Origin of the sequence: Saccharopolyspora sp. NPDC049426 (genome assembly GCF_040676935.1) — a bacterium.
Taxonomy (GTDB): Bacteria; Actinomycetota; Actinomycetes; order Mycobacteriales; family Pseudonocardiaceae; genus Saccharopolyspora.
Map to the genome: position 1 here is coordinate 57672 of NZ_JBFAPZ010000017.1, position 92574 is coordinate 150245.

The 92574-nt window shown below is 69.4% G+C and carries 72 protein-coding genes, 4 tRNA genes and 1 riboswitch (1 of these 77 cut by a window edge); of the genes, 33 read left to right on the forward strand and 43 right to left on the reverse strand.

Features of this window, described 5'->3' with window-relative positions; all coding sequences use genetic code 11:
* The 3 genes in view from AB0J78_RS29165 to AB0J78_RS29175 are tightly spaced (at most 60 nt apart) and all read right to left on the reverse strand, a layout consistent with a single transcriptional unit that may run on beyond the window.
* Nucleotides 1-820: the 5' portion of an MFS transporter gene (locus tag AB0J78_RS29165; protein ID WP_363794521.1), read on the reverse strand. Its footprint begins 461 nt before the window's first position; only the first 820 of its 1281 coding nucleotides appear in the window; it begins with the start codon at nucleotides 818-820; its stop codon lies beyond the left edge, outside the window.
* 60 nt (nucleotides 821-880) lie between these two features.
* On the reverse strand, nucleotides 881-2347 hold the full coding sequence (locus tag AB0J78_RS29170; protein ID WP_363794523.1) for a dihydroorotase family protein: 1467 nt from the start codon (nucleotides 2345-2347) through the stop codon (nucleotides 881-883).
* Nucleotides 2344-3735 carry an FAD-binding protein gene (locus AB0J78_RS29175; protein WP_363794525.1) on the reverse strand — a complete coding sequence of 464 codons (1392 nt, stop codon included), beginning with the start codon at nucleotides 3733-3735 and terminating at the stop codon, nucleotides 2344-2346. Before AB0J78_RS29175 ends, AB0J78_RS29170 begins: the two co-directional genes overlap by 4 nt.
* A 192-nt stretch (nucleotides 3736-3927) precedes the next feature.
* Here AB0J78_RS29175 and AB0J78_RS29180 point away from each other — a divergent pair, with 192 nt between their 5' ends.
* Genes AB0J78_RS29180 through AB0J78_RS29200 form a run of 5 tightly spaced genes read left to right on the forward strand, consistent with a single transcriptional unit; the run spans nucleotide 3928 to nucleotide 9023 of the window.
* Nucleotides 3928-4731 carry an IclR family transcriptional regulator gene (locus AB0J78_RS29180; RefSeq protein ID WP_363794527.1) on the forward strand — a complete coding sequence of 268 codons (804 nt, stop codon included), beginning with the start codon at nucleotides 3928-3930 and terminating at the stop codon, nucleotides 4729-4731.
* Entirely contained in the window at nucleotides 4728-5924 is a 1197-nt protein-coding gene (locus tag AB0J78_RS29185) for a CoA transferase (protein ID WP_363794529.1), read from the forward strand. Before AB0J78_RS29180 ends, AB0J78_RS29185 begins: the two co-directional genes overlap by 4 nt.
* Nucleotides 5921-6799 (forward strand): CoA ester lyase, encoded by an 879-nt coding sequence (locus tag AB0J78_RS29190; RefSeq protein WP_363794531.1) that lies wholly within the window; start codon nucleotides 5921-5923, stop codon nucleotides 6797-6799. The genes AB0J78_RS29185 and AB0J78_RS29190 overlap by 4 nt, the downstream gene beginning before the upstream one ends.
* The gene (locus tag AB0J78_RS29195) at nucleotides 6796-7623 is read left to right on the forward strand and encodes a cyclase family protein (RefSeq protein ID WP_363794533.1); all 828 of its coding nucleotides are present in this window, start codon (nucleotides 6796-6798) and stop codon (nucleotides 7621-7623) included. Before AB0J78_RS29190 ends, AB0J78_RS29195 begins: the two co-directional genes overlap by 4 nt.
* The gene (locus tag AB0J78_RS29200) at nucleotides 7620-9023 is read left to right on the forward strand and encodes an MmgE/PrpD family protein (protein ID WP_363794535.1); all 1404 of its coding nucleotides are present in this window, start codon (nucleotides 7620-7622) and stop codon (nucleotides 9021-9023) included. Before AB0J78_RS29195 ends, AB0J78_RS29200 begins: the two co-directional genes overlap by 4 nt.
* A 161-nt stretch (nucleotides 9024-9184) precedes the next feature.
* Here the strand turns inward: AB0J78_RS29200 and AB0J78_RS29205 are convergent, their stop codons facing one another.
* Entirely contained in the window at nucleotides 9185-9802 is a 618-nt protein-coding gene (locus tag AB0J78_RS29205) for a disulfide bond formation protein DsbA (protein WP_363794537.1), read from the reverse strand.
* Nucleotides 9803-10020: 218 nt separating this feature from the next.
* Here AB0J78_RS29205 and pepN point away from each other — a divergent pair, with 218 nt between their 5' ends.
* The gene (pepN, locus tag AB0J78_RS29210) at nucleotides 10021-12594 is read left to right on the forward strand and encodes an aminopeptidase N (RefSeq protein ID WP_363794539.1); all 2574 of its coding nucleotides are present in this window, start codon (nucleotides 10021-10023) and stop codon (nucleotides 12592-12594) included.
* Nucleotides 12595-12736: 142 nt separating this feature from the next.
* Here pepN and AB0J78_RS29215 read toward each other — a convergent pair whose 3' ends face one another.
* On the reverse strand, nucleotides 12737-13231 hold the full coding sequence (locus tag AB0J78_RS29215; protein WP_363794541.1) for a DUF5130 family protein: 495 nt from the start codon (nucleotides 13229-13231) through the stop codon (nucleotides 12737-12739).
* Nucleotides 13218-13475 (reverse strand): hypothetical protein, encoded by a 258-nt coding sequence (locus tag AB0J78_RS29220; RefSeq protein ID WP_363794543.1) that lies wholly within the window; start codon nucleotides 13473-13475, stop codon nucleotides 13218-13220. The genes AB0J78_RS29215 and AB0J78_RS29220 overlap by 14 nt, the downstream gene beginning before the upstream one ends.
* Nucleotides 13476-13873: 398 nt before the next feature.
* Between AB0J78_RS29220 and AB0J78_RS29225 the strand changes: the two genes are divergently transcribed.
* Nucleotides 13874-14374 (forward strand): hypothetical protein, encoded by a 501-nt coding sequence (locus AB0J78_RS29225; protein WP_363794545.1) that lies wholly within the window; start codon nucleotides 13874-13876, stop codon nucleotides 14372-14374.
* A gap of 33 nt (nucleotides 14375-14407) precedes the next feature.
* On the opposite strand, the gene AB0J78_RS29230 is transcribed toward AB0J78_RS29225, so the two are convergent.
* Entirely contained in the window at nucleotides 14408-15055 is a 648-nt protein-coding gene (locus tag AB0J78_RS29230) for an HNH endonuclease (RefSeq protein WP_363794547.1), read from the reverse strand.
* A gap of 279 nt (nucleotides 15056-15334) precedes the next feature.
* On the opposite strand from AB0J78_RS29230, the gene AB0J78_RS29235 reads away from it, so the two are divergent.
* The 6 genes from AB0J78_RS29235 to AB0J78_RS29260 all read left to right on the forward strand — a co-directional run bounded on the left by AB0J78_RS29235 (nucleotide 15335) and on the right by AB0J78_RS29260 (nucleotide 21577).
* A complete protein-coding gene (locus AB0J78_RS29235) occupies nucleotides 15335-17443 on the forward strand; it encodes a prolyl oligopeptidase family serine peptidase (RefSeq protein ID WP_363794549.1) in 2109 nt (702 codons plus the stop codon).
* Between the two features lie 137 nt (nucleotides 17444-17580).
* A complete protein-coding gene (locus AB0J78_RS29240) occupies nucleotides 17581-18564 on the forward strand; it encodes a mechanosensitive ion channel family protein (protein WP_363794551.1) in 984 nt (327 codons plus the stop codon).
* 141 nt (nucleotides 18565-18705) lie between these two features.
* The gene (locus tag AB0J78_RS29245; RefSeq protein ID WP_145743535.1) at nucleotides 18706-19089 is read left to right on the forward strand and encodes a globin; all 384 of its coding nucleotides are present in this window, start codon (nucleotides 18706-18708) and stop codon (nucleotides 19087-19089) included.
* Nucleotides 19080-20186 carry a DUF3459 domain-containing protein gene (locus AB0J78_RS29250; protein ID WP_363794554.1) on the forward strand — a complete coding sequence of 369 codons (1107 nt, stop codon included), beginning with the start codon at nucleotides 19080-19082 and terminating at the stop codon, nucleotides 20184-20186. The genes AB0J78_RS29245 and AB0J78_RS29250 overlap by 10 nt, the downstream gene beginning before the upstream one ends.
* 164 nt (nucleotides 20187-20350) lie before the next feature.
* Nucleotides 20351-20668 carry a heparan-alpha-glucosaminide N-acetyltransferase domain-containing protein gene (locus tag AB0J78_RS29255; protein WP_363794556.1) on the forward strand — a complete coding sequence of 106 codons (318 nt, stop codon included), beginning with the start codon at nucleotides 20351-20353 and terminating at the stop codon, nucleotides 20666-20668.
* A 15-nt stretch (nucleotides 20669-20683) separates the two neighbouring features.
* Nucleotides 20684-21577, forward strand: coding sequence for a hypothetical protein (locus tag AB0J78_RS29260; protein WP_363794558.1), 894 nt, complete (start codon nucleotides 20684-20686; stop codon nucleotides 21575-21577).
* A gap of 176 nt (nucleotides 21578-21753) precedes the next feature.
* Here the strand turns inward: AB0J78_RS29260 and AB0J78_RS29265 are convergent, their stop codons facing one another.
* The 6 genes from AB0J78_RS29265 to AB0J78_RS29290 form a co-directional block, all read right to left on the reverse strand.
* Entirely contained in the window at nucleotides 21754-22395 is a 642-nt protein-coding gene (locus tag AB0J78_RS29265; protein WP_363794560.1) for a hypothetical protein, read from the reverse strand.
* Nucleotides 22388-22813, reverse strand: coding sequence for a thioesterase family protein (locus AB0J78_RS29270; RefSeq protein ID WP_363794562.1), 426 nt, complete (start codon nucleotides 22811-22813; stop codon nucleotides 22388-22390). The genes AB0J78_RS29265 and AB0J78_RS29270 overlap by 8 nt, the downstream gene beginning before the upstream one ends.
* Nucleotides 22814-22875: 62 nt before the next feature.
* Complete coding sequence (locus tag AB0J78_RS29275) at nucleotides 22876-27810, reverse strand: NAD-glutamate dehydrogenase (RefSeq protein WP_363794659.1); 4935 nt, start codon at nucleotides 27808-27810, stop codon at nucleotides 22876-22878.
* A gap of 141 nt (nucleotides 27811-27951) precedes the next feature.
* A complete protein-coding gene (locus AB0J78_RS29280; protein ID WP_363794564.1) occupies nucleotides 27952-30513 on the reverse strand; it encodes a hypothetical protein in 2562 nt (853 codons plus the stop codon).
* Nucleotides 30514-30542: 29 nt separating this feature from the next.
* Nucleotides 30543-32216 (reverse strand): energy-dependent translational throttle protein EttA, encoded by a 1674-nt coding sequence (gene ettA / locus AB0J78_RS29285; RefSeq protein WP_363794566.1) that lies wholly within the window; start codon nucleotides 32214-32216, stop codon nucleotides 30543-30545.
* 77 nt (nucleotides 32217-32293) lie between these two features.
* Entirely contained in the window at nucleotides 32294-34249 is a 1956-nt protein-coding gene (locus AB0J78_RS29290) for a cytochrome c oxidase assembly protein (RefSeq protein ID WP_363794661.1), read from the reverse strand.
* 153 nt (nucleotides 34250-34402) lie between these two features.
* On the opposite strand from AB0J78_RS29290, the gene AB0J78_RS29295 reads away from it, so the two are divergent.
* Nucleotides 34403-34987 carry a DUF3558 domain-containing protein gene (locus AB0J78_RS29295; protein WP_363794568.1) on the forward strand — a complete coding sequence of 195 codons (585 nt, stop codon included), beginning with the start codon at nucleotides 34403-34405 and terminating at the stop codon, nucleotides 34985-34987.
* A 132-nt stretch (nucleotides 34988-35119) separates the two neighbouring features.
* Nucleotides 35120-35193: transfer RNA gene (locus tag AB0J78_RS29300), tRNA-Arg, on the forward strand.
* Nucleotides 35194-35262: 69 nt separating this feature from the next.
* On the opposite strand, the gene AB0J78_RS29305 is transcribed toward AB0J78_RS29300, so the two are convergent.
* Nucleotides 35263-35469 carry a hypothetical protein gene (locus tag AB0J78_RS29305; protein ID WP_363794570.1) on the reverse strand — a complete coding sequence of 69 codons (207 nt, stop codon included), beginning with the start codon at nucleotides 35467-35469 and terminating at the stop codon, nucleotides 35263-35265.
* Between the two features lie 263 nt (nucleotides 35470-35732).
* On the opposite strand from AB0J78_RS29305, the gene AB0J78_RS29310 reads away from it, so the two are divergent.
* Nucleotides 35733-36356: a LysE family translocator gene (locus tag AB0J78_RS29310; protein ID WP_363794572.1), complete on the forward strand. Its 624-nt coding sequence runs from the start codon at nucleotides 35733-35735 to the stop codon at nucleotides 36354-36356.
* A gap of 237 nt (nucleotides 36357-36593) precedes the next feature.
* On the opposite strand, the gene AB0J78_RS29315 is transcribed toward AB0J78_RS29310, so the two are convergent.
* The 10 genes from AB0J78_RS29315 to AB0J78_RS29360 all read right to left on the reverse strand — a co-directional run bounded on the left by AB0J78_RS29315 (nucleotide 36594) and on the right by AB0J78_RS29360 (nucleotide 52125).
* On the reverse strand, nucleotides 36594-41300 hold the full coding sequence (locus tag AB0J78_RS29315; protein ID WP_363794574.1) for an RHS repeat-associated core domain-containing protein: 4707 nt from the start codon (nucleotides 41298-41300) through the stop codon (nucleotides 36594-36596).
* A gap of 288 nt (nucleotides 41301-41588) precedes the next feature.
* Nucleotides 41589-46112, reverse strand: coding sequence for an RHS repeat-associated core domain-containing protein (locus AB0J78_RS29320; RefSeq protein WP_363794576.1), 4524 nt, complete (start codon nucleotides 46110-46112; stop codon nucleotides 41589-41591).
* Nucleotides 46113-46147: 35 nt separating this feature from the next.
* On the reverse strand, nucleotides 46148-46735 hold the full coding sequence (locus AB0J78_RS29325; protein ID WP_363794578.1) for a YbaB/EbfC family nucleoid-associated protein: 588 nt from the start codon (nucleotides 46733-46735) through the stop codon (nucleotides 46148-46150).
* 78 nt (nucleotides 46736-46813) lie between these two features.
* On the reverse strand, nucleotides 46814-47323 hold the full coding sequence (locus AB0J78_RS29330) for a type VII secretion target (protein WP_363794580.1): 510 nt from the start codon (nucleotides 47321-47323) through the stop codon (nucleotides 46814-46816).
* A 23-nt stretch (nucleotides 47324-47346) separates the two neighbouring features.
* The gene (locus tag AB0J78_RS29335) at nucleotides 47347-48099 is read right to left on the reverse strand and encodes an ESX secretion-associated protein EspG (protein WP_363794582.1); all 753 of its coding nucleotides are present in this window, start codon (nucleotides 48097-48099) and stop codon (nucleotides 47347-47349) included.
* Nucleotides 48096-49640: a PPE domain-containing protein gene (locus tag AB0J78_RS29340; protein ID WP_363794584.1), complete on the reverse strand. Its 1545-nt coding sequence runs from the start codon at nucleotides 49638-49640 to the stop codon at nucleotides 48096-48098. The genes AB0J78_RS29335 and AB0J78_RS29340 overlap by 4 nt, the downstream gene beginning before the upstream one ends.
* 33 nt (nucleotides 49641-49673) lie before the next feature.
* Nucleotides 49674-50072, reverse strand: coding sequence for a hypothetical protein (locus tag AB0J78_RS29345; protein WP_363794586.1), 399 nt, complete (start codon nucleotides 50070-50072; stop codon nucleotides 49674-49676).
* 238 nt (nucleotides 50073-50310) lie between these two features.
* A complete protein-coding gene (locus AB0J78_RS29350; protein WP_363794588.1) occupies nucleotides 50311-50895 on the reverse strand; it encodes a hypothetical protein in 585 nt (194 codons plus the stop codon).
* A 134-nt stretch (nucleotides 50896-51029) separates the two neighbouring features.
* A complete protein-coding gene (locus AB0J78_RS29355; RefSeq protein ID WP_363794590.1) occupies nucleotides 51030-51230 on the reverse strand; it encodes a DUF397 domain-containing protein in 201 nt (66 codons plus the stop codon).
* 25 nt (nucleotides 51231-51255) lie between these two features.
* Nucleotides 51256-52125, reverse strand: coding sequence for a helix-turn-helix transcriptional regulator (locus tag AB0J78_RS29360; RefSeq protein ID WP_363794591.1), 870 nt, complete (start codon nucleotides 52123-52125; stop codon nucleotides 51256-51258).
* A 182-nt stretch (nucleotides 52126-52307) separates the two neighbouring features.
* Here AB0J78_RS29360 and AB0J78_RS29365 point away from each other — a divergent pair, with 182 nt between their 5' ends.
* The 3 genes from AB0J78_RS29365 (at nucleotide 52308) to AB0J78_RS29375 (ending at nucleotide 54621) form a co-directional block, all read left to right on the forward strand.
* Nucleotides 52308-52556 carry a zinc finger protein gene (locus tag AB0J78_RS29365; RefSeq protein ID WP_363794593.1) on the forward strand — a complete coding sequence of 83 codons (249 nt, stop codon included), beginning with the start codon at nucleotides 52308-52310 and terminating at the stop codon, nucleotides 52554-52556.
* A 179-nt stretch (nucleotides 52557-52735) separates the two neighbouring features.
* Nucleotides 52736-53482, forward strand: a complete 747-nt coding sequence (locus tag AB0J78_RS29370) for a hypothetical protein (RefSeq protein ID WP_363794595.1) — start codon at nucleotides 52736-52738, stop codon at nucleotides 53480-53482.
* Between the two features lie 116 nt (nucleotides 53483-53598).
* The gene (locus AB0J78_RS29375; protein ID WP_363794597.1) at nucleotides 53599-54621 is read left to right on the forward strand and encodes an acyl-CoA dehydrogenase family protein; all 1023 of its coding nucleotides are present in this window, start codon (nucleotides 53599-53601) and stop codon (nucleotides 54619-54621) included.
* Here the strand turns inward: AB0J78_RS29375 and AB0J78_RS29380 are convergent.
* Complete coding sequence (locus AB0J78_RS29380) at nucleotides 54596-56194, reverse strand: FadD3 family acyl-CoA ligase (RefSeq protein WP_363794599.1); 1599 nt, start codon at nucleotides 56192-56194, stop codon at nucleotides 54596-54598. The genes AB0J78_RS29375 and AB0J78_RS29380 overlap by 26 nt on opposite strands.
* A gap of 422 nt (nucleotides 56195-56616) precedes the next feature.
* Between AB0J78_RS29380 and AB0J78_RS29385 the strand changes: the two genes are divergently transcribed.
* Nucleotides 56617-57948, forward strand: a complete 1332-nt coding sequence (locus AB0J78_RS29385; RefSeq protein ID WP_363794601.1) for an MFS transporter — start codon at nucleotides 56617-56619, stop codon at nucleotides 57946-57948.
* A 4-nt stretch (nucleotides 57949-57952) separates the two neighbouring features.
* Here the strand turns inward: AB0J78_RS29385 and AB0J78_RS29390 are convergent, their stop codons facing one another.
* The 3 genes from AB0J78_RS29390 to AB0J78_RS29400 all read right to left on the reverse strand — a co-directional run bounded on the left by AB0J78_RS29390 (nucleotide 57953) and on the right by AB0J78_RS29400 (nucleotide 60865).
* On the reverse strand, nucleotides 57953-58123 hold the full coding sequence (locus tag AB0J78_RS29390; protein ID WP_363794603.1) for a hypothetical protein: 171 nt from the start codon (nucleotides 58121-58123) through the stop codon (nucleotides 57953-57955).
* A gap of 293 nt (nucleotides 58124-58416) precedes the next feature.
* Nucleotides 58417-59025, reverse strand: coding sequence for a hypothetical protein (locus AB0J78_RS29395; protein WP_363794605.1), 609 nt, complete (start codon nucleotides 59023-59025; stop codon nucleotides 58417-58419).
* Nucleotides 59026-59254: 229 nt separating this feature from the next.
* Nucleotides 59255-60865: a GTPase-associated protein 1-related protein gene (locus tag AB0J78_RS29400; RefSeq protein ID WP_363794607.1), complete on the reverse strand. Its 1611-nt coding sequence runs from the start codon at nucleotides 60863-60865 to the stop codon at nucleotides 59255-59257.
* Nucleotides 60866-60996: 131 nt separating this feature from the next.
* Here AB0J78_RS29400 and AB0J78_RS29405 point away from each other — a divergent pair, with 131 nt between their 5' ends.
* Nucleotides 60997-61620, forward strand: a complete 624-nt coding sequence (locus AB0J78_RS29405; RefSeq protein ID WP_363794609.1) for a maleylpyruvate isomerase N-terminal domain-containing protein — start codon at nucleotides 60997-60999, stop codon at nucleotides 61618-61620.
* Nucleotide 61621: 1 nt separating this feature from the next.
* Here AB0J78_RS29405 and AB0J78_RS29410 read toward each other — a convergent pair whose 3' ends face one another.
* The 9 genes from AB0J78_RS29410 to AB0J78_RS29450 all read right to left on the reverse strand — a co-directional run bounded on the left by AB0J78_RS29410 (nucleotide 61622) and on the right by AB0J78_RS29450 (nucleotide 76763).
* On the reverse strand, nucleotides 61622-62563 hold the full coding sequence (locus tag AB0J78_RS29410; protein WP_363794611.1) for a heme o synthase: 942 nt from the start codon (nucleotides 62561-62563) through the stop codon (nucleotides 61622-61624).
* Nucleotides 62560-62949, reverse strand: coding sequence for a DUF3817 domain-containing protein (locus AB0J78_RS29415; RefSeq protein ID WP_132674917.1), 390 nt, complete (start codon nucleotides 62947-62949; stop codon nucleotides 62560-62562). The genes AB0J78_RS29410 and AB0J78_RS29415 overlap by 4 nt, the downstream gene beginning before the upstream one ends.
* A 166-nt stretch (nucleotides 62950-63115) precedes the next feature.
* Nucleotides 63116-64165 carry an LLM class flavin-dependent oxidoreductase gene (locus AB0J78_RS29420; protein ID WP_363794613.1) on the reverse strand — a complete coding sequence of 350 codons (1050 nt, stop codon included), beginning with the start codon at nucleotides 64163-64165 and terminating at the stop codon, nucleotides 63116-63118.
* A gap of 138 nt (nucleotides 64166-64303) precedes the next feature.
* Nucleotides 64304-65608: a lysine N(6)-hydroxylase/L-ornithine N(5)-oxygenase family protein gene (locus AB0J78_RS29425; protein ID WP_363794615.1), complete on the reverse strand. Its 1305-nt coding sequence runs from the start codon at nucleotides 65606-65608 to the stop codon at nucleotides 64304-64306.
* Between the two features lie 90 nt (nucleotides 65609-65698).
* Nucleotides 65699-66526: a siderophore-interacting protein gene (locus AB0J78_RS29430; RefSeq protein ID WP_363794617.1), complete on the reverse strand. Its 828-nt coding sequence runs from the start codon at nucleotides 66524-66526 to the stop codon at nucleotides 65699-65701.
* A 98-nt stretch (nucleotides 66527-66624) separates the two neighbouring features.
* Complete coding sequence (locus AB0J78_RS29435) at nucleotides 66625-68010, reverse strand: DHA2 family efflux MFS transporter permease subunit (RefSeq protein WP_363794619.1); 1386 nt, start codon at nucleotides 68008-68010, stop codon at nucleotides 66625-66627.
* Nucleotides 68010-68198: an MbtH family protein gene (locus AB0J78_RS29440; protein ID WP_093424246.1), complete on the reverse strand. Its 189-nt coding sequence runs from the start codon at nucleotides 68196-68198 to the stop codon at nucleotides 68010-68012. Before AB0J78_RS29440 ends, AB0J78_RS29435 begins: the two co-directional genes overlap by 1 nt.
* Before the next feature lie 80 nt (nucleotides 68199-68278).
* Nucleotides 68279-75319 (reverse strand): amino acid adenylation domain-containing protein, encoded by a 7041-nt coding sequence (locus AB0J78_RS29445; protein WP_363794621.1) that lies wholly within the window; start codon nucleotides 75317-75319, stop codon nucleotides 68279-68281.
* A gap of 91 nt (nucleotides 75320-75410) precedes the next feature.
* Nucleotides 75411-76763 carry a GNAT family N-acetyltransferase gene (locus AB0J78_RS29450; RefSeq protein ID WP_363794623.1) on the reverse strand — a complete coding sequence of 451 codons (1353 nt, stop codon included), beginning with the start codon at nucleotides 76761-76763 and terminating at the stop codon, nucleotides 75411-75413.
* 296 nt (nucleotides 76764-77059) lie between these two features.
* Between AB0J78_RS29450 and AB0J78_RS29455 the strand changes: the two genes are divergently transcribed.
* The 3 genes from AB0J78_RS29455 to AB0J78_RS29465 all read left to right on the forward strand — a co-directional run bounded on the left by AB0J78_RS29455 (nucleotide 77060) and on the right by AB0J78_RS29465 (nucleotide 79622).
* Complete coding sequence (locus AB0J78_RS29455) at nucleotides 77060-77998, forward strand: hypothetical protein (RefSeq protein ID WP_363794625.1); 939 nt, start codon at nucleotides 77060-77062, stop codon at nucleotides 77996-77998.
* Nucleotides 77999-78019: 21 nt separating this feature from the next.
* On the forward strand, nucleotides 78020-78403 hold the full coding sequence (locus tag AB0J78_RS29460; RefSeq protein ID WP_363794662.1) for a hypothetical protein: 384 nt from the start codon (nucleotides 78020-78022) through the stop codon (nucleotides 78401-78403).
* Between the two features lie 100 nt (nucleotides 78404-78503).
* A complete protein-coding gene (locus AB0J78_RS29465) occupies nucleotides 78504-79622 on the forward strand; it encodes a polysaccharide pyruvyl transferase family protein (protein WP_363794627.1) in 1119 nt (372 codons plus the stop codon).
* Here the strand turns inward: AB0J78_RS29465 and AB0J78_RS29470 are convergent.
* The 4 genes from AB0J78_RS29470 to AB0J78_RS29485 all read right to left on the reverse strand — a co-directional run bounded on the left by AB0J78_RS29470 (nucleotide 79613) and on the right by AB0J78_RS29485 (nucleotide 82090).
* A complete protein-coding gene (locus AB0J78_RS29470; RefSeq protein ID WP_363794629.1) occupies nucleotides 79613-79882 on the reverse strand; it encodes a hypothetical protein in 270 nt (89 codons plus the stop codon). The two genes, AB0J78_RS29465 and AB0J78_RS29470, sit on opposite strands and share 10 nt — an antisense overlap.
* A 224-nt stretch (nucleotides 79883-80106) precedes the next feature.
* Entirely contained in the window at nucleotides 80107-80817 is a 711-nt protein-coding gene (gene tenA / locus AB0J78_RS29475) for a thiaminase II (RefSeq protein ID WP_363794631.1), read from the reverse strand.
* A gap of 117 nt (nucleotides 80818-80934) precedes the next feature.
* The gene (gene thiD / locus AB0J78_RS29480; RefSeq protein ID WP_363794633.1) at nucleotides 80935-81732 is read right to left on the reverse strand and encodes a bifunctional hydroxymethylpyrimidine kinase/phosphomethylpyrimidine kinase; all 798 of its coding nucleotides are present in this window, start codon (nucleotides 81730-81732) and stop codon (nucleotides 80935-80937) included.
* Nucleotides 81720-81812, reverse strand: a riboswitch (TPP riboswitch). It overlaps the preceding gene by 13 nt.
* A gap of 41 nt (nucleotides 81813-81853) precedes the next feature.
* Complete coding sequence (locus tag AB0J78_RS29485; RefSeq protein ID WP_363794635.1) at nucleotides 81854-82090, reverse strand: biotin/lipoyl-containing protein; 237 nt, start codon at nucleotides 82088-82090, stop codon at nucleotides 81854-81856.
* 172 nt (nucleotides 82091-82262) lie between these two features.
* Between AB0J78_RS29485 and AB0J78_RS29490 the strand changes: the two genes are divergently transcribed.
* The 5 genes from AB0J78_RS29490 (at nucleotide 82263) to AB0J78_RS29510 (ending at nucleotide 86196) form a co-directional block, all read left to right on the forward strand.
* Complete coding sequence (locus AB0J78_RS29490) at nucleotides 82263-83003, forward strand: hypothetical protein (protein ID WP_363794637.1); 741 nt, start codon at nucleotides 82263-82265, stop codon at nucleotides 83001-83003.
* A 239-nt stretch (nucleotides 83004-83242) separates the two neighbouring features.
* Nucleotides 83243-83440: a hypothetical protein gene (locus AB0J78_RS29495; protein WP_363794639.1), complete on the forward strand. Its 198-nt coding sequence runs from the start codon at nucleotides 83243-83245 to the stop codon at nucleotides 83438-83440.
* A gap of 216 nt (nucleotides 83441-83656) precedes the next feature.
* Nucleotides 83657-85294 (forward strand): AMP-binding protein, encoded by a 1638-nt coding sequence (locus tag AB0J78_RS29500; RefSeq protein ID WP_363794641.1) that lies wholly within the window; start codon nucleotides 83657-83659, stop codon nucleotides 85292-85294.
* 66 nt (nucleotides 85295-85360) lie between these two features.
* The gene (orn, locus tag AB0J78_RS29505; RefSeq protein WP_363794643.1) at nucleotides 85361-86002 is read left to right on the forward strand and encodes an oligoribonuclease; all 642 of its coding nucleotides are present in this window, start codon (nucleotides 85361-85363) and stop codon (nucleotides 86000-86002) included.
* Nucleotides 86003-86123: 121 nt separating this feature from the next.
* A tRNA-His gene (locus AB0J78_RS29510) sits at nucleotides 86124-86196 on the forward strand.
* A 206-nt stretch (nucleotides 86197-86402) separates the two neighbouring features.
* Here AB0J78_RS29510 and AB0J78_RS29515 read toward each other — a convergent pair.
* On the reverse strand, nucleotides 86403-87542 hold the full coding sequence (locus AB0J78_RS29515) for an Ig-like domain-containing protein (protein WP_363794645.1): 1140 nt from the start codon (nucleotides 87540-87542) through the stop codon (nucleotides 86403-86405).
* 325 nt (nucleotides 87543-87867) lie between these two features.
* Here AB0J78_RS29515 and AB0J78_RS29520 point away from each other — a divergent pair.
* From AB0J78_RS29520 to AB0J78_RS29535, 4 genes are all read left to right on the forward strand, one after another.
* A tRNA-Lys gene (locus AB0J78_RS29520) sits at nucleotides 87868-87940 on the forward strand.
* A 145-nt stretch (nucleotides 87941-88085) separates the two neighbouring features.
* Nucleotides 88086-88158 (forward strand) — tRNA-Lys (locus AB0J78_RS29525).
* A 247-nt stretch (nucleotides 88159-88405) separates the two neighbouring features.
* The gene (locus tag AB0J78_RS29530; protein WP_363794647.1) at nucleotides 88406-88936 is read left to right on the forward strand and encodes a DUF5134 domain-containing protein; all 531 of its coding nucleotides are present in this window, start codon (nucleotides 88406-88408) and stop codon (nucleotides 88934-88936) included.
* A gap of 132 nt (nucleotides 88937-89068) precedes the next feature.
* On the forward strand, nucleotides 89069-89992 hold the full coding sequence (locus tag AB0J78_RS29535; RefSeq protein WP_363794649.1) for an iron-siderophore ABC transporter substrate-binding protein: 924 nt from the start codon (nucleotides 89069-89071) through the stop codon (nucleotides 89990-89992).
* Between the two features lies 1 nt (nucleotide 89993).
* Here the strand turns inward: AB0J78_RS29535 and AB0J78_RS29540 are convergent, their stop codons facing one another.
* Nucleotides 89994-92360, reverse strand: coding sequence for a glycoside hydrolase family 3 C-terminal domain-containing protein (locus tag AB0J78_RS29540; protein WP_363794651.1), 2367 nt, complete (start codon nucleotides 92358-92360; stop codon nucleotides 89994-89996).
* Nucleotides 92361-92574: the final 214 nt, after the last annotated feature.

Genomic DNA, 92574 nt, shown 5'->3' on the forward strand with positions numbered 1-92574 from the left:
ACGCCCACGGGGCGATCGAGAACGCGCCCGCCTGCTTGACGCTGAGCCCGTACGCGCCGGACAGGAACGACGGCAGCCAGTACATGAAGCCCCAGAACATGAAGCCCCACGCGAAGTAGCCGCCCGCGACCACCCACAGGTTCCGGTTGGTCAGCAGCGGACGCCACCGCACCGACGCCCGGCCCGAACCGGCCTCCGCCTCCTGGTCCGAGGCGATCAGCGCCCGCTCGGCGTCGTTGACCCGCGGCGACTCCTCCGGCAGGTCGCGCAGCAGCGCCATCGCCACGACCGCCCACACCACACCGAGGATCGCCAGCGTCCAGAACATGCCCTGCCAGCCGACGAGGTCCATCAGCCGGGTCAGCAGCGGCCCGGAGATCAGCAGGCTGCCCGAGACCGCGACACCACCGCACAGGGCCAGGGCGACACCGCGTTCGCGGATCGGCAGCCAGCGGCTGACCGTCCTGGTCGCGGCCGGGAACGCCGGAGATTCACCGACGCCCAGCAGCAGGCGGATCACCAGCAGACCCGCGAACGATCCGGCGACCGGGATCAGCGCCGTGGTCACCGAGAACAGCGCGACCGCGACCAACAGCACCCGCTGGCAGCCGAAGCGGTCCACCAGCGGCCCCGACAGGAACGCCGCGACCATGTAGCCGACGGAGAAGACAGAACTGATGATCCCGTACTGCGCGGTGGTGATCCCGAAGGCTTGCTCCAGCGGTTCGACCGCGTAGGACACCGCGCTCCGGTCGATGTAGTTGATGACGATGAGGCTGACGATCAGCCCCAGCGTCACGAAGCGGAACCGTGTTCTCATGTTGGTTTCCCTTGAATCGGCACTGCTTTCACGCGGGAGTTGGTCGTGGCGACGGGCACGTCAGCGGCCCGTCGGGCGGTGCAGGTAGCTGCCCCGCGGCTCGCCGAGGACCTCGCCGCCGTCGAAGATCCGCTGTCCCCGCAGGAACGTGGTCTCGACGGTCGAGCCGATCTCCAGTCCGCGGAAGGGCGTGTACTCCTGGGTGGATTCGGAGTCCGCCGGGTCCACCACGAAGGAGCGGTCCGGGTTCACCAGCGCGATGTCGGCGTCGAAGCCCGGGGCGATGTCGCCCTTGGTGGGCAGGCCGAGCCGCCGGGCGGGGTTGGTCGACACGAGCTCGGCGACGGTCGACATCGACAGCCCGCGCTTGCGGCCCTCGCCGACGAGACCGGGCAGCAGGTACTCGGTTCCGCCGAAGCCGGACTTCGCCGCGAACACGTCGTCGTGGTCCTCGCCGAACTTCTTCTCCTCGCGGCAGCAGGCGTGGTCGGACACGACCCAGCTGACGTCACCGGCGAGGAGGTGCTCCCACAGCTTCTCGACGTCGGCCCTCGGGCGCAGCGGCGGGTTGACCTTGCCGCCGACCCCGTCGGCCGTGGTCACGTCGGCGAGCAGGTGCCCGATGGTGACCTCGCGGCGGAAGTCGACGTGCGGGAAGGTCTTGGCCATGAGCATCGCGGCCTCCATCGCCTTGCCCGACGACAGGTGCAGCAGGTTGATGGTCGGCAGACCCGTCTCGTGCGCGAGGTAGGAGGCGATGGTCACCGCCAAGCCCTCCGAGTGCGGCGGGCGCGAGGCGCTGTAGGCCTCCAGCCCGGACAGCTCCCCATCCTCCTCGACCAGCCGCGTGTAGGCGGTCATGATCTCGGCGGTCTCGCAGTGCAGGGACAGCGAGATCTGGTCGGCGATGTCCGGGTTCGCCTCGCGAGCGGCCTGGATGCCGCGCATGACGAACTCGAAGTGGGCGATGTCGTAGCGCTCGCCCTCGGGGATCATCAGGAAGTCGCTCTGGTCGGTGGAGCGGCCGTGCAGCCCGTGGCTCCCGTAGAACATGAAGATCTTGAACGAGGTCACGCCATGGTCGCGGACCAGCGCGGGGATCTCGTCGATGTGCGAGGCCTGCATGGGCGCGAGGTGGAAGGCGTAGTCCACGTAGGACCGTCCCTCGGCGGCGGCCAGCACCTCGGGGAACACCTCCGAGTACGGGCCGCCGCGGTTGAGGTAGTACTGCCCGGTGCGCATGTAGGTCAGCGAGGTCGTCACACCGCCCTGCGCGCACGCGCGGCTCTCGGTGGCCGTGTCGTCGGACAGCGGGTTGTAGATGCCCCAGTGCTGGTGGGCGTCCACGACGCCGGGGAACGCGAGCCGGCCGCGCCCCTCGTGCACCTCGGTGCCTTCCGGAACGGCCAGCCCGGGGCCGACCTCGGAGACGACGCCGCCGGTGACCGCGATGTCGGCGGCGACGGGCTCCCCGCCGCCGGGACGGACGACGCGCACGTCGCGGATGATCAGGTCGGGCTTGGTCATCTGGCACCTTCCGCAGTGAGGGATCGAGTGGTGGAGACCGACCGGGCGAGGTGCCCGGCGGCGAGGTAGCCGAGGCCCAGCGCGGGCAGCAGGCCGTTGCCGGCCAGGTAGCCGGCCGCGCCGTGGCCGGAGATGCCGGCGGCGGCACCGCCGGATGCGTACAGCCCAGGAATCGGCTCCCCAGCGGTGTCGAGAACGCGCGCGTGCTCGTCGACGAGCAACCCGCCCTGCGTGTGGAACAGGGCCGGGATGATCTCCACGGCTCGCAGCGGCGCTCGCAGCGGCGTGGCGGTGGTGCGGCCGAACCGGTCGGCCTGCTCCCCCGCCGCGACCCGGGCCAAGGCGTCGAGCTCGGATACCAGCGGCTCCGCCGGTACCCCGATCAGCGCCGCCAGCTCGGGCACCGAGTCCGCGCTGCGCACCGCGCCCGCGGCGAGGACGTCCTGGTAGTCGCCGAAGGACCGGCACAGGCCGTCGATGCGCTCGTCGAACACCAGCCACCCGCGCCCGCCAGGACGGGCCGCGAGCGCGGCGGCGTATTCGGAGTAGCCGGTGGTCTCGTCGCCGAAGCGCCGTCCGCCGGTGTCGACGACCGCACCGCCGTGCATCACCGCGGTCCAGGTCACGAGGGTCTGCGCGGACGCCGAGAGGGCGGCGTGCCCCTGGTAGGCGTCCAGGAATCCGGTGGCCGCGCCGAGCTCACCGCCGATCCGCAGTGCGTCACCGCGCGAGTGCTCGCCGCCGTGGTAGTGCGCACCGGCGATCTCGGGCAGGTGCGTCGCGACGAGCGCGGCGTCGGCGCCGTAGCCGTTGGTGGCCAGCAGCACCGCGCGGGTGCTGATCTCCTCGCGCCCGCCGTCCGGGGTTTCGACGACGGCGATCCTGCCGCTGCCGCCTCCCTCGACCGCGGTCAGCCGGGCGGGGACCATCAGGTCGATCCGCTCGCTGCGGTCGACGGCCTCCAGCAGGTGGCGCAGCAGGGACGAGCCGTGCCTGCCGGGCAGGCTGTGCACCCTGCGCGCGGAGTGCCCGGGGTAGGCGAAGTCGGTGGGCAGCTCGATCGGCATCCCGACGTGGTCGGCGAGCCATTCGACGAGTTCGGCGCCGACGTGGGCCAGCGCCGAGGCGATCCGCGCGTCGGCGGTCCCGCCGGTCTTGCGCTCGACGTCGGCGACGAAGCGCTCCGGCGAGTCGTCGATGCCCGCCGCGGCCTGGAAGCGCGATCCGGGCCCGGGAATCATCGCGGTGGACATCGACGTGTTGTTGCCGCGGCGGAAGTTCGGGTCGGAGTCCACCACGAGCACGTCGAGACCGAGTTCGGCGGCCCGGATCGCGGCGGTCAGCCCGCCACCGGCACCCGCGACCACCAGGTCCACGTCGAACGTCATCGTTCCTCCTCATCCCAGCCAGACACGAGCGTTTCGCTAAGCGGAACACCGCGCCGACCGTTCGGTGAGGTCGATAACACCAGGTGGCCTGGATAAGTGCAATACTTGCGATGTAAATTCCTTGACACTCGCAGCAGCGACCCACAATCTTGTTCCGTCTAGCGGTACATGCATCAGCACGAGGAGGATCGCGTGTCGGAGTCGAGCGGCGGGACCGGAGCCACCGAGCGGGTGGCGGACGTCCTGCTGTTGTTCACCTACGGGCCTCCCACCCTCGGCGTGAGCCGGGTGTCCCGGGAGCTGGGCCTGTCCAAGGCGGTCGTGCACCGCATCCTGCAGTCTCTGACCAGCCGGAACCTCATCGCCTACGACCCGGAGAGCCGCGAGTACCGGCTCGGGCCCGCGGCGGCGGCGCTGGGCAGCCGGGCGCTGCGCGACTCCGACCTGCGAGCGGCGGCCCTGCCGTTCCTGGCCGAGCTGCGCGACCGCCTGCACGAGACGGTCACGATCAGCGCGAAGGTGCACGGGGGCCGCGTCTACCTCGACCAGGTCGTGGGCAACCACGAGATCACCATGTCGGTGGAGCTCGGCAGGCGATTCCCGCTGCACGCGGGCTCGTCCGGCAAGTGCATGCTCGCCCACTCCGACCCCGACGAGGTCGACCGGCTGCTGGCCGGCGAGCTCACCGCGCTCACCCCCGCCACCCCGACCGATCCGGACGCGCTGCGGGCCGAGCTCGACCGGATCCGCGAGCGCGGCTACGCGGCCTCCGCCGGTGAGCGCCAGGGCGACGCCGGTTCGGTCGCCGTGCCCGTGTTCGGGCCCGGCGGGCTGGTCGGCGCGGTCTCGGTGTGCGGACCGCGATTCCGGGTCACCGCGGAGTTCGTCTCCGCCACCGCGCCCGAACTGATCGAGACCGCCGACCGGATCACCGCTCGCCTCGGCGGCACCGCACCCGCGCGCGCCGTCCCCACCCCCACCGGAAGGACACGATGAGCCACGACCACCCGGCTGCGCTGGGGGGCCTGAAGGTCCTCGACGCCTCCACCCTGTTCGCGGGCCCGCTGGCCGCCACCCTGCTCGGCGACCACGGGGCCGAGGTGATCAAGATCGAGCACCCGCGCGGCGACCCGGCCCGCACCCACGGCGCGCAGAAGGACGGCGTCGGGCTCTGGTGGAAGATGCTGGCCCGCAACAAGCGAGCGATCACGCTGGTGCTGTCCACTCCGCGCGGGCGGGAGCTGTTCCTCGACCTCGCCGCCGACGCCGACGTGGTGATCGAGAACTTCCGGCCCGGAACGCTGGAGCGCTGGGGGCTCGGCTGGGAGGAGCTGTCGGCCCGCAACCCGCGGCTGGTGCTGGCGCGGGTGACGGGCTTCGGGCAGACCGGGCCGTACTCGAGCCGCCCCGGCTTCGGGACTCTCGCCGAGGCGATGAGCGGGTTCGCCGCCATGACCGGCGATCCCGACGGCCCGCCCACCCTGCCGCCGTTCGGGCTCGCCGACGGCGTCGCCGCGTTGACCACGGCGTTCGGCATCATGACCGCGCTGCGCGCCCGCGAGACCACCGGCCGCGGGCAGGTCCTCGACACCGCGATCATCGAACCGCTGCTGCACCTGCTCGGACCGGGGCTGATCGCCTACGACCAGCTCGGGATCCTGCAGCCGCGCACCGGCAACCGCTCCACCAACAACGCCCCGCGCAACACCTACCAGTGCGCCGACGGCCAGTGGGTGGCCGTGTCCACCAGCGCCCACTCCATCGCCGAACGCGTGATGCGGCTGGTCGGAGCACCCGAGCTGATCGACGAACCGTGGTTCGCCAGCGGCGCGAGCCGGGCGGAGCACGTCGAGGAACTCGACGCGGCCGTCGGGTCCTGGATCGCCGCCCGGGACCGGGACGAGGTCGTCGAGGCCTTCGAGAAGGCAGAAGCGGCGGTGGCGCCGATCTACACCGCCGCCGACGTGCTCGCCGACCCGCACTTCAACGCCCTGGGCAGCATCGTGACCATCGACGACGACGAGCTCGGCCCTGTCCGCTTCCAGAACACACCGTTCCGGCTGTCGGACACCCCCGGATCGGTCCGCACCACTGGCCCGAAGCTGGGCGCGCACACCGCCGAGGTCCTGGCCGGGCTCGGCGTCGACGCCGAGGAACTGGAACAGCTGCGCGCCCAGGGGGTGCTGTGACCACCATCGGCCTGGCCAGGAGCTGGCTCTACGTCCCCGGGCACCGCCCGGAGCTCGTCGCCAAGGCGCTCGCGGGACCGGCCGACGCGGTCGTCGTGGACCTGGAGGACTCGGTACCGCCCGCGCAGAAGCAGCGGGCGAGGGACACGGCCGTGGAGACCTGCCGTTCCCGGCCGGAGCAGGTCTGGGTCCGCGTCAACGGCGCGGGCACCGACTGGTCCGACGACGACGCCTCGGCGCTGACCGGCAGCGGCGCCGCGGGTCTGCGGGTCCCCAAGGCCGAGGACCCGGCGGCCGTCGCGGCGCTGGCCGAGCGGACCGGCCTCCCGCTGCACCTGCTGATCGAGAGCGCGCGGGGGCTGCGCGAGGCGTTCGACCTGGCCGAATGCCACCCGCTGGTCGCCGGTGCCTCCCCCGGTGAGACGGATCTGGCCGCCGACCTGCGGATCCGCGACCGCCGCGAGCTGTCGTGGGCCCGCGCCCGCATCGTCGCCGCGAACCGCGCGGCCGGGCTGCCCAGCCCGATCGCCAGCGTCTGGACCGACCTGTCCGACCGCACCGGGCTCGCCGAGGACAGCACCGCGTTGCGCGACGCGGGGTTCTTCGGCCGCTCGGTGATCCACCCGGGGCAGATCGACCCGGTGCACCACGCCTTCACCCCGGACCGCGACGAGGTCGAGCGGGCCCGCGCTCTGCTCGACGCGCTCGACGTCGCGGGTGACTCCGCGGCGTGGGTCGACGACCGCGGTCGCTTCGTCGACCCGGCCGTCGTCGCCGGTGCCCGCTGGGTGACCGAGCTCGCCGACGCGCTCGGCGACTCCCCGCACGATCACGACGAACCGGCCGGTGCACGGCCGGGAAGGAGCAACTCGTGACCACCACCTCCGCAGGCCCCGACCTGCTCGACGCCGTCCGCGCCGGGACCCGGGTGATCGAGCTCGGACACCCCCTCTACACCGGGATGGCGGGCTCGCCGAACCACCCCGGGTTCCGGATGACGCTGGAACGCCGCCACGGCGACGCGGTCCGCCCGGACGGCGGCTCGGCGTCCAACGAGGTCATCGTCACCGGTGGGCACACCGGCACCCACGTCGACGCGCTGGCCCACGTCAGCCACGACGGGCTGCTGCACGGCGGGGTCGACGCCGCCGAGGCCCAGCGCGGGGGCAAGCACACCGTGCACGGCGCGGAGACCATCCCGCCGATGGTCACCCGGGGCGTGTTCCTCGACGTCGCCGCCGCGCACGGGGTGGACGTCCTCGAACCCGGTTACGGCGTGACCGCCGACGACCTGGAGCAGGCCGTGGAACGAGCCGGAGCGGAGCCCGGCCCCGGCGACATCGCCGTGGTGCGCACCGGCTGGGGCCGCCTGTTCGGCGACCCGCAGGCCTACGTCGGCAAGGAGACCGGCGTTCCCGGCATGACCGTGGACGGCGCGAACTGGCTGGCCGAGCGGCGGATCGTCGCGACCGGCTCCGACACCACCGCCTACGAGCAGATCCCGGCCGGAGCCGGTCACCGGGTGCTCCCGGTGCACCGCGTGCTGCTGGTCGACAGCGGCATCCACATCGTCGAGCACATGGCGTGCGAAGACGCCTCCGAAGCCGGTCTCGGCGAGTTCCTCGCCGTGTTCGCCCCGCTGCGGATCGTCGGCGCCACCGGAGCCCCGGTGCGCCCGCTGGCGGTGGTTCCGGCATGAGCACCCCCGCGCAGCGGATCGGCGAGGTCGGCGCGAAGTTGATCGCCGACGGCGTCGACGACCGGCTGGCCGACGACCTGGTCCGGCGGATCGTGGACGTCGTCGGCAACTCCCTCGCCGCCACTCGCGAGGAACCGGCTCGCATCGCGGGCGCGGTCGCCACCGAGTGGGGCGGCGCGCCGCAGGCGACCGGAATCGGCCTGGCGCAACGACTTCCAGCCCCCTCGGCGGCACTGGTCAACGGCACGCTGGCGCACAGCCTGGACTTCGACGACACGCACCTGCCCTCCGTGCTGCACCCCTCGGCGGCCGTCGTCCCGGCGGCGCTGGCCACCGCCGAGCGCACCGGCGCAGGCGGGAAGGCACTGCTGGCAGCGGCCGCGATGGGCATCGAGGTGACCTGCCGGCTGGGCATGGCCGGCTACGACGAGGAGCTGGGCAACTCGGTGTTCTTCGAGCACGGCCAGCACGCGACCGCGATCTGCGGCGCCGTGGGCGCGGCCGTCGCCTCGGGGATGCTGCAGGGACTCGACGCCGAGCAGCTGACCTCGGTCATCGGCATCGCCGCGAGCATGGGCGCCGGGGTCATCGAGGCCAACCGCACCGGCGGCACGATCAAGCGGGTGCACTGCGGCTGGGCCGCGCACGCGGGCGTGGCCGCCGCCGACCTGGCTCGGCACGGCCTGACCGGGCCACCGACGGTCGTGGAGGGCCGCTTCGGCTTCCTGCGCGCGTTCTGCGGTGAGCGGACGCACCCCGAGCGGGTCACCGACGGTCTCGGCGAGCAGTGGGAGACGCCCGGGGTGTTCTTCAAGCCCTACCCGTGCAACCACTTCACGCACGCGGGCGTGGACGCGGCGCTGCGGCTGCGCGAGCGCGGGGTGACCGCCGACCAGGTCCGCGAGCTGGTGCTCGGGGTTCCCGCCCCCGTGCTGCGCACGATCGCCGAGCCCGCCGAGGAGAAGCGGCGGCCCCGCTCCGGGTACCACGCGGCGTTCTCCGGGCCCTACACCGTGGCGGCGGCGCTGCTCGGTGGCGGCGGGCTGGGGGTGTTCCACGAGGACTTCACCGACGCCGCCGCGGCCGATCCCGCGCGGCTGGACCTCGCCGGGCGGGTGCGGGTCGTCGCCGACGAGGAGGCGACCGCCGGCTTCCCGCGCCAGTTCCCGGCGGTGCTCACCGCCGAGCTCACCGACGGCACCGTGGTGACCGAGCGCGTCCGGGAGAACCGGGGCGGGCCGCAGCGACCGCTGTCGGCCGACGAGCTCGCCGCCAAGTTCACCGGCAACGCCGGGCGGGCGGTGGGAGCGGACCGCGCCGCCGAGATCGTCGCGTCGTTGTGGGACCTGCGCGACGACCGCCCGGTCGCCGAGGTCATGTCCGGCTTGCAGCGGACCTGAGCCGTCCCGGGGGCCGAAGCCGTCTCCCGGCGGCTTCGGCCTCTGTGGACGGTCATGAACCGTGATGATCGGGAAAAACTGACCGCGAGGTATCACCGCAGGTCAAAGCGCCCTTTCGGGAAAATTCTGGGAACAGTCGGAATTTTCCCGAAAGTGGAGGATCAGTAGTCGAACTGCGGGTTTTCGGTGCGGCTGCGCTTGAGCTCGAAGAAGTACGGGTAGCTGGCCATCGCGACCGCGCCGTCGAAGATCTTCGCGGCTTCCTCGCCCTTGGGAACGCGGGTGATCACCGGCCCGAAGAAGGCGACGCCGTCGACGTGCAGGGTGGGCGTGCCCACCTCGTCACCGACCGGGTCCATGCCCGCGTGGTGGCTGGCGCGCAGCTCGTCGTCGTACTCGGTGCTGGTGGCGGCCTCGGCGAGCTCGGCGGGCAGGCCGACCTCGGCCAGGGCGCCCTCGATGGCCTCGGTGAAGTCCTTGATCCCCTGGTCGTGGATCCGGGTGCCCAAGGCCGTGTACAGCGGAGCGAGGACCTCGTCGCCGTGGTGCTTGGCCGCGGCGATGCAGACGCGCACCGGTCCCCAGCCCCGCTCCATCAGGTCGAGGTACTGCTCGGGCAGGTCACGCCCCTCGTTGAGCACCGACAGGCTCATGACCCGGAAGTTCAGGTCGATGTCGCGAACCTTGTCGACCTCCAGGATCCAGCGCGAGGAAACCCAGGCGAACGGGCACAGCGGGTCGAAGTAGAAGTCCACCCGTGGGCGGGCAGCGGTGGTCATCCGTGCCTCCATCAGTCGAAATCGTCCAGGTGCCTGCGCGCGGCACCACGTCTAGGAGTAGTAACCCCGGTACGGCCGTTTGTCTTCCCGATCAGGCCGACACGCCGATGATCGCGGAGGTGCCTGCCCGGCAGCGCGCGTCCGCCCGGACGTGATTTGATGCCTGCGCCGGGCAGCAACCGGCCATGATCCATCCCCTACGAACTACGAGGTGATCCGTGGCACCGCCGAACCTCACCCGCGAACAGGCCGAGCAGCGCGCCGCGCTGCTGGAGGTCCAGTCCTATGTGATCGAACTGGACCTCTCCGCCGGCGCGGGCGGTGTGGAAGTGGAGACCTTCGGCTCCACGACCACGGTTCGCTTCCGCAGCAACCAGACCGGCGCCGACACCTGGATCGACCTGGTGGCCGACAAGGTGCACGGCGCGGTGCTCAACGGTGTCGAGCTCGACGTCTCCGACTACGACGAGTCCACCGGAATCCGCCTGCCGGGCCTGGCCGCCGAGAACGAACTCGTGGTGCGCGCCGACTGCGCCTACACCAACACCGGCGAAGGTCTGCACCGCTTCATCGACCCGGTCGACGGCGCGGTCTACCTCTACAGCCAGTTCGAAACCGCCGATGCGAAGCGGATGTTCACCTGCTTCGACCAGCCCGACCTGAAGGCGACCTACCAGATCACGGTGGACGCCCCCGGCGACTGGAAGGTCATCTCCAACGCCGCCGGCCAGGTCACCGAGACCGGTGCGGGCAAGCGCCACACCTTCGACACCACCCGGCCGATGTCCACCTACCTGGTGGCGCTGGTCGCCGGTCCCTACGCCGAGTGGCGCGACACCTTCCCCGGCGAGGACGGGCAGGAGGCGATCCCGCTGGGGATCTACTGCCGCGCCTCGCTGGCCGAACACCTCGACGCCGAGCGCCTGTTCACCGAGACCAAGCAGGGATTCGGCTTCTACCACAAGGCTTTCGGAGTCCCCTACCCGTTCGGCAAGTACGACCAGTGCTTCGTGCCGGAGTTCAACGCGGGCGCGATGGAGAACGCCGGCTGCGTGACCTTCCTCGAGGACTACGTCTTCCGGTCGAAGGTCACCGGCTACCTCTACGAGCGCCGCGCCGAGACCGTGCTGCACGAGATGGCGCACATGTGGTTCGGCGACCTGGTCACCATGCGCTGGTGGAACGACCTGTGGCTCAACGAGTCCTTCGCGACCTGGGCCAGCGTCCTCGCGCAGGTCGGCGCGACCGAGTACGACGCCGCCTGGACGACCTTCGCCAGCGTCGAGAAGTCCTGGGCCTACCGCCAGGACCAGCTACCCTCCACCCACCCGGTGGCCGCCGACATCCCGGACCTGCAGGCCGTGGAGGTCAACTTCGACGGCATCACCTACGCCAAGGGCGCCTCGGTGCTCAAGCAGCTGGTGGCCTACGTCGGTCTGGACAACTTCCTGGCCGGGCTGCGGGTCTACTTCGACCGGCACGCCTGGGGCAACGCCACCCTCGACGACCTGCTCAAGGCGCTGGAAGGGGCGTCCGGCCGGGACCTGTCCTGGTGGAGCGCGCAGTGGCTGGAGACCACCGGCCTGAACATGCTGCGCCCGCGCTTCAGCACCGACGACGAGGGCCGGTTCACCCAGTTCTCGGTGGTGCAGAACGGCGCCCGGCCCGGTGCCGGTGAGATGCGCACGCACCGCCTGGCGATCGGCGTCTACGACGACGAGGGCGGCAAGCTGGTGCGCGAGCACCGCGTCGAGCTCGACGTCACCGGCGAGGTCACCGAGGTCCCGGACCTGGTCGGCGTGCACCGCGGGAAGCTCGTGCTGGTCAACGACGACGACCTGACCTACTGCTCGCTGCGCTTCGACCCCGAGTCGCTGGCCACCCTGGTGGACCGGATCGGCGACATCGACGAGTCGCTGCCGCGCGCGCTGTGCTGGTCGACGGCGTGGGAGATGACCCGCGAGGCCGAGCTGAAGGCCCGCGACTTCGTGACCCTGGTGCTGGGCGCCTCGGCGGAGGGCGGCATCGGCGCGGAGAGCCAGATCGGCGTGGTCCAGCGGGTCCTGCTGCAGACGCAGACCGCGCTGAACTCCTACGTCGACCCGTCGTGGCAGGCCGAGGGCTGGCGGCGGTTCAGCTCGCGGCTGTTCGAGCTGGCCCGCGCGGCCGAGCCGGGCTCGGACCACCAGCTGGCGTTCGTCAACTCGCTGGCCGGTTCGGTGCTGTCCGACGAGCAGGTCGCCGAGTTGCGCGGCTGGCTCGACGGTTCCGCTCCGCTGCGGGGCCTGACGGTCGACACCGACCTGCGCTGGGCCCTGCTGCAGGCCCTGGTCGCGCACGGCGCGGCCGGTGAGGCGGAGATCGACGCGGAGCTGGAGTCCGACCAGACCGCGACCGGACGCCGCCGCGCCGAGCGGGCCCGCGCCTTGATCCCCACCGCGGGTTCGAAGGAGAAGGCGTGGCAGCGCGCGGTGCACGACGACCAGCTGCCGAACGCGGTCAGCGACTCGATCATCGCCGGGTTCCAGCACCCCGCCCAGCGCGAGCTGCTGGCGCCGTACGTGCAGCGGTACTTCGAGTCGATCGACGAGGTCTGGCAGCGCCGCTCCAGCGAGCGGGCTCAGCCGACGGTGATCGGGCTGTTCCCGTCCTGGGCGGTCACCGACGAGACCGTCACCGCCGCCGACCAGTGGTTGGCCGGTGAGCGCCCGGCCGCGCTGCGCCGGCTGGTCTCCGAGGGCCGCGCGGGCATCGTCCGCGCCCTCGCGGCCCGGGAGTTCGACCGCTCGTAACTCCTGATCTCACGACGAAGCCGCCCCGGTCCAGATGGACCGGGGCGGCTTCGTCGTGAGATCCGCGAGAGGCGTGGCCACGAGCTGTGCGGCCACCCTCGCAACCCGCACCCGCCAGGCGGAGCGGGCGCAGGCGCTGTGATCAGTGGTCGGGCTTCTTGAAGGAGGTGCCCGCCGCGTCGGAGAGCATGCGGACGGCGCTGACGAGTCCGTCGATGAGCTCGTCCTCCTTGAAGGAGGCGACCATGCTCATCGCTGCCAGCTGGCAGGTGCGGTCCGGGATGCGGCGGTGGGCCTCTTCCCCGGTCACGATCTCGAACTTGCGCTGCCCCGGCGACACCGCGATCAGCACGCCCTCGGACGCCTGCGCGCCGAGGTTGGCGTGCAGCTCCTCGGCCTGCTTGCGGGTGTCCTCACCGAGGTCACCGAGGTAGACGGCGAACTCCAGCCCGGTGCTGCGACTGGCCACCGCCATCGCCTCGTCGAGCCGGGCGAGCTCACCGGCGCTGAAGGGAAGTCGCGGACGCTCGGGCTCGACGCGTCGCGCCACGGACACGCGGCCGGTCGGCATGCGCGCCTCACCTGTGCCGAGTTCGTCGGCATCCGCAGTCCGACCCACGATCTCACCAGTTGCCACGTGCGCCTCCCCGAGCCGTGACGGGCCGTGCGTCGTCCGGCACGACCTCTCCTTCGCCGTCCGCCGACACCGCGGTGTTCACGCCCTGCGGGTTGGCGGACCAGAACACCGGGGCGAAGTCCCAGTCCTGCCCGGCGCCGTAGCGCACGCGGGACAGCTTGGGCCACATCGCGATGAGCACGATCACGCCATAGATGGCCGCTGGGACCACCGCCAGGTACAGCACACTCTCCACGACAGTCACGCCCAGTACGGTAGCCGATGACCAAGGTTTCGTGCGCGCGTCCTCGCGGGCGCCTCGGCCACGAGCCGCGCCCGGCGCGGTGATCACCCGGCATTTCGCCCGAAGCGGCGGGCTCGCTCGCGTCGCCCGCGAAGCCGGTTTTCACGATCATCGAGGCGCTCAGCGCCCCGGATTTTCACCTGCTGCCCGATATTAGGGCTAACGTGTGACTCAAATCACCCTCTATAACTCGTTCGGGGCAATATTTGCGGCCGAACGGAGTCGGACCGGAAGGGGGCAATGCGGGGCAGGTTGGCGGCTTGTTCTGAGCGGTTTCTGATCATAGCTTTTCACCTGTATGGGTCTTGCATATTTGATCACATGCGCTCAAACCACCCTATGTATGCGGGAGGCACACAATGTCGATCATCGAAGCCGCCACTCAGACCAACGAACTCACCCTTCCGATGAGCGGCCGGCCACTCGCTGATCACGGAGTGCGCATCAGCAACAACCGCCGCGACGGAGTCCGTATCAGCGGGCTCGACGACGGTGTCCGCATCAGCGGCAAGCAGGACGGAGTCCGCATCAGCGGTAAGCAGGACGGAGTCCGGATCAGCGGGCTCGACGACGGTGTGCGGATCAGCGGGCGGCGCGACGGCGTGCGCATCAGCGGCACGCAGGACGGTGTCCGCATCAGCGGTAAGCAGGACGGAGTCCGGATCAGCGGGCTCGACGACGGTGTCCGCATCAGCGGCCGCAGGGACGGTGTCCGCATCAGCGGCAAGCGCGACGGAGTGCGCATCAGTGGGCGGCGCGACGGCGTGCGCATCAGCGGCCTCGACGACGGTGTCCGGATCAGCGGGCGACGCGATGGCGTGCGCATCAGCGGTCGCGCCCGCGGAGTTCGGATCAGCTGATCCTCGTCGCCGCGGACGCGCCCGGTGCGAGGATCACGCCGCCGACTCACCCAGGTACGGCAACCACAGCGGGTCGGTCTCGGACAGGCCCGCCAGCAACCGCCAGTGGCGGCCTCGCGGAGCCTGCGGGGCCACTGGCAGCCGCCAGCCCAGCTCGCTCAGCGTCTTGTCGGCCTTGCGGTGGTTGCACTTGGTGCAGCAGGCGACGCAGTTCTCCCACGTGTGCGGCCCCCCGCGACTGCGCGGGAGAACATGATCTATCGTTTCGGCTCGTGCGCCGCAGTAGACGCACCGGTGGCTGTCCCGGAGCATCAACGCGGCACGGGTCAGCGGAACCCGGCCGCGGTACGGCACGCGCACGAAGTTGCTCAACCTGATCACGGACGGGATCTCGACCTCGGCGCTCGCCGAGTGCAGGGTCATGCCGGCCGAGTCGCCGTGGACCACCTCGGCCTTGCCGCAGACGACCATCACGATGGCTCGGCGCAGCGGGAGCGCGGTGAGGGGTTCGAAGGTCGTGTTGAGCAGCAGGACCCGACGTTTGCGCCACGAGGTGGCGTGACCAGGGGGTCGATCCGCCTGCGGCGGCCCGGAGCCTCGGCTCGTCGGGCACAACGGGGCCCGCGACGCGAGGCCGGTTGCCTTCAGCGCCGGTTGTCGGATCGGTTGTCGGTCTGGCACGCGACCACCTCCACCGGTGTCGGGCAAAGTTCAGCACAGAACCCGGCCCGAACGCACGTGTGATTCGACACGCCACGCCGGTGAGCAAGATACGCCGCCCGTTTTCGCAGGTGAACGCCCCGTGGAGCGATCATCGTAGGCTCCTCTTCCCTATCCGGCACTTCGTCCACCATTGTCGATCAGCCGAGCGGAAAAACGGTTGATCATCTCGGGTGAATCGGCTCCGCACCGCCGCCGGACCCCCTTCCACGCCCCTCCGCGGCACGTATTGTCGCGATCGTGACCGACGTTCGAACCCCCTTGAGCTATCCCGCCACCGCTCGCGAGGACATCGCGGAGACACTGCACGGCCGCGAGGTCGCCGACCCGTACCGGTGGCTGGAGGACGCCTCCTCGCCGAGCACCGAGGCGTGGTCGGCGGCTCAGAACGAGCTCGCCCGCACCTGGCTGGACGCGCTGCCCGGCCGGGAGTCGGTCGCCGAGCGGATGCGGTCGCTGCTGGCGGCGGGTGCCGTGGGCGCTCCGCTGTGGCGCGCGGGACGCGCGTTCTTCACTCGCCGCGAGCCGGGCCAGGAGTTCGGCGTGCTGCACGTGCGCGAGCCCGACGGCACCGAGCGGGTGCTGCTGGACGTCACCGAGCTCGACCCGTCGGGGCTGACGACGCTGGACAGCTGGGTGCCGAGCCTGGAGGGCGACCGGCTAGCCTACCAGATCTCGGTGGGTGGCGACGAGGAGTCGTTGCTGCACGTCATGGACGTGGCCACCGGCGAGCTGGTCGAGGGTCCGATCGACCGCTGCCGCTACTCGACGATCTCCTGGATGCCCGGCGGCGAGGAGTTCTTCTACGTCCGCCGGCTGTCGCCGGAGCTGGTGCCCGAGGGCGAGGAGCAGTTCCACCGCCGCGTGTGGCGGCACCGCGTGGGGACCGATCCCGAGCAGGACGTGCTGGTGCACGGCACGGGCCTGGACCACACCTTCTACTACGGCACGCACGTCTCCCGGGACGGCCACTGGCTGATCATCGAGGGCAGCATGGGCACCGCCCGCCGCGACTCGGTGTGGATCGCGGACCTCTCCGACGGCGCCGAGGCCCCGAGCCTGCGCCAGATCGTGGACACCACGGACGGCTACCGGGTCGGCGCCTGGGTGGAGCGCGACGGCCGGCTGTACGTGATGACCACGAAGGACGCCCCGCGCTGGCGGCTGTGCGTGGCCGACCCCGCGGCCCCGGAGCCGGAGAACTGGACCGAGCTGATCGGCGAGGAGCCCGATTCGGTGCTCGACGCGGTCCGCTACTTCGACGGTGATCAGCCGCGCCTGGTCGTGCTGCGCACCCGGCACGCCGTCTCCGAGCTGACCTTGCACGACCCGGCAACGGGCGAGCGCACCGGTGAGATCGCGCTGCCCGGAACGGGCCAGGTCACCGCCCTGACCACGGTCGACTCGGCCACCGAGCAGCACCACGACCGGTTGTGGATCGGCTGGACCGACTTCGCGACCCCGCCGTGCGTGCACGCCTACGACCGCAGCACCGGCGACGTGGCCCTGGAGACGAGCGCTCCGGGAGCGGTCGAGCTACCCGAGGTGCACACCCGGCAGGTCACCTACCGGTCGGCCGACGGCACCGAGGTGCGGATGTTCGTGCTGGCCCCGGTCGCCGAGCTGGACCGCCCGCGCCCGGTGTTTCTGACCGGCTACGGCGGGTTCTCGCTGTCCCGCGAGCCCGCCTACATGCCCTCGGCGCTGACCTGGGTGGCGGCCGGTGGCGTGTGGGCGCTGCCGTCCCTGCGCGGTGGCGGCGAGGAGGGCGAGGAGTGGCACGTCGCCGGGATGCGCGAGCAGAAGCAGCACACCTTCGACGACTTCCACGCCGCCGCTGAGCACCTCATCGACGAGGGCTGGACGACCTCGGACCAGGTGGCGATCTCGGGCGGTTCCAACGGCGGCCTGCTGGTCGGCGCGGCGCTGACGCAGCGGCCGGAGCTGTACCGAGCCGTGGTGTGCTCGGCTCCGCTGCTGGACATGGTGCGCTACGAGCGGTTCCTGCTCGGCCGGACCTGGAACGACGAGTACGGCACGGCCGATGATCCGGAGGAGCTGGGCTGGCTGCTGTCCTACTCGCCGTACCACAACGTGACCGAGCACACGGCCTACCCGTCGGTGCTGTTCACGGTCTTCGAGTCCGACTCGCGCGTGGACCCCAACCACGCCCGCAAGATGTGCGCGGCGCTGCAGCGCGCGACCAGCTCGGATCCGGGCAAAAGGCCCATTCTGATCCGCCGGGAGACCGAGGTGGGGCACGCCGCCCGTTCGGTGTCACGTACCGTGGGGCTGACGACCGACCAGCTCACCTTCCTCGCGGAGGCAACCGGTCTCGTGTTGGACTGAGCCCCGAACTCGGTTCTGCCCGACCGGTTTTCGATCATCGTGCGCGGCGGGGCGTGCACGACGCTCGGGCCGGTCGGTACCCGACGCCTCACGGCGCGACCCCATGAACGACAGCCCATGGAGAAACCCCCGTACCCATGAATCTGCCGCTTTTATCCCAGCCGCCGACGTGCGACCCGAACGAACGCTGGTGCCAGGCGGTCTTCGACTGGACCCAGAACGCGTGGCTGGCGTCCTACGCAGACCTGCTCATCGCCAAGCCCCTGCAGATCGTGCTGGTGCTGCTCATAGCCTTCGTCGCGCGTTGGCTGCTGCACCGGACGATCAACCGCCTCACCCGCGGCAACGGCAAGCCCCCGAAGCTGCTCTCACCGCTGCGCGAGCGCCGCGGTGACAGCCTCACCTACGAGCTGCTCTCCGAGCGGCGCAGGCAGCGCGCCAAGACCATCGGGTCGGTGCTGAAGTCGCTGACCTCGTTCCTGATCTTCGGCCTGGCCATCATCTACGTCCTGCAGGTGCTGGGCGTGCAGATCGCCCCGGTGCTGGCCTCGGCCGGTGTGCTGGGCGTGGCCGTCGCCTTCGGCGCGCAGAACCTCGTGCGGGACTTCCTGTCCGGCATGTTCATGATGGTCGAGGACCAGTACGGCGTCGGCGACGTCGTCGACCTGGGCGAGGCCAGCGGTTCGGTCGAGGCGGTGGGCCTGCGGGTCACCACGCTGCGCGACATCAACGGCACCGTCTGGTACGTCCGCAACGGCGAGGTCCTGCGCGTGGGCAACTCGTCGCAGGGCTTCGCGGTCGCGGTCGTGGACTTCCCGATCTCGCACAACTCCGACGTGCAGAAGGCCATCGAGGTCGCGGGCAAGGTCGCCACGGAGGCGACGTCCAAGGAGCCGCTGTCCAGCGACGTCCTGGAGTCGCCGGAGATGCTGGGCGTCGACCAGATCACCTCGGACACCGTCACCCTGCGGCTGACGGTGAAGGTCCGCCCCGGCCGCCAGTGGGCGGTCCAGCGCAGGCTCCGGGTGGAGGTCAAGCGGGCCTACGACGACTCGGCCATCGAGCCGCCGTACCCCAACGGCCGTCCGCTGCCCCCCGACACCATCTCCACGACGAACTGACCAGCAGGATCCCCCGCGCCGAACCGATCGGCCGGGGGATCCGCATCTGTTCGAGGCCAGCGGTTCCCGCCGCGCGGCAGCGACGGATCGCGTCCGACCGACCACTGAAACCGGCGAAACACCACCTGAGAGGATGGAAGTGTGACTTCCGTGGAGAGTTTCTACGAGCAGGTCGGCGGCGAAGCCACCTTCCACCAGATCGTCGCCCGCTTCTACGAAGAGGTGGCCAAGGACGAGCTGCTGCGCCCGCTCTACCCCGAGGAAGACCTCGGGCCCGCCGAGGAGCGGCTGCGACTGTTCCTGATGCAGTACTGGGGCGGCCCCCACACCTACTCCGACCAGCGCGGACACCCCCGCCTGCGGATGAGGCACGCACCGTTCAAGATCGGTCCGGCCGAGCGCGACGCCTGGCTGCGCTGCATGCGCATCGCCGTGGACGAGGCCAAGTTGAAGCCCGAACACCGCGACCAGCTCTGGCAGTACCTGGAGATGGCCGCCAACAGCATGATCAACTCGTGGTTCTGACCGGCGGACCCGATCGAGGAGCGAAGGACCTGGTGATGCAGCAGGTGGGCACGCAGGATTACCTCGGTGAGCGACCGTGGTGGTTCGACGCGGTGTGCTACCAGATCGACGTCGGCGCGTTCGCCGACGCCGATGGTGACGGGGTCGGCGACCTCGACGGGCTTCGCGGCAGGCTCGGTTACCTGGAGCTGCTGGGCGTGGACGTGATCGTGCTGGCGGGCATGGCCGGTTCGGATCCGGCCTCCCCCGCCCTGGCCCGCTTGCTGGGCGAGGCGCGCGGCAACGGGTTGCGGGTGCTGCTGGCGATCGACGTCGATCCCTCGCGCACCGACCCCGGTCCGGTGCTGCGCCCGTGGCTGGACAACGGGATCGACGGCTTCCACCTGGCGCCGCGCAACGACCCGGCGGACGCGGTCGGCGCGGTGCTCGCCGACTACCCGGACCGGATCGTGATCGGCAGCGGAACCGGCAACTGGCAGCTGCTGTTCGGGCTGGGCCTGGCGGTGGCGGGGTTCTCCGCGGGTCCGGTGCGCGAGGCGATCACGTCGGTGCTGGACTCCCGCGGCCCACGTCCCGCGTGGGCGATGGCCAGCCGGGACAGCACGCGCATCCGCGACCACGCGGCGTTGACGCCGGTGCGCGCGATGGCGCTGGTGCAGCTGGCGCTGCCGGGAGCGGTGTGCCTGCGGCACGGCGAGGAGCTGGGTCTGCCGGGGACCGAGCGGATCCGGATGCCCTGGGAGGGCCTGATGCGGCCCTTCGGGTTCTCGGAGGCGCGGGCCGACTGGTCGTCGATCCCGCACGACTGGGTCCACTTCACCGTCGAGGCGCAGTTGGAGGACGAGGAGTCCACGCTGTCGCTGTACCGGCACGCTTTGGAGATGCGGGCGACGCACCCGGCGTTCACCGGGGACGACGTGGAGTGGTTCGGCGCCCCGGAGGACTGCTTCGCGTTCCGCCGCGTCGGCAGCAGCCTGATCTGCGCGTTGAACACCTCGGCCGAACCCGTTCCGCTGCCGCCCGGGGAGGTGCTGCTGAGCTCTCGGCCGTTGGTCGCGGGTGAGTTGCCGCCGGGCAGCGCGGCCTGGCTGGTGTGAGCGGGACCTCGCCAACGCGGGCAGGTTCCAGGGGGCGTCGAAGCGGTCGGTAGATTTCCGCTCAACGTCCCCGACCTCACCCGGATGTCATGACTGCTGTTGCGCCCGAACGGACTTCACCTCGGGCGCCGCGAGCTACCGGAAAATCGGGACGCCTCGTCGGCGTGGACGTCGCCCGCTTCGTGGCGGTGTTCGGCATGTTCTGCATCCACTTCGGCGTGCCGTTCGCGGGCGGCTGGCCCGAGGTGTGGCTGGCGCAGTTCTTCTCCGGCCGGTCGACCGCGCTGTTCACGTTCCTGGCCGGGGTGTCGCTGGCTCTGATGACCGGGCGGTCGACGCCGCCGACGGGCCGGGCGCTGCACGACGCGAGCCGGCGGGTGGCGGTGCGCGCGGGCGCGCTGCTGGCGCTCGGCCTGGCGCTGGCCAAGGCGACCGAGGCGACCGGTTTCCTGCTGACCGTGATCATCCCGTTCTACGGCTAGTACTTCCTGCTGGCGGTGCCGTTCCTGCGGCTGCGGGCGCGCGGTTTGATCATCGCGGCATCGGTGAGCGCGGCGCTGGGGCCGCAGCTGTCGTTCGTGCTGCGCGGCTGGAACGCCGCCGACACGCCCATGTCGGGTCTCGTGACGCTGGTCAACAGCGTCGATCCCGGGCACCTGATCGCCGAAGAGGGCATCTTCGACCTGCTGCTGTTCGGGTTCTACCCCGCCGCGTCCTACCTGCCGCTGGTGCTGGCGGGACTGGCTGTCGGGCGGATGGACCTGACCTCGGCGAGGATCCGGCTGCAGGTCGGCCTGGTCGGACTCGTGATGTCGCTGATCGGCTACCAGGTGTCGTTCCAGCTGGTGCCGGTCGGCCCGCCGAGCCCGGTGGAGGGCACGATCCCGGTCGGGCACCCGGAGTGGCTGCTGGCCGCCAACGCGCACAGCGGAACGACTTTCGAGCTGCTGGGGTCGGGCGGGATCGCGCTGGTCATCCTGGCCGTCTGCCTGGAGCTGGCGGACCGGACCGGGCGAGCGCTGACGCCACTGGCCAAGGCCGGTTCGATGGCGCTGACGCTGTACGCGGCGCACGCGCTGGCGCTGGCCTGGCAGATCGTCACCGGTGGCTGGCCGCTGAGCGGCGTCCCGGAGAACCTGGCTCACCTGGCGAGCATGGGTCCGGCGCTGCCGCTGGACGACCCGAACATGCCGTGGTTCCCGCGCGACGGTCAGCAACCGACGGGGCTCGCGGCGTTCGTGAACACCTTCATGCCTGAGGTGTTCCTGGTCTTCACGTTCACCTTCACCTACACCTGGCGCCACTTCTTCCGCCGAGGCCCGCTGGAAGCCCTGGTCAGCGACATCGTCCGCTGGTTCACCACACCCCACCCCACCCGAAAACCGCAGTGATCAGACTCCCGAAACCGGCGGTGGTCACTGCATCCCCCGGAATACCGCAGTAATCGGATCCCCGAAAACCGCAGTAATCGGGGTGCCTCACGGAAAACCGCAGTAATCAGGGTGCCGAATACCGCAGTTTCCGGGGTGATGGACGTTCTCGGGGTGACGGACGTCGTGGGGTGGGGTCAGAGGAGGAGGGGTAGGAGGGCGTGGCGGCGGCGGACCACCGCGCCGAAGCGGGAGTCGAGGCGTAGCCAGGAGTCGGTGGCGCTGACGCGGACGATCTCCTCCTCCGCCGGGGCGTTGACGAGGAACCCCATGCCGGAGAGAACGAACAGGCAGCGCAGCGGGACCTTCACGTCGAGGCCGGAGCCCTGCACGGAGAAGACCTCCTGGTCCAGCAGCGACGCCGGGGGCGTGCCCTTCGGGCCCACGTTCTCCTTGGCGACGTCGATGCCGCGCTCCGCGACCTCGCCGACCAAGCGGGCCGGGAGGTCGTCGACGAGCTTCCAGCCGGTGGGCGGGGGCAGTTCCGAGCGCCACAGGAGGTCCTTGGGCGCGCCGGGATCCATCACGTCGCCGCCGGCGACGGTCAGCGTGGCCAGCAGCTCGTTGCCGGAGATCGTCAGGTCGGCCGGGTCGACCGAGCCCTCCACCGAGCGGGTGGACAGCGCGTCGAACGGGGTGGCCGCCCACACGTCCATGCGGTCGGTTCCGGGGCGGTTGCGCATCCGGACCATGGACTGGCTGTCCAACCGGACGGCGCGGGCGACGAAAGCGCCCAGGTCGTCGCGCTCGACGCGGTCGGGCATGCGGAGCTCAGGCACGGCCTGCCTCCAACTGCTCGGCCCGCCACTCGGACAGGAAACCCCGCTCGGCGGTGGTCAGCCGGCGCGGCCGTCCGGCGCGGAGGTCGTAGGGCACCATCAGGGTCTCGGCGGTGCACACGGCTTCCTGCGCGACCGCGGTGTAGTCGATGACGAACGAGGCCGCCTTGAGCTCCCGCACCGACATCCGGACCTGCAACGACTTGGCCGCGTACATCAGCGGCGCGTGGTAGTCGATGACGACGCGGGCGACCACCATGCCCTCCGCCATGCCCAGCAGGCCCTGCTTCTCCGCTTCGGTGAACAGCAGATCGGCTCGTGCCTCCTCCAGCAACGTGATCGTCCTGGCGTGGTTGACGTGGCCGAACGCGTCCATGTCGGACCAGCGCAGGGCTACCTCGGCTACGTACGCGCCCACTGGGCCTTTCCTCTCTGCCGTGTTCGTGGTGGGTGGAGTGCGACCTCCACCCACCACGATGGTCACCGGACCATGCTGCGGAGCTGACGCGCCGCCACCGACAGCGTGGCCAGGTCAAGCCGCCCGGAGCTCACGATCTGCTCCAGCGACGAGTTGGCCCGCGCCAGTCGTGCGGCGTTCGTCGACTCCCACCTGGCGATCTTCTCCTCCGAGCTCTCCTCCGGCTCCGAGGTCCGCAGGACGTCCACGGTGATCGCCCGCAGCGATGCGTAGAAATCATCCCGCAGCGCCAGCCTAGCCAGCGCGTGCCACCTGTTGCCGCGTTCCAGCTCGTTGACCGCGATCAGCATCCGCTCGACGTCCAGGTGCGCCCACAGCGCGTAGTAGAGCTCGGCGCTCTCGGCCGGACTGCGCTCCGCGGAGATCCCGGCGTCGCGTTCGCCGAGCTCGGCGACCTCCCGGATGTCCAGCAGCGCGTAGGCGTCGAGCAGCACCGCGACCCGCTCGGCCAGCGCATCCGGCACACCGGCGGCCACCCAGCGCTCGATCTGCGCGGTCACGCCTTCGGCCGCGCGTCCGCGCAATAGTCCCCGCACGCTCGGCGTCAGCTCGGCGACGACCGGCCTGAACCGGGCGATCTCGGCGCCGATGGCCAGCGGCTGCGGCCGGTTGGTGAGGATCCACCGCGCCGCCCGGTCGAGCAGGCGCCGGCTCTCCAGCACCATCTCGTCGGCGATCGCGCTGGGCACCGAACCGCCCAGGGCGTCGATGTCGGCCCACAGCCGCCGCAGGTCGTAGACGTTGGTGACGACCGCGAACGCCCGCACCACGTCGGTGGTCGACGCGCTGAGCTCCTCGGTCAACCGGTAGGCGTAGGAGATGCCCGCACCGTCGACCATCTCGTTGACCAGCAAGGTCGTGATGATCTCGCGGCGCAGCGGGTGCGCGGAGATCGCGTCGCCGTAGCGCTCCCGCAGCGGCCGGGGGAAGTACTCCGGCAGCCGCTCGGCGAACGACTCGGTGTCGGGCAGACCGCTGGCCAGCACGTCCCGCTTGAGCTGGAGCTTGACGTGCGCCATCAGCGTCGCCAGCTCGGGCGAGGACAGGCCGTCGCCCGCCTTCTCCATGTCGCGGAACGCCTTCTTGGTCGGCAGCGCCTCCAGCTCGCGGTCCAGGCCCGCGGACTGCTCCAGCGCGGTGACCTGCCGGGCGTGCACCGGCAGCATCGGGCCGGCGTGCGCGCGCGAGATGCCCAGCACCGCGTTCTGCCGGTGGTTGTCGGTGAGCACCAGCTCACCGACCTCGTCGGTCATCTCGCCGAGCAGCTCGTTGCGCTGCTGACCGGTGAGCCTGCCTTCGGTGACCAGCTGGTCCAGCAGGATCTTGATGTTGACCTCGTGGTCGGAGCAGTCCACACCGGCGGAGTTGTCCAGCGCGTCGGTGTTGACCTTGCCGTCGTTGCGGGCGAACTCGATGCGCCCCAGCGAGGTCAGACCGAGGTTGCCGCCCTCGCCGACGACCTTGACCCGCAGGTCACCACCGTTGACGCGCACGGCGTCGTTGGCCTTGTCGCCGACCTCGGCGTGCGTCTCGGTGGCCGACTTGACGTAGGTGCCGATGCCGCCGTTCCACAGCAGGTCGGCCGGTGCCAGCAGGATTCGCTTGATCAGCTCGGCCGGTGCCAGCTTGCTCACCGACTCGTCGATGCCCAGCGCCGCCCGGATCTGCGGGTTCAGCGGGATCGACTTCAGCGACCGCGACCACACGCCGCCGCCCTCGCTGATCTTGCCGCGGTCGTAGTCGTCCCAGGTCGAGCGCGGCAGTTCGAACAGCCTGCGCCGCTCGGCGAAGGAGACGGCGGCGTCGGGCTCCGGGTCGATGAAGACGTGCATGTGGTTGAACGCGGCCACCAGCCGGATGTGCTCGGACAGCAGCATCCCGTTGCCGAACACGTCACCGGCCATGTCGCCGACGCCGACGACCGTGAACTCCTCGCTCTGGGTGTCGAGGTCGAGCTCGCGGAAGTGCCGCTTCACGCTCTCCCAGGCGCCCTTGGCGGTGATGCCCATGGCCTTGTGGTCGTAGCCGATCGAGCCGCCGGAGGCGAAGGCGTCGCCGAGCCAGAAGCCGTAGGACTGGGCCACGTCGTTGGCGATGTCGGAGAACGTCGCCGTTCCCTTGTCGGCCGCGACGACCAGGTAGGTGTCGTCGGCGTCGTGGCGCACCACGCCCCGCGCCGGGGCCACTTCCCCGCCGACCAGGTTGTCGGTGAGGTCGAGCAGGCCGGAGATGAACATCCGGTAGCAGGCCACGCCCTCGTCCAGCGATGCCTTGCGGTCCACCGCCGGGTCGCCGGTGGCCAGCGGCGGGCGCTTGACGACGAAGCCGCCCTTGGCGCCGACGGGCACGATCACCGCGTTCTTCACCGCCTGCGCCTTGACCAGGCCCAGGATCTCGGTGCGGAAGTCCTGCGGGCGGTCCGACCAGCGCAGACCACCGCGCGCCACGGAACCGAACCGCAGGTGGACGCCTTCGACCCACGGCGAGTACACGAAGATCTCGAACTGCGGCCGGGGCTCGGGCAGGCCGGGGATCTCGCGCGGTTCCAGCTTGAACGCCAGGAACGGGCGCTCCCGCTCGCTGGCGTCGACGAAGTAGTTGGTGCGCAGGGTGGCCCGGATCAGGCTCAGGTAGTTGCGCAGGATCCGGTCCACGTCGAGGCTGGTGACCTCGTCGATCAGCGCGGTGACCGACTCGGTGAGCTCGGTCTCGCGCGCCTTGCGGTCGGCTTCGCCGAGCTCGGGGTCGAAGCGGGCCTCGAACAGCCGCACCAGCGCGGTCGTGGTGGTGCGGTGCGCGAGGATCGAGTCCTCGATGTAGTCCTGCGTGTAGGCGATGCCGACCTGGCGGAGGTACTTGGCGTAGGCGCGCAGGACCGCGGCCTGCCGCCAGTTCAGCCCGGCCCGCAGCACCAGCGCGTTGAACCGGTCGACCTCGGCGTCACCGAGCCAGACCGCGCGGAAGGCGTCCTCGAAGCGCTGCCGCAGCGAGTCCAGCAGCTGCGGATCGGCGCTGTCGAGCAGGCCGGGGTCCAGCCGCAGCCCGAAGTCGTAGATGTAGAACCGGTCGCCGGAGTTCTCCAGCGTCAGCTCGTAGGGGCGCTCGTCGACGACCTCCACGCCCATGCTCTGCAGCACCGGCAGCACCCGGGACAGCGTGACCCGGCCGCCGACGTAGAGCTTGAAGCGGCGTTGACCAGCGCTGGCGTCGCGCGGCACGTAGAACGACATGCGCAGGTCGTCGGGTCCGCTCAGCGACTCCAGGCGGCGCAGGTCCTGCAAGCCCTCGGCGGCGCTGAAGTCCTCCTTGTAGGCCTCCGGGAACCCGGACGCGTAGTCCTGACCGGCCTGGCTGATGGCCTCCGACAGCGCGCGGGCCGGCACACCGCCCGCTCCTCGTCCGGAGCGCTCGGCGTCGACCTCGGCGACCATCTGGTCGTCCCAGGTGTGGATGGCCTCGTCGAGCCGCTGCTGGATGCGCGCGAGGTTCGGCTCGACCTGGTCCTCGGGGTCGGTGTGGACCACGAAGTGCACTCGCGCCAGCGTGGATTCGCCCACGCGCGTGCTGTACTCCAGCCCGGTGCCGCTGAGCTCGTCGAGCAGCACTTCCTGCATGGCCAGCCGCGAGCTGGTGGTGTAGCGGTCCCGCGGCAGGTAGACCAGGCAGGAGAAGAACCGGCCGTAGGGGTCGCGCCGCAGGAACGGCTTGAGCTTGCGGCGCTCGGCGAGCGCCAGCACCCCGGTGAGGGTCTCCTGCAGGGTCTCGAAGTCCGTGGAGAACAGCTCGGTGCGCGGGTAGCTCTGGATCTCTTCCAGCATGCGCTGGCCCGAGTAGGACTCCAGCGGGAAACCGGCGCGGTGGATCACTTCGCGCACGCGGCGTTCCACGAACGGGATGTCGAGGACGTCCTCGTGCAGCGCGGTCGTGGTGAACAGCCCGAGGAAGCGGTGCTCGCCGTTGACCCGGCCGGAGTCGTCGAAGGTCTTGACGCCCACGTAGAACGGGTGGACCGGACGGTGCACTGTGGACGGTGCACCGGCCTGGGTGAGCACAAGCAGCTCCTTGGACAGCGCCTTGGAGTCCGGACCGGTGGTCAGGCTTCGCGAGGCGATGCTGTCGCTGCGCAGGACGCCCAGCCCGGAGGCCAGCACGGCCTGCAGCGCCTCGCCGTCGTCCTCGACCAGCTCGTAGTGCCGGTACCCGAGGAACGTGAAGTGCCCGTCGGCGAGCCACCGCAGCAGGCCGGCCCCGTCGGCGACCTCCTCGGTCGGCAGCGGCGGCGGGTTCTTCTCCAGCTCGTCGGCCAGCGCGCGGACGCAGGAGTGCATCCGCTCGGTGTCCTCGACGACCTCGCGCACGTCGTTGAGGACGCCGTCGAGGTTCTGCTTGAGCGCCGCGAGGCGCTCGCTGTCGACGACCTGCCCGACCTCGACGAACATCCAGCTCTCCGCCATGGCACCGGCGGGCGGATCGGACGGGTCGGCCTCCGGGAGCACCTCCAGGAGCTCACCGGCGAGGTCGCGCCTGACCACGACGATGGGGTGGATGACGCGCAGCACGTCGGCGTTGTCGCGGCCGAGCTCGGCGATCAGCGAGTCCACCAGGTACGGCATGTCGTCGGTGACCGTCTGCACGACAGTGGCCTGGCTCCGCCAGCCGTGCTCGGCGAGGGTCGGGTTGAAGATCTGCACCAGGGGACGCCCGGCGGCGCGGTTCGCAGCCAGCCGGTGGTGCGATCTGAGCGCTCCGACCAGGTCGTTCGGGTCGTCGTCGACGAGCTCTTCGGCCGGGACGTGGCGGTAGTAGGTGCGCAGCAGCTCGCCGAGTTCGGGAGCGAACTCGACGGCTCGGTCCAGCAACCGCCGCTTGGCCGTTTCGGGGTTCTCGGACTGCTCGCCGGTCGTTCCGGTCTGCACGTGTCCGGGATTCGAGGTCATGTCAGGCAGCTCCACGCTTAACGGCACCTCGTTGTGCCAACAGGTTCCACTCTAAGACTGCCAGTTCCCGCTCACGGGGCCGGGATCTGACTGCGGATCGCGAGTGAAAACAGACGCAACGATCGATGTCCACGAGGTTTCTCAGAGCAACGGATCCGCTGCCGCACTACCGAATCCGGGTGCGCGGTGGCGGGCTCCGAAGCCCGTTCGTTGATCATCCTCTGTGGACTGATGACGCTTGCGCCCGGCCTCACCGCCGATGTCGTGATCGGTGTGTTTCGAATCGCTGTCGCTGTAGCTGTCGCCGTAGCCCGGCTCACCGTAACCAGAATTGTGATCGCTGCCATACCCTATGGCAGCGATGCCTTCGCTGACCTGCTGCTTCGCTTCGTCGGTGCGGCCGGCGTTGTAGGCCATGAGCGCGTCGGCGAGCAGGTCCGCCAGGCTCGCGTCCGCGCTCGGCTCCGGCGGCACGGGGTCGGGCTCCGGGGCGCTGAACCGGAAGCCGGGGTCGGTGTCCTCGGCCGTCGTCGCCGACGGCGCGGGAGCCGGAGGCTCGGGCTCCGGAACCGCCTGCTCCGGCTGGAACGCGGCGAGCGGATCGGGATCGGCGTGCCGGGCGCGGCGCCGGGAGGGCTGGTGATCGGCGGGCAACTGGAGCTCGGCGCGGATCTCGGCCAGCGACTTGCCCCGGGACCGCCGCCCGCCCTGCGGCTCCTCGTGAGCGGCCTGCTCCGGGATCTCCTCGGGCGGCTCCTGGACCAGGAAACCGTGCGGCGGGGTCGCAGGCTCAGGCTCCGGCTCGTGCCCGCGGCGACCGTGGGTCTCGGTGATGCGCCGCAGGCTGTCGGCCGCCGCCGCCAGCGGATCACCGTTCCACCGCTGCGCCGGGTCGTCGTCGCCGTAGTCGTCCTCGTAGCCACCGGACTCGTGGTCGGCGTCGAACTCGGGGTCCTCGGCGGCGTGACGGGTCTGCTCGGACTCGCTGGAAGGCCACCAGGCACCGGTGGAGCGCTGCGGCTCCTCCGCGGCCGGTTCCTCCGGGCCGGAGCCGAACATCTCGCTCGGCGACACCGCGCCGAACGCCACCCGCGGCTCGGGCATCGACCGCTGCTCGGCGGTGGCCTCGTCCTCGGCGGGGGCGGCGGCCTCGGTCTCCTCCGCCGCGCGGCTGGTCAGCGCCTCCATCAGCAGCCGAGCCGCGTCGTGGGCCTCGGCGTAACCGCCACGCCTGAGCGCAGCCGGTTCGGGAACGACGGGTTCGGGCTGGACCGGCTCGGCAGCGGCCGGTTCGGGCCGGACCGGTTCGGGCGCGGCCGGTTCAGGCTGGATCGGTGCGTGCTGGACCGGCTCGTACGCGGCCGGTTCGGGCGCGGCCGGTTCGGCAGCGGCGACCTCGTCATGGCCGGTCACGACGGGTTCAGCAGGTTCAGGTTCGGGCTCGGGGACGACGGGCTCGACCCGTTCGGCGACGACAGGTTCGGCGACGAAGGGTTCGGGGACGACGGGAGCAGCCGCCACGGGAGCGACGGGCTCGGGCTCGACGGGCTCGGGAACGACGGGTTCGACCGGTGCGACCGCGACGCGCTCAGCGGCCACGGGCGCGGCAGCGACGGGCTCGGGCACCGCCGCCACGGCGGCCGCCCGCCGACCGCGCGGCGCGTCGGTCTCCGCCGGGTACGCGCTGAGCAGGCTGACCCGCGCGTTGTGCACGGTCGCCCGCCACCGCCGGTCGGCGGAGTAGGCACCGCGCAGCGCCTGCAACGCGTCGGAGATCTCCTCCACGCGCTCGTGCGCGCGGGAAAGAGCGTTGAGCGCCTCGGCGAGCAACCCGTCCAGCTTGTGCCGCTCGGAGATCGCGGCGGTCTCGGCCAGCACCCGCAGGGCTGCCCCGTGGTCCCCGGCCGGCAGGTGCACGCGGGTGGCCAGGGCCAGCCCGAGCCACCCGGTGGGTCCGGCGGCGGCCGCGCGCACGGGTTCGGCGAGCACGGCCTGGCTGGTCTCGACGGCTTCGACGCGATGCCCCTGGTCGAGCAGGGCGTGCACGCGTTCCAGCAGCAACCGGGTCTGGATCTCGCCGGCTTCGGCCTCCGGGTCGCTGAGCCGCCGCAGCAGCTCCAGCCCCGCGTCGGTGGCGGCGACGGCCTCGCCGAACTCGCCGAGCCTGCGGCAGTGCGCGGCCCGGACCACCCACACGCGCGCCTTGAGCACGCGGGTGAGGTCCTGGTCGGCGTCGCAGTCGGCGTAGAGGCGCTCGGCCTCGTCGAGGGCCTGGCTGCGCTCGTCGACGTCCTGATGGGCGGGCAGCGCCGAGGCCAGCGCCAGCAGAGCGTGCGCGCGGACGGTGGGTTCGACCCGCTCCTGCGCCAGTTCGCGGCGCAGGATGCGGACGGCCACCTCGTGGCTGCCCGCGCTGACCGCGCACCAGCCGAGCTCGATGCGCAGCAGGGTCAGGACGTCACCGCCCGACGCCTCGGCGTCGCGGACGGCGGCGAGCGCCCGGCCGGTGGCCGAGACGCCGCGTCCCAGCCGGTTGGCGGCGAACAGGGCCAGCGCCTCGGCGCGCAACCGCGCGCCTCGGTCGCCGGTGCGCCTGGCGAACGCGACCGCTCTGTCGCTGAGCACCAATGCCAGTTCCGGGACTCTCCACCGCATCTGCCACGCGGTGTCGAGCAACCCTTCCACCGAGCTGGGCTCTGCCACAGCGGCCACGCTCGCCAAGGCGCCTCCGTTCAGCCGCGGGTCAACTTGCGATGGGTAACACGGTGCGGGCGGGCTGCGTCGGCGCCCAACCGCTCGATCTTGTTCTGCTCGTACCCCTCGAAGTTACCTTCGAACCAGAACCACTTGGCCGGGTTCTCGTCATCTCCCTCCCACGCGAGGATGTGCGTGGCGACGCGGTCCAGGAACCAGCGGTCGTGGGAGATGACCACCGCGCAGCCGGGGAACTGCTCGAGCGCGTTCTCCAGCGAGCCCAGGGTCTCGACGTCCAGGTCGTTCGTCGGCTCGTCCAGCAGGATCAGGTTGCCGCCGGACTTGAGCGTCAGGGCCAGGTTCAGCCGGTTGCGCTCACCACCGGAGAGCACGCCCGCAGGCTTCTGCTGGTCCGGTCCCTTGAAGCCGAACGCGCTGACGTAGGCGCGCGAGGGCATCTCGACCTGGCCGACCTGGATGAAGTCCAGACCGTCGGACACGACCTCCCAGACGTTCTTGTTCGGGTCGATGTTCGCGCGGTTCTGGTCCACGTAGGACAGCTTGACGGTGTCGCCGACCTTGACCGTGCCGCTGTCGGGCTCCTCGAGTCCGACGATGGTCTTGAACAGCGTGGTCTTGCCGACGCCGTTCGGGCCGATGACACCGACGATGCCGTTGCGCGGCAGGCTGAACGACAGGTCGTCGATCAGCAGCTCGTCGAAGCCCTTCTTGAGGTGTTCGACCTCGACCACCGTGTTGCCCAGGCGCGGGCCCGGCGGGATCTGGATCTCCTCGAAGTCGAGCTTGCGGGTCTTCTCCGCCTCGTTGGCCATCTCCTCGTAGCGCGACAGACGGGCGCGCGACTTGGTCTGCTTGGCCTTGGCGTTGGAGCGGACCCACTCCAGCTCGTCCTTGAGGCGCTTCTGCAGCTTGGCGTCCCGCTTGCCCTGGACCGCGAGGCGCTCCTGCTTCTTCTCCAGGTAGGTGGAGTAGTTGCCCTCGTAGGGGTAGGTGCGACCGCGGTCGAGCTCCAGGATCCAGCCGGCGACGTTGTCCAGGAAGTACCTGTCGTGCGTCACGGCGAGGACGGCACCCGGGTAGTTGGCCAGGAACTGCTCCAGCCAGAGCACGCTCTCGGCGTCGAGGTGGTTGGTGGGCTCGTCGAGCAGCAACAGGTCGGGCTTGCTCAGCAGCAGCTTGCACAGGGCGACTCGCCGTCGCTCACCACCGGAGAGGTGCGTCACCTCGGCGTCCGGCGGCGGGCAGCGCAGCGCGTCCATCGCCTGCTCCAGCTGGGAGTCCAGTTCCCACGCGTCGGCGTGGTCCAGGTCCTCCTGGAGCTTGCCCATCTCCTCCATCAACTCGTCGGAGTAGTCGGTCGCGAGCTGTTCGGCGATCTCGTTGAAGCGGTTGAGCTTCACCTTGATCTCGCCGACGCCCTCCTCGACGTTGCCGAGGACCGTCTTCTCCTCGTTCAACGGGGGTTCCTGCTGCATGATGCCCACGGTGTAACCCGGCGACAGGAACGCTTCACCGTTGTTCGGCTGGTCGAGTCCCGCCATGATGCGCAGCACGGTCGACTTGCCAGCCCCGTTCGGCCCGACGACGCCGATCTTGGCGCCCGGGTAGAACTGGATGGTCGCGTTGTCGAGGATGACCTTGTCACCATGCGTCTTGCGCACGTTTTTCATGGTGTAAATGAACTCGGCCATGGCACGAATCGTAGTTGCGTCCCACACGGCGCCGCGCATGCGGGCCCCCGGAACCCGAACGGGCGATGGCCGGGTGTTCAGCCGCGCGGCGAGTCCTGATCAGCCAGGCGCTTGAGCATCTCGTTGTAGGCGGTGAGATCGGCGTCACCGTCCTTGTCGGCTTTGCGATCGATCCGCCGCGCCTGCCGGTCGTCCGCCCGGGACCACTGGATCAGCAGCGCCAGCATCACCACGACCAGCGGCACCTCACCGGACGCCCACGCCAGACCGCCGCCGAGCCGCTGGTCGGCGAGCAGGTCGGTCAGCCACGGCAGGTCGAGGCTGCGGTAGAAGTCCCCGCCGATGGGCTTGGCGGACATCATCAGCGCGATGCCGAAGAAGGCGTGGAAGGGCATCGAGGCGAAGACCATGCCGACCTTGCCGAGGGGAGGCAGCTGGCGCGGCGACGGGTCGATGCCGATGACCGGCCAGTAGAAGACGTAGCCGACCAGCAGGAAGTGCGCGTTCATCGCCAGGTGCGCCCAGTGCTGGCTCAGCGCCAGGTCGAACAGGCCGGTGAAGTACAGCGCGTAGAACGAGCCCACGAACAGCACGAGCGCGACGATCGGGTGGGTGAGGGCGCGGGTCAGCGGCGAGTTGACGAACGCCACCAGCCACTCGCGGGGCCCGGCGGGCATCCCCTTCCCGGCGGGCTTGAGCACGCGCAGCGCCAGCGAGGTCGGTCCACCCAGCACCAGGAAGACCGGGGCGAGCATGGACAGCAACATGTGCTGCCCCATGTGCACGCTGAACACGGCGGGCGCGTAGCGGCCGACACCGGCGGAGGTGGCGACCAGGATCGTCAGGCAGCCGCACAGCCAGGCGAGGGTGCGGCCGACCGGCCACTCGTCGCCCCGGGCCCTGAGCCGCAGCACTCCCCACAGGTAGAGGCCGGCCAGGACCAGCGCCAACGTGCCGTAGACGAGGTCGAAGCGGAAGTCGAACAGCAGCCGCAGGGTGTCCGGCGGCGCGTCGAGCGTGTAGCCGATGATCAGCTCGGTGCGGCTGGGCACGGTGGTGTAGCCGCCGGGCGGCGGGGTGCGGCCGAGCGCGACCGCGACGCCGAGCGTGGCGAACATGATCAGCACCTCGACGGCGCCGAGCCGCAGCAAGCCCGAGGAGCCCGCCTCCAGCCGGGCGACGACCTTGTTGCGCTGCACGTATCCGAACGCGCCGAGCACCAGCAGACCGGCGACCTTGAGCAGCACCAGGAGTCCGTAGGTGGAGCCGAACAGCTGCTCCGGCGTGACCCGCACCAGCGCGTTGATCACCCCGGACACGGCCATGGCGATCCAGCTGACCAGAGCGATCACCGAGAACCGGCGGGCGACCAGCGGGAGGTGCGCTCCGCCGCGGGCGGCGTGGGCGATCAGGGCGATCAGCCCGCCCACCCACAGCACGGCTCCGACCAGGTGGAACAGCAAGCTGTTGGTGGCGATGTCGTGCGCGCCGCCGCTGGCGGAGTGACCGGTGGCGATGACCGGCAGCAGCCCGGCCAGGCCGAGCGCGAAGGTCACCACGGTCCAGCCCCACGACAGCACGATCCGGCACGCCAGCGCGACGAGGAACGCGATCACCGCGGTCAGCGCCCAGGCCTTGGCCTCCTCGAGCGCGTCGATCAGGCCGAACAGGACGTCGGCGCTGAGCACCTCGTTCACCGGGCGCCCGGTGGCGTCCGCGCAGATGAACGGCACCATCAGGGCGGCACCGACGAACCAGGCCGAAGCGGCCCAGCCGGCCGTGCGCACCGCCGCGTAGCCGTCGGCGAGCAGCGCGCCGGAGCGGTTGGCGGGGATGCCGAAGGACGCCAGCAGCAGCGAACCGATGGCCACCACGGACCCGGTCTCGGCGATGACCCGCACCACCGGCAGCCCGTACTGGGTCACGGGACCCGGGTCGGGCAGTCCGAGCAGGGCGTAGTTGGCTCCGGCGGACAGCGTGGTCAGGGCGGCGGCGATCAGCGCCGCGAGCACCCCTGCGGTGAAGACCAGCACGCCGACCGTGCCGGAAGCACTGCGCCTGGAATTCGGTTCGGCGACGGACTCGGATGGCACACACCGAGCGTAACGGCCCACGTATCGGCTTCACCGGTCAGGATGGCGCACCTGGGCGTGGTCTCGCGCACTCCGCGCCGCTACGGTTATCCCGTGCCGAATGTCCGTCACCGCCTACCGCGGGTGCTCGCGCTGTGCGTCCTGATCGGCGGATCGGCGCTGAACGGCTGTTCGACCACCGTGGTGGGCAGCCCCATCCCCGCGGCGGGGTTCCAGGAACATCCCGAGACGCCGCAGACGCGCTCGGCGATCGCGCAACCACCCCGCATCCCGTCGCCGCGCGGCGACGTCGACCCGTGCACCCTGCTCTCCCCCGAGGACCTGGTCCCCGTCGGTGGCGTGGCGGGGCCACCGCACCCGGGCAACCCGGTGCCGGGCGCGTGCGCGCACCTGCTCGGCGGCCACCCGGACAACACGGCCGCCGCCGGCTTCCACGAGCCGTTCCCGTCGATCGCCCAGCGCCAGCCGCGCGGCGTCGAAGTGGACGTGCGGGGTTACTCCAGCTGGCTGTACTGCGAACCAGTGACGGACTACCAGACGTGCACGGCGGCGACGGCGATCCGATCGGACAGATCGCTGCTGACGATGCTGTCGCTCAAGGACGCCTCAGCAGCGGACACCGCCGACCGGCTCTTCGGGCTGACCACCGCGGCGCTGCAAAAACTGCCCCCGGCGTAGCCCGCTTGCCGGTTGTCGAAAAGCTTGCCGTTAGGTACCGGCTCGGCAACGTTGCCGCCTAGATCCCACAAGCGATGCGGCCGACCGCTACCCTGCTTGCTGCACAACGTCGGGCATACCGCCCACCAAACGGCCCCCATAGCTCAGCCGGATAGAGCAAAGGACTTCTAATCCTTAGGTCGCAGGTTCGAGTCCTGCTGGGGGCGCATCGCCCCAGGTAAAGCAAGTGGGGGTTGGTCCCCTCGAAGATCAACCCCCGCGCTTCGGGCTCCCGGCTACTCCGCCAGCTTGGCGATCGACTGGGCCCACAGGAAGTACTTGTTCGTGCCGAGGTCGCGCACGGTCTTGACGCCGAAGGCCGAGTTGAGGTGTTCGGCATCGGAGTCGCTGACACCTTGCAACGCGGCCACCGGCGCGTCGGCCAGCTCCGCAACGCTCTTGCCCTCGTAAGCCTTGTCCAGCTTGCTAGCGAGATCACCCATGAGAGAAATCCTCCACAATCTCGATCCAGCGGTCCGCGTACGAGCGTAAGAGCAGTCGAGATCGGGGCAACCTGAGCGAACTCGGGCGCAGCGCTCACACGTCGGCGGTTTTGGTCCGAACCGACCCGACGAGAACGACATCGATCATGGACGGTTCAGACCAAAACCGCCCCTTGCCCGGGTGTTCGAGATCTCCCTCGCCGCGCACCGCCGACGTGATGCACTCCCCGAGGACACCGTCCGGACGATCTGCGGGAGAGGGCATGACGAGCGCAGCGCTGTGGGGGTTCACCGTCGTCGCGGTCCTCGCCGTGATCACACCGGGCTTGGACACGATGCTCGCCCTGCGCCACGCCCTCCTCGGAGGCCGCAAAGCGGGCCTGACCGCCGTCCTCGGGATCACGACGGGCTGCCTCGTCTGGGGCACGGCCAGCATCGTCGGCCTGACGGCACTGCTCACGGCGTCCGAGGTGGCCTACAACGTGGTCCGCACCCTCGGCGCCGCCTACCTCATCTGGCTCGGCGCGACCGCGCTGTGGAAGACGTTGCCCCGAAACAGGAAACCGGCCAGCGAAGACGTTCAGGTCCCGGCCGGGCGTTCCGCCTTCCGCGCAGGCCTGATGACCAACCTGCTCAACCCCAAGGTCGGCGTCTTCTACATGAGCCTGCTACCCCAGTTCCTCCCCACGGGCCCGACCGCCTCGGCCTGGGGCGCCCTCCTCGTCACCATCCACCTCACCGTCGGTCTGCTCTGGCTCCCCGGCCTGGTCTGGATGGCCGGGCGAGCCAGAGCCTTCCTGCAGAAGGAACGAGTCCGCCGCTGGATGGACCGCGTCACAGCAACGGTCCTGGTCGGCCTCGGCGTGAAGCTGGCCGCCGAGGTCTGAGGGGCGATATTCGAGTTCTCACCCGTTCTGCGAATCCCTTCGAACAAGATCCGCTCCGTCAGGGCGCTCCGGACGCCGGAAAGCACGCTCCACCATCGGCGGCGTCGACTTAGCCCGCGAGAGGACTGCGTTCATGACCCGTTTGAAACGATCGGAGTCCCGGCGACATCCGACCGTCGGCCACCCTCCAGCTCAGTCCTTGAACTCGAGACCGCGGTGACTCTCTCAGTTGACGACCTAGACCCTTCCCATGAGCCCACTTCCCCGCCCAGGCTTGTCCGAGATCGTCTCGGGGTCCATCGCGTCTGGATACCCCGCCACTTCCACCTTCCCCCCGTTGGCCTTGTCCCAAGGCACGATCAGCTCGTTCATCACACCATCGCTCGTCCGGATGGCACCGTTCTGTGCTGCCAACCCGTCCATCAGCGGCTTGTCCTGCCCGATGCCGAAATGATCTTTCAGCGCCGACATCGCATCGCTGTTCTTTCCGCTGGTGGTATCGACGAGTTCCTGGGGCACCGAGTGCAAGGTCATCGGACCATTCGCCGGCGGAGTCTCGTACTTGAGGACAGCGCCTGGTTTACCGGTGCTCTCACTGAAGCTGTTGTTACCCGCACCGCCCGAGTCTTCGGCTAGGTACCAGGCCTTCCAGTCGGCATCGGTATTCCCCCCAGTGCCGGTGTCCGGTCGATGCACACCCCCGTCGAGGACGCTGTCGTAGTGCTCCGGCTTGATGCCGTGATATCCCTCGATCTTGCTCATCGGCGTGCTGATGATCTTGTGCTCGCTCCCGTCCGGGAGGGTGATCGTGTGTGAGGTGCTGGACTTGCCCGGGATGACGTTGCCCTGGTTCAACCCCAGATCCGGATGATCCACGTTCTCACTCTTGTTCGGTTTGCCTGACTTCCCGCCTCTGACGTTCCCGGCTTGATTACCGGTTGCCCCGGTCTGAGCCGGCCTCTTCCCGCCGCTTTGCGGGCACATGAGTCCGAGGGGGTCGGTTTCCCTGTTGGGGTTCGACACATAAGCCACGGGGTTGGGGCCCGGTGCCAGACCGAGCGGATCCTGACTGAGGTAGCGGCCCGTCGCAGGGTCGTAGTACCGGTAAACGTTGTAGTTCAGACCGGTTTCCACGTCTGCGTACTGTCCGGGGAACCGCAGCGGGGTGGTGGCCCTCGCCCGCGGATCGGGCAGCGTGTTGCCCCACAGACTCGTCTCGTTGTGCCACGTGAGGGTCCCGTCGGCGGTCACGAGGTCAGTGGGCGTTCCGAGCGAGTCGGTGACTACGAAGTGGAAAACTTCAGCCGCACCGAGTCGCTCCAGCTGCGCAACGACAACTTCGGTATCAGGGTGGTATTCCCATGTGACCACGTGCCAGTTCCCCTGCGCGTAGGTGTGCAGCTGCTCGACCAGCGTGCCTCCGTCCCACACGAACTCGGTCTGCTCTGCGACAACGGGCGGGGCCCCCGCAGTGCCGGGAGCCATTCGCTGCTTGGCGATCCGGCGACCGAGCGCGTCGTACCGGTAGCGCCACACCGTGCCATCAGCAGCCGTCACAGCGACCAAGCGATCGTAGGAATCCCATTCGTAACGCCAGTTTCCTTCGTTTCGGACGGAACGAAGGACCATCCTGCCTTGCGAGTCGTACCGGTAACCCACAGAACCGGCCTCGACCAGCGTGTTGCCCTGGTAGCGCCGAGTTCCAGACTCCGCGCTGGCAAGCCCATCCGCAGCGACGACGTTGGCCAACCCGTCGTAGGAGTATTGCTCTCTCCGGCCTGGAGCGACCACCTCGACCACACGCCCCGCGGAATCAAGCTCGAACCGAGCCTGACCGAACAGGTCGTCAGTCCGGCCAACGAGGTTTCCGTCAGCCCGGTACTCGAATCGACGTCGCATGACGTCCCGTCCGGACCGGGGGGTGAGCACCTGAGAGACGAGCAGATTCGCGTCGTACTCGTGAACGAGCTTCGCCGAGTTGTCGATCGACCTCGCGATCTCACGGCGAGCTCCGTCGTATTCGAACTCGATCGCGTGAGCACCAAGGATCAACTCACGAGGAGAGCCGCTCTCGTCGTAGGACCACACGCTTTCCGCGCCCGACGGCGTAGTTCGCCGCACGGCGTTGTTGGCATCGTCGTAGCTGAATACGATCGAGCGGTCATTGGTTCGCTCAGCTGTGATTCGCCCCTGATCATCCCATTCACGCACGAGAATCGCGTCCCCGCAGGCCGCTCGCACCAGGTTGCCGACTGGCGAATAGGCGTAGGTGGTGGGCCCCGACGGTGCGCGCCATTCGACCAGGTTCCCAAGCACGTCGTAGGTGAACTCGGTCGTCTCACCCACACCATTGAACGAGGTCACCAGCTGACCGGCCGCGTCGTAGCCGTACCGGAGGACCCGGCCGTCGTAGTCCCGCTCTTCCACCACTCGACCCGCGAGATCGTAGGTGTAGCTCCAGGTCTGCCCCTGAGGATTGGTGACTGAGATCAGCTTTAGCTCAGTGTCATAGGTGCGCACCGTGCGCGCCCCGGTTGCGTCGACATCGGCCAGCACCACGCCGAACGGGCCGTACTCGCTCGCTGTGGTCGCTCCCAGCGCATTGACCCTGGCAATCTGGTTGCCTTCCGGGTCATAACGCCACTGCTGCCTACCACCGCGAGCGTCCTGCTGCCACAGCGGACGCCCCTCCACGGTCCAGCCGTGCCGGCTGCGCTCACCGTCGGCCGTAGCCGACTCGGTGATCCGCCCGAAGAGATCACGGGTCAGGTGAGGCGAATTGACCTCGCCGGCACTTGGCTCACCCGCGCCTGCTTGGCCGGATGCATGGGTGTCGAGATGGAGCTCCGCTGCCAGCCCGATCTTCCCGCCGAACGGGTCCGGTCGCTCACCCCGCCGGTAGTGGCGGTTCCAGGTGCGTTCACCGTCGTTCACCGCGATCGATTCAACGGTGCCATCATCCGCGAGGACTAGGCGAACAACACTTCCGTCCGCGCGTGTGATCTCGCTGGGCCGCCCCAGCCTGTCGTACTCGTACCGCGTTGTCCGTCCCAGCGGGTCCGTACGAGACAGGAGCCGGTCGTAGCGGTCCCACGCCGACCGGGTGATGTTGCCCAGCGCGTCCATCTGCCGAACGATCTGCTTCCGATCGTTGAACTCGAATTCTTTGACACCACCCAAGGAATCCTTGTACGTGGTCACGTTTCCGCTGTAGGTGAAGACGGAGTCGAAGTAGCCCTCTTGCCCGACGGTCCGGACACAACGACCATTCTCGTCGTAGACGTAGCGGAACCAGAAACCGTTGCGGTCCTGCCACTCGGTGAGCCTGCCCGCATCGTCGTACAGGTACTTCAGCGCCTTGCCTGAAGAGTTGATGACCTCGGCGAGTCGTCCCTTCTCGTCATACCCGTAGCTCATGGCCACAACGTTCAGGTTATTGGCCGGGTCGAGAACGCGAACAGCCGTGACCCGCTCGTTCGCGCTGTCGATCTCCACGCGGTACCCGTCGGAGTGTTGCAACGCCTTGGGAGGGCCGAACCGCCGCGGCTCGACATCGATCCGGCGGCCTTCGGCACCCTCGACCGCGATGAGCGGCAGCACCCGTTCGAACTTGCCCAACCTGCGGAAATGCAGAACTTCCTGTGTCTTCGCGATGCTGTAACCGCCGTCGTCCCGCACGCGCAGGGGCCAACGCGGGCCCTCGATCGGCAATTCTTCCGCAGCTACCGACGGCAACGGGTAGACCAGGATCATGCCGTCCGGCGAGAAGTAGCAGACGTGCTCGTCGTCAACTTCCAGCCGCTGATCGAGCGTCGACGACCAGCCCGCACCGAACCAACGGCCAGCGCGGTACGACGAGACGTACATCCGCTCCAGTACCAGGCTCAGCGAGCTCAAGATCTCCAAATCGGTCTCGACCATCACCATCTCACCCGTGGCGAGATCGACCGGTTCGGTCGTGTCCGTGCAGCGACCGTCTTGTTTCTGGGCCCAATCACGAGGGTTGTTCGGCTTGTTGGTCGGCCGATCCGCGTTCTGCGACCTGGTTCCTGCCGGTCCGGGTGACCCGGCACCGTCGCCCTTGCCGCCTTCGTCCTTGAGCCCTTCGCCCTTGCTGCCGCTTCCGGCGTTTCCATCGCCCTTCGAACCGGAACCGTCAGCGCTCTGCGCGTTCGTCGACGCCGGGCCGTCGTTCTTGGTGTTGTCGGCCTTGATCTTGTCGAGGGCCGTCTTGGTGTCTCCGAAGGAGTCGCCGAGCTTCTTGAGCAGGGGCGAGAGCTTCTTCATGGCCTGGATGAGCTTGGTGGTGATGTCGGCGATCTTGGCCGCGACCTTGGCGACCTCGGCGACGACCTGGGGCACCACCCAGGCCAGGGCGATGCCCAGCGTGCAGACGACCTGCAGCGCCCAGCTGATCAGGTGGCCGACGAGTTCGGCGATGATGTCGCGCACCAGCGTGCGCACCGCCGCGACGACCTCGCCCGCGGTGCCGATGCCGTCGGCTGCGCCGTCGGCGGCGGACTTGGCCGCGGCGATCAGGTTCGCGGTGTCCTCGCTGCGCTTGCGGTAAGCGTCACCGGCATCGCCCAGCCAGCTGGCCGTGTCAGCCTTGACCAGGTCTTTCATCTCGGTGTTGATGGCTTCGAGCTCGGCCGAGACGTTCTTCCACGTCTCCGAGTGCGCCTTGATCTCATCCGGATCGCCGGTCAGCGAGTCCAGGGCGTCCGAGACCGGACCGACGTGCTCGATCAACCAGCCGACACCCGCGGAGAAGATCGCACCGAACGGGTCCAGCGCCATGCCCAGCGCGTCCAGTCCAGTTCCGACCGCGCCCAGCACGCCCCCGGCCCAATCACCGGACTCGATCGCCTTCTGCGTGTCGGCGACCGACTCCGCGATCTGGATACCGCTGAACGACTGCGTCGAGTCCTCACGCTCAGCCACCAACGGATTCGCCACAGCAACCCCCAGAACAAGAAATCAGACAGGACAACTCAGTCCCGCAACGGATCAAAGTCACGACCGAACTCATCATCGTCCTCGAAGCGGCCGGAGCTGCCGGAGCAGCAGGCGAGGCCGCGGTTTCGTCCTCCTCGACCAAGCCGTCCCACTTCAAGGAACGAGTCCGCCGCTGGATGGACCGAGTCACCGCGACCGCCCTGGTCGGCCTCGAAGTGAAGCTGGCGGCCAAGGTCTGAACCTGGTACCTGCGCCACACTCCCACAAGGCCGATCAGGACCCCTTGACCGGCCAGGCGGAGTCACCTTTGGATTCCACCTTGATCGGCTTCATGCCATTGTGCAGGTAATCCAGCACCTGATTCGGCGAACTCTTTCCGAAGTCCTCGTGATAGTTCTTCCCAAGCCGACCTGGGTGCGATGAGGCCAGGTGAGCCAGAACTCTGTCATTCCCCCAGTTCTGGGGGTACACAGTGCTCCCACCCGTCTTGTTCGGGGTCACGCCACCCCCTGGCTTATTCATGTTGAAATCAATTTGGTGGACCCGGTTCGGGTTTCCACTGGTTCCCGTGATGTTGACACCATTTGGAGCTCCCCCGTTGGTGTAACCGTGCAGGCCTTGAGGTTTTCCGTCTTTGCCGATCTCGCCATTGGTCACATGTTTACCGAAGGCGGTGTCCTTGAGCTTCTTGTGGATGTTTTTGATCGCGTTCTTCGCGTTGTCCTTGGCGCTCTGCTTCTTCGCCTTGTCGATCAGGCTGTTCTGAAAATCCTCAGTTGTCTTCCAGCCCTTGCAACCAGCAAGACCGAGCGGGTCCGAGAACGCGTACGGGTTGGTGACGTACGCGTAGTTGTTGGGACCGGCCTCCAAGCCGATGGGATCTGCGCTCAAGTAACGGGCGGTCGCAGGGTCGTAGTACCGGTGATGGTTGTAGTGCAAACCGGTTTCGGAATCGAAGTACTGGCCCGGGTAGCGCAGTGGGGTAGCGCTGTCACCGAACGTGTTTCCCCACACCGACTTCTGCTGAACTGCGGTGAGACTGCCTTGATCATCAATGAGTTCGGTTGGCATGCCGATCACGTCCGTGACGACGACGTGGAACCGCTCATCCGTCCAATCCCCGGAATCTCGCCGCAGTCGCTCGCGTTGGGTGAGCGGCCGGAAACCACCAGGCTCGTAATCCCAGGCCAGGACTCGAATCGTGCGCTGATCGAACCTGGCCTGCTCGACCAACACCGGGCCGTCCCAGGTGAACTCGATCCGCTCCACGACGTTGTTGCCGTCAAAACGTTCCTTCGCGACGCGCCGGCCGAACGCGTCGTAGCGGTACTGCCACCGCACGCCGTTCGGCCGAAGCACACCAACCAGACGATCTTCGGAATCCCAGTGGTAGCGCCAGGTTCCGGAAGGGCGATGCCGAGCCACGAGCCGCCCTTGAGCATCATGCTCGTAGCGCACATGCCCCGCGCTGTGAACGGCGGAACCACGGTAGGTCCGCTCGCCAACTTGATCGCCGTCGGTGTCGGTCGGCCATTCGGCCAAGGCCAGGTTGCCAGCCGGGTCGTAGGCGTAACGCTCTGTCCAACCGGTTGCCTGCACACCGGTGATCCGGCCCGCAGAGTCCATCGAGTAGTTCCGGCTGCCGGTGAGCTGATCCGCCACCCCGGTGAGCTGCCCATCGGCTCGGTAAGCGTAGGAACGCCGTTGGATGGCCTGACCGGTGGGGCCGACGACGGTTTGCGACTGAAGCTGGCTGGTCGACGTCCACGCCTGGGCGACCGCCAGACCAGATGTCAGACTCAGTCGCAGTTCTCGACCGAGAGAGTCCCGTTCGAACCGCATCGTGCGGCCTGCGGTGCGCAGTGCAGCCGGTTGATCGTTGCTGTCGTACTCCCACGCGCTTTCAGCACCTGACGGGGTCCTCCTCCAGATTCGCCTGCCCAGCGCGTCATAGCCGAAGGCCGTCGTGCGGCCGTTGATGCTCTCCCGAAGGATCCGACCGAGCGCATCGCGTTGGAACGTGACTCGCGTCGCGCCATCCGCCGCTTCCAGCAGATGGCCGCCGTTGTCGTAGGTGAACGTCGTCGTGGTCTGTCCGTCGCTGCGTCGAACGAGATTGCCCAGAACGTCGTAGGAGAAGGTGATGACCTCCCCAGCGCCATTGGTCCGCTCGACCACTCGCCCAACTGCATCGTGGCGGTAGGCGATCGTGCGACCGTTGAAGTCCGTCTCCCGGACCACACGTCCAGCCGGGTCGTAGAAGTATCGCCACACCTGCCCGTTCTCGTTGGTAACGCTGGTCAGGCGCATCTCGGTGTCGTAGCCGTATTCCAGGCGAGTGCCGTCCGGACGGGTCTCAGCAGCCACTAGATCGAAATGAGTCACTTCGGTCACGGTCACGCCGCCGAGTTCGTCGGTCGTCTCACGCAGGTTGCCCTCGCCGTCGAAGCGATTCCGCTCAGTCGTCCCGTCAGCGTGCTGATGCCAGGCGATTTCCCCGCCCACGGTCCATCCGAACCGTTCCACGCCGCCGTCGGCGTCCACCTGCTCGATGATCCGACCGAAACGATCCCGCTCGAACCTGGTGACCGCACCGGTCGGATCGGTAACCGAAACCACCAGGCCTGCTGCGTCAACCTCATATCGCTTCGTGTTGCCAACCGCATCGGTCACGCTGCTCAGGTTGCCGCGCTCGTCAAAGGTATAGCGAGTCGTCGCACCCGCCGCGTCGGTGACACCGACGATATTGCCGCGCTCGTCGTACTCCTGGCGGGTCACCGTGGCGTCAGGGTTGATGAACGAAATCGGCCGACCGAACTCGTCGTATTCGCACCGCAGCTGACTGCCATCCGGCCTGGTGATCGCGACGAGATTGCCGGCGGGGTCGTATTCGTATCGGACGGTGTGCCCCAATGGGTCCGTTCGCTTCAGCAAGCGATCGTCCGCAGTCCATTCAGAGACAACCGCATTGCCCAGTGGGTCGATCTCCGCCACGAGTTGACCGGACTCGTTGAAATGGAAGGACGTGCGATTGCCCAGTGAATCGGTGTACACCGTGACTCGGTTGTCCGATTCATACTCGAAGGACCCGGCCAAGAAGCCGCCGGATCCGTCCGTGCGAACACACCGTCCCAGGTGGTCGTAGGTGTAGCGGAACCACTCCCCATTGCGGTCAGTCCACCCGATGATGCGCCCCGCATCATCGTAGTCGAATCGCTGCGGCCGACCGGACTCGTTGATGACTTCGGTGAGCCGGTTCTCGTCGTAGCGGTACCGCATGAGCTCGACATCGCCGCTGTCGGCTACCGAGTGCAATGCGGTGACCAACCCGTCGGTCGTCTCAACTCGGATCCGGTACCCGCCGCTGTGCTCGATCGCCAGCGGTGTTCCAAATTCATCGTGCAGAAAACGGATTTGGTTACCATGTCGGTCGTTGATCGAGGACAGCGCTAGTGTTGAGGGCGCAAAGATGAGCGTGCGTTCCCCTTCCACGAGCACATATCCGTCGTCATCGGTGCACCCGAGGCGACGTTCTCCCGTTTGGCTGTCGACGACCCACTGACCGCGTGCCGGCTTCGGGAAGTGCTGGAGTGTGCCATCAGCGGATGCGAAGCTCACCCCCTCGGCGTCGATCTCCAACCTCTGGTCCAGAGTGGACACCCAGAATGGACCGAACCAGCGCCCAGTCCGGAACGACGAGAAGTAGGTGCGTTCGAAAACCAGCGGAAGCGTTCCCAGGAACTCCGCATCAGTCTCGCTCATCACCATTTGACCGGTGGCGACATCGATCGGGTCGTTGCACGTTTTGAGCTTGTCGATCGACTTGGGATTCGAATTCTGGTCGCGCAATGAATTTTTCGCGCCGGCAGTGTTGGTGCTCGCAGGGTTGTTCGACCTCGAATTGCCACCGTTCCCCGAACTTGACTCGTTGCTGTCGGGTGACCGGTCGGTCGACTGCTGATTGGTGCCGTTCGAACCGCCCTCGGGCTTGTTCTCAGCGCTCTGCGACTTCGTCGAGGCGGGGCCGTCCGACTTGTCGTCGTTCTTCTTGATCTTGTCGAGGGCCTTCTTGGTGTCTCCGAAGGAGTCGCCGAGCTTCTTCAGCATGGGCGAGAGCTTCTTCATCGCCTGGATGAGCTTCGTGGTGATATCAGCGATCTTGGCCGCGACCTTCGCGACCTCGGCGACCACCTGCGGGACCACCCAGGCCATCGCGATGCCCAGCGTGCACACCACCTGCAACGCCCAACTGATCAGGTGACCGACGAGCTCGGCGATGATGTCGCGCACCAACGACCGCACAGCGCCCACGACCTCACCGGCCGTACCGATGCCGTCGGCCGCACCGTCAGCCGCAGATTTGGCCGCCGCGATCAGATTCGCGGTGTCCTCGCTGCGCTTCCGGTAAGCGTCACCGGCTTCCCCCGTCCAGCCGGCGGTATCCGCCTTCACCAGCTCTTTCATCTCGGTGTTGATGGCTTCGAGCTCGGCCGCGACGTTCTTCCACGTCTCCGAATGCGCCTTGATCTCATCCGGGTCGCCGGTCAACGAATCCAAGGCATCCGACACCGGACCGACATGCTCGATCAACCAACCGACACCGGCCGAGAAGATCGCACCGAACGGATCCAGAGCCATCCCCAGCGCATCCAGCCCGGTGCCCACCGCGCCCATGACACCCGAGGCCCAATCACCGGACTCGATCGCCTTCTGCGTGTCGGCGACCGACTCCGCGATCTGGATGCCGCTGAACGACTGCGTCGAGTCCTCGCGCTGAGCCACCAACGGATTCGCCACTACAACCCCCAGAACAAGAAATCAGGTAGGAGAACTCAGTCGCGAAGCGGATCGAAGTCCGGGCCGAACTCGTCGTCGTCCTCGTCTTCGAAGCGCGGTCGCTTCGACGGCGCCGGAGGTGCCGTCGGTGCTGCCGGGGCGGCTGGCGGGGCCGGGGTTTCGTCCTCCTCGGCGGGGGCGTCCCACTTCGAGGAGGTCTCCGGCTCGGACTCCTCCTCCGGCTGCTCCGGGAACCGCTCGCGCAGGTTGTCCAGCATCATCGAGCGGGTCTGCTGGTCCTCGTCGCCGAGGGTCGCGGCCATCGTCTCGCCGACCTTGCTCGCGATGTCGGCCTGCGCGCGGTGCATCGTCGACAGGATCTGCGCGGCGAGCTCGTTCGGCGCCATCGAGCGGACCTTGTCGGTGAACTCCAGGTTCGTGACGCTGCCGTCGGCGCGCACCGTCACCTTGATGCGACCGTCAGGACTGCTGGCCGACAGCCGCAGCTGCTCGGTCTGCGCCTGAACCTCCTGGTACCGCTGGGCTTTTTCGGCGAAACCCTGCGCCCACTGCTGGATACGACGCTCCGCCTCGTCGGGGTCGGCCCCGGCGACAGCGAATCCTCCCGAGCTCTGGCCCGTCATCGCACAACCTCCGTCGAAATCTCAAAGTCCGTGATGTTCGGCGTGAACCGATCCCAAATCCGAAACAGCTGCGACCTGTCAGGCCGGTGTGCCGGGCTCGGTCGGTCGGAGGGGTTCCTCCCGCGGTTCGCTCCGCATCACCGGCGAGACGGCCTGCTGCTGCGGGGAGACGCCCTGCTGCATCGGCTCCGCCAGCGGCGTGCCCTGCTGCTGCGGCGTACCGCCGCCGCTGTCGACGGCCGGGACTCCGCGCAGCGCCACGGCCGACTGCTTCACCTTGACGGCCTCGTCGAACTTCTTCAGCTCGTCGGAGTTGGCGTCGTCGGTCTCCTGGTAGTCCTTGGCGGAGGAGCGCACGTTGTCGGCCGTGACGGTGATGCCCTCCTTGGCCGCCTTCAGCGCGTTGATCCCCTCCTCCTCCATCGGGTTGACGATGGGCGGGAGGAACGAGCACAGCAGCCCGTAGGCCTCGTCGGACATGCTCACGGTCTCGGCCGCCGAGAGCGCGGTGTCCACCCGGTCGGTCAGCGCTTCCAGGTGGCTGGCGTGCGCGGTCAGATCCTCGGCCTGGACCTTGAACGACGTCATGGTTTCCCCATTTCTCCGGTTCGTCAGGCGACTGAGGCCACGACGTCGGCGAGGCGGTGCTCGATCTTCTTGTTGTCGGCCGGGGTGATGCTGAGCCAGGAGCCCTGGCTGACCATCAGGTAGCGGCCTTGGTGGGTGTCGAACCAGGTCACGAGGGTTGTGGAGCGACGTGTTCCGCGTGAAACACCGAACTGCCCGCCTGCTCGGCGGTTGTTGGCGAGTTCGAGCACGGTCGCCGCGTCCTGCGGTGACAGCCCGGCCTTGACCAGCGCGACGTCTTCTTCCACGTCACCGCCGAAGGGGTCGTCGTCGTCCTCTTCGAGGGCTTTCGACAACGCTTCGGCCGGAACCGAGATCGCCCGCTGCAAGCCCGCTTCGCCCGGCGGCAGCACGCCGACGGCGGACAGGGCCAACGCGGTGGGGCGGATCTCGGTCAGCCGCAGTTCGTCGCCCACCAGCTGCGCGAGAACTCCGCTGCGTCGTGCGACGGCGGCGAGGGCGCGAATGGGCCGGTCGCGGTGCCCGATGACGTCCACCGACGTGTCGTGGTCGACCAACAACCGCAGCAGGTCCGCGAGCCTCGGGTCGAGGTCGCGCTCGTTGGCGAGTCCGCGACCCGCCAGCGAGCGGAAGGTCTCGGCGGTGAGTTCCGCCCGTTCCCTCGTGGTGGCACCGAGGCTCGGAACCTCGAGCGGGTACGGAATCTTCCCGAGCCCGAGTTCGGCCCAGACCAGGTCGAATTCGGCCGCGGAGAGCACGAAGTCCGGGTTCGTCATTCCTCGCTCTTTTTCTTCTTCTTGCCCTCGCCGATGACCGGCGGCGGGAGGTCCTTGCCCGGAACCTCGACGACGGGGCCGCCTTCGACGTACTTGGCCTTGCGCGCCTCGTCCTCGCTGCCCTGACCGCCGCGGTTGCCCATCGCACCGCCGCCCATCATGCCGCCGGCACCGCCGGCCGAGGTTTGTCCCGGAGTGCCCCCGCCGCCCTGGACCGGGCCGGCTCCGCCGTGGTCACCGGCGGGCGACCCACCGATGCCGGACGTGCCACCGGGCGTGATGCTGCTGCCGGCTGCACCTCCGGACGGCATCGGCGGCGGTGTCGCGCCCAGACCACCCGCGCCGCCGGAGGACCCGCCGGCGGCCTTCGTCTGGCTGATCGGCGGGATATCGCCGTCCGGGCCGTTGGTGTTGGGGATCGGGGGGATCTGCCCGCCCCACTTCCGGTTGCCGTCGCGGTCGTTCGGCTTGCCGGGACGTCGCCCGCCCGGACCGAAGGCCTGCCCGTCCGGTCCCTGGTGCGGCCGCAGCTTCTGGGTCTTCTCGGTCTGGCCGTCGCCGCCCTGGAACGGGGTCGCGTTCTGCGCGGTGGTGTTCTTGGGCTTGTGGTCCTCCAGCGACGGCGGTTTCGCAGGATTGACCGGATTCGCCCGGATCGTCGGTGAATCCATCGAGTTCGGGCCGCCGATCTTCGGGATCTGCATCTTCTTCGTCGGCGCGTTGGCCCCGGCGGGGCCGGTCTGCGCCGCCAACGGCATTCCGTCCGGCCCGACCCCAGCGGGTCCGGTCTGCGCGGCCAGCGGCGGAGCCGCCGGTTGCTGAGCGACCGGTGCCGATGCGGGCCTGGTCATCTTCTGAGTCGCCTCGGCGCCCCCACCCGCGGACTGCTGCTGGGTCGGCGCTTCGCCCGGCCCGTTGGCCTCCGTCGCGGCGAGCGACTGGACCGTCTTGCGGGGTTTCAGCTCCTCGATGGGGTCCGGCGGGGGTGTGAAGCGCGGCGTGTCACCGTCGATGACGCGGGAGGACTCCTCCATGCGCGTCATCACCCGCACGGCCTGCTCGTGCGCGCTGGAGGAACGCTCCTGGTTGGCGCGCAGGTCTCCCATCGCCTTGGTGAAGGACTCCAGGTCACCGGTGGCGAAGGTCAGCGCTGCGATGGTGTGGATCTCCTTGCCGCCCTTGACCGGCTCGGGCATCTCGGCCTTCGCGGTCTCCATGACGCGGCCCTGCTCCGAGACGCGATCCGCCAGCGCACCGGCGGATTCGCCGGCGTCGCGGCTCCAGTTCGCCAGCTTCTCGATCGCCGATCGGGCGGCGTCCGCGGCTTCCCCCTGCCAGCCCGATTCGGTGGCGCGGAGTTGCTCGGACATCCGGTCGGCGGACTCGGCCATCGCGCGGCTCAGCTTGGTCCACTCGTCGGCGAGCTGACCGACGCGACCGGGATCGTTCTCGATGTGCACGGCGTCGTAGAGCTCGCGGTGGCTGCGCGATGCCCAGTTCTGCGTCTCCACCAACGCGAGGTCGGGTGAGTCCTGCGGCATGTTCTCTTCTCCTCGGCCTGGATGCCAGGCGGATCAGATGAGCTTCTGGAAGGAGTCCGCGACGCGCTGGTCGGTCTCCCGGTAGGTGCGCATGGCGCTCTCGATCGCGTCGCGCGCGTCCACGAGGACGTCCCGGTAGCGCGTCAGGACCGCGACCAGCGAGCGCTCGCCACCCTCGGCTCTACCGGCGAACTTCTCCGCCATCGCCGTGCCCACCGGGTTCTGCCCCAGCGGCGCCTGGCGGGCGAGGTCGCGCGCTTGCGACAACCAGGAGTCGACGGAGTTCAAGCGCTCGTCCAGGGCGGAGCGGATCGACTCACCCGCCTCCGGATCCAGCTTCAGGTCCAACGACTCGACCGCATCGCGCATGGCCGCCACCGAAGCCGTCGATTCGGCGAGCGACTGAGACGCCTGCTCGTCAGGCTTGTTCATCTCTCCCCCGAAAAACAAGGACAACGGCCCCTATCGGATGGCCGATCACCAACATCCCCCACAGCACAACACTTACCAGATGACGTGAGCAGCGGGTCGTGCTGGACGCATCGTGATCACTTGTTTACCTCAGCGCCGAAAAGTGTGATGAGAAAGACGACCCGCGGAAGCAACCATGCCGCTACGGCACGATTCCTCCGGCGCTCCGGCAGAATTCAATTCCACAATGGATGAGGGTTCAGTTCGGGGCCTTCGGGATGAACCGCAGGCGCTGGCTCATGTCGGCCACGTCGGCCTGGAGCTTGCCGAGATCGCGCTGCACCAACCCGACCTGGCCTTCCATGTCGCCGACGTTCCCGCTGGTCCCGGCCACGTTTCGGTTCATCTCGTCCATGCGCCCGGAGATGCTGCGGAGTTCGGCGCTCATCTGCTGGATGCTCACCGACACCGAGGGAAGCCCGGCGGTGTCGCCCTGCAACATCGCGATGGTTCGCCCCAGGCTTTCGATCTGGCCGTTGAGGGCGCTGACGCTGCGCGCCATGTCCGGAAACGGTCCCATCAAGCCGCGCATCGCGACGATGTTCTCGTCGAGCTTCGCCGTCTCGGATTCGAGCGATTCGAGACTCCCCAACGCGGCCAACTGCTGATTGGTGCGCGTGAGATTCGAGGTGACCGAATCCAACTGCTCGTGCATCCGGGAGAAGTTGTACTGCAGCAGCCCCATCGTGACCAGGTAGACGACCGCGCCACCGGCCAGCAGGCCCTTGGAGATTCGCAGTCCGCCGGACTCGCTCTTCCGGTCCGAACCCGCCAGGTCACTCATGGTCACGCTCTCCCTCGCAGGCGCACTCCAGATCGCCTGCCAGGCTAGCCACGATCCGGATCGGCGTGACCTCGACGAAGTCACATCTGGCGAACGACTCGGCCCCCGCCGCGCAGGGCAGGGGCCGAGCGAACTCAACCGTCCAGTTCGCCGGCCTTCACCGCGACGAGGAATTCCGCGAACCGCTCCTTGGAGAACGCTAAAGCGGCCTGCTCAGGAGCTTTCGAGTCACGAACACCGCTGACGTGCGGCAGGTTCTGCGCCAGCTCGACGCACTGCCCCTGCTCGCGGCTGCGCTTCGCCTTCTGCCACACGGCACCCTTGAGAACGTCCATTGCCTGCTTCTCCCATACTGCTGCTTCACAGGGACGAAGCAAGGCTATCCATGAACTCCACGGACTCCTCCGGAGCAAGGGCAACGTCTCGCAGGCGCGAGAACACCTTCACGTAGTGCTCGATGTCGGTCGGACGCTCCAGCCAGACCGCTCCGCGCTGGTTCTCCACGTACACGGCGTCCATGTCGTCGAAGCCCTCCGGAAAGCGCAGCATCGAGAACGAGCTGCCTCCACCGGGATAGGCACCGACGCTGAACGGCACGATCTGAACGGTCACGTTGGGGCGCTGAGCAGCTTCAACCAGGTAGCGCAGCTGACCGCGCATCACGGCGGCACCGCCGACCATCCGGCGCATCGCAGCCTCGTCGTGAACGACGTGCAGGCGAGTGGGATTCTTCGCGCAGTTGACCCGTTCCTGCCGAGCCTGCCTCAGTTCGACCGCTCGTTTCGTGTCCCCCGGCTCGCGGTCGGGAAGCAGTTCGAAGAACGCCTCGGCGTACTCCGGGGTCTGCAGCAACCCGTCGACTTCGGTTGCGGAGTAGTTCCACAGCTCGTCGGCGTCGGATTCCAGGCCGACGAACTTCTCGAACCACTCCGGCATGGTGTCGGAGTACATCGCCCACCAGCCGCGTTCGTTGGACTCCTCGGCCTGGCGGACGAGGTTGTCCGACAGCGGAGCCTCCACGCCGTAGAACTGGCAGAGCAGGCGCACGTTGCGCGGCAGGATGACCTGCTTGCCGCCTTCGATCCTGTTGATCGTGGTGACGGTCAGGCCCGCGTACTTGGAGGTGTCGGCGACCTTCTTGCCCGCCTGTTCGCGCAGTTGACGGAGCTCGCGCCCGAGCTCGCGGCGTCGGAGGTTGGGTCCCGGCCCGTCCTCGTTCTCTTCGACCATCTCTCGCACTCCCTGGCTGCGCATCTGACTGTCGATCATCCTGCAACAGGAGTGCTCACATTGCGTTCACCCAGTTCGGTAATTGGCGCATGTGCACACATGCAATACCTTCGCTCATGTGGAGCTGATCTTGTGGCCCACGTCGCAACCAGCAGAGATCACCGCAGATGGAGGCGCCGCACATGGGCGAACCGCGATACCGGCCGCACCCGTTCAGCTGGGTCCCCGGGGACGGCCGACGACACGCGATAGGTGAAGCGCGGCCTCCCGGCGGCTGGCCGGACGACGCCGAGATCACCGCCCTCTGCGGCGACGACATCCACGCTGACGACTCGACCTTCGCCTGGTTCTGGCCGACCTGCGCCGACTGCAACGTCGCGGCCCACCGCCTCGCCGACGTTCCCATGCCCACGAACCCGAAATCCTCCTGACCTCGCGAAGACCAGGCTCGGCGTCGACGCGCCCCCGACACGACGCCGGGCCCGCCGGGCCGGGCGGTGCCGCCACCTCCCCGCGCACCGCCCGGCCCCCCATTCCCCCGCCGTTGTCGGGGTCCGGGGTCACACTGGGTTCGATCGGACAACAGGAGCTGGATCGAGGGGGAACAGCGATGCCGACGGAGACCACCGAGATCGCGGACGGTGTGCACCGGATTTCGACCTACGTGGAGCCGCCCGGCCTCGTGTTCAACCAGTTCCTGCTGAACGCGGACGAACCGCTGCTGTTCCACACCGGGATGCGCGGCTTGTTCCCGGAGGTGTCGGCCGCGGTGCAGCGAATCGTGCCGTTGTCCCGGTTGCGATGGGTGGCCTTCGGACATCTGGAGGCCGACGAGTGCGGGTCGATGAACGAGTGGCTGCACGCCGCCCCGTCCTCGCAGATCGCGCACGGGACCCTCGGCTGCCGACTGTCGATCAACGACATGGCCGACCGACCGCCGCGGCAGCTCTCGCACGACGAGGTGGTGGACCTCGGCGGCAAGCGCGTCCGGCGCATCGAAACACCGCACGTACCGCACGGATGGGACGCCGGTCTGCTGTTCGAGGAGGTGACCGGGACCCTGTTCTGCGGCGATCTGTTCACCGCGCTCGGCCGCACCACCGCGCTCACCGAAGCCGACATCGTCGGACCGGCGCTGAGCGCTGAGGACAACTTCGGCGCCACCTGCCTGACTCCCTCGACGGCACCGACCATCCGCTCCCTCGCGAACCTGCAGCCCACCACGCTCGGCCTGATGCACGGTCCCGCCCACACGGGCGACTGCGAACGAGCGCTCAACGACCTCGCCGACTCCTTCGACGAACGCCTGAGAACCGCAGGGGTGCGCATGGCCGAACCACGCCTCCCCGGCGAGTGATGCCGGCTTCAGCTGGTTGAGGCCGCGCGAAACCGACCACCCGCGGGAGCTCGGCGTCACCGCCAGGTGGCCAAGCCCCGTCGTGCCGGTCGTGGGGACTCGGGGAAACTGGGGTGATGACTCAGGAGTCGCCCGCGTTGCAGGATGCTCGGCAGATCGCCGAGGACGTGCTCTTCCCCGCCGCGCTGGAGGTCGACGCCGCCGAGCGGGTCCCCGGCAGCCACCTGGACCTGCTCGCCGAGCGCGGCTTCTACGGACTCGCGGCATCGCAGGACCTGGCCACCCTCGACGTCGGCGATTTCCCGTCGGTGCTGCGGCTCATCGAGGTCCTCGCGAGCGGCTGCCTGACCACGACGTTCGTCTGGATCCAGCACCACGGCGTGCTCAGCGCCGCCGAGAACACCAAGAACCGCAACCTGCGCGAGAACTACCTGTCCGACCTGCTCGCGGGCAAGCGCCGGGGTGGGATCGCGCTGGCCTCGGCGCTGCGGACGGGTCCGGCGCCGCTGCGCGCCTCGCCGGTCGTCGGCGGATACCTGCTGGAGGGCACCGCGCCCTGGTTCACCGGCTGGGGCATGGTCGACTCGCTGCTGGTCGCCGGCCGCAACTCCGAGGACACGCTGATCTTCGCGATGCTCGACGTCGCGGAGACCGACACGCTGCACGCCGAACCGCTCGACCTGATGGCAGTGCGGGCCAGCGGCACCGTGACGCTGCGGTTCAACAGGCACTTCGTGCCGCGCGACCGGATCGCCTCGACCGTGCCGCAAGCCGAGTTCCTCAAGGGCGATTCCAGTTCCGTGCGGTTCAACGGCGCCCTCGCGCTCGGCGTGGCCGGGCGGGCGATCTCGCTGCTCGGCGACGACGCGGGCGGGCTTCCCGATGACCTCGACGCGACGCGGTCGAAGCTGGTCACGGCCTCCGACGAGGAGCTCTCCGAGGTGCGGGCGCAGGCGTCGGAGCTCGCGATGCGGGCGGCCTCGGCCGCTGCGGTCCACCACGGCAGCCGATCGGTGCTGCCGGGCAGTCACGCGCAGCGGCTGGTCCGGGAGGCCACGTTCCTGCTGCTGTTCGGCTCGCGGCCGTCGATCAGGTCAGCTCTGCTGAACCGGCTCACCGCTCCGCGAGAACCCGCTTGAGGATCTTGCCGGAGGCGTTGCGCGGGAGTTCACCGACGAACTCCACCGAGCGCGGCAGCTTGAAGTTCGCCAGCCGCTGCTTGCAGAACGCCAGCACCGACTCCTCGGTCAGCGAATCGTCACCGACCACGTACGCCTTGCCGACCTCGCCGAGGCGTTCGTGCGGCACCCCGATCACCGCCACGTCCCGCACCCCGTCCAGGTAGGCCAGGGCCTGCTCCACCTCGGCCGGGTAGACGTTGAAACCGCCGCAGACGTACATGTCCTTGAGGCGATCGGTGATCCGCAGGTAGCCGCTTTCGTCCAGGACACCGATGTCACCGGTGTGCAGCCTGCCGTCGTGGTCGATGGCGTGCGCCGTGGAGTTCGGGTCGTCGAGGTAGCCGCGCATCACGTTCGGGCCGCGCAGCACCACCTCGCCCGCCTGACCCGGGGCCATGTCGTCGCCGTCGGCGTCGACCACCGCCACCTCGAAATCGGCGGCGGCGCGACCGCAGGTGTGGGCGACGGTTTCGGCGTCGTCCCCGGGACGGCACATGGTGGCCACGACCGCCTCGGTCAGCCCGTAGGCGGTGAGCACCGTGTCGAAGCCCAGGTCGGAGCGCATGCGCTCGACCAGCGCGACCGGGACGGTCGCGGCACCGGTGACCGCCAGGCGCAGTCCCGGCAGCTCCCGGCCGCCGCGTTCCGGCGCGTGCAGCAAGGTCTGGAAGATCGTGGGTGCGGCGGCCAGGATCGAGATCCGCTCGGTGTCGATGACGTCGAGCATCGAGGCCGCGTCGAAGATCGCCTGCGGGACCATCGTCGTGCCCGTCAACAGGCACACCAGGATTCCGGCCTTGTAGCCGAAGCTGTGGGAGAACGGGTTGACCAGCAGGTACCGGTCGCCCTTGCGGACGTTGCCGCACTCGGCCCACGCCCTGGCCACGCCGAGGGTCTGGCGGTGCAGCGACATCACACCCTTGGCGCGACCGGTGGTTCCGGAGGTGAACAGCACGTCGGCGAGATCGTCCGCGGTGACCGCGTCGGCGCGGCGGTCGACCTCGGACATCGGCACCTTCGCGGCCAGTTCGCCGATCTCGTCCCACTCGTGCACACCGGGTCCCGCCGGGCACGCGGTGCCGACGGGGACGCGCAGGACCGCGCGCAGCTCCGGCAATCCGGCGACCACCTCGCCGGGACCCTCTCCGGCGGCCTCGTGGAGGTCCGCGAGCCGGTCCACGCCCAGGAACTCGTCGGCCACCACCAGCGCGCGAGCCTTGCTGCGGTGCAGCAGGTCCGCCGATTCCACACCCGTGAAGCGGGTGTTGACCGGGACGAGCGTCGCTCCCGCGCAGGAGGCGCCGAGGGCGGCCAGCACCCAGTGGTGGGTGTTCGGCGAGTTCAGGGCCACCCGGTCACCGGGTCGGACGCCGACGGCGGCGAACATCCGCGCCAGCTCCCGGACGCGCTCGGCGAGCTGACCGAAGGTCAGCCGGACCGGGCCGTCCACCAGCGCTTCGACCTCGCCGAAGCGTTCCGCCGCGTTCCGGACCGCAGCCGGAATCGACTCCACGCCCTGCGCACGAGCCATCTCGTCCTCCCGGGTCAGACACCGACGTCGCGAACCCGGGAGGGAGCCTACCCAAGCAAGCACCCGCTTGGTAGCCCCTCGGCGCCCGGCGGTTGCGGTCCGAACCAACCGTGGTCGACATCCCTTTTGCCCGGTCGGTTCGGACCAAAACCGCTCACGGGCAACGGACGCCGACAACGCGACCACTCCGCCGACGCCAACGCTCGGCCCAGCAGGCGTCCGCCGTTCGGAGCAGGTCGGGCACGGGGTGGTCACGAAGGAGCCACGGGACAAGCGGAGGGTTTGCCTTCCGCATACGCCGTGGCACGATTGCCGCCAATGACCCGGACAGGGCGGTTGCGGGCATACCTCACCAACTGGGTTCAACGCGGAACCCGTTGCTCGCAGGGGTTTTTCACGCCCTGGTGCATCGAGGAGTGACGATGAGCAGCGCCGCCATCGGTTCCGAGCAGATCCCGCCCACGCAGCCGCGAGAACTCCGGCGCGTGGTCACCTCCTCCGTCGTCGGCACCGCCCTGGAGTGGTACGACTTCTTCATCTACGGCTTCGCCGTCACGCTGGTGTTCAACAAGCTGTTCTTCCCCACCAGCGACCCCGCGGTCGGCACCATCGCCGGCTTCGCGACCTTCGGCGTCGGCTTCGCCATCCGGCCGCTCGGCGGCTTCCTGTTCGGACACCTCGGCGACCGCGTCGGCCGCCGGGCGACGCTGGTGCTCACCACGCTGGTCATGGGCGTGTCGACCGGGCTCATCGGCCTGCTGCCGACCTACGAGACGATCGGCGTGTGGGCCCCGGTCCTGCTCACGCTGCTGCGAGTCCTCCAGGGCCTGGGCGCGGGCGCGGAGTTCGGCGGCGCCTCGACGCTGCTGTGCGAGCACGCCCCGCCGCATCGGCGCGGCTACCTCAGCTCCTACGCCCAGACCGGCGTGCAGATCGGACTCCTGCTGGGAACCGTGTCGTTCCTGCTGGTGGAGAGCCTCGGCGACGAGGCCGTGCAGGCGTGGGCGTGGCGGGTGCCGTTCCTGCTCAGCTTCGTGATGATCGCGCTCTCGCTGTACGTGCGGCTGCGGGTCGCCGAATCCCCGGTCTTCGAGCGCATGTCCGCCGATCGCCGCACCATCAAGCTGCCGGTGTTCGAAGCGATGCGCCGCTACCCGCGCAACTTCCTGATCGGCATCGGCGCGCACATCTGCGACACCGCCGTGGTCTACATCTACGCCACCTTCAGCGTCGCCTACATCCAGGAGACGCTGGACCTGCCGCGCTGGGTCGGCCTCACCGGCGTGATCTCCTCGACGTTCGTGGTGATCGTGCTGCAACCGCTCTACGGCGCGCTGTCGGACCGGGTGGGCCGCAAACCGCTGAACCTGTTCAGCGTGATCTTCACCGGGTTGTTCGCGTTCCCGTTCTTCGCCCTGCTCGACACCCAGCAGCCCGCGTTGATCTGGCTCGCGCTGGTGGTCGCCGCCGGACTGGGCCTGGCTCCGATGATCGCGGTGCAACCGGCGTTCTACTCCGAGCTGTTCGGCGCCCGCGTGCGCTACACCGGGTTCGCCTCGTCCCGCGAGATCGGCGCGGCGCTCGGCGGCTTCTCGCCGCTGGTCGCCTCCGCGCTGGTCATCCAGGGCGGAGGCACGGGCTGGCTGGTAGCCGTGTGGATGATCGTCACCGCGCTCATCTCGCTGGTGGCGTTCGCGTACTCCCGTGAGACCAAGAACCTGGACATCACGGCGCCGGAGACCGTCCAGCGGTGAGCGGTCAGCTCGCCACCGCGGTCTCGTCGTTCTCGAGCGCTTCGGCCAGTTCCTCCGCGAAGGACGGCGCGGGCGAGAACTGCCACGTGGTGCCGGCCGGATCGCACAGCTCGCTGGCCAGCTCCTCGTAGATCGGCACGCTCTCCGCCGCCTCGGTCGACTGCTGCTCCCCCATTGCCGCATCCCCTCATGATCGTCAGCGGGCGAGTGTCCTCGTCCCTACGATGACGTGCCGGTCTCGGCACCAACCGGCTCGTCAAAGGTGCTGCTCCGTTGTGGAGATCCACGCGGGTACCCAAACACAGCGCCGGGTCCCACTGACAAGTTCGGCGGCCACATTTAACCCGACCGGGTGACGGCGGCCAACGCTGGCGTCGCTCATCGATAACGCAACCGCCACGAGGCCTCAAGTTCTCGGCGACGACGGGTGACCGAACAGCGGCTCCGCGCTTCGGCGGAGACGGACGGTCAGCGCTGCGACCAGGTACCGCCGCCCTGGACGTAATCCCACTCGCGGGCCCAGGCGTTCATCGCGATCCGGCGGGCGCCGGCCTGCACCGCACCGATCAGGGCGAAGCTCCCGATCTCCAGCACCACCAGCAGCAGGAGGGCGGCGAACACCGCCGAAGCCGTGATCGAGCCCTCGTCGGGCGGCGGCGGGACGCGGTAGCCCTCCTCGTCGACCCACACCTCGACGTTGTCGCCGACCTTCGCCGACGACGGCACCTGCACGCGGGAACGCTGGTCGTGCAGACCCGCCTGCCAGGCCACCTCCGCCGTGGAGCTGACCGCGTCCTGGCTGTAGACCTCGGAGACCGGGATGCTCAGCGAGGGCGGGGCGACGACCACCGCGCTCACCGGACGACTGGTGCGAGCCGCCTGCTCGGCGCGTTCGGAGAGGTCCCGATGCGTGGAATCGGCGACCATGCCCGACACCGGAACCGCGATCATCGCGACCATCAGCAGCATTAACGTGAGCCCGGCGGCGAGCCGGTCGATCGGCCGGCGCAACGGGTTCCGCCCGATGCCCAGCGCGTTGACCAGCCATGCCGCGTGCGCTTTGAGCGCCGCCCCCATGAGCGAACCTCCCGTGGAATCCCTTCGGCGCGGGCACCGGTGGTGATGCGGCGGTGGCCCTGCGCTATGACTACCCACGAGCAGTATCCCGCTCCGAACGTCGATCGTTATCGCACCGTGACCGGTCATACACTATCGATGCGATGAATGTCCGTTATTGACCCTCGGTGTCACGCTTTCGGCCGTACGGCAATCCTTTCCAGTGAGACTGCTGAACAGCTCCAGACACTCAACGACGTCGCTGCCACCACTTGCGAGGGGCGCGCTCGGGTTCGGCCGGGGTCCTGACGATCTCCTGCAACCACTCGTGCCAACCGGCGGCGTGATCCGCGGCCGAGACGCGCAGCAGCTTGCTGATCCGCCGGTGATCGGCACGCCTGCCACCGCGCGCCCAGCGCTCCAGCTCGCGGTCGTAGGCCGCGCGCACGTCGGCGCTCGCGGTGTCCGACCAGGCCAGCACGAACGCCAGCGCGACGGCGCGGTCCCGCCGGGACTCCTCGGCCCGCTCGTCGTTCCACACCGCGGGCAGCTCGCGCATCAACAGCCGCTGCAGGACCTGACCGGCCGACACGATCGCGCGCACCGCCGCGCGGGGTTCGGCGGCCAGCAGCGCCGTCACCACCTCGGGCAACCGCGCGCGCAGCACCCGCTCGGAGACGTCCTCCAACGAACCGGCCTCAGCGCCCCGGGAGAACCCGGCCACCCAGGAGCGCACCCGGCCGTCCTCGGACCACAGTTCGCGCTGGTCAGCGCACAGGTGGTGGCTCAGCACGCGCAGCAGGTCGAGGTGGCGGCCGGTCACCTTGGCCTTGCTCAGCACCGAGAACGCGCGCTGCGCGATCGACTCGGTGACGGCCGTGGCCGGCAGCGCGCCGATCAGCCGGTGCAGTTCGTCCACAGTGGGCGGTGCGGCGCTGAACAGCGCGGCCAGCACCGCCTCCGGGGTGTCGGGGAGATCGGGGTCGCGCAGCCGGTCGGCGAACAGGTCGACGATCTCGCGGCGGGCCTCGCCCTTGGCGCGCACCGCCGCCGAGATGACCGCGGCGTCCAGCGGCTCGAACGGGTCGGTGGCGATGTGCCGCAGCAGCGGCCACCAGTGCTCGTTCACGGCGGTGAGAACGACGTCGGAGTGCTTAAGCCGCTCGCCGAGGGTCTGCCGCAGCAACGCGACGAGCTCGTCGCCGCAGGGCCACGGCGCCGGGTCCAGCGAGGCTTCGGGGTGCGAGGCCCACCAGTCCACGAACCGCTCGGCGGCGAAGCGGTCCGGTGGCAGGTCGACGCCGAACCGGGTGGCCGTGCGTAACAGCAGGTCGACGCGGTCCGGGGCGACTTCGACGGCAGCCTCCGCCAGCAGCGACCGGGCTTCCTCGGCCTCGTCCGCGCCCCACGGGTGCGAGGTCAGCGGCACCGGTTCGGACACCTGCGCTCCGCTGACCAGGTCGGCGATCTCGCAGCGCAGCAGGGCTATCCGTGCGCGACCGGCGTGCTCGGCGGCCAGATCGGTGAGCACCTCGCGCGGCGGCTCGGCGGCCAGCACCGCCGACAGCACCGGCCCGCGCACGTCGGCGGGCGCCGAGTGCAACCAGGCCGCGACCAGCGCGCAGTCCTCGGTCGCCAGCGCCTCCCCGAGCACGATGACGCCCGCGGCCAGCCGGTCGGCAGGGCCGGCGTGCGGCTCTCCCCGGGTGCGTGCGAACTCGTCGGCCAGCTCGACGACGTTGACCGCCTCGACCGAATCCGGCGTCAGGACGCGCGGCACCCAGCGCCTGGCCGGGGCCTGAGGCGGTTCACCGGTACTCGGTGGTTCCGGCGAGTGCTCCGCCGGACTACCTCCGCTCATCGCACGCTCCTGCGTTTCGTCGTCGATCAACACCGGAACACCCGGAAAGATTATCCGCGTCAGCCGACATCTCGTGAGTGAATGGGTACCTGAGGCCGAAGAGAAGAGTCCTTCCAGCCGAACGGAGAAGCATGATCATCGACGCCCTGGACCAGACCTGGCAAGTGTGGGCGCGACTGGGCGAGGAGCTGACCGACGACGAGTGGACCCGCCCCACGCGGCTGCCGAGCTGGACGGTCAAGGACGTCTACACCCATTGCAGCCCGTTCCCGTCGGCGACCCTGGCGGGCGTCGAGGCACCGTCCCCCGACGCCCCGGTCAGCCACGACGACGCCGCCGACCTGCTGTCGTTCATGCAGCGCCCGGGAGGAGTGGCCGAGCAGACCGCGGAGCTGCTCAAGGAATCGGCGACCACCCGCTCGCGAACGATGTCCAGCGACGAGCTGGTCGCCCAGTTCGCGACCGTCGCCCCGCAGGCCATCGACCGGCTCCGGGAGACCGACCTGGAGAGGACCGTGCACTACGGCGGCTTCGCGGTGGTGCCCGCGCGCGAGGCGCTGCGGATCTTCGTGATGGAGGGCGTCGTGCACTACCTCGACATCGCCGCCGCCCTGGACCGCGAGCTGCCCGGCCCGATGGCCGGTGAGGCGCTGAAGGTGACGATCCGGCTGCTGGCCGAGACCGCCGATCCGGTCGCCCTCATCGACGCGGCGACCGGACGCAGCGACGCCCCGGTGTTCCCCGTGATGCGCTGAGTCAGCCGATCACGGGCGTCAGCGCCGCGTCCACCGCGATCGCCACGAACACCAGCGTCAGGTACGAGTTCGACAGGTGGAACAGCTTCATCGGGTTCAGCGCCAGGCCCTTGCGGGCGTTGTTGTGCAGGCGCTGCGCGACGACCAGGAAGATCACGCCCGAGATCCCGGCCAGGGCGATGTAGACCCAGCTGGTGATCGGGAACAGCAGCAGCGTGCACCCGACGGTGGCCCAGCTGTAGGCGAGGATGCGCGCCGAGACCTGCTTGGTGGTGGCCACCACCGGCAGCATCGGCACGCCCGCGCGGGCGTAGTCGTCCTTGTACTTCATCGCCAGCGACCAGAAGTGCGGCGGCGTCCACAGGAACACCACGCCGAACATCACGATCGCGGGCCACTCGACCTTGCCGGTCACCGCGGCCCAGCCGACCACGACGGGCATGCATCCCGCCGCACCGCCCCACACGATGTTCTGCGAGGTGCGGCGCTTGAGCACCAGCGTGTAGACGAAGACGTAGAACAGGATCGCGGCCGTCGACAGCGAGGCCGCCAGCAGGTTCGCCCCGAGCCACAGCACCAGGAACGACACGACGCCCAGCACGATGCCGAAGATCAGCGCGCTGCGGCGCGGCACCTCGTAGCGCACCAGCGGTCGCTTCTTGGTGCGGTCCATGACGGCGTCGATGTCGGAGTCCGCGACGCAGTTGAGCGCGTTGGCGCTCCCGGCGGACATGGCGCCGCCGATCAGCGTGACGACGACCAGCCACGGCGACGGGATGCCGCGCTGGGCGAGGAACATCGCGGGGATGGTCGTGACCAGCAGCAGCTCGATGACGCGCGGCTTGGTCAGCGCGAAGTACGCGCCGAGCACCGTGCGGCGGCGCACCGGCTTCTCCGGTGCGGGCTGCTCGGGCCGGTTCACTGACTCGGGGATGGCTGTCATGAGGCGGTTGTTTCCTCCGCGGTCTGCGGCTGCACGATCGGCTTGCCCGCCAACCGCAGCTCGTGCCAGCGCACGACCTTGCGCTCGGCGAAGAACGCGCCGAACGGGATGGTCCCGGCCAGCAGCACCAGCAGCATCCGGCCCATCGGGACCCGCAGCTGCGTCGTGGCCACGACCGCGACCAGCAGGTAGACCATGTAGAGCCAGCCGTGCGCGATGCCGATCGTGGTGACCCACGTCGTTCCGGTCTGCTGCGTCGCGGAACCTTCGGGCCACAAGCCGAGGAAGTGCCCGTACTTGAGCACCATGGCGGCGCACAAGAGGATCAGCAGCACGGCAGTGACGTACGCCATGATCCGGTAGAAGATCAGCACACCAGGCTTCACGCCAATCCCTCAATCCCGCGTCGTGCCCACACACCGGGCACCTAGCAACACCGGTGTCAATAGACCGTACGACACGCGCAACACGCGCCCGCTCGCGACCTCGGCCTAGAGTGGCCAGGCACACTCCATCCCGACCGGAACCACCTTCGACCTGGGAAGACCCGGGTCAGATCATCCGGTAGGACTTCGCGATCAGCTCGAACGAGCGCAGCTTGGTCTCCGCGTCCGGGAGGTTCGCGGTGAGCATGAGCTCGTCCGCGCCGGTGCGCTCGCGCAACTCCTCCAGCCCCGCCCGGACCGCGTCCGGGGTGCCGTGGACGGCGTCGGCCAGCCAGTGGTCGACGAACGCCCGGTCGAGCTCGGTGTAGGGGTAGTCGCGCGCCTGCTGCCGGGTGGGCTGCTTGCCGGGCACGCCCTGGCGCAGCTTGAGCATGCTCAGCGCGATCGGCCGGACGATGTCCAGCGCCTCCTCCTCGGTGTCGGCGGCGACGGCCTGCACGCCGATCATCGAGTACGGCTCGGCGAGGACCTCGGAGGGCTGGAAGGACTCGCGGTAGAGCTCCAGCGCGGGCAGCGTGTTCTGCGCGCTGAAGTGGTGGGCGAAGGCGAACGGCAGCCCCAGCGCCCCGGCCAGCTGCGCGCTGAAGCCGCTGGAGCCCAGCAGCCACACCGGCGGCAGCGGGCCGTGCGGCACCGACTGCACCTCGGCGTAGGGGTGGTCCAGCGGGAAGTCGTCGTCGAGGAAGGCGATCAGCTCCCCGAGCTGCTGCGGGAAGTCCTCCGCCGACAGCGGCCCCTCGGTGCGCCGCAGCGCCCGCGCCGTGGCCTGGTCGGTGCCGGGCGCCCGGCCGACCCCGAGGTCGATCCGGCCGGGGTGCAGCGCCTGCAGGGTCCCGAACTGCTCGGCGACCACCAGCGGCGCGTGGTTGGGCAGCATCACACCGCCGGAGCCGAGCCGCAGGGTCCGCGTGTGCGCGGCCAGGTGCGCGATCACCACCGCGGGCGAGGAGCTGGCGATCCCGGGCATGCCGTGGTGCTCCGCCACCCACATCCGGTGGTAGCCGAGCTCCTCGACCCGCTTGGCCAGCTCCGTGGTCCCCGCCAGTGCGTCCGACGGTGAGTCCTCCACCCCCACGGTCGCCAGGTCCAACACCGACAACGGCACCGAGGCCTCACCCTTGGCCGAACCCCGAATCTGATCTTCACTCGCACTCATCACGCCGTACAACCGCCGCACCCGCGACCTTGTTCCCACGCCGTGACCAGGGCCATTCGAATTTCGCGCGAAATTCGAGTCCGAAAGTTCGAGGTCGAATTTCGCGCGAAATTCGAACGACGCAGGCTGGGACGGGGTTCAGCTGCGGGTGAGGGCGTAGTCGTGGGTGGGGGTTTTGCGGCGGGCGACGATGGAGTCGCGGATCTCGCCGGCCCTGACGGCGCCGTTGGACAGCAGCGAGGACGTGATGCCGTGGGTATGCTCGGTGCCGCCCTGGAGGTAGACCGCGCCCGGCAGCTCGCCGGTGGTGCGGACGCGGTAGTCGCGCTCGACCTGCAACGAGCCCTGCTCGTCCCACTCGCAGTGCCGAGCCAGCTCGCCGAGCAGCGTGTAGGGGTCGCGCGGCCGGCAGCCGGTGGCGTAGACGAGCAGGTCCGCGTCGAGGACGCTGCGCTCCCCAGTGGGCTGGAACTCGACGGTCACCTTCGCCCCATCCGGGCAGGTGTCGACGTCGACGAGCCTGCTGGCGTTGAGGATCCGCAGCCGCTCGGCTCCGCGCACCTTCTCCTGGTAGGAGCGGGCGTAGAGCTCCTCGATCAGCTCCAGGTCGACCACCGAGTAGTTGGTGTTGCGGTGGTAGTCCATGAGCTTGGCGCGGACCTCGGGCGAGGACGCGTAGAAGTCGTCCACGGCCTGCGGGTCGAAGATCCGGTTGGCGAAGGGGCTGTCGTCGGCCGGGCTGTAGCCGTAGCGGCCGAACACCGCGCACACCTCGGCGTCGGCGAAGGTGCGGTGCAGGTAGTCGGTGACCTCGGCGGCGGACTGGCCCGCGCCGATCACCACGCAGCGCTTCGGCTGGTCGGTCAGCTCCGGAACCCGGTGCATCAGGTCGAGGTTGTGCCACACCCGCTCACCGAGTTCGGCACCCTCGGGCAAGGAGGCTTCCAGCCCCACGGCCATGACGATGTTGCGCGCCCGGTGCACGGCCAGCTGACCGCCGTGCCGGACGACGACCTCGAAGTGCTCGTCGACCGGCTGCACCTCGACGACCTCGGAGTCGTAGCGCACGACGTCGTCGAGCCGCCCGGCCGCCCACTGAAGGTAGTCGTGGTACTCGACCCGGGTGGGGAACAGGGTCTTGTGGTTGATGAAGTCGGCCAGCCGGTCCTTGGCGTGCAGGTAGGTCAGGAACGAGAAGTCGCTGGCCGGGTTGCGCATGGTGACCAGGTCCTTGAGGTAGGACACCTGCATCGTCGTGCCTTCGATCAGCATGCCCCGGTGCCATCCGAAGGACTCCTGACGCTCGAAGAACACCCCGTCGATGGGGTCGTCGCCCGCGGTCCGGTTGTGCTCCTCCAGCGCGATCGCCAGCGCCAGGTTGGACGGCCCGAAGCCGATCCCCAGCACGTCGTGGACTTTCTCTTGGTTCAGCGCCGCAGACACGTCGTCCCCTCGGTTCGCCGGTGCCCGATTCGCGGGCGACTGGATGTACCGGCGAACCCGCGGGGGTCAGGCCGGATTTCGCCGCGTCGGTCAGTCCCGATCGTGGTTGTGCTTGTCGTGGTACTCGGTTTCGGCCATGCCGTACTTCCAGTAACCGATGGCCAGCACGGACTTGCCGTCCATGCCTCGCTCGTCGCGCAGGTGCCGCCGGATGCCGCGCACCACGCCGGACTCCCCCGCCACCCAGGCGGAGACGTCGACGTCGGCGGGCACGTCCAGCCCCTGGACGGCGTTGATCAGCTGCTGCGACAGGCCCGCGGGGCGGCCGTCGCGGTGCAGCCAGGTCCACCGCAGGTCCGGCGGGCACTGCACGTGCTGCCGGTCAGCGGCGGTGTCGACCTCGACGAGCACGTGGCCGCGCGCGGTGGGCGGCAGCGATTCGACGATGCTGGAGATCGCCGGCATGGCGGTCTCGTCGCCGGCCAGCAGGTACCAGTCGGCGGCCCGGCAGGTCTTGCCGCCGGGGCCCATCACACCGAGGCGGTCACCGGGCCGGGCGTTGCGGGCCCAGTTGGAGGCCACCCCGTGCTCGCCGTGCATGACGAAGTCGATGTCGAGCTCGCCGCGCGTCTCGTCGTAGCGGCGGACGGTGTAGGTGCGCATGGTCGGCCGGACTTCCGGCTCCGGCCAGGTGTACCGGCCGGTCTCGGGGTCCAGTCGCGGGAGGACCGGGCGGTCCTGACCCCGTCGCGGCACGAAGACCTTGATGTTGGGTCCGGTGTGCTGGTCGAGAAAGCCGGACAGCTCCTCGCCCCCAAGGGTCACCCGACGCATCGACGGGCTCAGCTCGGCTGTGCGCAGGACCTCGAGGTCACGTGCCGGGGGCCGGTCGCGCCGAAGTCGATCCGCAGTACCCATCGACCATGCGATCCTTTCCGCTCCACCAACGATCATCCAGTTAAGGCTAGCCTAACCATATAACGGACGATTGTCTTCCCCTCGGTGGCCCAGATCTCTCAGCGCCCCGCCGGGGCCGGTTCCCGTTGCAGCACCACGGATTCCGTCACGCGCAGGGCGAGCAGAACACCGATGATCGCGAACCCGGCGGAGGTCAACATCGCCAAGTGGTAGGAACCCAGTCCGGGTCCGGAGGCCGCCAGAACGCTGGCCGTGATGGCCACGCCGAGCGCCGAACCCACCTGCCGCTGCACGTTGAACAGCGTCGACGCACCACCGGTGTCGGTCTTGTCGATGGTCGTGAACGCGACCACCTGCAGCTCGGCCGTGGCCGCCCCGACGAAGAAGCCGGAGGCGAGTTGGACGAACGCGGCCATCCACACGTCGTGCGGGCCGATGAGGTTCATCGCCGCGAAGGACAGCGCCGCGCCGAACATCGCCACCGCGATCAGCAGTCGCGGCCCGAACCTGCGGTGCGCCCAGGCGACCAGCTGCGAGGCGATCATCAGCCCCACCGCCTTCGGCAGCGTCACCAGGCCCGTCTCCCACGCCGATGCGCCCAGCTCCACCTGGTACATCAAGGTGAAGCCGTAGAGCGTGCCGAGGAATCCGACCAGGCAGGTGAACAGGATCAGGCTGGCCCTGCGGAAGTGGTCGTCGGCGAACAGCCGCAGGTCCAGCATCGGGTGCTCGGTGCGCAGCTGGGATCGCACCAGCAGGCCCAGCAGGACGAGCCCGGCGGCACCGGCCAGCCAGCTCAACGTCGCCGAGGCGCCGGTGGCGATGCCCTCCAGGCTGAAGACCACCAGCCCGAGACCCGGTGCGGCCAGCGCGAATCCGCGCAGGTCGAAGCGCTTGTCCGGTGCCTCCACGTGTTCCCGCAGCAGCAGCGCGCCGAAGACGAGCGCGGCGATGCCGACGGGCAGGTTGACGAAGAAGCCCCAGCGCCAGGTGAGGTGCTCGACGAAGAAACCGCCCAGCACCGGTCCGAGCGCGGGCGCCACCGCCGTGGGCAGCAGCAGGACCCGCGACAACCGGATCCGCTCGGCCGGCGGGTAGGCGCGGAACAGCAAGGTCAGCGCGACCGGGCTCATCACACCGCCACCGGCGCCCTGCAGGATGCGGGCCAGCGTCAGCTGCAGCAGGTCGCCCGACAGCCCGCACAGCGCGGAGGCGAGCACGAAAACGCCGAAGGCGGACAGGAAGACGCGCTTCGTGCCGTACCGGTCGCCGAGCCAGCCCGACACCGGGATGCACACCGCGAGGCTGACCAGGTAGCCGACGTTGACCGAGGACGCCGAGCTCGCCGACACCGAGAAGTCCTCGACCAGCGCGGGCAGCGCGACGTTGACGATGGTGGCGTCCATGCCGTTCATGAACATCGCCGCGACGTAGCAGACGCAGACCGCGATCTGCGGGTTCACCCCGCGCAACGCGGTGGCCATCAGCGGGCGGGCCGCATGTCGGTCCAGTGCACCTCGATGTGGTCGACACAGGACTGCCGGTCGGTCGGGCCGTGCGCGACGGTCCATCCGGCGGGCACCTCGATCGCGGCCGGCCACAGCGAGTACTGGTCCTGATCGTTGATCAGGGCGTAGTACTGCGCGTCCGGGTCCTCGAACGGGTTCGTCATCGTCTTGCTCCTCCTCGGTCCACCGATCACTCGACCTCCCCGAACTCCGCCCGGCGAGCCCCGCCGGGCGGAACGTCGGCTCAGCCTTCGGTCTCGGTGAGTGCTCGCTGCACGACGGCGGCGATCTCGGCCAGCGGTTCCGGCTGGGTCATGTCCTTGTGCTCGCAGGCGATGTCGTGGTCGATCACGTCGCCGTCCACGTACGGCTGCCACATCGCGCTGGTCAGCGACTCCTTCGCCGGGTTGACCGTGGCGTTGAAGAACAGCACGTCACCCCGGAACTTGTCGTGGTCGGCGGAGTTCTCCAGGACCGCGCAGTTGGCGAAGTTGTCGATGATGGCGGTGACGCTGTGTTCCTCCAGGTTCGCCAGGGCGCTGCCCTCGGCGGACAGGATCTCCAGCACGTCGGACCTGGTCAGCGGTCCATCGCCGAGCTCGGAGAGGTCGTAGCCGGCCATGTAGAGCAGGGCCAGCAGCGCCTCCTCCTCGGTGGGCAGGGTGTCCCAGACGTCCTTGGGGTAGGAGTCGAGCATGCTCAGGAAGCGCACCTCCTCCCCTTCGGCTTGCAGGTGGGTCGCCATCTCGTGGGCGACCACGCCGCCGAACGACCAGCCGAGGAAGTGGTACGGCCCGTGCGGCTGCACCGTCCGGATGTGCTCCAGGTACTCGTCGGCCATCTCGGCGAGGCTGCCCGCGACAGGTGCCGGTTCGGCCAGGCCCCGGGTTTGGATGCCGTAGATCGGTCGCTCGTCGTCGATGAGCTTGAGCAGGCCCGAGAACGGCCACGCCAGACCGGCCGCCGGGTGCACGCAGAACAACGGCTGCTTGGCGCCGCTGGTGCGCAGCGGCAGCAGGATCTCCAGCGCGTCCCGGCCGCCTCCGGTGCGGATGCGCTCGGCGAGCCCGGCCACGCTGGGCGCGGCGAACAGGCTGCCGACGTTGACCTTGATGCCCAGCGCGTCGCGGATCCGGCCGATCAGCTTGGCCGCGAGCAGCGAATGCCCGCCCAGGTCGAAGAAACCGTCGTGCACGCCGACCCGGGGCAGGCCCAGCACCTCGGCGAACAGTCCGCAGAGGATCTCCTCGGTGGGGTTGCGCGGCATGTCGTTGCCGACGACCTCGGCGAGGTCGGGCGCGGGCAGCGCGCGCCGGTCGAGCTTGCCGTTGGGCAGCAGCGGCAGCGCGTCGACGAACACCACCGCCGCCGGGACCATGTAGTCGGGCAGCTCCTCGCCGACATGACGACGCAGTGCCGCGGCGTCAGACTCGGCGTCGGAGTCGCCGACGGCGTAGGCGACGAGGCGCTTGTCGCCCGGGGTGTCCTCGCGGACCACGGCGGCGACCTGGGCGACGTCGTCGTGTCTGGCCAGCACGGCTTCGACCTCGCCGAGCTCGATGCGGAAACCGCGGATCTTGACCTGGTCGTCGGCGCGGCCAGCGAAGTCCAGCGTCCCGTCCGCGCGCCACCGCACCAGGTCACCGGTGCGGTACATGCGCCCGCCGCGCTCGCCGAAGGGGTCCGCCACGAACCGCTCCGCGGTCAGCCCGGCCCGGTTGAGGTAGCCGCGGGCGAGCCCGAGCCCGGAGACGTAGAGCTCGCCGACGACACCGGGCGGGCACGGCTGCAACCGCTCGTCGAGCACGTACACGCGGGCGCCCGGGTCGGGCACGCCGATCGGCACCGAGCTCGACACCGCGTCGGGGTCGCAGTCCCACAGCGTGGTGTTCACGGTCGCTTCGGTGGGTCCGTAGCAGTTGAGCATCGGCCGGTCCCGGCCCCAGCGCTGCACCAGGTCGGAGGGCACCTTCTCGGCACCGCACAGCAGCGTCGCGTTCTCCGGCAGCTGCACGTCCGCCGGGAACATGCCCATCATCGACGGCCCGATCGCAAGGTGCGTCACCTCGTGCCGCCGCGCGTACTCGGCGAGGGCTTCGCCGGGAACCCGCAGGTCGGAGGGCACGACGACGAGCGTTCCGCCGCCGAGCAGACCCATGCAGATCTCCCAGAAGGCCACGTCGAAGCTCGGCGAGGCGAACTGCAGCACCCGGCTGTCCGGGGTGATGCCGACGCGCCTGGTCTGGGTGGCCAGCAGCTTGCCGATGCCCTGGTGCGCGACGACGACGCCCTTGGGCGTGCCGGTGGAACCGGAGGTGTAGATGACGTAGGCGGCGTCGTCGAGTTCCGGCTCCGGCAGGCGCGGATCGCCCTCGGACCGATCGGCGTGGTGCACCAGCGTCGTCGGCAGGTCGGCGTCGAGGTCGTCGGTGAGCACCAGGCGCGGCCGGGCGTCGTCGACCATGTGCCGCAGGCGTTCCGGCGGGTACTCCGGGTCGAGCGCGAGGTAGGCGGCCCCGGCGTGCATCGCCGCGAGCAGGCCGATGATCAGCTCGGCGGAGCGCGGCAGCATCACGCCGACGATGTCGCCCGGCCCGGCACCGCGTTCCACCAGCAGTTTCGCCTGCTCGGTGACCCGCTCGCGCAGCTGCCGGTAGGTGAGCTCGATGTCCTCGAAGACCAGCGCGGGCTTGTCCGGGGTGGCTTCGGCGCGTTCGGCGAGGATCTGCGGGAAGGTTCCCGCCGGACCGACGCCTCCGGTCGCGTCACCCCAGGCCAGGACCTGCTCGCGGGCCTGGTCACCGAGGATGTCCAGCCGTCCGATCGGCGTTTCCGGTGCGGAGACGGCGGATTCGAGCAGCATCACGAACCGCTCGACGAGGGATTCCACGGTGCGTTCGCCGAACAGGTCGGTGCTGTACTGCACCAGCCCGCGCACGTCGCCGTCGGCGCTCTCGCTGAGGCTGAAGGCCAGGTCGAACTTCGCCGCCCCGGCCGGGATGGTGTCCACAGCGGTCTCGACGCCGGGAAGTTCGGCGCGCACCGACTCGGCGGCACCCCAGTAGGCCAGCATGACCTGGAACAGCGGGTGCCTGGCCAGCGAACGAGCCGGGTTGAGCAGTTCGGCGAGCCGCTCGAACGGCAGCTCGGCGTTGCCGAAGGCCGCCAGGTCGGTCTCGCGGACCCGGTCGAGCAGTTCGGCGAACGTCGGCTCACCGGAGGTGTCGGTGCGCAGCACGAGGCTGTTGACGAAGAACCCGACGAGGTCGTCGAGCCGGTCGTCACCGCGTCCGGCTACCGGCGAGCCGATCGGGATGTCGGTGCCCGCGCCCATCCTGGTCAGCAGCGCGGCGAGCGCGGTCTGCAGCACCATGAACGCGCTGGCCTGGTGCTCGGCCGCCAACTCGCGGATGCGCCGGTGCAGCTCGGCGTCGAGGCCGAAGCGCACGGCCTCGCCGCGGTGGCTCGACACCGCCGGGCGCGGGTGGTCCGTGGGCAGTTCCAGCTGGTCGGGCAGGCCTGCGAGCTCCTGCTTCCAGAAGTCCAGCTGCCGCGCGGCCAGCCCGTTCCGGTCTTCCTCGTCGCCGAGCAGTTCTCGTTGCCACAGCGCGTAATCGACGTACTGCACGGGCAGCGGTTCCCACTCCGGCGCGCGGCCGTCGAGCCGGGCGGCGTAGGCGGTCGACAGGTCGCGCACCAGCGGGCGCACCGACCACTCGTCGCCCGCGACGTGGTGCAGCAGCACCAGCAGCGCGGTGCGCTCGCCGTCGCGGAACAACTCGGTGCGGATCGGCGGTTCCTGCGCCAGGTCGAACCCCCTTCTCGCCGCACCGGCCAGCGCGGAGTCCACATCGGACACTTCGGTGACGGGGAGTTCCGGCACCTGCTCGCCGACCAGCTGACGCGGTTCGCCGAGCGTGTCGGGGAACGTGGTGCGCAGGCTCTCGTGCCGGGAGACGACGTCGCCGATCGCCGCGCGCAGCGCGGTCACGTCGGGCTCGCCGGTCATCCGCAGCACCAGCGGCATGTTGTAGGTCGCGCTCGGGCCTTCGAGCCGGTTGAGGAACCACAACCGCTGCTGCGCGAACGACAGCGGGATCTCCTCGGGACGGCGCGCGGGACGCAGTTCGGGCCTGCCGCCGCCCGAAACCTCCAGTCGCTCGGCCAGTTCTGCGACGGTCGGGTGGTCGAAGAGGGTCCGGATGCCCAGTTCGGCACCGAGTTCGGTGCGCACCCGCGTCAGCAGCCGAGTCGCGAGCAGCGAGTGCCCGCCGAGCTCGAAGAACCCGTCGTCGATGCCGACCTGATCGGCGCCGAGCACCTCGCCGAACAACCGGCACAGCGCCCGCTCGGCGTCGGTGCGCGGCTGCCGTCCACCACCGGCGACCTCGGGCGCGGGCAACGCCTTGGCGTCGAGCTTCCCGTTGGCGGTCAACGGGATCTCCTCGACCGCGACGAACGCGGCCGGGACCATGTAGGAGGGCAGCCGGTCGGCCAGGTGGGCGCGCAGCTGAGCCGGGTCGGCGTCGCCGGCGGTGTAGCCGACCAGCCGCTCGTCGCCCGGGACGTCCTCGCGCACCACGACGGCGGCCTGCTTGACCTGCGGGTGCACGGCCAGGTTCGCCTCGATCTCACCGAGCTCGATGCGGAATCCGCGCACCTTGACCTGCTGGTCGGCCCGGCCCATGAACTCGATGGACCCGTCCGGCCGCCAACGCCCGAGGTCGCCGGAGCGGTACATCCGGGATCCGGGTTCCCCGAAGGGATCGGCGACGAACCGCTGCGCGGTCAGCCCGCGCCGCCCCAGGTATCCGCGCGCCAAGCCCTCACCGGCCACGTACATCTCACCGGTCACGCCGGGCGGAACCGGCTGGAGCAGCGAATCCAGCAGGTAGACCCGCAGGTCCGGGATGCCCCTACCGATGACGCTGCCGTCGCGACGCGCGACCAGGTCGGCGTCGAGCTCGACGTAGGACACGTGCACGGTGGTCTCGGTGATCCCGTACATGTTGATCAGCTTCGGCGACTCGGGGTGCCGCCGGTACCAGTCGTCCAACCTGGACAGTTCCAGCGCTTCGCCGCCGAAGACGACGCAGCGCAGCGCCAGCCGCGCGCCCGGGTTCTCCCGATCTGCCTGGCTGAGCTGGTAGAACGCCGAGGGCGTCTGGTTGAGCACGGTGACCTGCTCGCGTTCGAGCAGGTCCAGGAACTCCTTCGGGGAGCGGCTCACCTCGTGCGGCACCACGACGAGCCTGCCGCCGTGCAGCAGAGCGCCCCACAGCTCCCACACCGAGAAGTCGAAGGCGTAGCTGTGGAACAGCGTCCACACGTCCTCGCCGGTGAAGCCGAACCACGGGTCGGTGGCCGAGAACAGCCGCACCACGTTCTGGTGCGGGATCGACACGCCCTTGGGCACTCCCGTCGAACCCGAGGTGTAGATGACGTAGGCGGTGTGTTCGCTGGTCAGCGGACCGCGCTCGCCCGGCTTGGGGTTGCGCTGGGAGTGCCGGACGATCTCGGCGATCGCCTTGTCCTCGTCCAGCAGCACCCGCGTGATGCCCTCGGGCAGCCGGTCGGCGTGCTCGCGGTCGCTGATCAGCATGGTCGGCCGCGCGTCGCCGACGATGTAGGCGATGCGCTCGGCCGGGTGCCCCGGGTCCAGCGGCAGGTAGGCGGCTCCCGCCTTGAGCACCGCCAGCAACGACACGACGAGCTCGGTGGAGCGCGGCAGCGCCAGCGCCACCAGCTGCTCGGGACCCACGCCGTGGTCGATGAGGTGGTGCGCGAGCTGGTTGGCCCGCGCGTCCAGCTCCGAGTAGGTCAGCGACTCGTCCTCGAAGGTCACCGCCACCGAGTCCGGTGTGCGCTGCGCCTGCTCCTCGAACAGCTGGGGCAGGGTCGCGGGCTCGGCCTCGGCGAAGCCGGGCACCGGCGCGTTCCACTCGTCGAGGACGCGGGTGCGCTCGGCCTGCGTGAGCAGGTCGATCCGTCCGACCGGGAAGTCGGCGTCGGCGCCTGCGAAGGAGTCCAGGAACCGCAGGAACCGCTCGCGGTGCCCGGTCAGCTCCTCGGCGGTGTAGCGGTCGGGGTTGGCGTCGAACTCGAAGCGCAGCTCGTCGCCCTCGGTGTAGACCAGCACGCTGAGGTCGTCGACGGGACCGGCGGCGACGTTGTGCACCTGACCCGGCGCACCGGCGAAGTCCAGGTCGTAGTCGAAGGACTTGATGTTGATCATCGGCCCGAACAGCGCCCGGTCCGAACCCAGCAGCATCAGGTCGCGACGCAGCTGCTCGCTGCGGTAGCGCTGGTGCTTGCGCAGGTCCCGCACGGCCTTGGCGACCTGCGAAATCAGCTCGCCGCGGGTGGTTGCCGGCTCGACGCGCAGCCGCAGCGGCAGCACGTTGACGACCATGCCCGGCACCCGCAGCGCGACCGAACCCATCCGGCCCATCACCGGCAGGCCCAGCACGACGTCGTTCACCCCGGTCATCCGGTGCAGGTAGGCGCCGAAGGCGGCGATGAGCGCGTCCGGCCAGATGGTGCGCGCCGCCTCGGCGGCCGCGCCGAGCTCCTCCAGCGAGGAGGTGGCGGCCAGCTGCCGGTGGAAGGTGCGCGCGGTCGGCCGCGAGCGCTCGCTCAGCGTGACCACGTCGGGTTCGTCGGCGAAGAGCTCGCGCCAGTGGGCCGCGTCGCGCTCGGCCTTCGCCGATTCCAGGTACTCGCGCTCGTCGTCGATCAGCGCGTCCAGCCCGGCGAACGGCGACTCACCGGGATCTTCCCCCGCTGCCAGCGCGCTGTAGAGCTCGGCGACCCGGCGGATGATGATCGAGAAGCCGTAGCCGTCGATGGCCACGTGGTGAACGCGCTGGTACCACCACCAGCGCCGCTCCCCGAGCTTGCACAGCGCCGCCGTCCAGAGCCTGCCGCCGTCGCCCTGCGAGCGGGTCAGGTCGACCGGTGCGTTCAGGTCGGCCTGGATCCACTCCTGCGCGCGGGCGTCCGGGTCGGCCTCGTCGGTGAAGTCCAGCACCGGCAGCTCGACGACGTCGAGCGCGTCGATGACCTGGTGCGGGCCGTCGCCGTCGTCGACGACCCGCATCCGCAGCGTCTCGGCTTCGGCGACCACCGCGCGCAGCGCCTCGGCGAACAGTTCCGGGTCGACCTCGGCCGCGATCTCCACGCGCTCAGCGGTGTTGAAGATCGGATTGGCCTGGTCGAGTTGCTGGGCGAACCAGATTCCGGCCTGCGCCGCGGACAACGGCAGCTGGTCAGCTCGCGACGGCATTGCTCTCCCCACGATCAACACAAAAGTAAGGCTAACCTTAGTTCAGATCCGATCGGGAGTACAGCCGCACGCCAGACCACCTGACGTGGGACTACTCACCTGGACGTGGGAACACCATCAGCGCGGAGTTCTTGTTCGGCAAACCGACCTCGGCCGCCTGGACGAAGCCGGCCTTGCCGAACGCACCCACCGAAGCTCCATTGTGGACATTCGGCTCGGCGACGACGCTGCGGCACGCCGGGTCCGCCGCCAGCAGCCCTCGGGCGACGGCCTCCAGCAGCGCGGAACCCACGCCCTTGCCGATCGCGTCCGGCTCGCCGATGGCGATGTGCGCACCCAGGTCGTGCGGCGCGTGCGAGTAGCAGAGGGCCAGCTTGTCCCGCTGCACGCGGTAGAGCTCCAGGTAACCGACGTCGCGGCCGTCGCGCGACACGACGCACGGCACCGAGTGCTCCCCCGCCAGCTGCGTCGCGATCTCGTCGCGCCACCGCTTGAGCGGCCAGTCCTGGTTCCAGTTGACCGCGACGTGCTCGCGGTTCATCCAGCGGTGCACCAGCTCGACGTCCGGGCCGCCGTCCTCGCCGGTGATGGTCACCGGCCGCAGCCTCCAGCCGTCGCCGAGCTCCGGCAGCGGCACTCCGGGCACCTCCGCCGGCGGCTCCAGGCGCAGCGGGTTGCCGACCTCGAAAGCGACCGGCCGCACCCGCACGGCACCGGTGTCGCCCCGGTAGCGCAGCTGCGAGCCGTTGAGCGCGGCGAGATCGGTCAGGGTCGGGCTGGTCAGCCAGTGGTCGATCAGGTCCGCGGTCTGCGGGTGCTGCTCGGCGATCGCACCGAGCCGCTTGGCGAGCTCGGCGAGCATGTACTCCTCGTGCACCACGCCGCGCCGGCCCAGCAGGCCGACGACCACCAGCACGCCACGGCTGATCAGGCGCGCGGTCAGCTCCGCTCGGTCCCGGCCGTCGGAGGCGAGCACTCCGGGCAGCAGCCGCTCCTCGATGTGCCTGGTCAGCCAGCGCTGCGCCTCGGCGGCGTTGGACAGCGAGCGGCCGACGGTCACCAGGTCGTCGGGCAGCGGCAGCGGATCGACCTCGCGACGCGGCAGCGCGTCCAGCAGCCAGTCGACCAGCGTTCCCGACTCCGGCGCGTTGATCGGCGCGTCCGCCCGCGAGCGCGCCCGCGCGTCGGCCGAGCACGCGGCGGCCAGCAGCGCCGGGTCGGCCGAGACCAGCGTCCGCCCGGCCTTGTCCAGCACGCCGATCGAGCCGAACCCGTGCGCACCGGTCGGCGAGTCGTAGACGACGTCGACGTGCAGCGACAAGGATGCGATGGTCAGCCGGAGCGGACCTTCGGCGACCGACGTGTGGGTCTCGGCCAGCCAACGCCGCAACAGCACCGAGGCCCGTTGGTGCTGTCGCCCGACCAGGTCGGCTCCGTGAGACACGCCGCGCTCCCTCCCAAGACAATTGGTAAGCGGAGCCTAACCTAATCACTCCGCCGGGAGACAAGCCATCGCCCGGAGATCGGCACTGATCGGACCGACCGGACGAATCGGCGTCCTCCGACGACGTGCACAGTGGACAGATGCGTGTCAGCATCCTCGGACGTGGCAGCAGGACCACACGATTGATCAACACCTGATCCGGTGACGGTCGTTGTGTCTCGCTGGGCGTTGCCCGAACATCCGCCCTACTCTCCGATTTAGCGAATTGGGCCTACCGTCCGGAGAGGAGATCACCCATGGATGACGCCGACGCAGTCGTGCCGCTCCGGCCGGGTTTCGACATCCAGGTCCGCGGCTTCAGCCGCAACCAGGTCGTCGAGCACATCGAGCTCCTGGAAGATCAGCTGCGCATGGTCACCATCGACCGCAACGAAGCGGTCCGGCTGAACAACGACCTGCGCACGCTCTGCGACGACACCCGCAGGAGCCTGGACCGATCCGAACAGCGGCTCAAGAGCATCGAGTCCTCCGACACGGGCCTGCCCGCCGCCTCCCAGCGGGTGCAGAACATGCTCGCGATCGCCGAGGACGAGGTGCAGACCCTGCGCGATCAGTCCAAGCGGCAGGCCGAGATCATCCGCGGCACCGCGGAGACCGAGGCACGAGCGCTGATCAGCGAGGCCGAGCACGCCGCCGACGAACTCCGCGAGGAGTGCACCGACCTCGTCAACGACGTCGAGTCCCGGCGCGCGAAGCTGCAGCGCGAGCACGAGCAGAAGATCAGCGAGCAGCGCAGCCGCGAGTACCGGCTGCGCCAGGAGATCCGCAACGAGTACAAGCGGGTCATCGCCAACGCGCAGGAGGAATCCGACGCGCTGATCTCCGAAACCCGCAGGCAGTGCGGCCAGTGGGACGCCGAGTCCGAGCAGATGCGGCTGGAGGCGCTGGAGGAGATCCGCGTCGAGCGGCAGCGGCTGGAAGAGCTCCGGGCCTCGGTGCTCGCGGCGATGGACCACGCCAAGCAGGTGCTCGACGAGTCGGCCGCGAACATGCGCGCCCAAACCGACACCGCCACGACGCCGGAACCCGACGGCCCGGTCGAGCCGGAAGAGAGCCGGTTGCAGGAGGTCACGCTGCCCGAGCAGCGCGACGACGTGCAGACCTACACGATCCCCATCGAGCAGCAGCACACCAACAACGGAGCGCCGCAGGCTCCCAGTGCGCGGCAGAACTGATCAGGGAGGCGACTCGTGGAAATGCTGGTGCTGATGTTCGTCTGCGGCCTCGCGGTGGCCACCCTGGTGTTCTGGCCGCTGCTCCACCGGGCGCAGCGCAAGGCGACCGAATCGAAGCCGACCGCTCCGCACGGCAAGCACGCGCTGGGGGCGACGTCAGCCCCGGAGAACTCCGCCACCACACCGGAGGCGAGCGGCTCGGACGAGAAGACCGACCGCGAAGGTGACGGCGAGGCCACGCAGCCTGTGAAGATCGAGGCGACCGCGCCGAGGCCTCGCGAACCGGAGCCGATGGAGATGCCGGAGCTGCCGACCGACATCTTCGACGCCCGCTACCGGGCCAGGTTCAACCGCACCAAGCGGCGCCTGGAGCGCATCCGCGCGGAGATCACCAACGCCGGCTGACCGCGGCCGTCCGGCCCGTGCGGTGCGACATTGGTACGGGCATTTTGCCGGTTGCTAGGTTCGAAGGCGAACCTGGCAACCTACGGCTGGAGTCTCCCCGGTGAAGAACCCGCCCCGGATCTACCTCGTCGCCACGACGGGCCACCCCAACTACGGCGACGAGCTGATCGCCGCGGCCTGGCTCAAGCACCTGGCGAAGGTGGCTCCCCAAAGCGAGGTCTGGCTGGACTCCCCCAACCCCGGGCCCAGCTCCGTGCTGCTCTCCCACCTGCACCCGAACGTCAAGTTCACCGACACCTTCTGGCGCTTGTGCTGGGAGGCGCCCGACGACGAGCCGTGGTCGGTCGCGGCCTTCGTGCAGCACGCGATCCACAACCCCGGGCTGGCGCCGCGCTGGGTCTCCGGCATCGACCTCGCCTCGCAGATGGACCTGTTCCACGTGATCGGCGGCGGCTTCATCAACGGCATCTGGCCGCGCCACATCGGCCTGCTCGCGGCCACCGCGGCCGCCGCGCACCGCTCCGGCGGCCGGGCGGTGATGACCGGGCAGGGCCTGTCGCCGATCGCCGAGGGCGCCGAGCCGCTGCTGCGCAGCCTCGCCGAGCAGTTCGAGGTCGTCGACGTCCGCGACGAGCCGTCGGCATCGCTGCTGATCGAACCGTCGGTCACCGGTGACGACATGTTCTTCGGCGTCGAACCCGGGCTCTTCCGCACCGACGACGACGATCTCCGCGACGTCGTGGTGTGCATGCAGTCGGATCTGCTCGACGAGTCGGTGCCCGCGCTGGCCGGGTTCCTGCTGGACACGCTGCGCGAGTGGCGGGTCGAGCCGGAGCAGGTGGCCTTCGTGGAGGGCATCCCGCGCGCTGACCGCGAGGTGTTCTCGCTGGTCGAGCACGATCTGCCGGGCGCCCGGTTCCACGCGTTCGACGAGATCATGCGCGACGGACTGCCCGCCAAGCCCGGCCAGCGGTGGCTGTCGACGCGGTTCCACCTGCACCTGATGGCCGCAGCCGCGGGCGCGAGCGGGGTCGCGGTGTCGATCAACTCGGGGTACTACACCAACAAGCACCGGTCGTTGATCGACCGCGGTTCCGGCTGGGAGCTGAGCGAGGGCCTGCAGATTCCGTCGAGCCCCAGCGCCGGTGGCTTCAGCTCCGCCGCGCTGCGCGAGTTGCAGCAGCGCAAGGCGGCGCTGGCGAAGGCGATTTACGGCTGAGGGACCCGGTCCTGCTCGATTCGCACGGTGTCGGCGAGCGCGTTGGTCTCCTCCGGGGTGCGCGACTCGGGGATCTCGCACTCCGGGACCTCGGGCTCGACCGCCGACTGCGGCCAGATCTGGGGCGCCTCGATGCCGGGAAGCAGCTGCGCGGACTCGGGGGTCTCGCGACCGTCCCCGCGACGGTCAGCGATGTAGAACGGCGCGGCGGCCAGGATCGGGATCGACATCCCGAGAAAAACGATCAGAAGTGAAGACATTGCCCCAGAACTCCATCCACGCCCGCGGAAGATTCCGCCACTCACAAACGCCCTGCTAGGACAGGGGGCTCGCCCAGCATGTCGTTGTGCGAGCCACTTCGTTAACACCACAAGATTGTGTCACGCATCACATGATGAATCACGCTGTGGTGCAGCCCGAAACGGATGACGGCCCGCCACTACCGGCGAGCCGTCATCGGTGTTCTCGAAACGCGAAACCCTTGTCACGCAAGGAATTTCGCGGTGGGCCAGGTTTCCTTGACCCACGCGCCGTTCCAGAACACCCACTCGTACTCGGTCGCCCGGGTGAACGCGGCGAACATCTGCTCGCGCGTCGCGTCGTCCGAGCGCGCCGCGACCTTGTCGACCAGCTCCCGGGCGGCCAGCACGGCCTCGGCGAACTCGTCGTCTGCGTAGGTGGTGATCCACGCCTTGTAGGGGTGACCCTCGATGTCGCCGGTGGCGTCGAGGATCTTGCTGCCGACGTACTGGTACACCCAGAAGCACGGCAGGATCGCGGCCAGCAGCACCGGGTACGACTCGGTCAGCGCGCAGGAGCGCAGGTAGGACGTGTAAGCCAGGCACGACGGCGAGGTGTCCACACCGGAGATCTCCTCGTCGGTCAGGCCGAACTCGGCGACGTAACCGGCGTGCAGCCGCCGCTCCTCCACCAGCGCGCCCTGCGCGGCCCCGGCGAGGAACGCCGCGTCGGCGGCGTCATCGGCCCTGGTCGCCGCGGCTGACAGCGCCTGCGCGAAGCCGACCAGGTATCGCGCGTCCTGAACGATGTAGAAGGCGAAGACGTCCCGTTCCAGGCTGCCGTCCGCCAGCGCCTTGTTGAACGGGTGGTCCACGATCGCCTGCTGCAATCCGGCGGTGCGCTCCCACGCCTGGGCGCAGAACCCTCCGGCGGGCGGAGCGGGCAACGTGCTCATGAGAACCCCTCACAGAAGTCGGAATCGCGAATTCGGTGGCGCAGCGGCGGGCGGTTCTGGTCCGAACCGTTCATGATCGAAGCTCGGACTGTTCGGACCAGAACTGCCCTCTGCCGCTCACCACCAGTGGTGGAAGTGGTGCACCGGACCGTGGCCGCGGCCGACGTCCAGGCGCTCCGAGGCGCGCAGGGCCTCGGTGAGGTACTGCTTGGCCTCGCGGACGGCCGACAGCCAGTCCGCGCGCTGCGGGCGCAGCGCCGCGATCGCCGCCGAGAGCGTGCACCCGGTGCCGTGATCGTTGGTGGTGGCCACCCGCTCGCTGCTGAGGAACTCCGCCAGCCCGTCGCCGTAGAGCAGGTCGACGCTCGACTCGCCGCTGAGGTGCCCGCCCTTGAGCAGCACCTGCTTGGCGCCGAGCGCGGCCAGCCGCTCGGCCTGCGCGGGCATCTCATCGGGACCGCCGATCTCGGCTTCGCCGAGCAGGTCGGCCGCCTCCGGCAGGTTCGGCGTGATCAGGTCCACCCTCGGCAGCAGCTCATCGCGCAGCGCACCGACGGCCTCCGGCGCGAGGAGCCGGTCACCGCTCTTGGCGACCATGACCGGATCGAGCACGACGAACCGAGGCGAGTAGCGCTCCAGCACGGCCGTGACCGCGCGGATGACCTCGGCGTTGGCGAGCATGCCGATCTTGACGGCGTCCACCCGGACGTCGTCGAGCAGCGTCACCAGCTGGTCGGTGATGAAGTCCGGCGGGACCTCCTGCACCCGGCTCACCCCGGTGGTGGTCTGCGCGACCAGCGCGGTGATCACCGACATGCCGTAGGCGCCGTTGGCCGAGAACGCCTTGAGATCTGCCTGGATACCGGCGCCACCGCTGGGGTCGGTCCCGGCGATGGTCAGCACATTGGGAGCCATGACGTCCCTCCGCTAGTACGAGCTAGGTCAGGTTCAACGGGTCTGTTCTCAGCCCTGGCAGGGCACCCCGCGTCACTGCCACCAACCTAACAACCCAGGGCAAGCCCCCGGTCCGCGCGGTTCACTCGATCAACCCGATCACCTGGCCGACGTGGAGCACTTCGCCCCGCTTCACCTGGTGCCACAGGGTTCCCGTTGCCAGCGCCGACACCCGGATCGCGGCGCCGTCGGCCTCCGCGGGACGCAGCTCGGCCAGCGGCTGCCCCGCTCGGACCCCGCTCCCGTCGGAGGCCAGCCAGCGCACCAGCCGCCAGCGGGCCGGGCCCGTGCGCTCACCCGGCAGGTGAAGATCGGTCATCCCAACCCCCGGCTTCCAAGAACCGCAAGAATGCGACGAATGCCGCAGCGGATGAGCCCAGCGGAGGGAAAAGCCACCCCGATGGAGCAGTGCGACCGCGATCGATTTCACACCGTGAAAGCCCCCACCGGAAGGCAAGGTCATCCTCCGCAGCCGACTAAAGTGGAGGGCGATGGAAACCACGACCGATGCCCCAGGCTTCGCCCGCTCGCGCCGGCAGCGTTCTGAACAGGACCCCGCGCAGATCTGGGCGCCGCTAGCGGACCTGACCGAGGCCGCCGTCGCGGCCGCCGGATCGGGGACGGTGGCGATCACCCGCGGTTTTGACCGCAACAGCCGTCAGCGCGCCAAGGCACTGCGCGATCTGCTGGCCCGGCGCGACGTGCCCGCGATCGAGGTCACGCCCGCCCCGGGCAGCGACCGGTTGCTGGCCGACGTGGCGGTCAGCGCCGTGGTCAACCTGATCGGCGCCGGTTCGTGGCAGCCCTACCGGCTCGCCGCGCAGCTGCGCGCACCGGTGCTGACCCCCAAGCCCGGCACCGAGCCGGGTGACGAGGTCAGCCGGGATGTCATCGCCCTGGCCGGCGAGGAGTCCGGCAAGCGCGACGTCGCGCTCTCGCACGTCGCGGTGCGCGGCGACAAGCCCGCCGAAGGCCGGCTGACCGTCTCCTTCGACGACACCGAGCAGGTCATCGACGGCGGCTGGCTGACCGCCACCGTGACCGGCGACCAGCTCAGCGTGCAGTTCGGCGGCCAGGAGCAGGACGAGCGGTCGATCAGCACCGGCAAGATCCGGATCGAGGCGTCCGACGCGCCGCACCGCCTGGTGCGCGACGAGCTCCCGATCGCCGACTTCGAAGGCGCGGTCGTGCTCTCCGCCGAGCCCGCCGGGCTGAAGGTACGCCCGGTCTGACGGTTTCTTGGGCCGGACGAGTGTCGTCGGCTAACAGCGTTCGCTCAGGGGCGATTCCCGGTTGTGGGGGTCGCCCCTGAGCTGCGTTCGGGCCCGCGAACCCGGCCGTGACCGCGCACACTTTCCCGTTGTTTCGGCGAAACGCCGTCACGCCCCTCGGATCGGTGCGTCCCTCCACCAGGAGCGCGCGCTGCGCGGCTTCACCGCACCAAGCGGATCGGCACAGGGAGGCTGGGACTGTGGGGTCCAACCAGGAGTGGCACGTCAGTTGCCGCGACGTCGCCGGACGGCGACGAGACATGTCGGTGTTCGTCAACCACGGCCGGGTCGTCATCGTCGCGCCGCCTGGGGAGACGGCGGTGCTCTCACCGCTGGAGGTCGGCCGCTTGCGCGCGGCCCTGCGCGACGCGGTGGTCACCGCCGCCGACGTCGACTAGGACCCTGGGGGTCGGCGCGGCGGGAGAGAGGCTCCCCCCTTCCCCGCCGCGCCGTCTAACTTTCGCCAGCGCGCCTGGCGAGGGCCTTCAGGAGGGGAGCCGTTGGGCTCTCGCGCGATCGCGGAACCGGGATACTCGACACGGAGGACTTGGCCGGGAGGATTACTCACGGCACAATCTACTCTCGAGTAGGTTTCACGGACGAGGGGTGACCGAGTGAGCGTTCTGCGGCGACTGCCCAGCTTTCTGACCAACCACGCCGCACCGGCACTGCACACCTTGTTCGTGCTGGTCAAACAAGGCGTCGTGCGGCCCATGAGGCCGGACAAGCTGGTGCGCATCGCGCTCGCCTACCGGCGGTGGGGCATCACCCTGCCGCTCGGCTTCGCCGTCGGCGCCGCCCGCCATCCCGATCGCCCCGCCGTGATCGACGAGCGCGGCGCGCTCAGCTACGCCGAACTCGCCAACCGCACCACGCGCCTGGCCGCCGCGCTGCGCGACCGCGTGCCCGGCAAGACCCGCATCGGCGTGCTGACCCGCAACCACCACGGACCCGTCGAGGTCATCGTCGCCGCGGCCAAGCTCGGCGTCGACGTGGTGCTGCTCAACGTCGGGCTCAGCACCCGCCAGCTCGCGGACGTGCTCGCCGAGCAGGACGTCAGCGTGCTCGTCCTCGACGAGGAGTTCACCGGGCACCTGCAGGACCTGCCCGGCGACCTCGACGTCGTCCTCGGCTGGGCCGACGGCCCCACCGAGCACAACACCCTCGACCACCTCATCGCCACCGGCACCGGCAAGCAGGTGCCCCGGCCCAAGCGGCACTCGCGGTTGATCGTGCTCACCTCGGGCACCACCGGCACGCCCAAGGGCGCCCGCCGCCCCGACCCGCCGAGCCTGAACCCGGCCGGCGCGGTGTTCTCCCGCATCCCGCTGCGAGCGGGCGAACGCGTGCTGATCAGCGCTCCCCTGTTCCACACCTGGGGGATCGCCGGATTCCAGCTCTCCGCCGTCCTCGGCGCCACCTTGGTGCTGCGCCGCAAGTTCGACGCGATCGACACGCTGCGCACCATCCAGCGGCACCGCGTCGGCGGCATGTTCGGCGTTCCGGTCATGCTCCAGCGGATGCTCGACCTGCCCGCCGAGGAGCGCGAGCGCTTCGACACCTCGTCGCTGCGCGTCGTGGCCGCCAGCGGCTCCGCGCTGCCCGGCGACCTGGCCACCACGTTCCAGCGCGCCTTCGGCCCGGTCCTCTACAACCTCTACGGGTCCACCGAGGTCTCCTGGGTGAGCATCGCCACGCCCGCCGATCTGCGCGCCGCACCGTCCTCGGCCGGGCGGCCGCCGCGCGGCACCACAGTGCGCATCCTCGACGACAACGGCGAACCCGTCCGCCGCGGTGAGACCGGCCGCATCTTCGCCGGCAACGACATGCTGTTCGACGGCTACACCAACGGCAAGAGCCGCGAACGCCACGAAGGGCTCATGTCCACCGGCGACCTGGGACGGTTCGACCACTCCGGGCGGTTGTTCATCGCGGGCCGCGAGGACGACATGATCATCTCCGGTGGCGAGAACATCTACCCCAAGGAAGCCGAGGACGCCATCGCCGGCATCGCGGAGGTCTCCGAAGCCGCCGTCATCGGCGTCGACGACGCCGACTTCGGCCAGCGCCTGGCCGCGTTCGTCGTCCCGCGCGAGAAGGGCTCCATGGACGCCGACCAGGTGCGCGACCACGTCCGCAGCCGGGTGTCGAAGTTCGCCGTCCCCCGCGACGTGATCTTCCTCGACGAGCTCCCCCGCAACGCCACCGGCAAGGTCGTCCCCCGCGAACTCCGGACGCACCTCGACGAGTAGCCCCGAAGCTTTCGATCCCGACACTCTTCCCGCGATCAACCGGTCGCGGGAGTTAGGCTGCGTCGAGTGAATGACCGTCTAGTGTGGATCGACTGCGAAATGACCGGGCTGGAGCTCGGCAAGGACGCGTTGATCGAGATCGCCGCCCTGGTCACGGACGCGGACCTCAACATCCTCGGCGAAGGCGTGGACATCGTCATCCACGCCGCCGACGACGCCCTCGCGGGCATGCCCGAGGTCGTGCGCGACATGCACGACCGCTCGGGGCTCACCGAGGAAGTCCGCTCGTCCCAGGTGACCCTCGCCGAAGCAGAGCATCAGGTCCTGGAATACATCCGGCAGTACGTGCCCGACGTGCGGTCCGCGCCGCTGGCGGGCAACTCCATCGCCACCGATCGCGGATTCATCGCGCGCGACATGCCGCAGCTCGACGCGCACCTGCACTACCGGATGGTCGACGTCTCCTCCATCAAGGAGCTCTGCCGACGCTGGTACCCGCGCATCTACTACGCGCAGCCGGAGAAGGGCCTCGCCCACCGCGCGCTGGCCGACATCCGCGAGTCCATCCGCGAGCTCGCGTACTACCGGCGCACCGCGTTCGTCCCGCATCCCGGTCCGAGCAGCGAGCAGGCCCAGGCCGTCGCCGCCGAACTGCTCAGCGACCCCGGAGGGGTCAGCGGGACCACGCGAGCGCGTGAGCAGTCCTGAGGCCCCGCTGAGCTGCTCGGACGCGAAAACCGGAGGCGGTGGAAATACCGTGGCGGGCACACGCTAGGATGGTTTCCGTTGCTCCGGACGGGGCCCGACGGGGCCGGTCCGAGCGGCCGAGGTGGGTGTAGCTCAGTCGGTAGAGCACTGGGTTGTGGTCCCAGGAGTCGCGGGTTCGAATCCCGTCACTCACCCTTTCGGGAGACCCGTTCCTTTCCAGGAGCGGGTCTTCTCTCTTTTCTCGGCCTTCTTCTGAGTCCGCGGTCTTGTTCTGCTGACGAGCCTCCGTGGTCACCCTGCTCAGCGGTGGAACCTGAGCGGCGGTGCCGGCTTCTCGGGTGGGGCAAAGAGAAAGCGACTGCGTCGTTCGGCCGACGCAGTCGCTTCGTCCTGTTTCTTCCTACTTGTTGCCCTTCTGCCACTCGTTCCAGGGGATCTGCCAGTCCCCGAAGCCGTCCCAGGAGCGTAGGTTGGGGCCGCCGGCGTTGGTGATCTCGACCACGTCGCCCTTCTTGAGCAGGTTGAAGATCCACTCCGCGTTGGCGTTGTTCATGTTGATGCAGCCATGGCTGACGTTGCGGTGCCCCTGGTCGCCCACCGACCACGGGGCCGCGTGCAGGAACTCACCGCCGTTGGAGATGCGGACCGCCCACTCGACCTCCGTCTGGTAGCCACCGGCCTCCAGCGGCAGCCCGTAGGTCGTCGAGTCCATCACCTTCTTGCGGTGGTGCTCGGTGACGACGTGCACGCCGTTGTTCGAGGGGAACTCCGGCTTGCCCAGCGACACCGGCATCGTCCGGATGACCTGGCCGTTCTTCTCCACGCTCATCTGGTGCGACGCCCCGTCGGCCTTGAGCACCACGCGGTCGCCGATGGTGATGGTGGCCTTGCGGTCCTCCTCGCCCCACAGGCCCGGCCCGAACTCGCGACCGTAGGCGTCCACCGCGATCGAGACCTTGGTGCCCGCCTGCCAGTAGTCCTTGGGCCGCCAGTGCACCTCGCGGCTGTTGAACCAGTAGAAGGCGCCCTCGACGGCCGGCTCGGTGGCGACCTTGATCGCCTCCTCCGCCTTCCGCTTGTCCGGAGCGGGTGCGTTGCTGCTGAAGCGGAACACCAGCGGCTGGCCGACCCCCACGGTCTCGCCGTCCAGCGGGATCATCGACACGTAGGTCTGCGACTTCGGGTCGATCGTGCTGAAGGTCGACTGCTGCGTGATGGCCGGGCCGCCCTCGCCCTGAGCCGTCACCGCCAGCGTGTAGGTCTTGCCGTAACCGGCCTTCTCCGTGGCGGACCAGCTCGCGCCGTCCGGGGACACCTGCCCCGGCACCTGCTTCCCGTCGGAGTTGGTCAGCGTCGCGTTCACGATCCGGCCGTCGCTGACGTTCGCGGTCACCGGAGCGGCCGGTGACACGTCCTTGGCCCCGTTCGGCTGCGCGAACCGCACCACCGGGGCCGGCGGCCCCTGGTCCTGCTCGGCCTCCACTCCCCCGCCGCCGCTGCACCCCGCGACCAGCAAACCCACCAGCCCGACGACCGACACAGCCGTCAGCCGACTAACCCGCGAGAGAGCCCCGACCGGGTTATGCCTTTTCCTCATTGGCAACTATCCGTCCCGTCCCAAACCACACCTGCGCCTGAACACCAGTGTGCCGTAATCACCCGACCGTGCGTGCAGCGACCAGGCCCACACTCAGTGTCATATGCCCTGAGATCAGCCCCCTCCACGCACGTCCGGCAGACGTGCGGAGGGGCACCGGGGTTGCCCTCGGCCTTCGAGGAGACCCCCCGCCAAGGGCGCGCACGACCCGTGCTAATGTTTTCGACGTCGCCAGGGAGACCGAACGGAAACCCCGGGGGACGCGCTAGCGCCAATAGCTCAACTGGCAGAGCAGCTGACTCTTAATCAGCGGGTTCGGGGTTCGAGTCCCTGTTGGCGCACAGCAAAGAAAGGCCCGCCTCCTCGGCGGGTCTTTTTTATTTTCAATATCGCGCCGACATGACCTCGAACACGGTCGGACCTGCTGCACAGGCCGTTCCAAGCGCGTGCTAATCTTTTTCGCGTTGCCGGGGAGACCCGGGGCCGGCGCCAATAGCTCAACTGGCAGAGCAGCTGACTCTTAATCAGCGGGTTCGGGGTTCGAGTCCCTGTTGGCGCACAGCGAAAGAAGACCCGCCCCATCGGCGGGTCTTCTTTCATTTGCGAACCCGCTCGGGCACGCCGCCACCAGGTACCGACTTCCCTGGGAAATCCGTCCACCGCAGCGCATCCTTGACCGTCCACTGAGGACTCAACCACTCCTGGTCACCACCGGTTCGCCGAAATCCGCCCGCAAGGCGGTATCTGCGGACATCCCGGGGCACCAACAATCGATCGCGCACGCGGCTCGGCGACGGTGGAGGGCCATGTTCGAGCAGGTCATGACCGGCGCGGTCATCGCGGCGACGGTGACAGCGCTGGTGCGGCTCGGAATCGGCCACCGCAACCGCGAACCCCCCTGCCACGTGGACGTCGCCCAGCTGATGATGGGCCTGGGCATGATCGCGATGCACCTGACGCCGTCGCCGCTGCTCGCCGCTCCCTTCCTCGTTCTCGCCTGCTGGTTGGGATTTCGGGCGGCATGGCTGCGCGCCGGCTCGCACCTACACCACGCGATCGGAGCGCTGGCGATGGTCTACATGTTCGCCGGGCAGCAGTCCGGGGTCACCGGAGCGCCACTGGTCACGGCGGGCCACCACCACGCTTCCGTCGCGATCGCGGCGCAGGCCCCGGGTTTCGCGTACCCGCTGCTGGCCTGGTCGCTGATGACCTACTGCGCGCTCGCCGCGGGGTTCGCCGCCACCGACCTGGTGCGCGCTCCACCGCCGCGGCTGCGCTCGCTGGTCGAGCTGGCGCTCTCGGCCGCGATGGCCCACATGTTCCTGGTGATGCTCTAGGAATTCCTGTAAGCAGCCGCTGACAGTTGATCCTGCTAATGATCAGTATTACAAGCCACGCCTCTGGTCACCCCGATTCGGAGAGGTTAGGCTACCCAAACTTTTGCACGATTCCGACAGATTGGGTGCCTCATGCTGCGCCATCGCAGACTCATCGCGGCGTTGTCCGCCGCGTTCGCCCTGGGCATCGCCGGTTGCGGCACGCCCGCGCCCGAGCAGCCCGCTCCCGCCCAAAGCCGCGTCGTCCAGCACGCCAAGGGCCAGACCACCATCCCCGGAGCACCGCAGCGAGTTGTCGTTCTCGACACCGGCGAACTCGACTCCGTGCTGGCGCTCGGCGTGAAGCCGGTCGCGACCGTGCTGCCCGACGCCAACACCCAGCTCCAGCCGTACCTGGCGGAGAAGGCGGGCAACCCCGAGATCGTCGGCACCATCGGCTCCCCCAACCTGGAGAAGATCGCCGCCCTGAAGCCGGACCTGATCCTGTCCAGCAAGACCCGCGACGACGAGCACTACGAGGCGCTGAGCAAGATCGCCCCCACCGTCTTCGCCCAGACCGTGGGCAAGACGTGGAAGGAGAACTTCCTGCTGGACGCCGACGCGCTCGGCAAGCGCGCGGACGCCGACCGGATCCTCGCCGACTACCAGGCCCGCGCCGCCGAGATCGGCAAGCAGGCCGGTGGCCGCAAGGTCAGCATGCTCCGGTTCATCCCCGGTGACATCCGGCTCTACAACAAGGGATCGTTCATCGGAACCATCCTCGCCGACGCAGGCTTCAACCGCCCGGACAACCAGCTCGGCGACAAGACCTTCACCAAGCTCAGCCGTGAGCAGATCTCCCAGGCGGACGGCGACGTGCTGTTCTACGCCGCCTACGGCGACAACGCGCGCCAGCAGATGAACGAGGTGACCGGCTCGGTGCAGTGGACCACCCTCGGCGCGGTGCGCGCGGGCCAGGCCACCGAGGTGCCCGACGACACCTGGTACCTGGGCCTGGGTCCGCTCGCCGCTGACCTGGTGCTCGACGACCTTGAGAAGTTCGTCGCCAAGAAGTGAGTCAGCGCCCGGCGTCGAGGCGGAGATCGCCGGAGCTCGGACCCACGCGCACGTCCTCTGCGCCCGGTTCGACCTCCACCGTCACCTCCACCTCGGCGCCGGGTTCTGCCGTGGCCACCGCGAAACCGGCCAGCCGCAACGGATCCGCGGTGTAGACCTGCACGACCTCGCGGCCGGCGCGGTCACCGGTGTTGCGCAGCTTCACCGTGACCGCGTCGCCTTCGAGCGTCGCCTCGTCGTACGACCACGTCGTGTAGCCCAGCCCGTGCCCGAAGCTGAAGCCCGGCGTGACGCCCCGAGCGGCGTAGGCGCGGTAGCCGATCAGCGGCCCCTCCTCGTAGCTCAGCTCGCCGTCGACCGGCTGCACGCCCGGCAGCGGCACCGGCACGTCCGCGAGCGCGGCGGGCAACGTCGTGGGCAGCCTGCCGCCCGGCTCCACGGCTCCCAGCAGAACGTCGGCCAACGCGTCGCCGTACTCCTGACCGCCGAACCACGTCCACAGCACGGCATGCGCATCTGTCGCCCACGGCATCAGCACGGGACCACCCGCGTTGACCACCACGACGGTGTTCGGATTGGCCGCGATCACCTTCGCCACCAGCTCGTCCTGCGGTCCCGGCAGGTCCAGCGAGTTCCGGTCCCGGCCCTCCGTCTCGACCTCGTCGTTGGTGCCGACCACGACCACCGCGACATCGCTGTCCCGCGCCGCCCGCAAGGCCGCTTCCAACTCGGTCGCGTCGTCCCAGCGCTCCGGCCGGTGACCCAAACCCACGCAGACCAGGTCCGCGTCGACCTTCAGCGGAGTGAACTCCACCGCGAGGCGAACGCGACCCGCCTCGTCCAGGTCTGAATCGACCAGCACGACGTTGAATCGCTGCTCCGGCGGCGCCAGCATGTCGCCCAGCGGATCGTCGACCTCGCTGCTGGTCTTGACGTCGGCGGACAGCACCTCGCGACCCGAGACCTCGACGCGGAAGTGCCCGGTGCCGTTCACGCCGAACACGTGCTCACCGACCTCGGCGGTGAGCTTCCCGCTCATCCGGAGCTTCCTGGTGCCCTCCGGCATCGCGCCGAACTGCCAGATCAGGCGCTCGGTACCGCGCAGCTCCGCGTCGAGCACCTGGTCCTTCTCCCCGAGGTACTCCACGCGCAGACCGTTGCCCTCGCCCTGCGGATCGAGCACCAGCTCGGGCGGGATCGGGTCGAGCAACCGCCGGTGCCGCACACCGCGCTGGTAGTGGATCTCCGCGTTCGGCAGGGCCCTGCGGATGCCGTCCAGCGGAGTCACCACGTGCGGCGGGCTGACGTGCGACGAACCCCCGCCCTGCACCGCGGGGAAGGTCGCGTTCTCGCCGATCACCGCGACCTTCGCGACCTCCTGATCCAGCGGGAGCAGCGAGTTGTCGTTGCGCAGCAGCACGAATCCGCGTGCCGTCAGCTCCCGGATCGAGACGCGCGCCTGCTCCGGCGGGGCTTCCGCGGTCTTCTGCTCAGTCTGGCCCTCGCCGAGGGCGCCCACCCGGTCCGCCAGGCGCAGCAACCGCAGCACCTTGTCGTCCAGGACCGATTCCTCGACCTCGCCGTCCTCGACCGCCTTCGCCAGCGCACCATCCGCCCACGGGCTCTTCGGGCCGGGCATCGCCAGATCCAGCCCCCCGTTGGCAGCACCGGCGCAGGACCTGGTGGCGAACCAGTCGGAGACCAGCACGCCGTCGAAGCCCCACTCGGCCTTGAGGACGTCGTTGACCAGGGCGGAATGCTCGGTCATCGTGTGGCCGTTGACCGAGTTGTAGGCGGCCATCATCGCCCAGGGCCGCGCTTCGTCGACGATGCGCCGGAACGGCGCCAAGTAGCAGTCCCGCAGCGTCGACTCGTCGATCACCGCGTTGTAGGTGAGCCGTTCGGTCTCGCTCTCGTTGCCGACGTAGTGCTTGGGCGTGGCCGCGACACCGCGCGACTGGATGCCGGCGACGATCTCCGCACCGATCACACCGGTCAGCAGCGGATCCTCGGAGAAGTTCTCGAAGTGCCTGCCGCCGAACGGGCTCCGGTGCAGGTTGATCGTGGGTGCGAGCACGACGTGCACGCCGCGCCGGACTGCCTCATCACCGAACAGCTCGCCGGCTCGCCGCACCTCGGCCCGGTCCCAGGTCGCCGCCAGGCCCGACGCGACCGGGAGCAGCAGCGAGGTGTCGCGCTCGTCCCAGGTCGTGCCCCGGACCCCGTTCGGGCCGTCCGACAGCACCAGCCGGCGCAAGCCGATCTTCGGCATCGGGTGCAACGTCCAGAAGTCGGCGCCGGTCAGCAACCGGGCCTTCTCCTCCACCGTCAGCTTCTCCAGCAACGATCGGAGGTCTTTCTCTTCCACTCCCGCGCCCCTTCCGCCCGGACTCCGGCGACCAAGTCTCAAGCACGGAAACGACCTTGTCGAGCGGAGACGCCAAAAAGCGGGGCTGGTTGATCCTGCTCGGATCAACCAGCCCCGCTCATAAGGATTGTGTCGGCGGTGTCTTACTCTCCCACACCCTAGCGAGTGCAGTACCATCAGCGCTGGGGAGCTTAGCTACCGGGTTCGGAATGGG

What these genes read in the sequence shown, in the direction of transcription:
- AB0J78_RS29170 (WP_363794523.1), bottom strand. Translation starts at nt 2,347, where the DNA reads ATGACCAAGCCCGACCTGATCATCCGCGACGTGCGCGTCGTCCGTCCC.
- AB0J78_RS29175 (WP_363794525.1), bottom strand. Translation starts at nt 3,735, where the DNA reads ATGACGTTCGACGTGGACCTGGTGGTCGCGGGTGCCGGTGGCGGGCTG.
- AB0J78_RS29185 (WP_363794529.1), top strand. Translation starts at nt 4,728, where the DNA reads ATGAGCCACGACCACCCGGCTGCGCTGGGGGGCCTGAAGGTCCTCGAC.
- AB0J78_RS29200 (WP_363794535.1), top strand. Translation starts at nt 7,620, where the DNA reads ATGAGCACCCCCGCGCAGCGGATCGGCGAGGTCGGCGCGAAGTTGATC.
- AB0J78_RS29205 (WP_363794537.1), bottom strand. Translation starts at nt 9,802, where the DNA reads ATGACCACCGCTGCCCGCCCACGGGTGGACTTCTACTTCGACCCGCTG.
- AB0J78_RS29225 (WP_363794545.1), top strand. Translation starts at nt 13,874, where the DNA reads ATGTCGATCATCGAAGCCGCCACTCAGACCAACGAACTCACCCTTCCG.
- AB0J78_RS29240 (WP_363794551.1), top strand. Translation starts at nt 17,581, where the DNA reads ATGAATCTGCCGCTTTTATCCCAGCCGCCGACGTGCGACCCGAACGAA.
- AB0J78_RS29275 (WP_363794659.1), bottom strand. Translation starts at nt 27,810, where the DNA reads ATGACCTCGAATCCCGGACACGTGCAGACCGGAACGACCGGCGAGCAG.
- ettA (WP_363794566.1), bottom strand. Translation starts at nt 32,216, where the DNA reads ATGGCCGAGTTCATTTACACCATGAAAAACGTGCGCAAGACGCATGGT.
- AB0J78_RS29305 (WP_363794570.1), bottom strand. Translation starts at nt 35,469, where the DNA reads ATGGGTGATCTCGCTAGCAAGCTGGACAAGGCTTACGAGGGCAAGAGC.
- AB0J78_RS29310 (WP_363794572.1), top strand. Translation starts at nt 35,733, where the DNA reads ATGACGAGCGCAGCGCTGTGGGGGTTCACCGTCGTCGCGGTCCTCGCC.
- AB0J78_RS29325 (WP_363794578.1), bottom strand. Translation starts at nt 46,735, where the DNA reads ATGACGGGCCAGAGCTCGGGAGGATTCGCTGTCGCCGGGGCCGACCCC.
- AB0J78_RS29330 (WP_363794580.1), bottom strand. Translation starts at nt 47,323, where the DNA reads ATGACGTCGTTCAAGGTCCAGGCCGAGGATCTGACCGCGCACGCCAGC.
- AB0J78_RS29335 (WP_363794582.1), bottom strand. Translation starts at nt 48,099, where the DNA reads ATGACGAACCCGGACTTCGTGCTCTCCGCGGCCGAATTCGACCTGGTC.
- AB0J78_RS29340 (WP_363794584.1), bottom strand. Translation starts at nt 49,640, where the DNA reads ATGCCGCAGGACTCACCCGACCTCGCGTTGGTGGAGACGCAGAACTGG.
- AB0J78_RS29345 (WP_363794586.1), bottom strand. Translation starts at nt 50,072, where the DNA reads ATGAACAAGCCTGACGAGCAGGCGTCTCAGTCGCTCGCCGAATCGACG.
- AB0J78_RS29350 (WP_363794588.1), bottom strand. Translation starts at nt 50,895, where the DNA reads ATGAGTGACCTGGCGGGTTCGGACCGGAAGAGCGAGTCCGGCGGACTG.
- AB0J78_RS29355 (WP_363794590.1), bottom strand. Translation starts at nt 51,230, where the DNA reads ATGGACGTTCTCAAGGGTGCCGTGTGGCAGAAGGCGAAGCGCAGCCGC.
- AB0J78_RS29360 (WP_363794591.1), bottom strand. Translation starts at nt 52,125, where the DNA reads ATGGTCGAAGAGAACGAGGACGGGCCGGGACCCAACCTCCGACGCCGC.
- AB0J78_RS29365 (WP_363794593.1), top strand. Translation starts at nt 52,308, where the DNA reads ATGGGCGAACCGCGATACCGGCCGCACCCGTTCAGCTGGGTCCCCGGG.
- AB0J78_RS29370 (WP_363794595.1), top strand. Translation starts at nt 52,736, where the DNA reads ATGCCGACGGAGACCACCGAGATCGCGGACGGTGTGCACCGGATTTCG.
- AB0J78_RS29375 (WP_363794597.1), top strand. Translation starts at nt 53,599, where the DNA reads ATGACTCAGGAGTCGCCCGCGTTGCAGGATGCTCGGCAGATCGCCGAG.
- AB0J78_RS29380 (WP_363794599.1), bottom strand. Translation starts at nt 56,194, where the DNA reads ATGGCTCGTGCGCAGGGCGTGGAGTCGATTCCGGCTGCGGTCCGGAAC.
- AB0J78_RS29385 (WP_363794601.1), top strand. Translation starts at nt 56,617, where the DNA reads ATGAGCAGCGCCGCCATCGGTTCCGAGCAGATCCCGCCCACGCAGCCG.
- AB0J78_RS29390 (WP_363794603.1), bottom strand. Translation starts at nt 58,123, where the DNA reads ATGGGGGAGCAGCAGTCGACCGAGGCGGCGGAGAGCGTGCCGATCTAC.
- AB0J78_RS29395 (WP_363794605.1), bottom strand. Translation starts at nt 59,025, where the DNA reads ATGGGGGCGGCGCTCAAAGCGCACGCGGCATGGCTGGTCAACGCGCTG.
- AB0J78_RS29400 (WP_363794607.1), bottom strand. Translation starts at nt 60,865, where the DNA reads ATGAGCGGAGGTAGTCCGGCGGAGCACTCGCCGGAACCACCGAGTACC.
- AB0J78_RS29405 (WP_363794609.1), top strand. Translation starts at nt 60,997, where the DNA reads ATGATCATCGACGCCCTGGACCAGACCTGGCAAGTGTGGGCGCGACTG.
- AB0J78_RS29410 (WP_363794611.1), bottom strand. Translation starts at nt 62,563, where the DNA reads ATGACAGCCATCCCCGAGTCAGTGAACCGGCCCGAGCAGCCCGCACCG.
- AB0J78_RS29420 (WP_363794613.1), bottom strand. Translation starts at nt 64,165, where the DNA reads ATGAGTGCGAGTGAAGATCAGATTCGGGGTTCGGCCAAGGGTGAGGCC.
- AB0J78_RS29430 (WP_363794617.1), bottom strand. Translation starts at nt 66,526, where the DNA reads ATGGGTACTGCGGATCGACTTCGGCGCGACCGGCCCCCGGCACGTGAC.
- AB0J78_RS29435 (WP_363794619.1), bottom strand. Translation starts at nt 68,010, where the DNA reads ATGGCCACCGCGTTGCGCGGGGTGAACCCGCAGATCGCGGTCTGCGTC.
- AB0J78_RS29440 (WP_093424246.1), bottom strand. Translation starts at nt 68,198, where the DNA reads ATGACGAACCCGTTCGAGGACCCGGACGCGCAGTACTACGCCCTGATC.
- AB0J78_RS29445 (WP_363794621.1), bottom strand. Translation starts at nt 75,319, where the DNA reads ATGCCGTCGCGAGCTGACCAGCTGCCGTTGTCCGCGGCGCAGGCCGGA.
- AB0J78_RS29455 (WP_363794625.1), top strand. Translation starts at nt 77,060, where the DNA reads ATGGATGACGCCGACGCAGTCGTGCCGCTCCGGCCGGGTTTCGACATC.
- AB0J78_RS29460 (WP_363794662.1), top strand. Translation starts at nt 78,020, where the DNA reads ATGCTGGTGCTGATGTTCGTCTGCGGCCTCGCGGTGGCCACCCTGGTG.
- AB0J78_RS29470 (WP_363794629.1), bottom strand. Translation starts at nt 79,882, where the DNA reads ATGTCTTCACTTCTGATCGTTTTTCTCGGGATGTCGATCCCGATCCTG.
- tenA (WP_363794631.1), bottom strand. Translation starts at nt 80,817, where the DNA reads ATGAGCACGTTGCCCGCTCCGCCCGCCGGAGGGTTCTGCGCCCAGGCG.
- thiD (WP_363794633.1), bottom strand. Translation starts at nt 81,732, where the DNA reads ATGGCTCCCAATGTGCTGACCATCGCCGGGACCGACCCCAGCGGTGGC.
- AB0J78_RS29485 (WP_363794635.1), bottom strand. Translation starts at nt 82,090, where the DNA reads ATGACCGATCTTCACCTGCCGGGTGAGCGCACGGGCCCGGCCCGCTGG.
- AB0J78_RS29490 (WP_363794637.1), top strand. Translation starts at nt 82,263, where the DNA reads ATGGAAACCACGACCGATGCCCCAGGCTTCGCCCGCTCGCGCCGGCAG.
- AB0J78_RS29530 (WP_363794647.1), top strand. Translation starts at nt 88,406, where the DNA reads ATGTTCGAGCAGGTCATGACCGGCGCGGTCATCGCGGCGACGGTGACA.
- AB0J78_RS29535 (WP_363794649.1), top strand. Translation starts at nt 89,069, where the DNA reads ATGCTGCGCCATCGCAGACTCATCGCGGCGTTGTCCGCCGCGTTCGCC.